The sequence below is a fragment of the Olivibacter sp. CPCC 100613 genome (genome assembly GCF_036959255.1).
Taxonomy (GTDB): Bacteria; Bacteroidota; Bacteroidia; order Sphingobacteriales; family Sphingobacteriaceae; genus Olivibacter.
This window is the reverse complement of record NZ_JAWMTI010000002.1, coordinates 922,745-1,038,087: the sequence shown is the minus strand read 5'-3', so window position 1 is coordinate 1,038,087 and position 115,343 is coordinate 922,745. Positions and strand designations below refer to the sequence as shown.

The window sequence follows — 115,343 nt, the reverse complement described above, 5'->3', positions numbered from 1 at the left end:
ACATATATTTTACGTATAAAATTTCACATAATCAAGGCATGTTTTGTAAGTGTTTGTATTGTAAGGAAATAATTTTTATATTTGCTGCGCTTTTTTGCATAACCAACACAGAAAGGTAAAGAATGATAAAAAAACACCTATGTACAAGCTTGGTGGTTTTACTGATTTTAGTTCTTTCAAAAATGTTTATTTACAGCCGGCCTGTAGTGAAACATCGAACTAATAAGACCATCCCGGTAAGTACAAAAAGTGAGTCAAACAGTAAGAAGTCTTTATTTGCGAGTTTAAATTTCGCAGATGAATATCTTCCGGTGGAGGATAAGAATGTTGAACAAAAGATCAAACGGTCGTTAAAAGCGCATTCTTTCCAACGGCTTAAGACTCATAAACTTCACAGAAATGCGAAAGCATGGTTTCCTAAGATCGAGCCCATTCTTCGCGCCTATGGAATTCCCGAAGATTTCAAGTATTTGCCATTAGTTGAAAGTGGATTGATCGAAGGTACCTCCCATAGAGGGGCTGCTGGTTTATGGCAATTTATGCCTGCAACAGCACGTGCTTTTGGGTTGAAAGTTAGTCCATCTTCGGATGAGCGCACTGACGTTGAAAAATCTACGGTTGCCGCCTGCAAATATTTGAAAGTCTTATACAAGGACTTCGGCAATTGGACATTGGTAGCCGCAGCTTATAATGTTGGTGGGGGAAGCCTGAGAAAGACTATTCGTCGCCAAAATCAGGAAGATTATTATAAACTAAAGCTGAATAAAGAGACGGCGAATTATGTTTATAAATTAATCTCCACAAAAGAGGTTATCGAGAATCCAACTAGCTATGGGTACGATGGTACCAGTGGCCCCAACTCAAAACTTGCATTTGATGCCAGCAGCGAAAGTCAGGGACATCCTGATCAGCTGTAGATTGTTATTTACACTGATTTAGCTTCTTAAAGTCACAGCTTGAGCTGTGACTTTTTTTGTTAATTTTTTTAGCAAAAACCAATAGTATTGACGTTGTTTTGATGGTATATCGAAGTAAATTGTCTAAGTTTGTATTGTACTTTGACTGTCTCGGAACGATTGAAATACCAAGATAAAGGCATCAGATGATTGGGCCCTTGACAGATTCGCATTTTATATCCTTTTTTATACATGAGTAATCGGAATACACCTGATTTAGGAGAGCAAAGTGAACTGGAAGTTTTTGGCGCACGCGTTCACAATTTAAAGAATATAGACGTTGTGATACCACGAAATGAGTTGGTGGTAATAACAGGTTTAAGTGGGAGTGGTAAATCATCGCTCGCATTTGATACGATTTATGCGGAAGGACAACGGCGTTATATGGAGACATTCAGCGCTTACAGCAGGCAATTTATGGGAGGAATGGAGCGACCTGATGTGGATAAAATAGCCGGACTTAGTCCTGTTATTGCTATCGAACAGAAAACGACCAGTAAAAATCCGCGATCAACGGTGGGGACGATCACCGAAATATATGATTTTATGCGGCTACTGTATGCGCGTATTGGAGAGGCATATTCCTACGTTACCGGGCGCAAAATGGAACGGATGTCTGAAGATCAGATTGTTTCACGGATATTAACGCAATTTGATGGACAAGCAGTGAATATTTTGGCCCCTTTAGTGAAAGGACGAAAAGGGCATTATCGGGAACTGTTTGAACAGATTCGGAAGCAAGGGTTTGTGAAAGTGCGGGTTGATGGGGAAATGATGGATTTGGTACCTAAGATGCAAGTGGATCGATATAAAATTCATGATATTGAAATGGTTATCGATCGTTTAGTGCTCAGTGAAAAAGAAAAAAAGCGCCTTCAGTCGTCCATTCAACAGGCTATGAAAGCTGCCAAAGGAATCATTAAACTCAGTGACCAGGCTAATAATGAATATTTCTTTAGCCGGTATTTAATGGATCCTGAAAGTGGTATTTCTTATGACGAGCCGCAACCTAATACATTCTCTTTTAATTCACCTTATGGTGCTTGCGATCAATGTGATGGGCTTGGCTATGTCTTTGAAATTGACAAAAATTCCGTTATACCTGACCCTAAATTGAGTATCCTTAAAGGAGGGATAGCACCTTTGGGAGAATATAAGGATAACTGGACCTTCCAACAATTAAAGGCAGTCGCTAAAAAGTACGAATTTTCGCTCTCAGAACCTTTAGATAAGTTCACGGAGGCACAGTTGGACATATTATTAAATGGTTCACCTGACTTGATTACGGTTCCCGTTACTTATAATAAATGGAACGTAAAAGAGTACAAAATAACTTTTGATGGTATATTCAAGCTATTAGAAGAGCAATCTGAGCGAAAAACGGAAGACATTGAGTTATTCAGGGTGATGAAGAAATGTCCGGCTTGCAATGGAGCACGATTAAAAAAAGAATCGCTTCACTTTAAACTGGCTGAGAAAAATATATTTGAACTGGCAAGCATGGACGTGGTTTCGCTTACCTCTTGGTTTTCTTCGTTGAAAGAAAAGCTTAATGAACGTCAGATTACAATCGCCGAGGAGATTTTGAAAGAGATTATTAATCGCTTAAATTTCTTGTTGAATGTAGGTTTGGGCTATCTCACTTTAGATCGTACGGCAAAAACTCTATCAGGTGGAGAGGCACAGCGGATACGTCTGGCAACTCAAATAGGATCCCAGTTAGTTAATGTATTATATATTTTAGATGAACCAAGCATTGGTCTGCATCAACGAGATAATGCACGACTTATTAATGCATTGAAGGATTTACGTGATATCGGTAATTCTGTACTCGTGGTTGAGCACGATAAGGATATGATATTAGAGGCTGATTATGTGATCGATATGGGGCCAGCGGCTGGACTGAATGGTGGAGCTGTCGTTGCACAAGGGAAACCAACTCAAATTAAACAAGCGAATACGTTAACTGCAGCTTACTTGAACGGTACTAAGGAGATTCATGTGCCTAAAAACAGAAGGACTGGTAATGGTTTTCACTTACTTTTAAAAGGAGCTACAGGGAACAATTTAAAGAATGTTTCGGTGGATTTTCCTTTGGGAACATTGATTGCAGTAACCGGCGTGTCAGGAAGTGGTAAATCAACATTGATAACGGAGACGCTGTATCCAATTCTTAACCATCACTTTTTTCGAGCTAAAAAGATTCCAATGCCTTATACTACGATAGAAGGTTTGGAGCATATTGATAAGGTAATTGAAATAGATCAGACACCAATTGGTCGAACGCCACGTTCGAATCCATCAACTTATACAGGCGTGTTTTCAGATATTCGCAGTTTGTTTGTTCAACTTCCTGAAGCAAAAATTCGTGGGTATAAACCGGGTAGATTCTCGTTTAATGTGAAAGGGGGACGCTGTGAAGTTTGCCAAGGTGCGGGGATGAAGGTGATTGAAATGAATTTCTTACCGGACGTTCAAGTACCTTGCGAAGGATGTAATGGAAAACGCTACAATAGGGAAACGTTGGAAGTCAGGTACAAAGGGAAATCAATCAGTGACGTGTTGGATATGAGCATTGACGAAGCGGTGCCGTTTTTTGAATCGATTCCTGCGATTCATCGAAAAATCAAAACATTGCAGGATGTTGGCCTAGGATACCTTACTTTAGGACAATCTTCCGTAACTTTATCTGGAGGTGAGGCGCAGCGCGTAAAATTAGCGACCGAATTGTCAAAAAAGGACACCGGAAATACGTTTTATATTTTAGATGAGCCAACCACGGGTTTGCACTTTGAAGATGTCAATGTTCTACTGGGGGTTTTAAATAGACTTGTCGATAGAGGTAATACGGTTTTAGTGATAGAACACAATTTAGATGTCATTAAGGTATCCGACTGGATTATAGATTTGGGTCCGGAAGGAGGAACAGGTGGAGGAAAGATTCTTTTTAATGGAATACCTGAAGAGATGATAAAGAATAAAAAGAGTGAAACAGCCCGTTTCTTGAAAGCAGAACTGGAAAGCTTTCAGGAGAGTGCTGTTAAGTAATTTGATAGCGCATGATAGTTTTAGATAAGCTTGGAATAGCAGACAAAATTAAGGCAGAGCTGGAAACAGTTTTTGATCCGGAGATTCCCGTTAATATATGTGAATTAGGTCTTGTGTACGAAATTATTACCAAGGAGGATGGAACGGTTAAAATCATTATGACACTAACCGCGCCGGCCTGTCCCGTAGCGGGTGAACTATTAGACGAAGTACAAAGAAAAGTGGCACAAGTAGCAGGTGTAAAGAATGCGCTTGTTGAGCTTACTTTTGAGCCAAAATGGGATAAAAGCATGATGAGCGAAGAGGCTCGCTTGGAATTAGGGTTTATGTAAAGTTTTTTTATGCTATCGCATCAGGAAACAATTATTCGTCTTGTGCTTGCTGCTGTATTTGGTGCCGCTGTTGGTTTAGAGCGTGAACGTAAAAATTGGACTGCCGGTATGCGGACGCATATGATGGTTTGTCTCGGTGCTTCCTTGATGATGATGGTTTCGTCCTTTGGATTTTCAGATATTCTTAAAACCGGACATGTGACTTTAGACCCCTCTCGTATTGCTGCACAGGTGGTGAGTGGTATTGGGTTTTTGGGTGCAGGCACGATCATGTTTCTCAGACAAGGTATTGTGAAGGGCCTTACGACTGCCTCGGGCCTATGGACTGTTGCAGGAATTGGTCTGGCATGTGGCGGTGGAATGTATTTTGCCGCACTAATTGCTACGATCTTTGCACTTATTATCTTATGGATGTTGCAACCTCTTGAAAAGAGGTTTGTACAACGCTATACGCAACGCGTTTTACGTTTAACACTCACTGATGAAGTCAATCCAATGCAATTAATTAGTGAATGGTTTGATGCTGATCGGATCAAGTTAGCTAATATGTTTTTTGATAAGACCAATAAGGAGATTACCATTGAAATAGAGTTTCAAGGAAATGAGAATAACGAGATTTTAACGGCGATACAAAAAATTCAGCACCATAGCGCTATTAAGGAAATTGTTTGGAGGAAATAAACTATCTATTATTTATCCACTGGTACGTTTTCGGTACTTTTAGCCTCTAAAGCCTCTAATGTTTTCGTTGGTTGTTTATCCTTTGCATACAACCCCCCGCCAAATATACCGTGCCAAATATTCCTGGATTCTTTTGTTAAAATAGGAGCCACAATAGCCAGAATTAGTACATATACAACAACAAAAGATTGAATGATCGGATTAAGTCCACCGGCTTTTCCTATGTTCGCCATAATGATAGAAAATTCGCCTCTAGCTGACAAAGTGAAGCCGATGTCAAAAGAAGTTTTCTTTTTCAGACCTGCAAAACGGGAGGCAAAATAGCCAGAAGCGAGGTTCCCGAAAATAGTCACAATTGCGGCAATTGCTCCCCACATAACGGCGCCACCTAAGGAGAAGGGATCAATAGATAAACCAAAGCTAAAGAAAAACATCGCTCCAAAGTAATCTTTGTAAGGTAAAACACTTTGCTCAATCCGTTTTATATATTGGGAATCTGCTAAAACTAGCCCTGCCATTAAGGCCCCGATAGCTTCAGCTACATGAATTGTTTCCGAAAAACCAGCTACTAAAAATAGCAGTGCGAAAATGATCAATATAAACAGCTCACCCGATTTAATATTTAATACTTTATCAATATAGGGTATCAATTTCCTTCCAAGGATCAAAAAAAGTAGAATGAAAGCCAATGCCAATAGTGAAGTGCTCGCAACAGTCCAGAAAGAGCCCCCGCCGGTAAGTACCAAACCGGATAAGAAGGAGATATGCATGGCGATGAATAAATCATCAAACATGATCATTCCCATGATAACTTCTGTTTCCGGATTCGCTGTTCGTTTCAGATCAGTCAATACCTTTGCAACAATTGCGGTGGATGAACTGGTCATGATACCACATAGGATCATCATTTCAGCAAAAGGCAAATTCATCATCCACCCAACCAGTAAACCAGCAACAAAATTTAAAAACACGTAGATAGACCCACCAGATACGATTGCTTTCCCTGATTTTATAAGTCGACCGACTGAAAACTCAAGCCCTAAATAGAAAAGTAAAAATAAAACGCCTAATCTGCCCATAAAATCGATAAATGGCTTACTTTCCGTAAATTGTAAATCTATCAGACCGATCGTTGGTGCATGTTCTCCTAAAGCCATACCGATCAAAATAAAAAAGGGTATAACTGAAAAACGTAATTTATTGGCTAACAGGCCTACTAGGGCAACGAGTCCGACGGCTATTCCAATTTCTAAGATCAGGGTTTCTGTATGCATACTGTCACATGGGTTTCCTATAAGGTTTAGCTATACAACTTGATAGCTTTTTAATAATTCTTTTAATGTTTTTATATTGCTCCGCTTTCCTGCAACAACTAAGGTGGTACCAGGGGTTATTAAATAATCGGGGCCTGGATTTATGATGCTATCCTCGTTTTTGATTGCTGCAATAATAGAAGCACCCGTTTTTTGCCTCACCCCCAATTGTCCGATAGTTTGCTGGTTGATGACCGCCTTTTCTTCGATTTTGTACCATTCAATTACAAGATCGTTCACTGCCAATTCCATCGTCTCAAGCGCTTTGGGTTTATATGACAAACCGCCAATAATACCCGCGACTTGACGAGATTCTTCGTCACTCAGCGTCATTACACATTTAGATTCATTTTCTTCTTCATCTAAACGATACAATTCACGATTACCATCATCGTGGATAACCACTACCATATTATCACCGGCTCCGGTTTCAATTTGGTATTTCTTACCTATACCAGGTAAGTCACTTTCCCTAACTATAGACATTTTGATCCTTAATTTAATTAACAATTATATAGGCCGCGCATATCGCCGGGCCCGTGCTATCTATTTGGTGGAAATTTAATTGTTAGTAATCGACTATCGAATACTCTACAAACAAATTTCAAAGATACTAAAAATATCTCAGGTTGGCGACTCGCTGCTTAAGTATACTTGAATCGAGTGCTAAGTTTTCTTCTAGATTGACGGTTTGTGGCAATTTACGAAATCTATTGATATGCTGTTTTTTTTGGTTAACTTTCGCTATGCAGAATTTATTGACCGCCGCTCAAATTCGAGAAGTAGATGCTTATACGATCGCAAACGAACCAATTTCGTCGATTGATTTAATGGAAAGAGCAGCAAATGCTTTCGTGAATAAATTCGTTCACTTATATGCAGACTTAATGCCGGTATTAGTTTGTTGTGGTACCGGTAATAATGGTGGCGACGGTTTAGCCATTGCCCGTTTACTTTTTGAAAGAGGTTATACGCACATTAACGTGTGGATTGTTAGGTACAATGATAAAAAGACAGATGATTTTGAGAAGAACTATCAACGTTTATTAAATTATCCTATTCAAATTCAAGAGCTATACCCTACAGATCCGATACCCACAATAAACGCAGGCATTGTTGTCGATGCACTCCTTGGTTCCGGACTTAATAAGCCTCTAGTTCATCCTTGGCGTTTTCTTGTGAAGCAGATTAATAAAGAAGCAAAAATGGTGGTTTCTGTGGATATCCCAACAGGAATGCCCTCGGAGGGTAATATGACAGATTTCGAAGAGATTGTTGTCGCGAATGATGTGATTACCTTTCAATTACCAAAACTGAGTTTTTTATTTCCCGAGAGCAGAAAGTTTTTGAAAAGGTTCCATGTGGTTGACATAGGTTTGCAGCAAAATTTCATCGCTTCCTTGGAGGCGGACTTCTGTTCGGTTACAGATGCAGATATCTATGCACGATTAAAGTTACGTGAGGCTTTTAGCCATAAAGGTACCTATGGGCATGCGTGCATTTTGGCGGGTAATGAGAATACAATGGGAGCAGCACTGCTGTGCGCTGAATCCTGTTTATATACCGGTGCAGGGTTAACTACAGTTTGTATACCGGGAAGTGGATTGAGCGCACTTAATGCACGTTTACCGGAAGTAATGGCATTAAATCGTTCGAAAATAGCTGAATTGACGACCGGGAAGTATGATGCATTGGCAATAGGGCCCGGTTTGGGAACAGAAGAAGAAATGAAGGGGGCTTTAGGTGAATTACTAACGGATGATCTTCCTCCTTTAGTGTTGGATGCAGATGCACTGAACATGTTAGCCGAAAATAAAAGTTTGTTAAAGCTGCTAAAAGAAGGAACTATTCTTACGCCACATATGAAAGAATTTGATCGTCTCTTTGGACAAAGCGATCAATGGTGGGATCGTGTTATGAAAGCAAAGGAGGAGGCATTAAAGAGGAAATTGATCATCATCCTCAAAAATCGTTATACTTTTATCGCATTACCTGATGGGAAGATATGGATTAATTTTACCGGGAATCCCGCTATGGCTAGTGGGGGCATGGGAGATGTGCTGACCGGCGTACTGGTTGCTTTGCTAGCACAGGGCTACAAAGCGGCAGAGGCCGCGATGCTTGGAGTTTTCATGCATGGAAAAGCAGGTGATTTGTTAGCGGAGGAAGGAATGGGAGTGATACCCGCAACTTGCCTGATAAAAAAAATCCCCAATGTTATTGGAGATTTTTCATCAATATCGTAATATATTTTATCACTTACTGCATATCAAACAGGTGCTTTTCTGCATGATAAGAAGAACGTACTAGAGGACCGCTCTCGACGTATTTAAATCCCATTTTTAAGCCAATCTCTTGATAACGGTTAAATTGTTCCGGTGTAATCCATTCAACCACCGGATGATGGGCTTTCGTAGGTTGTAAATACTGTCCTAATGTAAGAATATGTACACCGGCATCATATAGATCTTGCATCGCTTCGATTACATCGGCTTCGGTTTCTCCAAAACCAAGCATTATACCTGATTTTGTGCGTAAACCTGCAGCAGATATTCTTTTCAAACAGGCTAAGCTTCTGTCGTATTTAGCTTGTATACGCACTTCCTTAGTGAGACGTCGAACTGTTTCCAAATTGTGCGAAACCACTTCGGGACGCACAGCCAATACGCGATCTAAATTTTCCCAAATTCCTTTGAAGTCCGGAATGAGCGTTTCAAGCGTAGTTCCTGGGCTTTCTCGTCGAATGGCATTTACAGTTTCGGCCCAAATAATTGAACCACCATCTTTCAGGTCATCCCTATCCACAGAGGTAATTACGCAATGTTTTACTTGCATAAGTTTAACCGAGGTAGCTACACGCATAGGCTCATCTAATTCAACCGCTTTTGGCCTACCAGTCGCTACTGCGCAAAATGAACAGGACCGCGTACAGATATTGCCTAAAATCATAAAAGTTGCTGTACCTGCCCCCCAACATTCGCCCATATTGGGGCAATTACCGCTTTCGCAAATCGTATGGAGTTTATGTTCGTCTACTAAACCTCTTACATGTTTGTATTCTTTACCTACGGGAAGTTTAACACGTAGCCAATCTGGCTTGCGTTGCAATTGATTGGCAGGAATAACGGGTAGTTCAATCATAACACAAAAGTAGTTAATAATTTTTTAATTTAGTGGCGTATTTGTGTTGACTTGGATAGTTGGGTACTCAAATAATGGCTTATTACATTCTAATTATATTTTACAATGGCTACAGTTGAAACGACCTATTTAGGCGATTTACGAACCGAAGCGACGCATGTGCAATCTCAATCGCTATTAATAACCGACGCACCTGTCGATAATCAGGGTAAAGGGGAGGCTTTTTCGCCAACCGACTTATTGGCTGCCTCATTAACGAGTTGCATGTTAACGATTATGGGAATTGTTGCAAGAGCCCACGAAATCAAACTTGGAGAAGTACAAGCGTCTACTACGAAGATAATGCAGGCAAATCCACGAAAAATTGCTGAGATACAAGTTGTATTGAATTTTCCCGAGGGGATAAACTATTCAGATCATGAGCAACGCATTTTGCAAAGGGCTGCGGAAACTTGTCCCGTTTATTTAAGTTTACATCCTGACATTAAGAAAAGCCTGACGTTTAACTGGCCATCTTAACCACAACCCTGGCCACTTCTATTTCGCTATGGGACTCGTTGTATAGGCAATGATCGCCTTTCACTAACAATACTTGAGGAGACTCATGTCTTACATTCCACTTAGCTGCGATTTGATTAGATATATCACGATATTTAATCAAATCGACTAAGTATACGGGTATTTCTTCCGGTATAAGGGACGATTCGAATTCAAACGTTCTTTTTGCCATCCCACTTACCGGACAACGTGTACTATGTTTAAAAATAATAGCATACGAATTTGAGTCGGCTATCGCTTCAAGCACGTCTGGTGAGTTCAGTTCAATCCATTTCATATGTGTCGTACTAGGGTTTTGTAAGTTTGTCAGATTCAACATTGATAAGGGCTGATACAATAGGGAATTTCATGAAAAAACCATTTTTTGTATCGATGAAAGCCGTAGCGAGAACGAGTCCGCCTCCTACATCTTTGAAATTGGATGCGAGGAAATTGTATTTGATATGGCCTTCCTGATCAAGGGCCTGCCATTGAAAGATCTGACCTGTATTGGTATCGATGTATACTTTTGATCGAAATTGTACGCTATCTGTGGGCAATTGCTGTATTTCAATTACATTATATCGAGTGCTTCCAATTAATTCGGTCTCTTTTACGGTGAGCAGCGAAGGATCTGTGAGATTCTTTGGCGGAAATAACCAAAAGGTCTCTGTATTAAAGGCGCTGATGACGGGGAAAATAATATGAGCAGCGGAATCATTATTATTTATAATTTTATTATCCACAAAGGCCTTGCCTTTATTATTCTCTGCATTGAATAACACGACAACTTTTTGCGCCCGCTCATTGGTTCCTTCAAAACGGCAGTTTCCTGTATTTCGATCCCATATATAAGCGTGTTCCCGGGACAATGTTTCATTGAGATTGGCATGACAGCTGAACATAAAATAACGGGCTTCATTCCAACCCTGTTTACCACCAAGACCTTGCCATATTAGATCAACAATTTGATCCTTAGTCTGAGAAAAAGCTTGTTTTTCGGTAAAAGAAAGTAAAAAAAGTATCAAAAAAAAAGCACGTTTAATCTTTAAAGTACGCATTTTCTCGTTTTTTGTAATTTACATGCTAAATTCTCGTGTTCGTTTCATACAAACATTACCGAACCTTCTTATAAAAATCGGTATGTTATTCGTGAACAAGTTATGTGTTGAATTGTTTCAAGTGAAGGTACTTAAGATGATGATGATGATCACTGCTTACCTTAACCTTTTTGTTTTAGGATAAGAATTGTAAGCGGGACATGTTTTACGAGCGCAGCCTTGGAATAAAAATAAACCGATAGCCAGCAGAATGATATAAATTAATGAATTTTTCATGGTCCATTTATTATATAAAGCAAGTAAACATACCCTAAATATGGGTAATTAGCAAATATTTTATAGCTAAGCGCTTATAGATTTGCTCAAATTCGCCATTTGAATAGCGGTTACTGCTGCTTCTTCGCCTTTGTTACCATGTTTACCTCCTGCACGTTCCAATGCCTGCGCTAATGTATTGGTTGTGAGCACACCGAAAATTACGGGTTTATTATATTTTAAGGATACGTTTGTAACACCGTTTGCTACCGCCTCGCATATAAAAGTGAAATGCGGCGTATCGCCCTGTATGACACAACCAAGGCATATTACAGCATCTATTTGCTTCTTCCGCAGGATAATATCAGCACCGGCACTCAGTTCGTAACTTCCCGGTACTTGTAAGACGTGAATTTTATCTTCAAGGGCACCCTGTTTAAGAAGTCGGTTATACGCGCCTTCCAATAAAGGAGAGGTTACTTGTGCATTCCATTGTGCAACAACAATAGCAATTTCCAAATTGGCTGCGGAACCCACTTCAAGATGGGAAAAATCAGATAAATTTTTTAAGTTTGTTGCCATTTGAACATCTTATAAAATTGCGCTCGGTTAGTGAGCCTCACAGCGAGCAATATAGCCATCGATAATGGAAGCTTCGTAACTTTGCGGATAGTCTTTTTTGATTTTTTGATAATTTTCTAACGCAGACTTATAATCATTCTGTGCTTCGTATACTAATCCCAGTTTTTTTAGAAACAAGGGCGCTGTAAAGGAATTGTCACTTTTGCTTGCCGCTTTCTTATACTGATCCGCCGCTTTTTTATAATCTTTTAACTCTGTGTAAGCATCACCCAATAAACCGGTTACTAGCGGGTCTAAAACGGGGCTTCCGGTATCCGAATATTTGGACAAGGCGTTAGCGGCCTCTTGATATTTGCCCTGACGTAAATACAGACCACCTAAATAAGCATTTGCTACGTTTGCCGATTTTGTGTTTGAATATTCCTCTGCAATTTCTTTGAAGCCGGGGTAAGAGCCGTCTCCATCAATAGCTCTGTTTTGTAAGGAGTCTATCATCGCATATTCTTCAGCTTTAAACATCTCATTCGTGGCTCTCTCTGCTCTTGGGGCTAGATAGAAACGTTGATAACCGATATAAAGCAAAATCAAAACAACAATGCCTATAGCAATAAATGCTAGACTTTTCTGATTGTCGCGGATAAAACTTCCTGTTCCGCTATTTTTTGTATTATTAACGCTCACGTTATTTTTTGGTTAATTTGAGTTCAGTTTTTTAAGATTGCAAAAATACATTTTTAAACCTTAGATACAAGAACCAAGTATAAAAGATTTTTAGAGAAGATCGTAAGGTATGAAGTGAGAGGTTGTAAGTTGTAAGATATAAGGTTGTGAGGTATAAGGGAAGTAGCAATCAGTAACGAGGTCCTTATACCATTCAGCTTATTTGCGTCTTGCGGCTTATTTATCTATGTTTGTACCTATGTGGGTTAAAGAATTAACAGTCATCAATTTTAAAAATTATGAAGAAGCTTCGTTAACATTTGCTCCGGGCGTGAATGCTTTTACAGGAGATAATGGTGCCGGGAAAACAAATATTTTGGATGCATTGCATTATCTTTCGCTATGCAAAAGTTACTTCAACCCAATTGACTCGCAACAAATCAAACAACAAGCTGATTTCTTTATGGTGCAAGGGGTGTTTGAAAGGGAAAATCAAGAGGATGTTTTGGCATGCAGCTTAAAGCGAAACCAAAAGAAACAATTTAAGAAGAACAAAAAAGATTATCAGCGGCTAGCTGATCACATAGGTGCTTATCCTTTAGTGATGATTTCCCCTAACGATTCGTTTATCATTTCGGAGGGAAGTGAGGAGCGGCGTAAATTTATCGATAATGTGATTTCACAAACAGATAATCGGTACTTGGACAATTTAATCTTATACAATAAATATCTTCAGAGTAGAAATAGTTTATTGAAGCAGCAGGCCCAGAGCAAGAACTATGACGACGATTTACTAGCCATATATAATGAACAACTAGCGCAGGTAGGTGAACAGATTTTTGAAAAACGTAAGCTTTTTATCAATCCATTTATAGAAATCTTTAACAAACACTATCGACACTTAAGTAATGAAATGGAAACGGTTGAATTGATTTATGAATCGCAGTTGTTTGGAAATAGTTTTGCCGATTTACTGAATAGCTCTTTGTCAAAGGACCGTATCTTGGAGCGAACAACGGTAGGAGTCCATAAAGATGATCTGCAATTCACCATTCAGGGTATGCCCTTGAAAAAATTCGGGTCACAGGGGCAGCAAAAATCGTTTTTAATCGCACTAAAATTAGCGCAATATAGCTTTTTGTGTAAAGAGAAGGGGTTTAAACCCTTGCTGTTATTGGATGATATTTTTGATAAATTGGACGACAAGCGTACCAGAAAGCTGATGGAAATGGTTTCCCATGACGATTTTGGACAGATTTTTATCACAGATACAAGTATAGAACGTGTTCAAAATACCTTTCGGGGTATCGATGTCGATGTACGAGTCTTCGAAGTTGACAAAGGGAAGATACGCTAACTATAGTGGAATAATGACGGACTGGCGGGGCAAACAGTCGATATCATACTTTCTGATTAATGTTGAAAACTTTTACGCTAAATCATCAGTCTATTCGTAACTTTGGATGTCAACAATAAAGATCAACTTCTTTTTGTTCTCCAATTATGGAAGCAGCCGAGAAAGAGGCCCTTCGCAATTTTCTTGTCATATAGCTTCAGATTATTTTAATGTCGATCGTATTTATTCAAATTAAGAATGGGCCGTACAAATGATAAAACACTAAAAGAAGCCATCAGTCAATACCTAGATGCATTGAAATTGCGACGGAAATTTGATGAGACTTCTATATTGGCTGCCTGGCCGGAATTAATGGGCACGGCAATAGCCAATCGTACAAAGCAGCTATTTATACGGGATAAGAAGTTGTTTGTAAGAGTGGAATCGGCTGTTATAAAGAATGAACTGCTCCTTATGCGTTCTCAGATCATTGGTAAATTAAATGAATATGTTGGGAGGGTGGTGATCGAAGATGTTGTTATTTTATAGATCCAGATTTTTTATGAGTGCATCAATATCGAGATCGATAACATTAATGTGATGATGCGCTTTTGCATAAAAAGGATGCCGAACGCGCATTCGTTCGTTAATGAATTCGAAAATTTCTTCTTCGCTTAGATCCTGAATTAAGGGTCGTTTATGCCTTTTGCTCGCGGCCAATCGTTTTGCCAAGGCAGCTGTCGGAATTTGTAGGTAGAGCGTAATACCGTTTTTATTCATCCACTCCATATTATCAAAGAAGCAAGGCGCCCCGCCTCCTGTTGCTATTATTGCTGCTTCCGGAATGGAAAGATTTTGTAGGATATCCCTTTCTTTGATTCGAAAAGCCTCTTCTCCATACTGCTTAAAATAGTCGGTAATTGACATCCCTGCCTGTTCCACAAAGGTTTCATCTAAATCGATGAATTTTCTGTTTAAAGCTTGGGCTAATTTTTTACCATTTGTGGTTTTTCCAACGCCCATAAAGCCTATTAGGAAAACATGCTTCTTTAACATGAAATATTATTGCTTAATCTAAGTGTTCAAAATAACGTTTGGCTAGGGTTTCAAAAGACGGGAGCGTGCGGTAATGCCACTTCTTGACAACTATTCCGTTTTTTAACAACATAATGCCTGGGTTAGCCCGTACCATGCTTTTCAATGGAATTGCATCCGCAAAAAAAGTTTCCGCATAAAGCTTTGTTTGACTGTCGAGTTCGCTTACCTGTTGAGCGGTACTTGCGGTAAGTAACACCGTCCGTATGTTATATTCTTCTGAGGCTCGTTTAGCAAGTTCATTCACTTTATTCAAGGCTTTTAGATTGGCCTTATCGAGATTATAGGAAACAAATAGCAGGTTATAATAAGGATTCTCGATGATTTCCTTGGTGTAATCGACACCTTGCGCATCCGTTATGCTTAAATCTTTAATGGGAGCCTGGTAACCTTCTTTTACTAAACGACTTGTGGGATCTCCTATAACCTCCCAGTTTTCATCTTTCCAAAGCTCTTGTTGGAGATAGACCTTATCGGTCACTGATTTAGTTTCCTTGGTTGTTTTATTTTGAAGTGTATATGTGATTTCATATTCATCCAAGGGCGCTCCTTTGGGAACGTGCATTAAGGCAGGTAGATTGTTTCCCGCCTTGTAGGGCAGAAAATCAATAAAGGGTAAGAAATTATACGTGTAGATACCGATGCCTATACTGATAACTATTGCNTTTGGGAACGTGCATTAAGGCAGGTAGATTGTTTCCCGCCTTGTAGGGCAGAAAATCAATAAAGGGTAAGAAATTATACGTGTAGATACCGATGCCTATACTGATAACTATTGCGGCCGAGAGGGTGAGTACCTGACTGATTTCATTAGAAAACAGCGGTTTTATATTTTTTCTGTTAAAAAAAATGATGAGAATAAAAAGCAGTAAGATTAAATCTTTAGTAAACGATTGCCAGGGTGTTAATTTTATCGCATCACCGAAACAGCCGCAGGAAGTTACTACGTTAAAAAATGCCGAATAAAAAGTAAGGAATGTGAAAAATATAATCAACAACAATAAACCGAGCGAAACTTTTCTACTATACAGACCGAAAAGCAACAGAGCACCGAGAACCATTTCCAGGCTACATAAAACGATGGCAATAGCGACTGCATAATCATTTAAAAATGCTATATGAAAAACTTCGAAATACTCTTGCAGTTTATAGGCAAATCCAATGGGATCATTTGCTTTGATTAACCCCGAGAAAATAAATAAAAAGCCAACAAACAAACGGGAAAAGGCCAGTAGAAAGGAACTTTTATTTCGCTTTGCGGTCGTGAGGGTCATAACATCTTATGCGTTTTGAATTTGTTCTTCCGTAGGATTTGTTAATTTAATGAGCGCGAAAACGGCGTAGTTGAGCATATCCTGATAATTAGCTTTTACTCCCTCCGAAGCGATGGTTAGTCCGCTGTTGTCTTCAATTTGTTTTACTCTGAAAATTTTCATCAGAATCAGATCCGTGAGCGAGCCCATCCGGAGATCTCTCCAAGCTTCACCATAATCATGATTTTTTGAAAGCATGAGCTCTTTCGTTTCGTTGATATACTGTTCATACAATTCTTTAACTTTTGCAATTGGCAGATTCTCTTCAGCGTTAGTCGGTAACTCCAGTTGAATCATGGCAATTATACAATAATTGATGATACCTATATATTCAGAGGGAATATCATCGGGGATTTTAGCAAACTTATTTTCTTCAATGGTTCGAATGCGTTGGGCTTTGATGAAGATCTGATCGGTAACGGAAGGCAATCGCATAATTCGCCATGCTGTTCCATAATCGGCCGCTTTTTTTACGAACAGGTCTCTACATTTGGTAATTATTGTATCGTATTCCGCTGAAGTATTCATTTGGTTTTAGTTCAGTATATTTATTGTTCTCGCAAGTTCTTGTGCAAACCTAACACAAAAAAAAATCTATTTCGAATATATCGAATTGAAATTTAAAAAAACATCGGAAATGTAAAAACCTGATGCATTAATGAAAACTTTGTACTTTTGCTAGCTTAATAGTATCAAGCTCTTTTCAAGAATATATCACTTTATGGCAAAATCAAAAAAAAATAACGAACAGCATCCTAACGCAATTGTAAATGAAAAAGCCTTGAGTTTTTTCGAAAAATATATCAATAATCCTTCACCTACGGGCTATGAATGGGAGGGCCAACGCATTTGGTTAAATTACATTAAACCTTATGTAGATGAAACGTTCACAGATAGTTATGGTACAGCAGTAGCGGTCATTAACCCGAAGGCCGATTACAAAGTGGTTATTGAAGCTCACTCAGATGAAATTTCGTGGTTTGTTAATTACATTACAAACGAAGGGCTTATTTACGTTATCAGAAATGGAGGCTCTGACCATCAGATTGCACCTTCCAAACGTGTACATATACATGGTGATAAAGGTATTGTTAAAGCCGTATTCGGATGGCCTGCTATCCACACAAGGGGAGGAGAAAAAGAGGAGGCGCCCTCATTAAAAAATATTTTTCTCGACTGCGGTTGCACAAGCAAGGAAGAAGTTGAAGCACTCGGTGTTCATGTGGGATCCGTTATCACTTATGAAGACGAATTTATGATATTGAATGACCGTTATTATGTAGGACGCGCACTCGATAATCGAGCAGGAGGCCTTATGATTGCAGAGGTAGCTCGGTTATTAAAAGAAAACAAGAAAAAGCTACCTTTTGGTTTATATATTGTAAATGCTGTGCAAGAAGAAGTAGGTTTACGTGGTGCAGAAATGATAACTCAGACCATCAAACCCAATGTGGCCATTATAACGGACGTAACACATGATACACAGACACCGATGATCAATAAAATTACGCAAGGCGATTTAGCTTGTGGAAAAGGTCCCGTTATATCATATGCACCATCTATTCAAATTAACCTAAACAAGCTTTTAATTGATACAGCCATTGAAAAGAAAATCCCTTTTCAACGCCAAGCCTCTTCTCGCGTCACGGGTACCGACACAGATGCTTTTGCCTATTCTAATGGAGGTGTTCCTTCGGCACTGATATCGCTTCCGCTCCGGTATATGCATACGACGGTCGAAATGATCCATAAAGAAGATGTAGATAATGTTATTCGATTGATCTACGAAGTGCTTTTAAGTATCCAAGCGGATCAAGACTTTAGAACGTTTGCTAAATAATTAAACTTACGCTCGTATGCTCATTAGGCTGGGCGTACGAGTTAGCTACTTCTCGATGAAATACCTTACATTATTTATGGCCATTTGCTGCGGTTTGGTCGTTGCCAACCTGTATTACTGCCAACCTTTGCTTCCGCTGATTGCGCATGACTTTGGTATACAGGAAGCTGAAGCCGGAAGTATTACCTATATTACACAATTAGGTTATGCGGCCGGTCTATTGCTCTTCGTTCCGCTTGGCGATCTATTGGAAAAGAAGCAGCAGATTATCGTCACAACAACTTTTTCCGTCATTGTTCTCCTTGGAGCAGCCTTCACTAAGTCGTTTTTTATACTGCAAGTATTGTGTTTTTTAATTGGACTTTTTTCTATTGTACCACAGTTGATTATTCCCCTTGCGGCCAGTCTTGCTTCTGATGAAAAACGAGGCAGTGTGATTGGCTTGGTAATGGGGGGATTATTGATAGGTATCGTTTCCTCCAGATCATTAAGTGGTTATATAGGTCATGCTTTCGGTTGGCGGCAAATGTACTATACAGCTGCAACAATTTGCTTTCTCTTAGTGTTGATCATGCAACGTGTATTCATTGAAAGTAAACCTACTTATCATGGTACTTATCGATCCCTCATGTTATCAATCGTCCACTACGTAAAAACTTTTCCGCAATTACGGGCAGCCTCGCTCAGTAATGCCTTATCATTTGCTAGTATGAGTGCTTTCTGGGTTACCATGGTATTATTTTTGTCAGCTAAACCTTTTGAATATAATACCGTTCAGATTGGCCTGTTTGGTGTTATCGGTGCTTCAGGAGCACTAGCCGCGCCCTTAGTTGGAAAAAAAAGCAGCGGAAGCACCGCTGTTGTGAAAAAGATATCTTTATTGGGCTTATTGGCGCAATTACTGGGCTATGTCGCTTTTTATTTTACCGGTAATGCGCTCATATTGCTTGTTATTGGTATTGTCTTAATAGATATAGGCCATCAAGCTTTGCAGATTAGCAATCAAACGCTTATTTATTCATTGAAACCAGCAGCTAGAAACCGCTTCAACACTGTCTTCATGACCTCGACTTTTATTGGCGGAGCGATCGGTTCGGCCATTGGGATTTTTTTGTTTCATATAGGAGGTTGGGATGTATTTTGCTTAGGCATCAGCGTCTTAATCTTATGCAATGCGTTTATTACCATGAAGCGGCGATAGATGTTTCGTTCCTCGCTTAAAAACTATTCATTAGCTGTTCTCGCCAGTTGATAAATACGACCCTTATCCCCGGCGAGCAATACAAATTTACCGCTCTCAGAAGCCCGAACTACATTGTAGCTTTTTTCATCCAGCACCTTCCATGACTGTCCACTATCTATCGAGAAGTCGGTACCTGAGGTACCCGTTGCAATCACCAAGTCGTCATCAATAAATTCAACGCAAGACTTAAAGCCAGATAATCTTGTTTTAGGTGCATTCCAGGTTGTACCATTTCCTGACAATTGGATAACATTATTGTTGTTTTTGAAATTTTTGTAGTCACCGCCGATAGCGATCAGTTGCTTTTGTCCATTAATGGCCAATGAAAAGATACCTTGTGAAGCCTCGCCTTGCTCAATAGGTACTTTATAGCTCGTCCAAGACTGTCCATAGTTATAAGAAAACAGCAAACGTGCTTGTGTCCCGCCAGTTCCGATCCACACTAAACCATCCCCCGTTGTTCGAATACTGGTACCGCTTGCTGCGAAGCCAGCTTCGCCGATTTTCATTTGCATATTTGCTTCGTCACTGATATTCAGCCACGTTCGTCCACCATCTTCGGTTGCTATAAGCTGAAGCTTACCCTCAATCGGATCTCCAAATACAATACCTCTTTTCTCGTCCCAAAACCCCATACCATCGTAGAAGATTTCTTTGATATCGTAGCTATGCACTTTCTCCCAAGATTCTCCACCGTTTTCCGTTAATAAAATTACTGCAGGACTACCTGCATTCACCATCAGTGCCTTTTTATCGGAAAAGGCAACCACCGATCGGAAATCGAAATCTTCATAACCCTTGGCAACTATCCACGTCCAATTTTTACCTCCATCGGTTGTTTTTGCGACCGTTCCTTTTGTTCCTGAAATCCAAGCCACCGAATCATTAGGAATAGACATTCCTCTAAAGCTGACTTCATTTCCTTCTTGCAATTTCTCGAGTTTATATGGCTGGCTTTTTGCTGTGCCAATAGCGATAAGGAAGACAAAAGAGAGTATAATTTTATGCATAGTATGAATTCCTTTCAACATCGTTGATTTTGGTTTGCATGACGAGCTTTCTTACTTCAACAGCCTCTTTAACATCGTGTACTCGGATTATTTCAACTCCGTTGATCAGTAAGATTGTGTTTAATACAGTTGTTCCATTTAACGCCTCTTGAGGCCCTCCATCCAATAATTTATAAATCATTGACTTCCGCGACAGGGCCCCTAATATAGGTAGACCTAAAACTTTCAATTCACTGATTCTACTCAATAACAGGTAGTTCTGCTCTAATGTTTTGGCGAAACCAAAGCCAGGGTCAACAATAATATCTTTTACACCGGCCAAACGCAGTGCTTTAATTTTTTTTGTAAGGTCGAGGATAATATCGTTTATCAGATTTTGATAACCGGTATTGTTTTGCATAGTTTCCGGTGTCCCTCTGCTATGCATAAGCACATAGGGAACACCTAATTTAGCGACTGTGGTGAACATCCTGTCATCTAAATTTCCACCGCCGATATCATTAACCATGTGAGCGCCGGACTTTATTGCTTCGGTCGCCACATCTGCACGAAAGGTATCAATAGATAAAATAGCTCCGGGGTAAGTTTTTCGAAGGCCTTCAACGATAGGAATTAAACGGTCTAACTCTTCTTGAAGACTGACCTCACGTGCACCTGGCCGTGAAGAGTAAGCGCCAATATCGATGATATCCGCTCCTTCTTCCAACATCTTCCCCCCATGCTCCAAAGCGCTATTTAGGTTACTGTGCTTCCCACCATCAAAAAATGAATCGGGCGTTATATTAAGTATCCCCATAATCTTAGGGGTGTGGAGATCCAATAATTTACCACCCACATTGCAAAATTTCATATGTCGATATTTAACGGAGGGGTTCGCCCTGTTCGCCTCAAAAATGACTTTTATTTTTTGCAAACTTATAGAAAAACCGTTTATCATACAATAAAATTGATTTTCGCTCGGACCGTCATCGCTAAAACATAGGTAAAAGAAACCTTTCTTATACTATGTTAAAAAAAGCAAACTTTCTTGGATGGTTGGGTTTACAAACATTTTGGCTATTATCTACGTTATAGGAAAGAAGCTCACCTTCAAAGGAAAAAATATGAATTTCATAGAAAAATTTGATCAGGGAAGCCAAGATCGCGTTATTTTATGTTACGAAGACATCGGAGAAGGACCACCGCTCATCCTCATTCACGGGTGGCCCTCCAATCATTTAATGTGGGAACCTCAGGTAGATTTTTTTGTTCAACAAGGATTTAGATGTATCACCTATGATAGAAGGGGCTTTGGCATGTCTTCCCACCCCTTACACGGATACGACTACGATACCTTAGCCGATGATTTAAATGAAATAGTGATACAACTTGACTTACATCAAGTGATTTTAGTGGGATTTTCAATGGGAGGGGGAGAAGTTGCTCGATACTTCACTCGTTATGGGGATAGCCGCGTACCTAAAGCGGTTTTGCTTAGCTCGGTTACACCTTACATGCTTAAAACGTCGGATAATCCCGACGGCTTGGAAATTAAAGTGTTTAGCGCAATGATAGATGGACTCACAAGTGATAGACCAGCTTTTTTGGAAGGATTCTTTCATGATTTTTTTGGTGTTAATCTGGTTAACAAACCGATCAGTAAAGCAATGTTGGAATATCAAATTTCAATTGCACTCACGGCATCTCCTTTAGCCACCAAGCAATGTGTCAAAACCTTTTCGGAAACTGATTTCAGAGAAGACTTAGCAAATATTTCGGTTCCTACGTTGATTGTTCACGGCGACGCAGATAAAATTGTTCCAGAAGATATAAGCGCCAACATTACCAGTACTTTGATAACTAACTGTCAATTTATTCTATATCCTGGTGCTCCGCATGGGTTGTTTCTGACGCATAGAGAAAAACTGAACAATGATCTGTTACTGTTTTTTCGTGATTCATTGCAGTAATATACAGGCGCTTGGTGTATCTCAATTAGGGACTAAAAAATTAACCTACTGATTGTAAAATGGATAGTCGCAATGTGTTGTTCATAATTCACATTTATGAAAAAGCTTCGTACCTTTAATTGATTAAGATTCATAAATATGTCTGATACTACGATTAACATTCCGCGCCTCGACTTATTAAAGTTTACGGAAGGGACGGCTGAACAACGGAAGCAGTTTTCTAACGATATTGGAAAGGCTTTTACAGATACAGGATTTGTGACTATTGCCAATCATGGAATGAATAAAGAACTCATTGATGGATTGTACGAAGTAGTTAAACAGTTTTTTGATTTGCCGGAAGCGGCAAAACGAACCTATGAAATACCTGGTTTAGCAGGACAGCGTGGTTATACGTCAAAAGGAAAAGAAAAGGCAAAGGACGCGAAAACCCCCGATTTGAAGGAGTTTTGGCAGCGTGGCCAGACGATCATTGATGATGAAGCGTTGCGAGCATCCTATCCCGAAAATATTGAAGTACAGGAGCTTCCGCGCTTTAATGCTCTAACTGAAGAGGTTTACCGTCGTTTAGAAACAGCGGGTCGTGCTTTATTGAGAGCCATTGCTAACTTCTTAGAATTAGAGGAAAACTATTTTGAAGACAAGGTGATTAACGGTAATTCGATCCTCCGGGCAATACATTATTTTCCGATTGAAAATCCAGATGAAATTGCGCCTGATGCAGTTAGGGCAGGAGCACATGAAGATATCAATTTAATCACCTTATTAATTGGGGCGAGTGCTGACGGATTGGAAGTGTTGACAAGAAATGGCACCTGGTACCCGGTAAAGGCTTTTGGAGAAGATATTGTAGTCAACGTTGGTGATATGTTGCAAAGGCTGACTAATAATAAACTGAAGTCCACCACACACCGCGTGATAAACCCACCGAAAGAATTGATGAGAACTTCCCGTTATTCGGTGCCCTTCTTTTTACATCCTAAAGCCGAAATGAATTTAGCAGCTTTGGAAAATTGCGTTGATGCTACCAATCCCAAGATTTATCAGGATTGTACAGCAGGCGAGTACTTGGAAGAGCGTTTGCGGGAAATTGGACTGAAAATGTAGTTTGAGTGAGCCGAAAACCCTATCCTTCCCCGACACCAAAACACAAATATTTTATTTCCATATATTCCTCGAGTCCGTATTTAGAACCTTCTCTTCCAAGTCCGGACTCCTTTATACCACCGAATGGCGCAACTGCTGTCGAAATAGCCCCTTCATTTATACCCACCATGCCAGCCTCTAATGCTTCCGCAACACGCCAACAGCGTTTTACATTTTCACTGTAAAAATAAGCGGCCAGCCCGAATTCAGTTTGATTTGCTAATCGTATGGCTTCTTCCTCCGTTTTAAATCGGAAGAGGGAAACAACTGGACCAAACGTTTCTTCGTGAGCAATTTTCGCGTTTAAGGGAACTTCGCTCAATACTGTCGGTTCAAAAAATAGATTAGCGATTGCTTTACCGCCTGTAAGTATGATTGCCCCCTTCTGTACGGCATCTTTTACATGATCTTCCACCTTTTTAAGTCCATTTTCATTAATTAATGGTCCAACTTCTACGCCTTTATCTAAACCATTGCCGACTTTTAGATCAGCGACAGCTTTTGTTATTTGCGTTGCAAATGTTTCGTAAACGGCATCCTGCACTAGAAATCGATTAACGGCAACGCACGTTTGACCTGAGTTTCTAAACTTTGAAGCAATAGCACCCTTTACGGCCGATTTTATATTGGCGTCATCAAATACAATAAAGGGTGCGTTGCCCCCAAGTTCTAATGAGACCTTTTTGATAGTTGATGCCGCTTGTTGCATCAGTGTTTTGCCAACCGCCGTTGAACCGGTAAATGAGATTTTTCTTATTGTCGGACTTGTACATAATAGCTTGCCAATACGAGCCGAGTCTTTTCCAGTTACAACATTAAGCACACCCTTTGGCAGGCCGGCGATTGTTGCAAGATGAGCAATCGCAATAGCAGTCAATGGCGTTTGAGAAGCAGGTTTTAATATCACGGTGCAACCGGCTGCTAGCGCAGGAGCCACTTTTCGTGTTACCATGGCTAAAGGGAAGTTCCATGGGGTTATAGCGGCACTTACCCCTATTGACTGTCTTAACGTAATAAGCTGTTTACCGTTTGTAGGAGACGGAATCTGATCACCGTATGCACGCGATGTTTCTTCTGCAAACCAATTAACGAACGAGGCACCATAATTTACTTCAATTCGACTTTCTTCTAATGGCTTGCCCGACTCGACCGTTATAATTTCCGCAATTTCTTCTGCATGTTTAATAAGCAAATCATACCATTTTTTTAAAATCGTACTACGTTCTGCAACCGGGGTCGTTTTCCAGGGTATCCAGGCCACTTCCGCAGCATCAATAGCTTGTTCAATATCTTTGGCCGCTAGATCAGTTACCGAAATGACCGCTTCACCTGTTGCTGGATTAACAACATCGAATGTCTTTTTGCCGAGCACCTGTTCCCCATTTATAAACGCGGCACCATTTATCAATTTATTTCTTGTTTTCATCTGTTAACGTTAACGCTTTTGACCCAATCAAAATAATTCATCGCTTTCAATAAAAAATGTTATAAACTTAACACCGATTTCGCTTCTTGGTTTTTGTCTATACCACCAAATTTAAGAAATCGAAAGGACTGAAGTAAAAGGAGGAGATGATGCGATCGGCGAACCTCATGAAAGTGTTCTTTTGACCTATTTCGCTTGACTTATCCCGGTAGGTCTGCATAAAGGCACCTTATCTAGGATGGCTATTGAATTTCTGGGCACATAAAGAGTAACCGATTTCAGGTTTTTACCTAGAAACAACTAACTTTGCACCTTAAATCCGATTCTAAATAAATGGTAAAAATTCGGCTTGTTTTTCTGTTACTCCTAGGTTTTATTTCTTTCACTTCGCACGCTGTTCAGGACACGACTGTCCGTAAACCGGTGCCCCTTTCTTTGAAGTACCTGGTGCGGGATTCTGCTCGTTTTGCGCGTGCCATTGAAAAGCAACGAATTAAAGATTCATTGGCTAGGATAGCGGATTCGCTAGCGACGGTGCGGGATTCTATGCGAATGTACTATCTAAAACCACTCGCAGTGGGAAGTAAAAATCAATTTTTAGATAGTTTAAGGAAGCTCTATATTATTACGAATGGGAATACCCTCACTTGGGGGAAAAACATCCATTATAGCGGAAGCAAACAATTGGGCGTGCGGAAAATATACCGTCCAAGGTGGGTCTTATATGCTGTTTTTTCTTTGTTTCTGTTTTTTGCACTCATTAGGATGTTTTTTATGAAGGATTTGGAGGCGATAGCTACTTCTTTTTATAGTAACCGGGTTCTTTTACAAGTAAGCAAAGAAGATAATTTAATCACTTCCTGGCCTTTTGTTTTCTTGTATCTATTGTTTGGATTTACTATCGGTCTTTTCCTGTATTTGTTTGTTTCGTATAGTCAAATTCAACCGGGATATTCAGAAATCGGTTTATTTTTTACGATCACAGCCTTAGTGCTGGTACTTTTTGTTGTTAAGATTTTAATAACACGAACGATTGGTTTTGTATTTGGCATTCAAAAGCTCGTTAGGGACTATATCTCAATATTATATTTAAGTTATTTTAATGCAGCTATAATTTTTCTTCCCTTACTTTTGGTGTTGAGTTTGGCGCCTACAGCATATGTAAAAGTTTGGGTTCTAGTCTCTTGTGCTGTAGGTCTTTTTGTCTTTGCGATGCAATTTATACGTGCCTCAAATACTGTATTAAAAAGCTATCAGTTTTCAAAGTTTTATTTATTTATTTATCTTTGCACCCTCGAAGTTGGTCCAATACTTATTTTGATCAAGTTATTAGGCATTTAACCGAACAAAAATAAACACACGTGGCAGCAGAAGATAGAGAAAAAAAAGTAAAAAGCATCTTAGTAACCTTACCGAGACCTGAGAATGATAAATCGCCTTATTTTGCGTTGGCTAGCAAATATAATTTGAAACTGGATTTCAGAGCGTTTATTCATGTTGAAGGTGTTCCTGCTAGAGAATTTAGGAAAGAGCGAATTAACCTAGCCGATTTTACCGGGGTAATCTTCACCAGTAGAAATGCAGCGGATCATTTTTTCCGAATTTGTGAAGAGATGCGCTATGAGGTCCCCGCCGATCTAAAGTACTTTTGTTTGTCGGAAACAATAGCACTTTATTTACAGAAGTACATTCAATACAGGAAACGCAAAATTTTCTTCGGTAAGCAAACTGCCCAGGATTTGGAAGAAGTACTCAAGAAGCATGCGAAGGAGAAGTTTCTCTATCCTTGCTCGGATGTCGCCAATGAGGAAACTCAAAATTGGCTGCAAGAAAATGGTTATGACTTTACGCCTGCCGTCTTGTTCAGGACCGTTGTAAGCGATTTGTCCGACCTCGCTAATGTGTTTTATGATGTTATTGTGTTTTTTAGCCCGTCGAGCATCCAGTCGCTTTTTGAAAATTTTCCGGAATTTAAGCAAAACGATACCCGCATTGCCGCTTTTGGACCTAGCACACACCAGGCCATAGCAGATAGAAACCTGATATTGGATATTGCCGCACCGACACCTGAATCTCCAAGTATGACAATGGCTGTAGAACAATATATAAAAAAAGTGAATAAGTAATTAGATTTTAGAACTTATAAAAAAAGAGCAGAGCCTATTAGGCTCTGCTCTTTTTTTATTGACGCCGCGTAATTACGCGGCTGTTGCTTTAAAGGTTTTATAAATAATGAACAAAGTGAACAAAGCTTAGCCTGTTAAGTCAAATTATATTTGTTACAAGGCTATTATACCTGCTGACGGCTATTTTATTTTAGCCGCGTGAGTGATTATGAGGTCGTTAGAATGATCAATATGAGGAAATTTTACTACTGTTGTTTTGCGTTGTTATGTTTATTTGTTGGTGCGTGTGGTAATCGTAAAGCAGGCGGTGAACTGACAGGTGTTAGATTGAAAGGACTGAAGTCGAGTAAGGCCCCGAAAGGAATGGTTTTTATTCCGGCAGGAAGTTTTATAGCGGGTCAGTCTGATGAAGATATTACAAGTGCGCAGATTGCACAAAATAGACAATTTACCCAATCGGCTTTTTTTATGGACGAGACGGAGATCTCCAATAGCCAATATCGGCAGTTCGTCAATTGGGTAAGGGATTCCATCGCCATTACGCAATACTTAAACGATCCATCATATTTTATTCAAGGAAAAGAAGGTGATAATGCGGGACAGCGCTTTATTGATTGGCAAAAGATTGGAGACGGTAATGGTATCTGGGGTAAAAAAAATGATAATAAAGATGCCTTAAACCAGATGTACTATCAAGGGGATGACCGAATTTTCGGTCGTGATGAGTTGGATGTACGTTTGCTTAAGTATCATTATGAAATTTATAACCACCGCATGGCTGCCGCTAATAAAAACAACAAAAATATGCGGCGTTCCGATTTTATTATACGCGACACGATCGGAATTTATCCAGATACATTGGTTTGGTTGGCAGATTTTTCATATGCACAAAATGAACCCATGGTAGAGGGTTATTTTTCACATCCCGCATTTCAAGATTATCCGGTGGTAGGTGTTAATTGGCGTCAAGCACGCGCATTCGCTGTATGGCGGACTCGTTTATATGAAAACTATGCACAACGAGTTGGTTTATCTCGATTAGCACGTTTGTCTTACGAGTTGCCTTCAGAACATCAATGGGAATACGCGGCCAGAGGAGGCCTTAATGGGGCACCTTACCCTTGGGGAGGGCCTACTATTCGGAATGCAAAAGGTTGCTTAATGGCAAACTTTAAACCTGGAAGAGGGAATTATGCGGATGACGGAGGCGCTTATACCGTTCCTGTTCATTCTTATTTCCCGAATGATTATGGCCTTTATAATATGGCTGGAAATGTTGCAGAATGGACCGCTTCTTCATTTGAAGAGTCCTCCTCCTCTTTTATTCATGATATGAACCCAACCTATTCATACGAAGCGAAAGGTAATGATCCTGAAATATTAAAGCGAAAAGTAGTGCGGGGAGGATCTTGGAAAGATATTGGTTATTTCTTGCAAAATTCTACACGGACGTATGAATACCAGGATACAGCTAAATCGTATATTGGATTTAGATGTGTAACTTCTTATGCGGGGCGTGATTTATAGAAAGATAGATGGTTATGAAAAGAATTTTTTTTACGTGCATTGGTTTGCTGGTCCTTTCTCAGGTATATGGACAGCAAGAGAATCTATCGAATAGTGTTACTCCGATACAGGATGGCCCGCCTGTAGATGGTTATTATGCCAAATCTGATATTGAGAATCGAAAAGTGATTCCTTATTCGCACATAAGAAGCGTTGATGTGATGTATAGTAAACGGGTTTGGCGTGAAATTGATCTAAGGGATCGATTAAATGCCAGTTTTGCTTCTCCAAAATCGCGACTGATGGATATATTATTAAATGCGATTAAAGCAGGTGAGTTGACAGCCTATGATCCTACGCCAACTAAAGATGATCCAAACGGTGATAGTTTTAAAACCCCATTAGACCCATCAAAGCTCATGAGCAATTTGGCCGATAGTGTTTTTGTGCCTGAATTCGATGCAGAGGGGAACCAAATAGGTGGCAGTTTTCAATCCGGTGAATTTAATGCCGACAGTGTGGTAAAATTTCGAATTAAAGAGGATTGGATATTTGATAAACAGCGCTCCGTTTTTGAACCCCGCATCATTGGTATAGCTCCGTTGATTGCCATAAAGGCTGCCGATGTCTATTTAGATCCCCAGCCCGCCTTCTGGGTATACTTTCCGGAGGCTCGGCATATCCTGGTAAACAAAGAGGTGGTAAATAGAAATAATGATGCTACAGGTTTAAGTTATGATGATGTATTTATCAAGCGGATATTTGCGAGCTATGTTGTTAAACAGTCGAATCCCGAGGATTTACGTATTAAAGATTATCGCGAGGGGATCGATAAACTTTACGAGTCGGAACGTATTAAACGAACCTTGATGGATTATGAACATGACTTATGGAGCTATTAATTCAAGTGAAAGAACGGCTTTCAAAAATTTAGACACTAAAGTATGCTAATATGGCGTCTGCTTGTTTTGTATTAACCACTTCCATAAGCTGCTCTTTGGATGCTTCCTTGATCTTTTTTACAGATTTAAAGTTTACTAACAACTTCTCTGCACTTGTTCTGCCAATACCGGGAATTTGCTCTAATTCCGTTTGGAAAGTTTTCCTGCTTCGCTGATTTCGATGGAACGTGATGCCGAATCGGTGGGCTTCATCACGCAGGTGTTGAATGATTTTTAAAGTCTCCGATCTTTTATCGAGGTATAGCGGATACTGATCACCTGGATAATAAAGTTCTTCTAGGCGTTTAGCGATACCGATAACGGTTACTTTTGACTCAATTTCAAGCTTTTTAAGACTTTTAAGGGCAGCCGACAATTGCCCTTTTCCGCCGTCAATGATAATGAGTTGCGGTAATGGACTGCCTTCATCTAACATACGTTTATATCGACGGAACACCGCTTCTTCCATTGTCGCAAAGTCGTTGGGTCCTTCAACGGTTTTAACATTAAAGTGTCGGTAATCCTTTTTGGAGGGTTTGGCATCTTTAAATACAACAATAGCTGAGACGGGGTACTTTCCTTGAAAGTTCGAATTATCAAAACATTCAATATGTTTGGGCAATACATTGAGTCGTAAATCGGCTTTCATCTTCGTAAGAAGTCGTTCTGTTTTGAGCTCCGGGTTTAACTTTTCATATTGGTCTAAGCGCTCACGCTTAAAGAAGCTTACATTTTTATAGGAAAGATCCAGCAGTTTTTTTTTGTCGCCCAATTGTGGAACGGTCTGTTTGAAATTAGGACTTTCAACGTCAAGCATAAAAGGAACGATAATTTCCTTGGATGAGCTATTGAATCGTGTACGAAGCTCTTGAACAGCCAAGCTTAGCAATTCCCGGTCGCTCTCATCGAGCCTTTTTTTCAATTCCAATGTCTGCGTTTGTATGACCGTTCCGTTCATCACTTTTAAGAAATTAACAAAGGCATAACCTTCTTCAGAAGCAATATTGAATACATCAACGTCACTTATGGTGTTGCTTACGATCGTCGATTTACTTTGATAATTACTAAGCAACTCTAACTTTTGCTTTAAAATATGTGCTAGCTCAAACTGGAGATTATTGGTGGCTTGTTCTAAATTAGCCTTTAATTGTTTGAATACAACACCTGTTTTCCCATTGAGGATATCTTTAATACTTTCGATATGCTGATTATATTCTTCCTCCGCTTGGTAGGCCTCACAAGGGCCTTTACAATTACCGATCTGGTACTCCAGACAAACCCTGAATTTTCTCTGTTCGATGTTGCTGGCGGTCAAGGGTAAATTACAGGTACGTAGTGGAAAAATCTCTTTGATTACGCCCAGAATTGCGTGCATCATCCCGACCGATGCATAAGGGCCAAAGTATTTTGATCCATCTTTGATGATTTTACGTGTCCAGAAAATGCGTGGAAAACGTTCGTTTTTGATAACGATCCATGGATAGGTTTTATCATCCTTTAATAGAACATTATATCGTGGTTGATGTTTTTTAATCAGGCTATTTTCCAATAACCACGCGTCAATCTCCGTATCAACGATGGTAAACGTGATTTTATTGATTTTTCTAACGAGAACACGTGTTTTAGCATTATGCTGGTACTCATCTTTTAGGAAGTAGGAGCTTACTCTATTCTTCAGATCCTTTGCTTTACCAATATAGATGAGCGTACCCTGTTTATCATAATATTGATAAACACCGGGCCGATGAGGTATTTTTTTTAGTTCCTCTCTGTAATCGAATGCAGCCATAACTAAAAATCCAACCGATCATCAATCTTACCCTCGTCTTCGGCAGGATAATCGTATTGATATTTGCCGCAATCCAGTTCTCTTTGTAGGCCTCCGGGAGGTAATTCAAAATCACTTTGGATATATTTTAATTGCTTGTCGGCATACACCTTTTGCATAAAGATGGCAAACATCGGTAGCGCAGCGTTAGCTCCTTGGCCAAGTCTAGTACTACTGAAATGTATACTGCGTTCATCCGCTCCTGTCCACACCCCACTTACCAGTTGCGGGGTAACACCGATAAACCACGCGTCAGAATTGGCTTGCGAAGTTCCGGTTTTTCCACCAATTGGGTTGAGTAGCTTGTATTTCCATCGGATCCTGCCTCCTGATCCACTTTGCACCACGCCCTTCAACATATCGACCATAACATAAGCTGATTGATCATTCATGACCACTTTCACCTTTTTTGTGTGTTCGTAAATCAGTGCTCCATTTTTATCTTCGATACGTAAAAGATAGATAGGTTCTGTCCAAACACCATGATTCACAAAGGTAGAATAAGCGCCCACCATATCATAAACGGAAGCATCAAAGGTTCCCAATGCGATAGAAGGATAGGCAGGCACTTCCGACGTAATACCCATATTTTTGATCAGGTTGGCTACATTTTGCGCGCCAACACGTTGGATCACATCAGCCGTTGCCCAGTTTTGAGAATGTGCCAAAGCCGTTTTGAGTGTTATAGGTCCAGCGATTGTTCCTTCACTTTTCGGTGCCCAACCATCGACATTGATGGGGGTATTAGGCACTTTAAAGCAAGGGGAATAACCATTGTCGATAGCAACTGCATAAGTAAAAGGTTTTGCTGTAGATCCTACTTGACGTGTTCCCATTTTTACTTGGTCATACTTGTAATGAGCGAAATTGATACCGCCTACCCAAGCCTTTACATGGCCTGTTTGTGGTTCCATCGACATCATGGCATTCCGCAAGATCAATTTATTATATCGAATCGAATCAAGTGGAGTCATGGTGGTATCTAAGTCTCCCTTCCAGCTAAAGACAGTCATTTTAACAGGCGTACTAAAATTTTTCTTGATTTCATCGTCCGAAAAATCACCCTGTTTTAACCACCTATAGCGATCTGATTGTTTGATCGCCCTATCGATCAGCGTTTCCAAACCTTTAAATGGATCACGACCTTTATATTGATTATTAAAAGTTACTTGAAGTTCGCGCATCATCTCCTTCTGCGCCTCTTCCGCATACACCTGCATTCTGGAATCAATGGTGGTGTAAATTCTTAATCCATCGCGGTCCAGATCATAAGGCGTTCCGTCTGCTTTGGTAATCGAAAGCTTATTGAAGATGTTTTTGATATCACTTTTTAAAACAGCTCTTAAATAAGGGGCAACGCCATCACCATAAACATTCGGACGGAAAGCTAATCCCAACGGTTGTTCTCGATAATTAGCAGCCTGTTCGGAAGTAATAAAACCCGCTTTTCGCATATTTTCTAAAACAGTATTCCGTCTATTCAACGAGTTCTTTGGATAGCGAATGGGGGAGTAAATACCAGGCCCCTTCAGCATCCCAACCAATACAGCTGCTTGTGGGGCGGTCAATTGTGAAGGCGTGGTATTGAAGTAGGTACGGGCTGCGGATTTAATGCCATAGGTATTATACGCACCGAAGTCGACGGTATTCAAATACATGGTTAATATTTCTTCCTTGGTATAGTTACGTTCTAGTCGTACCGCTATAATCCATTCTTGAAGCTTTTGAATAAATCGTTTTGAAAAAGAACGCGCCCGGCCTTCTTCCTGAAAAAGATTTAAAGCCAGTTGTTGTGTAATGGTACTGGCTCCTTGCTTTTTACCGACGAGATTATAAAAGAGAATCGTGAAGGTACGTTTGAAGTCGATGCCGGAGTGGGTATTAAAGCGAATGTCTTCCGTAGCGATCAATGCTTGTATAAGGGAAGGCGATAATTCTTTATAAGTAACATTTGATCTATTTTGCACATAGTAAGTACCGAGCACGACGCCATCAGCGGATATGATTTCAGAAGATAGATTGCTTTTAGGATTTTCGAGATCCCTAAAAGAAGGCAATTCACCAAATAAGCCTAGACCAACACTTGTTAGAAACAAGAAAGCTAAAATAATAAGGCCTACCACTAATTTCCAAAAGGAAAAAGTATAACGTCTAGTGTCTTCGTTTGTTAGTTTGTTGTTTTTATTTTTTGTATTTTTTTGCATTTGCTTATATGCCTTTAGCGTTGTTCCTGATATTTGATAAAATAATCGTTCACTTTATCGAAATCATGGAGCCCTTGTAGAAATTCTTCTGTAATAATGAACGTATTATAACGCTCTGATGGTATTTTCATTATATTTTTTAGTTGCATTCCTATTTTTTCAGCATAAGCACTTGCCTCGTCATATGTGAAAAACTGACCGATATACAACAATTGTAATTCATCGTCGACTTTCTTAACCTGGTGAACCAGGTTTTTGGAAGGATATTGCCCTCGGTTAAACTGACCAATTCCATATCGGGAAGGACTTAAATTTACATTCGGGTGCTGCACGTTGACAACAAAATAGTATACTGCCGAGTCCGGTAACAGGGCCAGGTCCCGGTAACTATTCACGTGTTCACCTGGTGTATATTCTGCCAACTGGACGCTCCCTTGCATATTTACTTTTGTATTGAAAGGAGTTACCTGAATGCCCGGTTGGTTTTTAGACAAATTTCCTGCCAGATTTCGACGAGGACTAGGGGCAGGAACATTTATCGCTCGATTAAAGGCCAATTCCGGCCATTTCGTAAGAATAGGTTCATCTACAAATTGCTCTCTGCCTGTTTCAATATCCATTATTGCGATTTTCCTCTCCTGCAAAGATAACCTATTCGAATCAATATAGCTTAAATGTTGTTCTATCAGCGGTGTAATCAATTCATTGTTAGGGTAATCGGATTTAATTTTTTTAAGCTCCTGCTCAAAAATATCGAGTGGGTTCGTTCTGCCAACGGCTAAAACTTTTAGATAAGCCAATTGTGCGGCAATGGCGGGCTGGTCATTTCGATCGATGATTGTGCCAATACTATCGGTTAATGTAATTACTTTCCCAAACTGTTTTTCACCGTAAAGTATATATACCTCATTGTATAGATTATTCAATATTTGTGATTCCTCATTCAATTTGTTAAGATAGTTTGGATCTTGGATAACCTTTGCATAAATCGATTGTGGAGAAGAAGAGAGCAATTGATTTTTATAGTGTGCACTTTGCGCTTGGTCATTCAATTGGCTGTACAGACGGTAAAGATTGTAACGAATGAGATCCTGCTCCGCTAATTGTGGAAAGCGCGTCAGCAAAGTGGAATAAACATTGGCTGCGGCTACTTTATCTTGTAAATCGTCACGGTAAATCTCACCGAGTTTAAGATAAGCAGAAATTATTTTCTGATTGGATTCTTTCAAAGATTCTTCGGTCAAAGGAATTGCCTGAATGAAATTCTCCTTTTCTTCTAAAGAGGCTAATTCATTCGACATAGAATCTTCCTTCAACGCTAATAATTGCGTTTTATTAGCATTCGCTGCATCTGCACCTTTGTTTTTGATGCGCCAATTATCTTCTAACGAACGATTGCCCCAACGTCTTTTAAAGGCGCTTAGCCCACTGCTAACGGCAGTTGGATTGTCAAAGTAGAAGCTCACCGAGGCCGCTCCTTTGTTCGAGGTATAAAGAGGTTCGGGATCGTTGAAATTTAAGTTTTGTGTTCGATTTGCAGCATCGCCGGTCTCTGCAACTAATTTTTCCTGAAGCCTCCTCTTCTGATCAAAGATACTGTCTATTTTTTTTGTTCTTGTTTCTTCAGGGAGTTTTGCCAGCATTTGAAGCGTATCTTGTGTAGAAATGGTGTTCAAATGGAGCACCAGTTCATCTAAGTGGCTGACTTTTGATCGAATCAATTCATAGTTAGGAAAGCTCGTGTCTATTAAAGTAGATGTACTATCATAGTAAAGTTTGGATTTTTCATAAGCACCTTGTTCAAAATAAAGATCGGCCATTTTTAAATAGGTGAGCGCACGTTGAAAATTATTGGTGCTAGGCTCTTTTAGCGACGAATTAAAACTTTTTATGGCTTCTTCTTTCTTTTCCACCTGCAAATAAGTCTCGCCGATAATATAGTGGATTTGATCCGTAAATCCTCTGTTCTTATCGTCTTTGAGCATTCTCTTAAGTTTGGAGACGGTATTGATATATGAAGAGTCTCCGTCGCTTTTTTGCATAAAAACTTCATTAAGCTGGGCGTTAAAAGCCATTTCAAAAGAAGCGTTGCTTTTAATAACCTGCCTAAAATGGGCGGAGGCCCCACTATAATCTTCCTGTTTTTGTAATAGTTGACCTAGTAGATAGTGCCAGCGTAATTTCTCTTTCCCGTCTTTACTTTCATTGATGGCTAGATTAAGTGATTGTATGGCGTGACCGATATCGTTGGTTTCAATATCATATTTAGCGCGCGTTGCATAAGCTAGCGCTGATGTGTGCTTGTTCGCGGCGGCTATGCTAAAGGTAGAGTCCAATACCTTTGCAGCTTGCTTTACGTAACCAATCTGAAGAAGGGCTCGGCATTTCCACGCCAAGGAGGCCTCCAATAGTTCGGTTTTATTGGGATTGATGGTATTGATTACGTAAGAAAGAAATTCAGCCGCATTGTAGTAATTACCCTTTTCATAATTGGCTCTTGCCATTATAAAATAGGCATCGTCAATATATTTGCTTTCACTTTTATCATTGATGATAGTGACCGCCTTCTGTATAACGGAGTCCATCAATTTAGCATTTGAAGAAATACTCGCTTCATTTGGCTCGATGAAAACAGGCAACAGATGTTGATAGTTGGACTTTACCAGGTTGATCCGATTTTGCTCCGCTTCATACAATATCTTTTTCGAATTATATAAAATATTGAACTTGGTGGTGATGTTCTGCATCAAGTCTGTTTTCTCTGCCTTTTCTTTTTTGTTAAGGAAGCAGCCTGACAAAGTTAGTAAGCTGATAAAGAGGAAATGAAGTATGGTCTTAGGTCTTTTCAATGGATAACTGATGAATAAAAAGGTTTCTGTAAAGATAGAATAAGCTTGTATGCTTCTACGTCGATGAGTCATCAATTTAAAAATATATACAAAGTTAAATCTCTTTTGCTAATCTAAAAATCTTATTATAACTCCCGTTGATTCGCTTTTCAACATGAATCATAAAGATACTGTTTTTTGTTATTGCTAACAAAGGATTCTTTGATGCAAGGATGCATATTGGCAGCTCCGTTTGCATTGAAAGAGATATACTTCATTGATACCGATGGGTATCAGCATAAAGGATATAGCTAATTTTGGATCCGATCCATTGAATGATATGCATTTTCGCTAAGTTTGCATAATGGAACCTAAAAAAGATCAATCAGATTTTCGAAAGGAAGGAAAAGCTTATGTCTATTATACTGGATTAGGCTTTCAAATGATCGCAACGATCGGGGTGTTTGCCTTTATCGGTTATAAGATTGACATTGCAAAAACGGGAGAGGTTGGCATTTATACCGGTTTACTTTCACTTTTGGGTGTCTGTATCAGTTTATATTACACGATTCGATCGGTTTTGAGTAAAAAACAGTAGCTACTATCCGGTTACATGACATTGTTAAGATTTACTTTTTTTTACGGGATTTTTGGGGGAATACTCGCCTTGTTCTCTTATTTGTTGGTGATACTTTTTCCGCAGCAATCCCTATTGGTTTCCAATTATTGGCTCGTTTTTAGTTTTCTTTTTTTTCTGACTTACATTGCTTATTTGGTTTCTTATTTTGGAATAAAAAAAACACCTCAAACCGGGGTTTTGGCCATCATGGGAGGCATAATTTTGAAACTCCTCTTCGCTTTGTCCTTCGCTTTGGTGATCTTGATGAAAACAGCTGAAAACCAGCTGGTTTTTGCCTTGAACTATTTTTCTTTATATTTATTATTTACACTCTTTGAAGTTATGTGTTTGTTGTGTAACTTGCGCCACCAAAATAATAAGTAAAAATCACGGAATAAATGAAATTTAGCCACTTTTTGACTTCAAAAAAATCAGGAATACTTGCGTTTTTTGCCGTTTTCTTCGCTTTTTTGAATGCCAATGCCCAAAATCATGATCATGGTCAACATGCGGACTCTACCGTAGTAGAACAGATGGAAGCAGGCCATCATGAAGGTCATGAAGAAAAAGAGTTTGACATCACCAGTTTTATCTTTCATCATATTGGTGATTCGCACGAATTTCACTTTTGGGGCCACGGCGAAAGTTGGACCGGTTTGTACCTTCCCATTATCCTTTATACACACAATGGTTTAGTTACTTTCAGTGCAAAGGAATTTCATCTGAACAATGACGGAAGTGTGGTGGTGGAGAAGGCCGGTATGCGTTTTGCCAGATCGCATGGAAAAATTTATTATGCGGAAGAAGAAGCTGAACACGGTAGCTATGTGCGTCATGAGCAAGTTGAAGGACAAGAAGTAGTAACCAGCACCCGTCCGATTGATTTTTCGATTACGAAGAACGTATTTACCATTTTTCTTTCTGTTGCTATTTTGCTCTTTTTATTCCTTAGTGTTGCAAAAGGTTACAAAAAGCGGGAAGGTAAAGCTCCAAAAGGTTTACAATCCGTATTAGAACCGATTATTATTTTCGTTAGAGATGATATTGCAAAACCTAATTTAGGGCATAAGTACGAAAAATATATGCCGTACCTTTTAACGGTTTTCTTTTTTATTTGGTTGAATAATATGTTAGGACTTGTGCCTTTCTTCCCTGGTGGTGCCAATGTTACCGGTAACATAGCGATTACCATGATATTGGCATTGTTTACGTTGATTATCATCTTGTTTAGTGGTAACAAGTATTATTGGGGGCATATTTTTAACCCACCCGTACCTTGGTGGTTAAAACCGCTAATGATTCCAGTTGAGATCTTCGGGATTTTTACCAAACCATTTGCGTTGATGATCCGTTTATTTGCGAATATCACCGCGGGGCATATCCTTGTTTTGTCTTTACTCTGCCTGGTATTTATTTTTAAATCATTAGCTGTGGCACCGGTATCGGTATTCTTTGTTGTGTTTATCGGCGCAATTGAGTTATTGGTTGCTTTTATTCAAGCCTTTATTTTTACAATTTTATCTGCTCTCTTTATTGGAATGGCAATAGAGGAGCATGACCATTAGAAAATCATTAAACATTATTGTTAAACTAAATATATAAATTAAATTAAAATGACTGGAACATTAGCTGCAATTGGAGCAGGTCTAGCTGCAATAGGTGCTGGATTAGGTATTGGTAAAATCGGTGGTTCTGCAATGGAAAGCATCGCTCGCCAACCTGAAGCTGCTTCGAAAATTCAAACTGCGATGTTAATCGCTGCTGCCTTTATCGAGGCTGTTGCATTATTCGCTGTGGTTGTTTCTTTAATTGCAAAATAAGGAACGCCGAATGAAAAAAGGGGCCTATGCTCGGGATTGCCGTTTATAGGCTCTTTTCACAGACATTAGAACACTATTTATATATAAAAGCACTTAATTAATACACAGTATGGATTTACTCATTCCTGAGATTGGCTTGATTTTTTGGCATACCATTTCGTTTTTGCTATTGCTGTTTTTGCTGGCGAAGTTTGCATGGAAGCCTGTTATGAAAGCAATTGGAGAACGTGAACGTTCGATCGAAAATGCCTTAGATGCCGCAGAAAAAGCAAAGCAGGAAATGGCTCGTTTAACAAACGAAAATGAGCAATTGTTAAAGGAGGCCAGGGCTGAACGCGATCTTATTTTAAAAGAGGCTCGTGAAATAAAGGAGCAATTGTTAAAAGATGCTAAGGAGCAGGCGCAATTGGAAGGGAATAGAATGATCGAAAAAGCGCGTATCGAAATTAACAATCAGAAGGCAATTGCAATGGCCGATGTTAAAAATCAGGTTTCGAAGCTTTCTTTAGAAATTGCCCGCAAAGTTTTACAGCAAGAGTTAGCGGATAAAAATAAACAAGAAGCTTTAGTTGGCGAATTGTTGAAAGAAGTGAAATTGAACTAGTCCGCTAATTCCTATTAAAGATATGTCAGAATTTAAGGTTTCATCAAGATATGCTAAAGCGCTACTGGATCTATCGATTGAGCAAGGAGTGCTTGATCGGGTACGAGCAGAAATAGAGCAATTGATTACCGTCGTGAAGGATCATCAAGAATTGCAGGCGGTATTGAAGAATCCGATTATAAAAGGCGATAAGAAAATCAATATACTCACCGCACTCTTTGGAACGAAATTTAGTCCGGTTTTGATTGGATTTTTTAAAATTATGATCAATAAGGGGCGTGGCGAGATTTTATATGCCACGGCACGGGAATTCGTTCGCGAGTACAACGAATATAAGGGCATTGTAACTGCTAAAGTTAGCTCAGCTGCTCCATTATCGGCCGATAATGCTGCTCAATTGAAGCAGCTCATTGCTTCTTCAACGGGCAAGGAAGTAATTCTTGAAAGTTCGGTTGATACCGATTTGATAGGAGGCTTTGTCGTAACAATAGGTGATAAGCAAGTTGATGCTAGTTTGGCTGGTCGCTTAAATAAATTAGATAGGGCTTTTCACGCCTAGTAGTTTTCCGAAAGTTTAAAAGAAAAATATAAAATAAAGATAAAATGGTAGAGGTAAGACCAGATGAAGTATCGGCAATCCTAAGAGAACAGTTGTCGAACTTTAAATCAGAAGCCGAACTAGAAGAAGTTGGTACTGTACTCCAGGTTGGAGATGGTATTGCTCGGGTTTACGGCCTAACCAAAGTCCAATCAGGCGAATTGGTAGAATTTGAAAATGGATTACAGGGTATCGTACTGAATCTTGAAGAAGATAATGTTGGGGTGGTGTTGTTAGGCCCTTCGGATGAAATTAAAGAAGGTGATACCATTAAACGGACAAATAAAATTGCCTCCATCAACGTTGGTGAAGGTTTACTTGGACGGGTTGTAAATACCTTGGGTCAGCCAATCGATGGAAAGGGTCCGATTACAGGTAAAACCTATGAAATGCCAATTGAACGGAAGGCACCTGGTGTTATCTTTCGTCAGCCGGTAAACGAGCCGCTTCAAACCGGAATTAAAGCTATAGACGCCATGATTCCGATTGGTCGCGGACAACGCGAGCTGGTGATCGGTGATCGTCAGGTAGGTAAAACCGCTGTTTGTATTGATACGATTCTTAATCAAAAAGAGTTTTTTGATGCCGGAGAACCAGTATATTGTATTTATGTAGCTGTTGGGCAGAAGAACTCTACGGTTGCGAATATTGTTCGTACATTAGAGGAAAAAGGCGCTTTAGCTTATACCATCGTTGTATCGGCTTCCGCATCTGAACCTGCACCGATGCAATTCTATGCTCCTATGGCAGGTGCTGCAATTGGCGAGTTTTTCCGTGATACAGGTCGTCCGGCTCTTATTGTGTACGATGACTTGTCAAAACAAGCGGTTGCTTACCGTGAAGTATCCTTGTTGCTTCGTCGTCCTCCGGGCCGTGAGGCTTATCCGGGAGATGTGTTTTATCTTCACAGTCGTTTGTTAGAGCGTGCTGCAAAGATCAATGCATCTGACGAGATCGCGCGGAACATGAACGATCTTCCTGAATCATTGAAAGGTATTGTTAAAGGAGGTGGATCGTTGACCGCCTTACCTATCATAGAAACACAGGCCGGTGATGTGTCTGCCTATATACCAACCAATGTAATTTCGATTACAGACGGTCAGATATTTTTGGAATCTAACTTATTCAATGCAGGGGTAAGGCCCGCTATTAATGTGGGAATTTCAGTATCTCGAGTAGGCGGTAGCGCGCAAATTAAGTCGATGAAAAAAGTTGCCGGTACCCTTAAGTTGGATCAGGCGCAATATCGCGAATTGGAAGCTTTTGCCAAGTTTGGTTCAGATTTGGATGCGGCTACAAAAGGTGTACTTGATAAAGGCGTACGAAATGTAGAGATTTTGAAACAAGGGCAGTTTGCGCCAGTTCCTGTAGAGAAGCAAGTTGCAATTATCTACGCGGGTGTAAAGGGCTTATTCCGTAACGTTCCCGTAAATAAGGTGAAAGAGTTTGAAGCGAACTATTTGCAGCAGTTGGAATTACGTCATCCTGAAGTTCTTAAAGACTTAAAAGCCGGTAAGTTCACGGATGATATTACGGCCGTTTTAGATAAAGTAGCTAAGGAGATAGCTGCGAGTTATTAGAATGGTTGTGAGTTGCCAATTGCGGGTTGCCGGTTTTTTTAAAATATGCAACTTATATGCAAACCATAACTCACAACGCACAACTTTTATAAATATATGGCTAATTTAAAAGAAGTTAGAAACCGAATTGCATCTGTAAGTTCTACACAACAGATTACGAGAGCGATGAAGATGGTTTCTGCTGCGAAGTTGAAGCGTGCTACCAATGCAATTGTACAGTTGCGGCCCTATGCTGAAAAGTTAAAAGACATTTTGGCTAATCTATCAGCCTCGGTTGAAGGTACATCATCTCCGTTTATGACGGTTCGGAAACCAAAAAAGATTCTATTGGTTGTTGTAACTTCTAATCGTGGTTTGGCAGGAGCCTTTAATGCAAATGTGATTAAAGCAACTAATCTATTAATTGCCGGAAAATATCAGGAGCAGCACCGTAAAGGAAATGTGAAGATCATTGCTATCGGGAAAAAAGGGCAGGATTATTACCGGAAGAATAGATACGAAGTGTTGGGTGATCATACGGAATTGTTTTCGAAGTTGAATTTTGAGAATACGTCAAAAATCACCGAGACAATTATGAAAGGATTTACAGAGGGGGAGTTTGATCGTGTAGAGCTTATCTATAACCAGTTTAAGAATGCTGCTGTTCAAATTTTGATGAGCGAGCAACTTTTGCCTTTGCTCCCGACTGAAAAGGAAGACGCTGCCATTTCTCAAAATACAGTTGATTACATTTTGGAACCATCGAAAGAAGAAATTATCCAAGAGCTGATTCCGAAATCCATTAAGATACAACTTTACAAAGCAGTTTTGGATTCTCATGCATCTGAGCATGGCGCTCGTATGACTGCCATGGATAAAGCGACCGATAACGCCGGAGAATTGCTTAAATCGCTTAAGCTTTCCTATAATCAAGCACGTCAAGCGGCCATTACCACTGAACTTACTGAAATTGTAAGTGGTGCGGCGGCACTGTCAAACGGTTAAGTAGCGTTATAATGATTTGTTAAAAGCCTCCGCAATATGTTGTGGAGGCTTTTTAATGATATTTAGAATATCTTTATTTCGTGAAAGGGAGAAAATCAAACCTCTTCTACTCAGCGACTATTTGGTCGCTCTATTACTCGACGATTTAACTACGCAACAAACCATTAAATATTTTTATTCCATTAAAAAAAGTTTATTTTTGCATACAAAGAAATCATTATGGCAAATTCAGCAGAGCAGAGACCTCACGTCAGCACCGATAATAATGCAAATCAGACTCATTATTATGTAACCTTAGTTGTCGCTATAGCTTTTGGCTTAGCCGGTACCTTTTTCCGTTTTATACAGGATTCTTTTTTGTTTACTTCCATTTCTAATATCCTATTGATTATCGGTAGCGTTATAGCCTTGCGTACCGTTTTTAGAATCATGAAATAGAGCAATCAATTTTAAGATATGAGAAGGCGTGAACATTTTTCGCGCCTTTTTTATTGCTGAAATTTTCACATCAATCGAATGTAGCATGCTTCACAAATTTACACTGACAATAGTTGTTCTTTTCGCTATGGGAAGCGCTTATGGACAGGAATATCATCGCGATTATACGAATGCAGTTTTATGGCAGCAACAGTCTGGCGAATATCGGGCCTTATGCTTCCAAGCCTTTAATTATGCACAACTCAGTTTGGATAAGGCTTTGAAAAAACGCGCAAAGAAACCTCGGTGTATTATTGTAGATATTGATGAAACGTTATTAGATAATTCACCGCAAAGCGGTCAGACTTTGCGATCAAAGAAGGGCTTTGATTTGGCTGAATGGAAACGTTGGACAGGAATGGCTATAGCGGATACAGTTCCTGGGGCATGTTCATTTTTGAAATACGCAGCTTCGAAAAAGGTGGCAATTTTTTATATCAGTAACCGCGATCAGAGTGAAATACCCGCTACTATGCAAAATCTGAAGCGTTATGGATTTCCCTATGTCGACAATGATCATTTATTGTTTAGGGATAGCACATCTAATAAACAGTCGAGAAGAAATCAAGTTGCGATGACCCACCAGATTGTTATGTTAGCAGGTGATAATTTAAGCGACTTTTCTACCGTTTTTTATCAGGAGGAGAAGAATACGAAGGAAGAGGTGGATCTGCTTGCCAAAAAATTCGGAACATCTTTCATTATTCTTCCCAATCCGATGTATGGCGACTGGGAGCAGTCTTTGTACCCAAAAGGAAATTTAACCGAAGCCGAAAAGGCTGATATCCGGTTGCAAAAGATAAAAACCTATTAAAAGCTATTTTTGATTTAAACTTAGGGTCGGATTTTGTGTCTAATTAGTGCTTAGATGAATTAGCCTGTCTATAAAAGAACAGATGGTGATTGTCAGAACAATTGACAACAACAAAGGTTATCATCTATACCAATAATTAGAGATGGTTATGAAAAATAACATGATTTTTGTGCTCCTATTGTTTTTGCTGAGTAGTACAGGAGGATTTGCCCATCCTCAGGATTCGGTACAACATATTGAGAAGTTGGAGATCGGACAAAAGAAGAAGAAAAGTTTCACGACAAAGCGCCAGGATTCAACGCTGGTATTGACAATCGATACCTTGATTATGAAAGATAAAGCTTCCCTGGAATTTTTTGGGAAGAAAAAAGTTCGCCTCAAGGTCAATTATGCTGAAATTCCGAAGCAAGCTTATATTATAGGAACGGATAGTAAAAATAATGGATCGGATATGGATATCCAAATCCACTTTGAAGAACTCGGAGCTCTTTATGTATTAGTAGGAGGGCGCGATGCGAACAATGGCACGCGTACCTATCCCAACGGAAATGGAGGAAATGTTACTTTTCGCTATGACAAGCGGGGCATTCGACCACAGCAAGCGGATAAAGAACAGGAAGCTTATTTGCGAATCGATACGCGTGCCGGGGGTTATCGCGTAAATCCGCAGTCCGATCTGTATAATATTTACACGCAAATCGGTATGGGAATCCGATCTGGAGGAGGGCGTTTGGGAGGTGTCCCCCAAGGACAAATTTATTCAGGTTCCCCGGGTAAAGATGGTAAAGTTACCATGGAGGAATTCTAGTTGAACTGCTTATCCGCTTAGTTTAAGCCTTTGTAATGGGCATCTTTCAATAATTGTTGAGCATCTTCGATTTGGAGTAAATCGATCAGGGAAGTACGGGGATGCTCATTCATATATTTTTTTACTATTTGCCATCCTAAATAAACACCTAACTTTGGTGCAGATTCGTTATGACTGCCAAGTTCGGGTGTAAAAGGAGCTTCACCAAAATGCTTCTGTATTTTATAATAATCAGTTTCGTACAATAAGTCTTCCGCTAAGAACCAGGCCCAGACATCTTTTTCGTAATCTTTTGCCCAATTCATTTGGGCCGTCGTATAACCGATTTTTAAACTGTCCGCTAACAGAGGCATTGATCGATCCAGGAGATACATAATTTTTCCATTGTATAACATAAGGTCAAGCATGCTTGGATTCCCTTGCTTGGATTCCGGAAAAAGTTCCTGCCGCAGATAGGTTTCAACTGTACGTGGCGTGATGTTTTCAGGCGTAAATCTACGCGATATATAGAGCGGGATACTTTTTACCAATGCGGGGTAAAATGAAGAGTTAGCCCCTAAAAACATATCCAGTCCAATACCAATATAATTTTCATTAATAGGTGATTGCACGGTAAAACCCGAAAAGAAAGAGATAAATCTTGGAATCTGTATGTCGGGGAAGTAGAATTTCAAATGTTTAAAAGCATCCGTCAACTGCTTTTCTTGTACGTTTAGGTTCGGATATACTTGCGAAACGTTTTTTTTTAGCGCCGCAAAATCACGATTCTGTAATATTTTTCTGTAATTGTTGAAAAGCTCCATCGTGTCTTGTAGATTTCCCACTTGTAGTATATGCATTATAAAGTCACCATAAAATTGGTTGTATTTTTTTTGCCACAACGCATGCTTTTCGGTTAGATTATGGATTGTTAGGCTATCGATAGATTGATCAAAGCGTTCGATCTTAATTTCAAGTTGAATTTTGCTTAAGTCGGGTTCATGGCTAGGGTTGCAAGCGGCCAGAGTAATAGTCAAAAAAAAGAGGTAGATTTGTGCGCCTTTCATTGGGGTTCTGTCATGTTTGTAATGATAGGACGCTAAATTAACAATATCGGCATGAAAGCAAAAAGCTTATTTAAAAACAAGTTAAACTGCTCGCTTAGAAAAAGAATGAAAAGATAACAAAGGATGCGTTCAACCTAAGTCCAATAAAGGAATAAATAAAGAATAATAGGAAATAGATGAAGTCAAATATATCGTTTAAGAAAGTGGCCTCCATGGTGGCAATGAGTTTACTTTTTTTGTTAAAGGCCAATGGACAAGATTATTACGATTCAAAATATGATAACAAACGAATTAGCTTAGGTATTACTTTATCGCCTAATATGAATTGGTTACGATATGGTGACTTCGATGTAAAGTCGAATACGGCCAAAATCGGGTATAACTATGGCTTGGTTGCTGATTTTGCCTTTTCTGAGAATTATTATTTTTCCAGCGGTTTACTGATCGAGAACTTACGCGCCCAATCGGAAACTTATCAGAATGGGAACGACTTCGTTATTAATAACTACAAACTCCAATATGCCCAAATTCCGTTAGGTGTGAAACTAAAGAGTACGCAACGATATTATAGAAGTTATTATGGTCAATTTGGTTTTACCTTGGGGGTTAAGCTGAGCGCGAAACAGGAAATACTAAATAGCAATCGAGTCGTTGTACAAGAATCAGATAATATGAAGGGGGGCGCGGATATCTTTAGATTAGGACTTCAAATAGGCGGCGGAGTAGAATGGTTGCTGGACCACAACCTTCGGTTCATGACGGGCTTGAGTTTTAATAACGGGTTTACACGTGTTGTTAAACACGGTGGAGCTAATAATTCTTATTTTGCTCTTAATCTTGGTATACTTTTTTAATAAACAGACACGTCAGTAGCATATGATTATAGCGATTGCGCAAATCAATTACCACATCGGTAATTTTGAAGAAAATACGGAAAAGATTATAGCAACCATAATAAAGGCTAAATGTGAGGGGGCTGATTTGATCGTGTTCCCGGAAATTACAGTTGGCGGTTACTTAGCGAAGGACTTGTTCCGTTATAATTCGTTTTTAGAGGCCTGTGAGATAAGTGTGGGACAGATAGCAGCTTCCTGCGATGGGATTGCTTGTATTATCGGAGCCCCTGTACGACGTAAACTAAATAAGGGGAAACAATTATATAATGCTGCTCTTTTCATAGCTGACCGAGAAGTAAAAGAGGTGATTCATAAAACACTTCTACCGGATTACGATGTATTTGATGAGTATCGGTATTTTGAACCAAATGATACGTTCAAGTGTGTCAATTATAAAGGGAACCGTATTGCGCTCACCATATGCGAAGATTTATGGAATGAGCATTCTCCCTCGCTTTACCGACTGGATCCCATGGTTGAATTGGCCAAGGAACAGCCTGACATTATGATCAACATCGCTGCCTCTCCATTCGCTGAAAATCATTTTGAATCACGTTGTGCGGTCGTAAGAGCTCATATTAAGCAACATGAATTACCTGCGCTGTACGTTAACACAATAGGGGCACATGCTGATATTATTTTTGATGGACGTTCGCTGGTGTTTGACAAGGAGGCTAAACTAATCGATGTATTGAATCCTTTTATTGAGGATTTGCGTTACTATCAATTAACCGATAAAAAGATCGTTGCCAGGGAGCCAGGCAAGGTCTATGACGAACCGGAGCCCATTGCTAATATCCATCAGGCTTTGATTCTTGGAATCAAAGATTTCTTTGCCAAGTCCGGATTCAAAAAAGCTGTATTGGGCCTGTCGGGAGGGATTGATTCTGCGGTTGTTGCGGCTTTGGCCTGTGAAGCGCTTGGGCCGAAGAACGTCATGGGAGTGCTCATGCCATCCATTTATTCAAGTGATCATTCTGTGCAAGATGCAATGGATTTGGTGGAGAACCTGGGCTGTTTACATGAGATCATTCCCATCAAAGAGGCTACCAATGCTTTCGATAAGATGATGGAGAAGGCTTTCAATGGGAAAGAAAGTGATATTACCGAAGAGAATATACAGGCTCGCGTACGTGCGATCGTTTTGATGGCTATGTCCAACAAGCATGGCTATATTCTATTAAACACCTCGAATAAAAGTGAAGCTGCCGTTGGATATGGAACCCTTTATGGCGACATGGCCGGTTCCTTGGGGGTTATTGGTGACGTGTTCAAAACGAAAGTCTATCAGCTTGCACATTATATTAACCGCAAGGCAGCTATCATTCCGGAAAATACCATTACGAAAGCTCCATCCGCGGAATTGCGGCCAGACCAGAAAGACTCAGATTCATTACCCGAATATGATGTATTGGATGCTATACTGTACCGTTATATCGAACTTGAATGGAGCAGTAAAGAAATTATAGCAGATGGTTTCGACGAAGCGTTGGTACGCCGGGTAATCAGGCTGATCGTCGGTGCTGAATTCAAGCGTTTTCAATCACCTCCCATATTACGGGTCACAAGAAAAGCTTTCGGAGTAGGCCGAGCCATGCCATTAGTCGCTAAACATCCCTTTTAATGTAAAATTTTGTTACAAGGGATTAAATTTTTCTAATCTGTAGCAACTTGGCATTAAATTCGTTATTTTTATAACACAATTGGGAGGTAAGTAAAATGAAAACAAAATGGTTCCTTTTGGCTATGGCAGTCATGATGTTAGCTGCCTGCTCGCCCTATAAATACTATACAACGCAGAGCAAAAACGGAGCTTTTTCTCAGTATAAAACCTATGCTTGGTTACCGGGATTAGATTCGCTTTCTAAGTCGTATTATAATAATTCGATCGCGCAGGAGAATATATACGAAGCCGCTGATGCGGCACTGAAGGCAAAAGGCTTAACATATAGTGAAAATAACCCGGACCTGCTCTTTCGGTACAAAGCAATCGTAAATAATACCAGTAGAACCGTCTATGCACCAATGTATGGTGGATGGGGTTGGGGCTGGGGATGGGGGCCTTATTGGGGCTGGGGCATGGGAGGTGCTGTCGGTCGGGAGCGTTATCGTGCGGGCCATATCATCATTGAGGCGGTTGACGCTAAAACAAAAAAGATTGTATGGCAGGGAAGAGGTTCGGGAGAAGTTAGTAACCCTGAAAAAGCCGTGAATGATTTACCTGTTGTTGTACAAAATATTATGAAGCAATATCCGGTAATGGCGCAGAACTAAGAAATTTTTAAGTGATAATGTGAAAAGGGGCTCTTCCGTATGGTTGGGCCCCTTTTTTAATGTTTTTCATTGTATCCGCCTGTTTACAATTATTCAACGATTAGACCATTTGAAAAAGGTGCCTAGAAGCAAAATTAAGTAAAAGGCAGAACCAAAGCAGGCGATATAGGCAATATAGTCACCAGTTGCGGTATAGAACGTTATTTCTTCGTTTAAATTGATATCAGCGTTAAGGGCTGTTGGTACCCACCATTTGCTTTGAGCAACGATATCTCCCCGTTGATTAATGAAGGCCGAAATACCGGTATTAGCTGATCTTGCCACCCATCTGCGGTTTTCTATTGCTCTCAATTTGGCATAATCTAAATGTTGATTTTTACCCGAAGTGTTTCCCCACCAGCCATCATTGGTAATAACGGCTATAAACTGTGCCCCCTGTTTCACATATTCTGCTACATAATCGCCCCATATGGATTCATAGCAAATGACAGGAGCCGCTCCAATACCACTTTGCGAGTAAAAGACGGAAGGCTTTTCTTGTGAACCATAACTCCCTGTACTTCCACCAAAGGCAGCAAATAAAGGTTTTAAAAAAGATAAGTATGAAAAAGGCGTTTGTTCCACACCGGGTACTAGTTTCGATTTATGATAGAACTGTACTTTTGAAGAATTGTCGATCAGTACGGCAGCATTAAAAGCATCATAATATTTGGATACGTTGCTGAATTGACGGGCTGAGGGCGTTTGTAACGAATCATATAGTTGCATTGACTCAATACCTGACAACACATTCCCGTTCCTATAATTATATAAGAAATCTCTTACACGAAGATAACTGTCGTTTTTTCTTATTTCTTCCTCGTTCACTCCCGGCGGTCTTTCCGGTATTGCTGATTCCGGCCAAATAAAAAACTCCGTATTGGTTTGCGCTTTGTCAGTTGATAATCGGATGAGGTTATCTACTTGGGTGGCAACAGTTATATTGCCAAATTTGCCATAAGGATCTATGTTCGGTTGTACCACCACTATATTAGAGGGGTTTTCGTGCTCTTCGTAGGAGAAATATTGTATAAAGGAAATAATGGATGGAATAAGAACTACCAAGGCAAAACTAATAAAACGTTTGAAGTTTAGCGAATAGGCTTTATCATAAATTCGTCTGCGCAAAACGAGAAACAAGGCGATATTACAGAGCCAGATCCATGCTGTTCCTCCATAAACACCCGTGTAGGCATACCACTGAATTAATGGATGCGCATTGGCAAAACCATTCCCTAAGGTCATCCAAGGAAATGCAAGATCCCAGCTTTGATGCAAATATTCATAGCCAATCCATAAACATACGAGTCCAACCAAACTACCTATCAGGCTATATCGTTTTCTAAGTTGATAATAGAGCCTGAATACGATTGCAATCAAGAAGGCGGCTAAGCCAAAAGGAATTAAACTAATAAAGACAGCAACATAAGCCGGCATCACGGCACTGATTGCATTATATACCCAATAGATGGAGGCTGTATTCCATATGAATGCCGTAAGGCCCGCCATAAGAAACACCTTTTTACCTTTATTTTTCGAATTGTCTAGAATCGTACGCTCGGTAGCAATTAATAGCGGTACGAAAGCCATTAGGAGGAGTGGGGCTGTGTAGGGGACAGGCGGCCAACCCAACCATAATAAAAAAGCGCTTAATAAAGCCAGGGAATAGTTATTCTTCACGTTAGAATTGAGATAGAATTTCGTTCTTTTTGTTTTCGTACTCTGCTTGAGTGATCAGTTGTTTTTCAAATAGTACTTTTAACTTTTTCAACTTAATTGTCACCTCATCTTCTGGTTCTGTTATCGTTTTTGTTGCTTTAAGGATGGGTTCTTGTTCGGGCTTGAGTGCTGGCTCAATAGGCGTTTCTTCCTGCAGTGGTTTCAGCATAACAGGCGGTGTAGTTGCCTTTTTCAATTCAATTTCTCGTAGTCGTTGCTCCTCTTTTTTCCGTTCGAGTGATTCATTGGCCAATTGATAAAGTTTTCTCGCCTGTACTTTGGGAATATATTCTACCGTTAAATTCTCCCCGTTCTGTGGAATCACGGTGAATTTGGCGCCAAAAAATTCCTCTTTAAAGGCAACATCTTTTACATCTTGCCAGGTCAATATCTCAAAATTAGTCGTTAAGCCTAATTTTGCAGACTCGCACAGCATGATTCGCTTACTGGTCAGTACAACGCAATCGGGTAATAGGGTTACAGCGGGTTTTTTCTGTACCGCAACATAGGTGACTACTTCACCTGAGGTAAGCATATCTTTTAACTTACTTAAAAGTTTCTCAACTACTTTAGGGTCTTGTTCCTCGTTTAAATATTGTTCTATGTACATTTTCGAGTAAAATTCAAAATTAAAAATAAATCATATAGCGGCTATGTCAAGTCGTTAAATTGTCGAGTAGTTAAGTCATATATACAACCATTCCCTAATCAGTTCACTCACAAACTTAAGCTATGCTAATTTACGATTTTCCAGCTATACAAATTACAAACTCTCCTTTTATAGGATTGTTTTGAAAATGTGTTAATACTGTTTCAATAGTACCTCGGATATTTTCTTCGTATATTTTACTGATCTCTCGCGATACGGAAACGAATCGATCGCCTCCAAAGAAATTACCAAATTCCTCCAAGCTTTTTAGCAGCCGATGGGGAGATTCATAAAATACCATCGTTCTCTCCTCGTTGACCAGCGACTTCAGTTTTGTTTGCCGCCCTTTTTTTACCGGTAAAAAACCTTCAAACACGAAACTATCTGTCGGCAATCCTGAATTTACCAGCGCTGGGACAAAAGCAGTTGCGCCGGGGAGGCAGCAAACCGCTAATCCATTTTTTATAGTCTCTCGAACCAGTAAGAAGCCCGGGTCTGATATGGCCGGTGTTCCGGCATCTGATATGAGCGCGACCGTTTTACCATCTTTTAAAAAACGGATCACTTCGTTCAACGCTTTATGTTCATTATGTTGATGATGAGCGTAGGCCTTTTTATCAATTCCGAAATGCTTGAGCAGGGGGGCACTTGTGCGTGTATCTTCCGCCAGAATAATATCAGCTTCTTTCAGAATACGGATAGCGCGGAAGGTCATGTCTTCTAAATTACCGATGGGTGTTGGAACGATGTAAAGCATTTTTTTTATATTATAAGCACCACATGGCAAGTTTTTAGCTGAAAACAGACAACGCAGGCCTTTTACTTTTGAATTTTTACCATCCCTATAAGAGGCGGTTTTTTTACTTTTGAATTTTTACTTTTTACTTTTTAGTTTTAATATCTTTGTCTGCAAAAATAAGAATATATGTTGCAAATTAGCTATATCCGTGAGAACAGAAACGATGTGATTAAACGCTTGCAAGTGCGTAATTTCGGTCAATTGGAATTGGTAGACGAAGTTATTCTTTTAGATGAAGACATCCGCTCTACTAAAATTCGATCAGAATCCATCGCTGCGGAAGGGAATGCGGCAGCCAAACAAATTGGAGAGCTGATGCGTCAAGGGAAGCGAGAAGAAGCGGATGCAATAAAAGCTAAATCAGGGGAATATAAAGAGCAATTAAAGGTATTAAATGAACAATTAGGCCTTTTGGAAGAACAATTTTTTCAAAAAATTGTCCAATTGCCTAATCTTCCATATAAAGATGTAGCGGAAGGAAAGACAGCGGAAGACAATGAAATAATCTTGGAGCAAGGTGAGAAGCCTGTTTTACCTGAAAATGCCTTAGCTCATTGGGAACTGGCTGCTAAATATGATATTATTGACTTTGAATTGGGGGTTAAAGTAAGTGGAGCAGGCTTTCCTGTTTACAAAGGAAAAGGTGCCAAGCTTCAACGGGCCTTGATTAATTTCTTTTTAGATCAAGCTACTGAAAATGGCTACCGGGAGGTACAGGTGCCTATTTTAATCAATGGTGATTCAGGTTTCGGAACCGGGCAATTGCCGGATAAAGAAGGGCAAATGTATTATGTTACCGCTGATGATCTCTATCTTATTCCGACTGCGGAGGTACCTGTTACAAATATGTATCGGGGTGAAATTCTAAAGGAAGAGGATTTTCCTATAAAAAATACGGCCTACACTCCCTGTTTTAGGCGTGAGGCCGGGTCTTATGGATCTCACGTTCGCGGCTTGAACCGGTTGCATCAGTTCGATAAAGTTGAATTGGTTCAGCTTGTTCATCCTGAGAAATCGTATGAGGTATTGGAAGAGATGAGTTCTTATGTACAATCATTACTGCAAAAGCTCCAATTGCCCTATCGTGTGTTGCGTCTATGTGGCGGAGATATGGGCTTTGCCTCTGCGATGACTTATGACATGGAGGTATGGAGTGGTGCACAGCAACGATGGTTGGAAGTATCTTCTGTTTCGAATTTCGAGACTTTTCAAAGTAACCGTTTAAAAGCGAGATTTAAAGGACAGGATGGGAAGATGCATTTAGTCCATACCCTGAATGGAAGTGCGTTGGCTCTTCCACGTATTGTTGCCTGTATTTTGGAAGAGAACCAGACTGATCGTGGCATAAAGATACCGAACATATTGGTGCCTTATACCGGTTTCGAATGGATTGATTAAGTAATTGATCTAATAACCAACAAGTTAAGAAATCTGCTTCATCAGCGACCGCTTTGCTAGCGGTAACAGGGTTTGGTTAAGTGGAAAAGTAATGTCACTTTCCACATGATAAACGGCCGGGTTCGGTAATTTTTTTCGTTGGTGTATAAGGTCTTTACGGATCAACTCCGGTGTTCCATAAAGTAAGTGCCTGTCATATTTAGTAAGGTAATCCATGTGCACGCCTCTGTATTGCTCATCTTTTCCTTCGAACAATGTCACTTGGTATTCATACACCAAAATACCCTTCTCCGTACCGTTTTTCAATAACATATATCCATTGTACGGATATAAGGGCATCACACCGATTGCTTCTATCGTCAGACGGCTTTCTACAAAATCATAAATCTCTTTCCCTTCCTTCAACACTTCATCAAGTTTAACAATTGCATAACTAATGATCCGTTCAATCTCTAGCATTAAATCATCATCGTTCACCAGCTTTTCATAAGTCAGCTTTACGGCTTCTGTATCAGCATGCGTTAAGCGTACCGGAAAAGAATCTTGCAGTGTGGTTTTGTCTTTTTTAAACTTATGCAAGTTATTGTAATGAAAAACCAGGTCATTTAGATTGGGATACAGTTGATTCCTGTGGAAATGATGGTTGATTTCTTTAAGATAGGCTAAGAGTTGATACTTCTTATACTCAAAATCCAATGGGATTTCGATAAACCAATCGGTATTCAATTTAGACATATGACCTCCGACTTATGGACTTAAGTTACGAATAAAGTTTCATACTGGCAAATCATTTTTATCCCCGTAGTTAAAACAATCTCCCATTAAGAGTCGTTTAGAGTTCATTCAATGTAACACTAATACAATCAAATGAATCTACATTCAGGCTCACCCTTTTGGCGTGTTAAAAATTCACTATTTGAACATACAGATCAGTTGGAGAAAGATCTTATCACCGAAGTTTTGATTATAGGTTCAGGAATTACAGGCGCTTTAGTCGCTCACGAACTCTGTAACGCAGGAATCGAATGCGTTGTTGCCGATAAACGTGCTATTTCAGGCGGAAGTACAGTTGCAAGTACAGCCCAGTTACAATATGAAATTGACGTTCCTTTGTACAAGTTAGCCAAAAAGATTGGAGAAAAAAAAGCAACTTCGGCTTACGAGGCTAGTTTACAGTCGATTGCAGATATTAAGGTACTCGTTGACGACACAGGTATTAAGGCTGACTTTGAATATATTCCTACCTTGTTGTTGGCAAGTAACCGGATAGGCTTACGCAGGCTAAAAACTGAATTCGAAATACGTAAGAAGCACAATTTACCCATTTCCTTTTTCACATCTGAAAAATTAAAACAAGATTATCATATTGACGGTCATGGCGCACTTTGGAACAATACGTCTGCGCAGATCGACTGCTATAAAACTTCTACCAACCTGTTAGCATACCATCGCAAAAGGCATCATTTAAAACTGTATGCCTATACAGAGATCATTAGCTATGAAAAGTTGGAAGATGGATTCATTGCAAAAACGCAGAAAGGATTGACAATTCGCTGTAAGTATTTAGTGATTGCCACCGGTTTCGAGGCTTCCCGATTTCTACCAAAGAAAATAATGAAACTAATTTCTACCTATGCCCTCGTATCACAACCACTGTCCCCTGATCAGCTCTGGACTGACCGTTGCTTAATATGGGAAACCAGACAGCCTTATTTATATCTACGCACAACCTCCGATAATCGAATTATGATGGGCGGAGAAGATATTCCCTTCAAAAACGATCGATTAAGAGATGCTCAAATGGAGCGAAAAACAAAGATATTGGAAAGGAAATTTCACAGACTTTTTAAAGACATCCCCATGGTAACTGATTTTACCTGGTGCGGAACCTTCAGTTCTACAGACGACGGATTGCCCTATATTGGTGAGTTTAATGAAAAAAACAGGTTCTTCGCGCTAGGGTATGGGGGCAATGGAATCACCTTTAGTATGATTGCAGCTCAACTTATAAAGAACAAAATCCTTGGAAAAAAGGACAACAGGGAGACGCTCTTTGGTTTTGACAGAACTAAGGGTTCTTAGTTATTCGTTACTAGCTGTTGGTTATGGGCGCGAGCGTAATTCATGATCACATTGGCTAACCGAGCGTAGCGACGAGCTCATGAATACCTTCAGAGTGAACATGAATGAATAATTAACTTTATCTATTTCCCTTCTAAACTAGTACCTTTACGAGCTAAATTAGAACCACAATATGATAAGGAAAAAAAATCGAAACACCTGGCTCTACGGGACACTTGTAGTTACTCTTTTATCAGCTTGTAATACGGCTGACAAACAAACTTCGGATAACTCGGATAAGAAGGAAGCGTTTAAAGTTTCCGTTGATTCTTTTGCAGATCTCGAAATTTTACGCTATCAAGTGCCTGGTTGGGAGCAGCTGACCTTAGAACAAAAGACGTTTGCTTATTACCTTTATGAAGCAGCGCTTTCTGGACGGGATATCATCTATGATCAGCGAGGAAAATATAATCTAACCATCAGGAAAACGCTGGAAGCTATTTGGAACAATCCTAAAATAAAGCAATCAGGTGATGAATGGGAGAAATTCAAGGTTTATTCGGGACAATTTTGGTTCAGTAACGGGAATCATCATCATTATTCAAATGATAAGTTTGTGCCAACTTGTTCTTTTGATTACTTCGCCACGTTGGTAAAGAGCTGCGATGTAAATTTGCTGCCGTTACATGAAGGAGAAAGTTTGGAAACTTTCTTAGCAAAAATGAAACAGGTGATCTTCGATCCAACGTTTGAACCAAAAATGGTGAATTTAACAGCGGGTATTGATCATGTTGCTCAATCGTCCAACAATTTTTATGAAGGGGTTACACAGCAGGAAGTTGAGACTTTTTATAATTCATTTCCGCACACGGGACAGGATCCTGAGTGGGGTTTAAACAGTAAAGTAACCAAGGTGTCGGGTAAATTGATTGAACATGCTTGGAAAGTAGGTGGGATGTATGGTGCTGCCATCGAAAAAATGGTACAGTGGATTGAAAAGGCGATTCCATTGGCGGAGAATGATCAGCAGAAAAAAGCGTTATCCTTACTGGTAGCGTATTATAAAACCGGCGATTTAAAGAAGTGGGATGAATATAACATTGCCTGGGTGCAGGATACCGCCGCTACGATTGATTTTGCTAATGGTTTTATCGAAGTTTATAATGATGCGATCGGTATTAAAGGTAGTTATGAAGCGGTTCTTTCCCTAAAAGATCTTGAAAGCACCAAGCGTATAAAAGCCATAGCAGATCAAGCACAGTGGTTTGAGGATAACTCGCCTTTAGTTGCGGAACATAAAAAGAAAAAAGTGAAAGGGATAAGTGCTAAAGCGATCACGGCCATTGTAGAGGCGGGTGATGCGGCCCCTAGTACACCAATAGGAATTAATTTGCCTAATTCCGACTGGCTGCGCAAAGAGTATGGATCGAAATCGGTGTCTTTGAGTAACATTATACATGCTTATAATGAAAGCAGTGCTAGCAGTGGATTTTTAGACGAATTTGTTCATGACGCTAAAAAATTGGAACGTATGAAACAATTCGGAAATTTAGGGAGCGATTTACATACCGATATGCACGAATGTATCGGTCATGCTTCAGGGCAAATAAACCCGGGGGTAGGAACTCCTGACAAAACCTTGAAAAGCTACGCGTCTTGTTTAGAGGAGGCCCGTGCCGACCTTGTTGCCCTCTATTATATCATGGATCCAAAGCTAGTCGAAATAGGCGTTATGCCTTCGCTTGAAGTTGGCAAAGCTGAATACGACAACTATATGATGAATGGTTTAATGACACAACTTACGAGGCTGAAATTAGGTGACGATATAGAGGAGGCACATATGCGTAATCGCGCTTTGAATGCCTATTGGGTATACGAGAAGGGCAAAAAGGATAAGGTGGTGGAGTTTGTCAAAGAAAATGACAAAACCTATGTACAAATCAATGATTACAAAAAGCTGCGTGGCTTATTTGGTGAACTATTGAGGGAGATCCAGCGACTTAAATCGGAAGGTGATTATGAAGCTGGTAAAAATTTGGTTGAAAATTACGGTGTAAAAGTTGATCAACCCTTACATAAAGAGGTCCTGGATCGATATGCGAAGCTCAACCTGAAACCTTATAAAGGCTTCATCCAACCAAAACTGGTTGCAGTGGAAGAAAATGGGAAAATAACAGATGTAAAAATTGAATATCCCACTTCATTTTATGAGCAAATGCTCGGTTATGGGAAAGAATATGGGTTTTTACCTTAGACCTTTATCACTATCTTTGCCGGCATGAATCATCGAGCTGTAATTTTCGATATGGATGGTGTGATTTGCCATACCAATCCATATCATGCAGAAGCCTTTAGACAATTTTTTGATAAACGATCAATCCCTTATACCGAACAGGAATTCGTAGATCATATGTACGGTAAGCATAATAGCTATATTATGAAATATTTTCTGAAGAGGGAGCTTAGTGATGAAGAGGTGAGCGTATTAGAGGATGAGAAGGAGTTGTTGTTCAGAATGATCTACGCCGATCATATTGATCCAATACCGGGATTCCTTGCTTTTCTGTCGAATTTAAAAAGCACCGGATACAAAACAGGAGTGGCAACTTCTGCACCGTATTTAAACCTCGAACTCATCCTGAATAAATTGGCATTTGCACCGCAAATGGAATCGATACTCAGTAGCGAGGATGTAAAGCTGCATAAACCTAATCCGGAAGTTTATTTAAAATCCGCGGAAAATTTACAGGTACCGCCTGCGCACTGTCTTGTTTTCGAAGATTCATTTTCGGGTGTGACAGCAGCGATCAATGCGGGAATGAAGGTGGTTGGTGTGCTTTCCTCCCATAGCAAAGAGGAATTACCGCCTTGTGATCATTATATCAGAGATTATTACGATATTGACGTTGATACGGTCGATAGGCTACTCGCATAATGCAATAATAGAATTCTCAGGCATGACCACCATCATTACACCTTTTCTTCGCTGCTGATCCACTTGCCAACTGTGGGGGCTTCGTATGCATGCATTTGTTCGATCAACCCATTTATATCCTGATCAACTAATAACATATCACGGTTGATTTGTTTCAGGAGACCGTTGTCAACCATTTGCGCTAACAATAAGACGAGGTGGTTATAAAAACCGTCGATATTTAATAGTCCGATTGGTTTCTTATGCAAGCCGAGCTGAGCCCAGGTAATAATTTCAAATAATTCTTCAAGGGTTCCAAATCCTCCGGGTAAGGCAATAAAACCGTCGGATAAATCGTGCATCTTGGTCTTACGTTGATGCATTGTTTCAACAATATGTAGTTCTGTGATCCCCTTGTGGGCCAGCTCCTTCTTTTGCAGGAACTCGGGGAGGATACCAACAACGCGGCCCTTTCTACTGAGTGCACCGTCTGCAACTGCGCCCATTAAGCCGACATTGGCCCCGCCATATACAAGTTGAATTCCTTTTTGGGCTAACGCTTCTCCAAGCAGAAATGCTTGGTGTCTATAATTATTTTTCAATCCGTTACTGGATCCGCAAAAAACAGTAATACTCTTCATATTATTCTTTATCTAATTTTTCCAATTCCGCTTTTACAAATTGTACCAGCTCTTTTACGTAGGCCTGACTGAAATCGAAAGCAATACCCGCTGTTTGGTAGATTTCAGGAATTGTTTTCGTATAGCCCAGTTTTAGTGCTTCTATGTACTGCTTTAAGCCTAGCGCGCGATTTTCTTTATAATGTTTCCATACAGCAATTGCACCCAATTGGGCCATCCCGTACTCTATATAATAAAAAGGCACCTCATATATATGTAGTTGTTTTTGCCAAAGAAATGATTTTGCCTCTTCTAGGTCTTCCCAGTTGGCAAAATTATGACCAAAGCGATCAAAAATCTCATTCCATGCTGCTTCTCGTTGTGTCTCCGTATGGTCAGGGTTGGTATAAAGCCAATGTTGAAATTGATCAACGGTAGCGACCCAAGGTAACGTTTTTAACACATCCTCCAGCTGTTCCCTTTTCGCGCGTATTAAGTCTTCCTTCTTATCGAAAAATGTATCCCAGTAATCCATTGAAATGAGTTCCATGCTCATGGATGCCAATTCTGCAATCTCACTGGTCAGGTGTTTGAAATCATTCAAGGCCAAATCTGCCGTTAAAAAGGTATGTAAAGCGTGACCTCCTTCGTGTACCATGGTGGTCAGGTCTCTAAATGTATTGGCTGAATTCATAAAAATGAATGGGGCACCACTTTCTGCCAAGGGGTAATTATAGCCACCTGGAGCTTTTCCTTTTCTGCTTTCCACATCAAAAAGGTTGTTTGCCTGCATGATCTCGATGTATTTACCAATCGACGGATCCAATCGATTAAAACAGATCGCTGTTTTTTCAATGAGCTCTTGCCCATTATCAAATGGTTTAAGTGCTGGTTTTCCTGTGATATCTACTTCCAGGTCCCACGGCTTAAGCTCATTGAGTTGTAGCGCGTTTCTTCGTATTTCTGCTTTTTCTCGTAAAAGTGGCACAAGCTCTTTTTCGATGGCCGCATGGAAGGAATAACAATCTTGCGGTGTATAATCAAAGCGACCTAAAGATTGAAACATATAATCACGGTAATTCTCGAAACCCGCATTCAGCGCCACCTGGTGCCTAAGTTTTAGTAAACGATTAAATAGCGCGTTCAGTTGTTCTTTGTCTTGTAGGCGTCTATTGTTTATACTTCGCCAAACAATCGCTCTTTTGCTTCGATCAGTATCTTTTAAAAAGGTCGCCGCTTGCGGAAGCGTATAGGTTTTGCCATCAACCTCAACTTCCATATTACCGGTAATGGATTGATACTTTTGCTGTTCTACTTGGAGTTCGGTGAGCAACGGAATACTTTCATCCCTAAATATTTCAAGCGCTTTTCTAACACTCCGTAAGTAAATAAAATACTTTTCTTGATCCAAGTCATTTACGAAATCAGATTCAATGAGTTTCTTGTTCAATGTGTTGGCAATGGGCGCAATTTTCGGTTCTATCTCGGTAGCGAAATACTGAAAGTCTTGCAATAATTTTTCGTCCGTTGTATCGCAAGTCATGCGGATATAACGCCAAGCGAAGTCTTCTTCCAAAACCGCTTCTAATTCACTGCGATCAAGCATCCATTGTTCCAAAGCTTCCTTGGATTCGATCGGTCGGTTTTGCAGTTCCTGAAATAGAGGATTCAAGTTTTCCCAAAGTATAACAAGGTTTTGCGGTACAAAATGGCGAACGATTTTATTGAGCGTATGCATAAATTCTTTTTAGTATAATTTAATTAACGTATTAAAATAAAAAATATTAAATTCCATTGTCAACTTATTCCCAATTTATGGGAGTCGTATCAACAGAGGGTTCCTTTTCCGGGATCGATCGTTTGACCGGTTCTTTACTTCGTGAAGGATAGGAGACAACGATATTATCTTTTATATAATCAATAGCGGAAATCGTTGCAGATACCAATTTTTTGTTATTAGAATAAGCAAGATGATCCGCGCTGCCATAATATCTGATCTGCGTGCAGCAGATTAACAATTTGTTGGCTAAAGACCCAAGTTGCACTGTTCCTTGTTTTTTTATAAAGAGTGATTCATCCAATGGAATGATAATGTCTTGCGTATGATGATAGCTAAAGGAAGGACGATCTAAATCGACCGTCGAAAAAAGAAACCGGATCGAAATGGCATGCATTTTTAAGTAATTGGAAAAGGACTCCATGGGATTATGTTCATTTATCACGATGCCTACTTTTCCCGAAGGATCAAAAGTGAGTTCTATCGGATTATGGCGAATAAGTGAATCGATAGGAGCATACTTGTTAAAATTGAAATCAAGTAGCATTTTGATATTATAATCCTGAAACCTGTTGCTTTCGGATTGAACTACAGGGCCATTTCTGAATATCTGTTTACAGGCTTCCGCTAGCCTGTTGTGTATACCCTCGTATTTATATTCTTTTAAAATGGGTTGAAAAGCTGTTTTTAAATGCTTTCCTGTAGTACTGCCTAAAGCAAAAGCTTGTTGAGCAGCAATGCTTCCTTGCGAAAAATTGTGAGGCTCCTTTGATGCCCGCTTGGTGAAATGTTTACCACCTCGACGATAGTGAACATGTTCGCCTAATTTTCCGCTGAATGTAATAATGCTTGTTTGTTTTGCCATAGCGTTTAGCGATAAAACGGCATTTTACAATAAATTTTGTAAATTTGCAAGGGTATTCTTTTCCACATACCGAAACAATCCGAACCTCAATAATCTATTGGATTTAGATGCTAAGAATCGACGTGAAGTCCACGTCAAGTCCACCTTTAATCCACGTTAGGTCCACCTTCTATTCTATACTCATTTGTTCTCCATTCGTCTTTCCTTGCCTTTCTATAGTACGGCTACCTAACGGATCACAAAGGGATGGAAAGGGAATAGGCCATGAGGGAGCTATGTACTGCCATAGTGTAGACCACAGGATCTAATTGCTTTGAATAGCTAGCTGACCTGAAAAGAATAGAACCGATCTAATAGGTCTTATATAGGCCTTAGCTTAGAAAGTAAATATCCAGTAGGAAAAAAAAGGCAAAAATAACGGAAGCAATACCGTTGGTGGTCATAAACGCTCTGTTGACTCTTCGTAAATCGGTTGGGCTTACGATGCGATGCTGATAGAACAATAAAGAACAATAGAAGACGACACCCGTCATATAAAACCAACTTAAATGCATGTAAAATACTGGAATTATGATACAGCAAGCGGATAATATGTGCAGAATTTCGGATATACGCAGCGCACCCTTTTTTCCAAAATATGCCGGAATGGAGTTCAAATGATGGCGCTTGTCGAACTCTTCGTCTTGCAGCGCATAGATAATGTCAAATCCGCTCACCCAAAAGAGGACAGAAAATGCGTAGAGCACCGGAACAATATTGAAACTTCCAGTTACGACCAGATAGGCTCCAAGTGGAGCTAATCCTAAACCAAGGCCCAATACCAGGTGACATAAAGGTGTTATTCGCTTGGTGTAACTATAGAATAGTACGACAAATAGCGCAACAGGCGAAAGATAAAAGCAAATGGGGTTAATAAAATAGGTGGCCGCGATAAAAATAACACAGTTGATAATTGTAAAAGTTAGCGCACTTTTTGCGCTTATACGGCCTGCGGGGATGTCGCGCATGGCGGTACGGGGATTAAGTGCGTCAATATCTCTATCTAAATAACGGTTAAAGGCCATGGCGGCGTTGCGTGCTGAAACCATGCAGATAAGCATGAGCAAGAGAAGTAGCCAATTGAATGTATGATTGGTGGTGTGAACAGCTAGAAAGAACCCGATAAAAGCAAAGGGCATTGCAAAAATGCTATGTGCAAAAAGGACAAGCGACAGGTATTTTTTCATTGAATTTAATCATTAATCATCTAGTAAGCATGAATGCATGCGGGTTTCATTTTAGTTAATGACGTGTTAAAGGGTAAATCTTTGGTTAACGTCATTAATCAAGTGAAGGATCTCATCACATCCTGCCCTTGTTTCGGACGAAGTAAGAATATGAGGGGGAACTTCTTCAAACCAAGTTAAAAGGGCCTTGCGAAATAATTCTATATTATTTTCTGATTTCATTTTCGACTGCTTATCGGCTTTTGTGAAAATGAGAACAAAAGGTACGCCTTTTTCCCCTAGTAAACAGCAAAAATCCAGATCGTTTTTTTGTGGGGTTAACCTGCTGTCTACTAATACAAAAACACATTGTAGGTTTTCGCGGTTAAATATATATTTTTTTATAAATTTTCCCCACTCACTGCGATTTGTTCTGGAGGTCTTGGCATAACCGTATCCGGGAAGATCGACCAAAAACCACTCTTTATTAATTAAAAAATGATTTATCAACTGTGTTTTTCCGGGAGTCTGCGAAGTTTTTGCTAAACCTTTATGCTGTGTTAGCGCATTAATTAATGAAGACTTTCCCACATTTGAGCGGCCTATAAAGGCATATTCAGGCAGCGTCGGAGCAGGAAGCTTGTCTATTCTTGTATTACTGCAGACAAATTCGGCACTTTTTATCACCATAATGAGCAAAGATAACATTTTAGTTATACGTTTTAAGATAAAGAACAACCAACAACGAATATTACATGAAGACTCTTGGCGAAGAGGTCAATTTTACATAAGTTTGCGTACGCATGGATTCAAATACAATTACTCCGTATAAGGACGACAAGGTAGGCAAGAAACAGCAGGTTGCTACCATGTTCAATAATATATCAAAGACCTATGATTTTCTGAATCACTTTTTGTCTTTCGGCATTGATATCGTATGGCGGAAAAAGGCAATCAAATCACTTCGATCATTACAACCTAAAAAAATGTTAGATGTGGCAACAGGAACGGGAGATTTTGCATTTGAAGCAATTAATACGCTGAAGCCGGATAAGGTAATTGGGGTTGACATTTCCGAAGGTATGCTGAAGGTAGCTAAGGAGAAGATTGCCAAAAGAGGTGTGGGGGATAAATTTGAAGTTGTGTTAGGAGATTCGGAAGGTTTACCATTCGACAATGCATCTTTTGATGCTGTCACCGTTGCTTTTGGGGTTCGGAATTTTGAAAATCTAGAAAAGGGGCTTGCAGATATTTGTCGGGTATTAAAGCCGGGAGGACAGGCTGTTATATTGGAGTTTTCCAACCCGAAATCTTTTCCGATGAAACAACTTTATGGCGTTTATTCCAGCACCCTTATGCCCTTCTTTGGAAGATTGTTTTCCAAGGACCGAGAAGCTTATAGCTATTTGCCCGAGTCTGTTGTGCAATTTCCGGATGGCGAAAGGTTCACTTCAATCCTTACTCGTGTAGGTTTCTCGAAAACGGTGTGTAGGCCGCAAACTTTCGGTATTTGCACCATTTATATTGGTACGAAATGATGAAAAAAAAAGGTATTGCATTGAGTCTGATGCTTGTCTTTTGTTTAATTGCAAGCGCACAGAAACGAATGACTTTACCTTTTAGTGGCGAATATGATGAAGATCAAATACTTCATCTAGGTTTTTTCTTTACGTACCAGACCTCTTATTACAAAGCTACTAAAAATGCCAATTGGCAATCGGCTAATGGCGGAGTTGCCGGACGGCGACTTGTAGGATTAAAAACACCGGCAGGTATGGGGGGAATGGGTTTCGGTATTCCGATCGATGTGCGGCTGGGAGGGAATGCCAATTTCATTGTCAGGCCAACATATCTGATTTTCGCTGATCAATCACTTGATTACGTCTTTTTAGAAGAAGCAACGGGGGAACGGATTACCGTCACTAAATATCATAAGGAAGAACCTCGCTCAAATGTGAGCAGTAATAGCTTAGACAAAAACTTTTTTGCATTTGAAATGCCCATTTTAGTAAAGTTTAAGTCGGATATGAAAAAAATCTATGGTGAAGATAAGTACCGCGGTTATATTGTAGGAGGGGCCAAGTTCACTAGAAACATCGGGCGGAATAAATACTATAATGAACTTACCGAAAATCTTCCTGAATTTATGCCGATCATTGTAAAACCTTATTACTTTTCATATGAAGCTGGCGTAGGTGTTGATTTGTTTTTTGAATATTTCAAAATGTCTGCGGAACTGAAATGGTCACAAACCATGAACAGTATTCTCGATAAAAAATGGAAGAATTTACCGAATCCCTTTATGGACCCACTCGATAAATTACTGCTAAGAAGTATTCAATTCAGTTTGATCTTCGAGTAGCTGCATAAAGAATGATGTCAATGCCCTGCCTAATTTGGCAGTGATAGAATGCTAAAATTAAATATTTGCGAATGAAGACGGTCTTTATAACAGGTGCAAGCTCGGGTATAGGTTTTGCTTGCGCGGAAGTATTTGCACGAGAAAAATATAATCTTTTATTGGCTTCCCGTCGAGTCGATCGGTTGCATGTAATGGCTACCGACCTTCAGAATAAATATGGTGTTCAAATTCATGCGATCGGTTTGGATGTAAGGGACAAGAGTTTAGTAAAAAAAGTATGGGATGAGCTACCGGAGGATTGGAAGAATATCGATGTTTTAATCAATAATGCAGGTTTGAGCCAAGGATTGGAACCGATACAGGATGGAAATACGGACGATTGGGACCGCATGATTGACACGAACGTGAAGGGATTGCTTTATGTAACGCGAGTAGTGGTGCCACTTATGCAAGCGAAAAAAAGTGGACATATCATTAATATCGGTTCCATTGCGGGCAAGGAAGTTTATCCGAATGGAAATGTGTATTGCTCAACGAAACATGCGGTAGATGCCTTAACGAAGGCAATGCGTATCGATTTATTACCTTATAATATAAAAGTTACAAGTGTTGATCCCGGAGCTGTTGAAACCGAGTTTTCAGTTGTTCGATTTAAAGGAGATCAGGAGCGTGCTAAAAAGGTATATGCAGGTTTTACGCCGTTGTCCGCTGAGGATGTAGCGGAGGCTATCTGGTTCGCGGCTTCCAGGCCACCTCATGTAAATGTAAATGACTTATTGTTGATGCCCACGGCACAGGCATCGGGTACACTCTTTCATAAAGAATAATAAATTTTTTTATCGAAACTTGGATTGTACGCTATTTTATGGTTATTTTGAGCGTAATCGATTAGTAGGAAAGGTAAATCTTTAGTAAATACTTGTTCCTATTTACCTATTTTATGTGCAAAATAATTAGTTTTGCCCAAAAAGAAGTGCCACGGTGTTTTATTGTATAAAGGACAATCGCAACCGTAGATAACACGCATCATAAAAAGATGCATAATTTAAAATGAATATGGCTCTTGAAAATACAATAAATCAGGATATCAAAGCAGCTATGCTGGCCAAAAATGAGGCTCGGCTCCGAGGATTAAGGGCAATTAAATCGGCTCTTTTACTGGCAAAAACAGAAAAGGGGGCGAGTGAAACGTTAACGGAGGAGACGGAAGTGAAAGTCTTACAGAAACTCGTTAAACAGCGCAAAGAATCAGCTGAAATTTATTTACAACAGAATAGACAGGACCTTTATCAAATAGAGAAAGAAGAACAGGATGTTATCGAAGAGTATCTGCCCAAACAGCTGAGTAAGGAAGAAATTATTGTAGAGGTACAGCACGTTGTACAAGAGGTTGGAGCCACCAGCATTAAAGATATGGGTAAAGTAATAGGACAGGTTAACCAACGTTTGGCTGGAAAGGCTGACGGAAAGACAATAGCGGAAGTAGTTAAGGAACAGTTAAGCGCCTTATAAGCGCTTAAAATTATTGCGTTCATATCAAGATTATATAGATACTAGGAATTATTATATGGAGTTGACCATTAAGGAAGATAAAGGTTTTAAATATATAGATGAAGGTACAGGAGAGGTGGTGCTTATGCTCCATGGTTTAATGGGTGCCTTGAGTAATTGGGAAGATACGGTTAGTGAGTTGAAGGAGAACTATCGAGTTGTCATCCCGATGCTGCCGATATACGATATGCCGATCATTTCAACGGGTGTTAAGAGTTTAACGAAATGGTTTGAAAAATTTGTTAAACACCTTAAGTTGGACAATTTTGTACTGATCGGTAATTCTTTGGGTGGGCATGTGGCGCTCATGTATGTTGCAGAACACCAAAACAAAGTGAAAGCTTTGGTGTTAACAGGAAGCTCCGGATTATATGAAAATTCATTTGGTGGCTCTTTTCCAAGAAGAGAGAGCTATGACTACATAAAGGAAAAGGTCGAGTTTACGTTTTATGATCCAAAGACTGCTACGAAGGAGTTGGTTGATGAGGTATTCGAAACTGTGAATAATAAAGAGCGTGTCATTAAAACGATCGCTATGGCAAAGTCGGCCATTAGACATAATATGGCCAAAGAATTGCCAAATATGAAAATTCGAGTGGGCCTAATTTGGGGAAAGAACGATAAAATTACCCCACCTGAAGTAGCAGAAGAGTTTTTGGAATTATTGCCAAATGCCGAATTGACTTGGATCGATCAGTGTGGACATGCTCCAATGATGGAACAGCCTTTGCAGTTTAATCAACACCTGAAAGCCTTTCTGAATAAACTGGATGCATAAGTTTGTTCAAAAAGATATGTTTACTTTACATTGATTAAACCAAACGTTGTTTTTATCGTATATATTAGAAATAGTTATTGATGAGTTGGGAGGAAAAAACATAATACACATTTCTCGACTGGCGAAATAAAATAAAAGCGACGATGACTACAGGTGAAATTATAAAAAATGACATATTTCCGGTTCGCCCGGAAGATACCTTGCAGTTTCTCTTGGATAGAATGGCAGAGTATAAAGTGTCACAACTTCCTGTAGTGCAACATAGTGCTTATCTTGGTTTGGTTATTGAAGACGATCTCTTAGAGCATATGGGAGAAATGCGTTTGGAAGCCGTTGCGTCTAAACATGCATTGAAATTGATCTTTGCCTTCGAAAACCAACATGTTTATGATGCACTTCGTCTTTTTCATGCCCACGGGTTAGATATACTGCCGATTGTGGACGAACAACAACAGTACAAAGGAGTGATTACTTTGAAAAATCTAACGGATTTCCTTGCAGAAAACATGGCCTCCGAGGAAGAAGGTGGGATCATCGTATTAGAAATAGGAAATCGGGATAATTCCTTATCACATATAGCGCAAATTGTTGAATCAGATAATACGCAAATTCTTAGTTCAAGTGTCCGAAGTTTTCCTGATTCAACGCGTTTGGAAATCACATTGAAATTGAACAGAACGGATATATCTTCCATCGTAGCTTCGTTTTTGAGACATGATTATATCGTAAAGGGAATTTATAACGATAAGAGAGGTTATGATTCCACCAGGGATCGGTACGATCAATTAATGAAATACCTGGATTTATGATTTTTATAAACGAAATCGACGGAAGTTGCGACTCAAAAAGGATATAAATCAACGTCTGCCTGCTCGTAGTAGGTAGAACAAGTATTATTGCCAAAAAAGCAAAATTAGATAATGAAAATAGCTATCTACGGGAGAGAATTTCAAGATGCTGTTATACAATATGTACAAGCTTTATTCGATCTTTTAGCGAAAGAGAATGTTGAAATATGGGTTTATCAACCCTTTAACGAATTTTTAGCAGATAAAATCGTTTGGAAAAAGGAAACCCACTCCTTCCATTCTTATAAAGAGTTACCTGATGATATTCGTTTTATGTTAAGTCTTGGTGGTGACGGGACCATGCTGGCCGCGGTTTCCATTATCGGTGAAAGTGGCATTCCCGTAACGGGTATTAATTTCGGGCGACTTGGTTTTCTGGCAAGTATCAATAAAGACAAAATCGAAAACGCCCTTGCAGCCTTGCTTTCGGGGCATTATGATATTGAAAAAAGAGTGTTGCTGGCTACCTATAAAAACGAAGGAAAAAGCGTGAATAGTCAGCAATTAGCATTTGCTTTGAACGATATTACCATCATAAAAAAAGATAGCTCTGCTATGATTACCGTTCATGCATATGTGAATGATGAACTATTAAATGCCTATTGGGCAGATGGACTCATTGTCGCAACACCTACAGGCTCTACTGCTTACTCATTAAGTTGCGGTGGACCAATTGTTATGCCCGGTTCGGGAAATTTTATCATTACCCCCATTTCCCCCCATAATCTAAATGTTAGACCTATTGTCGTATCGGATAGTAGTGTAATCCGGATTGAAGTGGAGAGCAGGAGTGATTCTTTTCTTTTTTCTTATGACTCAACAACCGAAACAGTTGACACAGGGACGGCTATATACATTCAAAAAGCAAACTTCGCTATTAACCTGATTCGACTCAAAGAAGAGAGTTTTTTTAGCACAATACGACATAAATTACTGTGGGGACTGGATACCAGAAACTATTAGTTAATAAGCAAATGGGATCTAATTTATTCATATGCGTTCGTAGGCGTAAACATGATTTTCCAGGAAGCGGACAACGGATAACTAAAAGCTAAAACCTAACGGCTTATATAAAATTTCTCTTATCTTTACCACCTTTATTGGAAATGCATGCGCATGATGCTTAAAAATACATCGCTATTGATTGCGATTATGCTTCTTGTGACAAAGATAGGAAGATCCCAGGATTGGGAATTAGGGCTTAGTGGCGGTACGTCGGGTTACATGGGGGAGTTGAATCCCGCGAATCCATTAAAATTAAATGATTGGACACTTGGTTTACTTGTACGAAAGAACCTAAGTAGAAATTGGGCAGTTCGGTTTAATTTTCTTCGTGCTAATACACGGGGGGATGGAGCTTCGAGTTCAAATGAATGGGTAATGCAGCAACAACTGTATTTTAAATCACCCATATATGAGGCATCGCTGGTAGGTGAGTTTAATTTTTTTAAATTTGAACCGTCGTATGGTCGGGTTTCTTATACACCCTACCTATTTGCAGGTATTGGAGGTTTTCATTTTCAACCAAAGAACTATAATTTTGACGGAAAGTTGGTTAATCTACACGATTATCAAACGGAAGGTGTTGATTACAATCGATATAGTTTTAGCATCCCTTTTGGTGTGGGATTTCGCTACAACTTGCGTGGACCATGGACCGTTGGTATTGAATTGGGCTATCGTATAGCATTTACAGATTATTTGGATGATATTAGTGGAGATTATATAAATGGATATGACTGGGTGCCTGATAGAAACAGGTTGGGCGAAGAATCACTGAACCAGCGTCTGCATTTTATTGACCCATCCTATCAGATGTTAATTGGAACACAACGAGGTGATGGCAGAAAAAGAGATGCTTATATGTTGGCAACTTTTACTGTAACGTATGCAATATTTAGGGCAGGGTGTCCCGTTTACATAAAGAAGAACTAACTTTAAAATGACTAATGTTGAACTTATAGACCGTAATAAGTTGCCACGACACATAGCTATCATTATGGATGGAAATGGACGTTGGGCGAAGGAGCGCGGTAAATTAAGAGTTTTTGGCCATAAACGTGGTGTTGATTCCGTGCGAGATGTTTTAGAAGGTGCAGTAGATGTGGGCGTACCTTATTTAACGCTATATACTTTCTCGGCAGAGAATTGGAATCGACCAAAATTAGAAGTTGCGGCACTGATGGAACTGCTCGTTTCTTCCATTGGCAAGGAAACTAAACGATTAATGACAAATGGGGTGAGGTTAAATGCAATTGGCAATCTTGAACAATTACCTCCTCGGGCATTAACCTATCTCAGAAACTGCATAGAGGAAACAGCTTCTAATACCAAATGTACACTGACTTTGGCTTTAAGCTACAGCTCTCGTTGGGAAATTGCGGACGCGGCGAAAAAAATAGCGCAATCGGTTCAGCAAGGTTTATTAAAGCCTGAGGATATTGATGAGCACTTATTTGCGCAACACCTTAATTCCTATCCTCTACCTGACCCTGAATTGATGATTCGTACAAGTGGAGAACAACGTGTTAGTAATTATTTGCTTTGGCAGTTAGCCTATGCAGAATTGTATTTCACGAATAAGCTATGGCCCGATTTTAGGCGTGATGATCTGTACGCTGCTATCGTTGAATTTCAAAATAGAGAACGGAGATTCGGGTTAACCAGTGAACAATTAAAATAGTATTTTAATTTATATATATAAATAGTAGATGCCGGCATTGCAAAATGGTTGAAAAAAAATAGTTTAACAAAAATTAACAACTGTTTATTTTACTTTAGCGGCGATAAATAAATTCGATGAAGCGACTTTTTCTTTTAATAGGTTTTTGTTTGATAGGAGCGCAAATTGCTTCGGCACAACTTCGTATGGGTAATTCGGCTAAACAAACCGGCGGTTCAAGTTATTTGAACCCAAAAGATTACATTATAGGAGGGGTAACGATAAGTGGTACCAAATTTTTAGATAACGATGTGTTGTTGACGATTTCTAAATTGGCTGTTGGTGACCGTATTGAAGTACCGGGAGAAGCCACTTCTAATGCAATAAAAAATCTATGGTCGCAAGGGCTTTTTGATAATATTGAGCTGACCATAGACCAGGTTCGGGGAGATACCATATTTTTTAATATTGATGTTGTGGAGCGACCGCGTCTAACACGTATTGATCTTAACGGCTTAAGCAAAAGTCAAACCGAGGAAGTAAGAAAACGCCTAAACGAAAATACAGGGAAAATCATCAACGAAAACCTACTTAATACCACACAGAATACGATTAAACGTTATCTTAGGGAAAAAGGTTATTTGTATCCTGATATCAACATTTCACAAGTAAAGGATACGACGGAAGCAAATAATCAAATCCTAAAAGTAGCAGTCAAAAAAAATAAGAAGGTAAAAGCCAAAAAGATAAATTTCACAGGTAATAAGGAGTTTTCCAATGCAAAAATGCATAAATACCTGAAAAAAGTTAAGCAGAAGAGATGGTGGCGTTTCTGGGGGCCGGGTAAGTTTAACTACGAAAAATACGGTGAAGGTAAAGAGTCCCTTATCTCTAAAATGCGTAGCAAAGGATACCGGGACGCAACGATTATCCGTGATTCTGTTACACAACTGGATCGGAAGAACGTGCGCGTTGATATCGATGTTTATGAAGGTCCAAAATATTATTTTGGTAACATATCCTGGTCAGGTAACGCAAAATATACGGACGAAACGCTCAGTAAAATTCTGGGTATAGAAAAAGGTGAAGTGTTCAGTGAAGAAAAATTGAATACTAAATTATTGGGGCCTTCCAAAACCGGAGCAGATGTATCCGCTTATTATATGGATGATGGATATTTAACCTTTCAGGTAGATCCTGTACAGACTAAAATTTATGCCGATACCATTGATTTGGAAATGCGCATGTATGAAGGGCCTCAATATGATGTTAATCGAATTTTGCTAAAAGGAAACGACGTTACAAACGATAAGGTGGTTCGACGTCAATTGCAAACGAAGCCGGGACAAAAATTCTCCAAGACGAATATCATGCGTGATATTCGTGAAATTGCGACGTTAGGAAATTTTGATGAATCAAAAACATCGCCGGTACCCAAGCCTAATCCTGCCGATGGAACGGTAGATATTGAGTATACCGTGGCAGAGAAACCCTCTGATCAGGTGGAATTGTCAGGTGGTTTCGGAGCTGGACGTATTATCGGTACGCTAGGATTAACATTCAATAATTTTTCTACGAAGAATTTATTCAATAAAAAAGCCTGGAAACCACTTCCTCGTGGGGATGGGCAAAAGCTAAGTTTGAGGGGCCAAACGAGCGGTAAATCGTATCAATCTTATAGTTTCTCCTTCTCTGAGCCTTGGCTAGGCGGTAAAAAACCTATTTACTTTGGGGTGAGTGCCTTTACATCGATGTCTGCATATGGTGGTTACGATTACTATACGGGTCGTGAAAATGTGACGGAAAGCACTCCTAAAATCCGGATGAACGGTATAACCCTTAGTTTGGGTAAGCGTTTAAAATGGCCTGACTATTATTTTCAGGTGAATTACTCGTTGAACTTGCAACAATACAAGTTGCGTAATTACGATGCCTACTTCTTGTTTAGAAACGGTACATCTTATAACATAAACTTAACACAAGAGATCAGCCGGAACTCGCTGAGCGATCCAATTTTCCCGACCTCGGGATCCAATTTGCGCTTCACGATTCAGGCAACACCTCCTTATTCGTTGTTTAATAATATCAATTACCCTACCGCACCCGATCATATCCGTTATCGGTGGGTGGAATATCACAAGTGGAAATTTGATTCGCAATGGTTTCAAACAGTTGTTGGAAAGCTCGTATTTAAAGCACAGGCTCAATTCGGATTTATTGGATCTTATAGCAAAGTCACCGGTACATCTGCTTTCGAACGTTTTAAATTAGGGGGAGATGGTATGATGGGCTTCGATTTCTTGCAAGGTTCGGAAGTGGTAGCGATGCGTGGTTATGCGAATGGTTATGTAATACCGGAAACAAAAACAAATAGTCAAGATATTCAGATTGCACGGAATTCGGGTAGTCCAATTTATACGCGTTATCAAATGGAATTGCGTTATCCGGTGATGATGAACGAACAGGCTAAGGTATTTCTATTAGGTTTTGCAGATGCCGGTAATACGTGGGATGCCTTCAAAGATTTTAACCCATTTAAGGTGCGCCGTTCGGTAGGTATTGGTGCACGTATCTTCCTGCCGATTTTCGGTCTGTTAGGAATCGATTACGGCCATGCCTTCGATCCGATCCCGGGTGTTGATAGAAGCCAATGGCGTCAACCATTCACTTTCAGTATAATGCAACAAATGGGTGGATTTAATTAACGGTGTAAAAACGATGAAGTGCTAAAAAATGTTAAATTTTCTGTTTAAAGTATAGGAATGGTATTATATTTGGCATTCAAAACGAAAAAGAGATTCGTTTACTTATCTGTGGGATATTAAACCTTCAAAAGAAAGCGATGTCTTAAAAGGCATAAAGAATTGACAATATGAACACTAAAAAAATATTCTTAACGTTAGCTTTTATATTCATTGCCGGAGCTTCTGCGTTCGCACAGCGCTTTGCTTATGTAGACAGCGAATATATACTGAAACACATACCTGAATATGTTTCTGCACAGAAACAGTTAGAGGATATGTCCGAAAAATGGCAAAAAGAAGTAGACGCCAGATATAGCGGCATAGAAAGGATGTACAAGGCCTATCAACAGGACCAGGTAATGCTCAGTGATGAGATGCGGAAGAAAAGGGAAGATGAAATTGTTCAAAAGGAACGAGAAACCAAAGAGTTTCAAAAGAAAATTTTCGGTTTTGAAGGGGACCTTTATAAGGAACGTTTAAAATTAATCAAACCCATCCAAGAGCGTGTTTCCAAGGCGATACAAGCAATTGCTGAAAGTCAAAATCTGGATGTGGTGCTTGATAAGGGAAGTGAAGTAACCTTTCTCTACTCGAACCCAAGATTGGATAAGAGTAATGATGTAATCACGCGCTTAGGTTATAAACCGGAAGCACTTGCAAAATAGGGAATACTTGCTTAAAATTGCATCGATTTTCAAGTCCGTGGTCAAGCGTCTTGCCGGCTACGGATTGTGGCGTGTAAAATGTAATTAACTTAAACAAAAATTATAGACGGCTCCCCGGAGTCAACAAATTAAAATTGCGAATGAAACATTTATTTAAGTCGGTTTTAGTAGCTGCAGGATTATTTTTAACAGTTGGTGCTGTGCGTGCACAACAAAAGATTGGGCATGTGAATTCACAGGAAATTTTGCTTCTAATGCCGGAGTACAAAACTGCAAATCAAGCGTTGGAGACTTTTGTAGGTACCAAACGTACAGAGATTCAACAAATGGATGCTGAGCGTCAGAAAAAGATCACCACATTCATGGATAAGCAAAAAACCAGAAGTGAAGCGAATAAGGAAGCAGTAGATAAAGAGTTGCAAACGTTGAGTACAGAAATCCAACAAATGGAAGGACGCATGGGAGAAGTGCAACAAAAGGCTGAACAAGAAGTAGGTGCAAAAAGAGAAGAAGTCTTCCAACCTGTTTTTGAAAAAGCGGAGAAAGCAATCCAAGCGGTAGCAAAAGAGAAGGGCTATGCGTATATTCTTGATATTGCTCAACAATCAGTTTTATACTTCGAAGGCGGAGATGATATCAGCGCTGCAGTAAAAACAAAATTAGGAATCGATCCGAACGCGAAACCGGTAGCTCCGGCAGCTAATACACCTGCTGCTACAACGCCAGCACCGGTGACAAAATAATTTATTAAAAAACAAGAGAAGCCGTTTCTACTAAGCAGAAGCGGCTTTTTTTTGCCTTTTGAATGGAACCTCAGTTGATTCTATTTGGCTATGCTGTTAATTGTATGCTTAACTACCTCATAATTAACGTATATAAATCGTTATCTATTTTTATTTAAAAACGTTCTAAATAGCTGTGTTTGACAAAGTTTTGACACTGTAACAAGCGTATAGCTGTACTTTTGTCGACAGTATAATATAGAGAGGGTAAAGAGACCTTGGAGCATCTTAAAGTAATAGCATTTACACACAAACATGTTGACCTAAAAGATTTAGGTAATTTGGTTATTTGTAATGAGGAGCTTGAAAGCCGACTGATCAATGTCAAGAATAATTTTGATATCGAAGAGATTTTTTACGTAGGAACATGTAACCGAGTGGAGTTTGTCTTTCACGGAAAGCATATGTTAACCGGCGATTTTGTGAAGAACTTTTTGCGGGGTTTAAACTTTTGTGTACCTGATGAACAATTTGACCAATTTCTTAACCAGGTAACTACCTATGATGGCTTAGAGGCTTTGCACCATTTATTTCGGATGTCTTGTTCTTTGGAGAGCCTGGTAGTTGGAGAGAAAGAGATATTGGCGCAGGTTCGTCGAGCTTATGAAAGATGTCGAAAAAGCGGTTTAACAGGTGATTTTATGCGTTTAATGATGAATAGCCTGGTAAAAACGGCCAAAGAGGTTTATACGCATACGATGATCTCCCGCAATCCAGTGTCTGTTGTCTCATTGGCTTATCGTAAATTAAGAGACCTTCAGTTTACGGATAATCCCCGAATTTTATTAGTAGGAGCAGGAGAAACCAACCAAAATATTTCTAAATACCTTCAAAAGCATAAATTTTCAAATTTCGTTGTGTTCAATCGGACGATGGATAAAGCGACACGTTTAGCAAAAGAACTAAATGGCAGAGCGTTTCCATTAAGGGAATTAAGGAATTATAAAGAAGGTTTCGATATACTGATTACCTGTACAGGCGCTACAGAGCCCGTAATAACGCCTACGATTTATACGAACTTGTTAAATGGAGAGGCTACTAAGAAAATTGTGGTTGATTTAGCTATTCCGAATGACGTTTCAGAAGAGGTGATTGCTGAGAATGCTATACATTATATAGAAGTTAGTGGGTTGCAGGCAATTGCTAACAAGAATCTCCAAGAGCGCTATAATGAACTTATCCATGCTGAACGAATTATTGAAAGCAATGTGGCTGAGTTTTTGCCAATTTTAAAACAACGGAAGGTTGAGATCGCTATGCGGCAAGTTCCTGAAAAAGTAAAGGAAATCAAATCTTTTGCATTGAATACCGTTTTCGCAAATGAACTTAATTCTTTAGATGCCAGCTCCAGAGAGGTTTTGGAGAAAGTGATTAATTACATGGAGAAAAAGTATATCAGTGGTCCAATGGTCCTTGCCAAGGAAATATTAATGGCAAAGAGTAAAGAGACGGCAGAAAATTAGCATGCTGACACTTTCTATATATTGCTTTTAGCTTATCACATTATTTTTCTATTTTTATAGCAATTAGGATGGTTATCTAACAATACACCATCTTTTTTAGTATTTAGGAAGGTGGGCGTGCATATCGGTTCTAGATCAACTGCCGGCATAGGTCTGCTTAAGAGAGATTATTTACAAATGCAATATAAAATATAACGGTGGATAGAAAGCTTATTATTGGAACAAGAGGTAGCGATTTGGCTTTGTGGCAAGCTAACCATGTAAAAGATCGTTTGGCTGTAATTGGTATACAAGCGGAGCTTAAAGTGATCAAAACACAGGGGGACAATATACAGCACCTTCGTTTAGATAAATTGGAAGGCAAGGGTTTTTTTACGAAGGAGCTGGAAGAAGAATTACTTGCTGAAAGAATCGATATAGCGGTGCATTCACACAAAGATCTTCCGACTACAAATCCACCTGGATTAAAAATTGCAGCAGTCTCCGAACGAGAAGATCCTTCCGAGTTATTGATTATTTTGAAGGATTGTGTCGATCTTAAAAAAAGATTGTCCGTTAAACACAACGCCATTGTTGGCACTTCATCCAACCGACGGAAAGCACAATTGCTGGCTTTTAGACCTGATTTGGAAATTGAGGATCTACGAGGCAATGTAAATACCCGTTTACAGAAATTGCGCGATGAAAAATATGACGCGATTATGCTGGCGAAGGCTGGTGTTGAACGTTTGAAGTTAGATCTCAGTGAATTTCATGTAGAAGTTATACCTCCAACGGAAATTATTCCAGCACCAGCACAAGGTGTTTTGGCGATTCAAATTCGTGCGTCTGATCAGGCGGTAAATGAGATCTTGCAAAAAATACACCAACCTGATGTTGCGGAGGCTATTGGTGTAGAACGTAAAGTGCTTAATCTTTTCGAGGGCGGTTGTCATATGCCGTTGGGTTGTTATTGCCGGCAAACGACTACAGGCTATGAGGTTTGGACCGCGAAAGCGAAAGATGGAGAGAGCTTTCCTACGCGTTTATATCTTAAGGCAGGAAGTGTCGATGGTTTGGCAGAAACGATTCTGGAAAAATTTGGCTCGGACAGAAAGCTACCGGGATCAGTTTTCATCACGCGCGAATTGACTGAAACTTCTTTTCTGAAGCGATCTTTGGAACAACATCATATAAAAGTTGAAGGACGTTCGCTTATCAAAATTTTTTCCATTATCAATACCTTGGACCCTTACATATTAAAATATGTTCGGTGGGTGTTTTTCAGCAGTAAGAACGGAATCGAAAATTTCTTCAAGTTAAACCCAAGACTGAGTAAGCACGTTCAATACGCTGTAGTGGGTAGAGGTTCTGAAGAAGCTTTAAGAAGCCATGGAATCATACCGGCATTCACGGGGGAAGCTGAAGGGATAGAAATGGAAAAGGTAGGGGATGCCTTTGCTGAGGTGGCGGCAGGTTCTACCGTACTTTTCCCTCGAGCTAAAGGCTCGTTACAGACTATACAAAGTCGGCTAACGGCTGATACGAAGGTTATTGATTTACCCGTTTACGAAACACGTATTGATGAACATGTTGAAGGTTCGGGAGCAGATGTCCTGATTTTTACAAGTCCGACCAATGTAGAAGCCTACTTTAAGGATAATTTAGTTGAACCGGGACAGAAGGTGATCAGCATCGGTAACTCGACAGGAAAAAAACTGGAAGAGATGGGGGTACAATATACGCTACCTTTTTCACCCGATGAGCTGGGTTTGGCAGAGGCAGTTTTTGCGCTTGACTACAGCGTCGGGAAACCGGCAAAAAATGACTCGGCAGGAACTGTCACCCCATTGCTATAATATGTTTTGCTTGTTCAATCGCACATTTTCATGCTTATCTTTGTAACAAGATAAATTCTCAAAGGCTTAGTATACGAGCACCTCCCTTTTCTTTCGAAAGTATTTGGTGTTTAGCTTCATCAGGCTATAAGATTTGTCTTGAGAGATTAGATTAATAAAAGAAAATGATTTATCGACAACGTAGATTACGTAAAAATCCAATTGTTAGGGAAATGGTGGCAGAAACTCATCTGTCTAAAGATATGTTTATATATCCTTATTTTATAGTTCCCGGAAATCAAGTGAAACATGCCTTACCCTCCTTGCCGGGAATATACCACTTCTCTATTGATAAACTGATCGAAGATGTAGCAATCGGATTAAAATTAGGGGTTAATAAAATTATGCTTTTTGGTGTCGGAGAAGAAAAAAGCTCAGATGCACATACCGCATACGATAACCATGGATTAGTCCCTAAAGCGATCAGAGCGCTTCGGGAAGCTTTTGGCAATGACTTATATATCGTTACTGACGTATGTGTATGCTCGTATACAACGCATGGGCATTGCGGAATTTTAACAGACGATTATGTTCAGAATGATGAGACAATAGCTGTTTTGACAAAAATGTCATTGGCTCATGCAGAAGCAGGAGCCGATATGTTAGCACCCTCGGATATGATGGATGGAAGAATTGGAGCTATCAGAAAGGCTTTGGATGAGCATAATCACGTGAATGTTGCGATCATGTCGCATGCCACAAAATTTGCCTCATCTTATTATGGCCCATTTAGGGAAGCGGCGGACTGCGCTCCTAGTAAAGGGGACAGAAAAGCGTATCAGATGGATTTTAGAAATCCGAATGAAGCTTTAAGGGAAGCTTTTTTAGATGAGGAGGAAGGTGCTGATGTGTTAATGATTAAACCGGCTTTGGCTTATTTGGATGTTATTAGCCGAATCAAGCAGGAAACCAATTTACCTTTAGCATGTTATAATGTTTCAGGTGAATTTGCGATGGTCAAAGCTGCGGCGCAAAATGGTTGGATAGATGAACAAAAGATTGTTATGGAAACGATGTATGCTTTTGTCCGCGCAGGTGCCCGCATTATCACGACCTATCATATTAGGGATATGGTAGAGCAGAAATGGATTTAATTTCGAAAATAGTTAGGTAGTTAAGTAGGGGAGTAGTTAGGTGGTTATGGATGATGAATATCCTACTTGACGTTTTAACGACTCTACTACTTAACGTTTCAACAAATAATAAACATGTTAGATTCCATAAAAAAGATGTTTTCTGGAAATGAAGAGGAGCTTCGTATAGCAGGATCCAAGGTAGATATATCACGTGAAAAATCAACGGTTTTGTTTGAAAAAGCAAAGAAATATTTTCCGGGAGGGGTGAATTCCCCGGTGCGTGCTTTTAAGTCGGTATATGGTACGCCGCTGTTTATCGAGAAGGGGGATGGATGTTTTTTGTGGGATGCTGATGGGAATCAGTTTATAGATTTCTGTTGTTCTTGGGGCCCATTAATCCTTGGACATAACCATCCGAAGATACGCGAGGCTGTTATTTCTACACTTCAACATGGTTTGAGTTTTGGTGCGCCAACTGCACTGGAGAATGAGTTGGCGGAGTTAATACTAAAAAACAATAGGTATATTCAAAAGTTACGATTCGTTAGCTCCGGAACGGAAGCTGTTATGTCTGCTATTCGTCTCGCTCGGGGCTATACCAAACGAGATAAGATCATTAAGTTTGATGGTTGTTATCACGGGCATTCTGATTCGTTGCTGGTGAAGGCAGGTTCAGGACTGGTAACCTTTGGTGAAACCTCTTCTTTAGGAGTCCCTAAATCATTTGCTGATGAAACGATTGTGATCGGATTAAATGATAAGGAGGCTTTGGAACGCGCTTTTGCTGAATTCAGTGGGGAAATTGCTGCAGTAATAATTGAAGGAATCCCGGCCAACAACGGTTTGTTAATGCAGAATAAAGAGTACATTGAATTTCTGCGCAAGATAACAAGTGACCATGGAAGTTTGCTTATCTTCGATGAGGTGATTACCGGTTTTAGATTAGGATTTGAAGGTGCAGCTGCTTATTATGATGTGCAACCCGACATTATAACCTATGGTAAGATCATTGGGGGTGGAATGCCAGTGGGAGCTTATGGAGCTTCTGAAGAGATTATGCATTATATCTCGCCGGATGGTGGTGTTTACCAAGCAGGGACTTTATCAGGTAATCCGGTGGCTATGGCAGCGGGAATTGCACAGTTGAGTGAATTAAATAAACCTGGATTTTATAAGGAACTGAACAAAAAAGGAGCAGAATTTTCTGCATCTATCCAACGTTATGCAAGTGCAAAGAATTATAAGGTGCGTGTATTTAACATAGGATCTATATTTTGGATTGCTTTTACGGATAAAGAGCATGTGTATGCTGCTACTGACATTGAAGCAGAAAGTATGGAAAAGTATAAGGTAATGCATCGAGAATTGTTAAATAGAGGTGTTTATTTAGGACCTTCAGGTTACGAGGTTGGTTTTATTTCGGCAGCCCACTCCAAAATAGAACTAGAGAAAGCGAAAAGAGCTATATTTGAAAGTCTGGACGTAGTGTTTAAATAGATGTTAGGATTAAGAAGTTAGCTTTTAGGTTCTATAAGTTTAATTAGCTAACGACTAACGACTAACAAACTAACAACTAATTAGGTATGCGAAAACCATTGTTTTTATTTTATTTCCTCGTTTTCTATGCCGTAGCGCAAATCGTATGGTGGGGAATGCTTCTAATGGAATTGGAACCATTAAGAAAAGGCATGGTTATTGGCGAGGGATTTATCTTTATGACCATTTTTTTGGTTGGTGCGATTAAACTGAAAAGGGCTTTCGTGCATGAACATAAAACACATAAACAACAACATAATTTCCTTCTCTCGGTTACTCATGAGCTGAAATCACCTTTAGCATCCATTAAGTTATATATACAAACGATCTTAAAACGTGATCTCAACAAAGAACAACGTGATCAGTTTTTATCGAATTCCTTAAAAGATATTGAGCGTTTAGACGATTTGGTAGAAAATGTACTGTTGGCAACTAAATTGGAAAGTGTCGGAAAAAGCATTCCAAAGGAAGAATTCGACTTCTCTGAACTGACGGGGCGGATAACGGATCGTTTACAAGTACATTCTTGCACATCTCAAATCATTAAAGCCGATATTCAATCTAACATTTTCTATGTGGGAGATAAATTGGCGATAACTTCCGTTATTACCAACCTAATTGAGAATGCCATCAAGTATTCTCCCCCTTGTGCTCATGTTAATGTGAAACTGTACAAACAGGAAGGACAGATACGATTTTCTGTAGCGGATTTAGGAATAGGCATAAATGATGAGGAAAAAAAACGTATTTTTAATAAATTTTATCGTGTTGGGAGTGAAGATACCCGTAAAACTAAGGGAACGGGTTTAGGATTATATATTGTAAAATCAGTATTAGATAAACATAACGCCCAAATCAAAGTATTAAATAACGCTCCTACAGGGAGTATTTTTGATGTAACATTTAATTGATATGCAAGCAAAACAACGCATACTTCTCGTAGAAGATGAAGAGCACTTGCTCGAAGCCATCAAGTTGAATCTTGAATTGGAAGGGTATAAAGTAACTACAGCTACGGACGGTAAAAAAGCGCTTAAAAAGTTTAAAGAAGAGCGTTTTAATTTGATCATCTTAGATGTTATGATTCCTGAAATTGATGGGTTTCAGGTAGCGGAGACCATTCGTTTGGAAAATACAGAGGTCCCGATTATGTTCCTTACGGCTAAGAATACCAGTGAAGATCGCATTACGGGTTTAAAGAAAGGTGCTGACGATTATTTAGTTAAACCCTTTAATCTGGAAGAGCTTATTTTACGCGTAGGTAATTTGGTAAGAAGAGGAATGAAAGGTGATGACTTGAAAGAGCTTAATTCGTATCAAATCGGCGACAAAGCTATTTACTTTAACTCATTTGAGTTACACCATGCTGACGGTACGATTACTGCTTTAACCAAGAAGGAAACGATGCTGTTAAAATTATTGATAGAACGGCGAAACGAGGCGGTTTCGCGCGAACAGATTTTAGAGACGGTGTGGAATTATGACGTGTACCCCTCTACCCGGACAATTGATAATTTCATTTTAACCTTCCGGAAGTACTTTGAACCCGATCAAAAAAATCCAATATATTTCCATTCCATTAGAGGTGTTGGTTATAAATTTACCGATAGCAAGACGCATTAGCCTATGATGACTTCAAAGGCTAGACTGGGTGTTGTTGTACTTGCCGTGTTGTTACTAGCTTATACCGTTTACGCCGAGACATATCAACTAACGGCATTAATGGCTTGTTTGATCGGCTATACGATATGGAGTTACTATAGAGACGGTACAGTACTGTTAGCGTCTGAAGCTTTTAAGAAGAAACAATATGATTTGGCTCGTAGCCTTTTAGCAGATATCAAAAACCCTGATCATCTGAGAAAGAAACGGCGAAATTATTATGAGTTCATTAGCGGTAGTCTAGACTTACAGTTATTAGACTACGAAGGTGCAGAAAGACATTTTCAAATTGCCAGTAGATTGCCTTTTCGTCGTAAAAATGATAAGGCACTTATCTTTGTGAACTTGGCGAATATTAATTTAATGAAGAAAGATTACGATCGCGTGAAGGCCTATTTGGAAAAAGTAAAGGAATTGGAGGTAAGTAGTCGCATTGCGCAGATTGTAAATAGAATCGAAAACGAAATACCCAAATAAAGTGACCACAGCTATAAAAGATAGTTTATTTATTCGCGCTGCTTTTTCGCAGCCAACGGAACGTCCCCCGGTATGGATGATGCGACAGGCGGGCAGATTTATGAAAGAATACTGGGATATAAAGAATAAATATTCTTTCTTGGAAATGTGCAAAACACCTGAAATAGCCGCTGATGTAACTATGTTACCGGTTGATTTGCTGGGAATAGATGCGGCTATTCTGTTCTCTGACATCTTGGTGACGGCTGAAGCGATGGGGGGGGAGTTAAGTTTTACACAAGGCATTGGACCCAAATTTGCTAATCCGGTGCGTAACGAAAAGGATATTGATGCATTGGAAACCGATGTTGCGGATAGATTACAATATGTGGCGGATGCTATTCGGGTCATTCAGCAGCGACTGAATGGAACGATTCCATTAATAGGTTTTGCAGGAGCTCCTTTTACGGTTTTAAGTTATTTGATCGAGGGAGGATCTTCAAAAGATTTTAAACTCACGAAGCTTTTTCTCAATAACCATCCCGAACTCGCCCATAAGCTGCTAAAGAAAATTGCGGATGTTACCGCTACCTATTTGAATATGCAAATTGCGGCAGGCGTGAACGCGTTGCAGTTATTTGACAGCTGGGCACTTGCATTATCATGGGATGATTATCGCGAATTTTCTCACCAATATAATGCGGGAATTATTGCGCAACTTGATCGAAAAGATATACCGGTTATTTCTTTCTGTAAAGGAAGTTCGGTGTTTGCACCACTTATGGCCGAGGCGAAACCGGATGTGATCTCGGTCGACTGGAACGCAGACCTGAAACAGATAAAAAACAATTTGCCGAAAGGAATAGCCGTACAGGGTAACTTAGACCCCTTTATCTTATATGCTGACAAAGCGGTAATAAAGAAAAAAATTTTACATCTCTTCGAACGTATGCGTAGTGAAGAAGGCTTTATCTTCAATTTAGGACATGGCATCATGCCGGATATTCCTTTTGATAACGTAAAGTATGCAATTGATGTAGTAAAGGAGTTTAGCTATTGAGTTTTTGCTGCCGGTTGTTGGTTATTTGTTCTTCGTCATGAATAAGACGTATATTTCAAATAACTAACAACTAACAACTAGTAATGGGAAAATGTATTTATACGCAAAAGCCATACATATTATCTTTGTTGTTTGCTGGATGGCCGGTCTTTTCTATATGGTTAGGTTGTTTATCTACCATACGGAGGCGAAGCAACGCCCTGAAAATGAATACCTCATTTTACACAAGCAGTTTGTTTTCATGGAGCGCAAGTTGTGGTGGATCATTGCAACACCTTCGATGTACTTAACGATTGCTGCCGCTGCAGTGATGATGCATCTAAATCCAGCCTGGTGGTCTCAACCTTGGATGCATGTTAAGCTGACTTTTGTTTTGGGACTGATTGTTTACCATTTTATTTGCCAACGGATTATGTTTCGGTTGGAGAAAGACACAAATCAATGGACTTCCACTAAACTAAGGTTATGGAACGAACTGGCTACCGTGCTATTGTTTGCCATTGTGTTTACTGTAGTGCTGAAAAGTGCACTTAATTGGGTTTATGGTGTAATAGGACTGATTTTGTTTTCGATTATGCTTATGATGGCCGTGAAGCTATATAAAAAAATACGAGAGAAAAGCAACTAGCCTATTGGCTAATTGCGGTTATTTTCCTTTCCAATATAGCATACTGATTATCCAAATATTTTTCCATGTCATGTTGTTTATATTTTCTGGAATTATCCATCATGGCATTTAAGAGCCCCATTCCTAAGCGGATATTACGTTCGTCAACCGCATTGGGCTTATCTTTCGCGATAGCCAAATTATAATTGAGCTGTTCTGTAATATAATCCCCGTTTCTTTTTATCAATTCATTTGCTTTGGTTTTTTCATCAACTTCATAAAGTGTGTCTGATAGGAAATAGTAATCAACTGCCTGGTTCATGCTTAGAATTTGTTTAGGCATAACTTCTAAACATTTATCAATTACTTTTTTTGCTTCCGCTTTTTGATTAGCTGCTACGAGTTCCTTCGATAAAATATTGAAATTGTTCGTGTATTGAGGGATTACATTTCGGGTAAGCGGATCTAGGTAATTTAATTTATTCACATGTGCCCACGTATATTGATGCATCAAGTTATTATATAAGCCCCACCTATTTGTGTATTGTGTATTAGGGGCCGTTTCGTTTGATACGGTAGCGCTTGCTTTTGACAGATCAACCGGCATTAATTTGTTCAAAAGTCCTTCGTTTACTAAATATTTGCTTAAGCCCAAGGTTTCGCTGGGCGGGATGCTAACAAAATAAATGGGACGTTTCCATGCATTGTTTTTTAGAATATCCAAAATCGCTAAATCGCCGCGTGTAATGTAATCTCGATTGAAATCCCATTCCATACTATCCGTAATAAAATCTTCCCAGCCTTTGGGTACGACTTTATGTGCGATCACTTCGCTTTTGTTGATGCTAAGTTTCATTTTTTTCGTCGGTAAAAAATTTTCTCCCGAACGATCCGATTTGTCGTCCGGATGATCAGACAGCATAATACTTAGCAGATCGTTGATCTCCACCGCTTTATCAATATGATAGTCTTCATATACAAGATAGTCGCGTACGCCCTTATCAACCTTAGAAGGTTCAATTGTAATTGGCAAGGCTGCGGACTGATTGATTTTTTTGCGCATTTGTTTCAGGTACCAATCTGAATTAAGGTAACCAATATTAACAATCCTAACGTCCGGACGAATTCCCTCTACTTCCTGTGCATACCAAATAGGGAACGTGTCGTTGTCACCATAGGTAAATAGGATGGCATTTGGTTCGCAAGAAGCAAGGTAATTACGAGCGTATAGATCCCTCGTGGTATATTTTTCAGAGCGATCGTGATCATCCCATCCTTTGTAAAGTAACAGAAAAGGAACTGAAAATAGGCAGACCAAAACAGTCGGTATAATATGGGTGTTTTTTTTGACGAAATTAGTCAGCGCAATTACACCTAAGCCGATCCAGATCGAGAACGTATAGAAAGATCCAACATAGGCGTAATCACGTTCCCGTGGTTGAATTGGGGTATCATTTAAGTAAAGAACAATCGCCAGTCCCGTAAAAAAGAACAATAGTAATAAAATACTCGTATCCTTTTTATTATGCCGATAATGCCAAAACAAACCAATGAGACCTAAAATGAAAGGTAAAAAGTAAAAGTGATTGCTGGATGGATCTTTTTTTGCAGATGAGGGTAAATCGTATTGACCGCCCAAACGCATATTATCGATTACTTTAATGCCACTGGCCCAATTTCCGTCGGTCAGATTACCAAGTTGCCCCGACTCGTCATTTTGTCTGCCTACAAAATTCCACATAAAATAGCGCCAGAACATTATACCTGCTTGATAGGTGGAAAAAAAATGTAAGTTACTTAAAAAATTTGGATGCTCATTTTCGGCCAAATGAAGCCAATGTTTATAGAATTCGCTGTCCTTTTCACTATAAACACGCGGAAATAGCGTCGTGCGGTCATATTTATAAATAGATTTATGGCCGACAACGGTGTATTTATTCGCATCTTTGCGATAAATAGGAGCGCCATTTTCCACAGCAATCGGATTGGAGTCAAAATATTTCCCTGTAATAAGCGGATTAGATACATATTGATCACGCGTTACATACTCTAAAAAAGAAAAAATATTGTCGGGTTGATTATTGTTAAGGGAAGGGTTGGCGTCTCCTCTAATAAATACCATAACAAAAGAGCTGTAACCGAATAATATAAAGCAAAAACAAAGTAATACTAAATTTAGTTGAACTTTATTTCGTTTAATAGAATAGCGAATGCCGAGGACAGTGGCTGTGACTAGCAATGAAATAAACACAGAAATACCAGTTCCAAAGGAAAGTCCTAATGTGTTTACGAAAAAGAAATCGAACTGAGCGGCGGCTTTAATTATGTATTGGATTACACCCCATAAGATGGCGGCTAATAGCAGAAAGCTCAGGCTAAGATACTTGATAACACCCCTCATGGTCACCTGTTTTGTTCTCTTAAAAAAGATAACGAAAGCAAGAACCGGAATAGTGAGCAGGTTAAGCAAATGGACGCCGATCGAGAGTCCCATAATGTAAGCAATTAAGACAAGCCATTTGGCTGATCTTGGTTCATGTTCATGTGCCTCCCATTTCAAAGCAAGCCAAAATATAATTGAGGTGCATAGGGCCGACATGGCGTATACTTCACTCTCTACAGCAGAAAACCAAAAACTATCAGAAAAGGCAAAGGTCAAAGCACCTACGGTGCCGGCACTTAAGAGCTTGATTAGGGTGGTTTGACTTAGAACAGCACTTTCAATGGAGAAGATTTTTCTTGCAAGTGCCGTAATTGTCCAAAATAGAAAGAGCACCGTAAGACCACTGCAGATGGCGGAGCCTGTATTCATCCAATAAGCCAACGCCGTTTTGTCCCCTAATGCCAGGTTGGAGAAAATATTTTGTAACATTAAAAATAGCGGGGCACCTGGTTGGTGAACAATCTGTAGTTTATAAGAGGCCGCAATAAACTCTCCGCAGTCCCAAAAACTTACCGTTGGTTCTTTCGTGAAAAAGTAGACGATGGTTGCCACGAGTGCACAGGACCAACCGATAAGATTGTTGAGCTTCTTGTATGTCTTCTCCATAATAAGGTTGTTTTGTTACCTTAAAAATAAAGGGAGAAAATGTTAAAATCGGGGAATGAAATGTTAAAAGTAGTAATGTATGTGTTTTTGTTACACGAGCGTTTCTTTAATACGCGATGGAAGGCTATTATAAACTAATTCATAACTATGATCAATGAGTTCTTTTAATTGCTTGAGCGAAAGCTCGCCATTTGCCTTTACAGTATTCCAATGTTTCTTATTCATATGATAACCCGGGAGCACGCTCGACGGAAATTGCTCTCGCAATTCGATCGCTCGTTCAGGATCGCATTTTACATTAAACGATAAAGGTTGTGCGTCAAGGCCCGTTAAGAGAAAGACTTTGTCAGCAACTTTAAAGACTAACGTATCAGGGCCAAATGGAAACCCTTCATTTACACCTTTTTTACTTAGACAATAGGTTCTTAATTCTTCGATGTTCATTTTTAAAGTAAAAATTCAAAAGTAAAAATTCAAAAATTAAACAACACTAGTAACCAACAACCAACACTTAATCACTAACACCTAATAGCTAACAACCAATAACCAACAACCAATAACTAATATAATATCGTAAACTTCATATCCAGGGGGTTAAAGAATTTAAGTAAATCCTTTATAAGTTCATCACCATATTTGACATACAAAAGCCCAAAGTTCTCTACCCGTTCTTGGAGCTCTCCATTAGGAAAAAATTTCTCTTTTATTTTATCGATCTGTGATACAGCATCGTCAAAATTTAGTTTATCTGCTTTAACAAATTTCTTCTCCAGGTTGTTGACGGCTTTACACAATCTAGTTTTTATCGCTTCCGCACTGGGGCGTAAGGTCGGATCAATTTTGGTTGCTCTTTCTTTAATACGTTCAAATATAGCTTCCATCTCAAGCCACTCGTCATTTAAATTGAGGCGGTGTTTGGAATGAATACGCACATATTCCCTTTTTAGCTCGTCCGCTTTACGGAAGAGACTTTTAAAGGTTAAATTAAGTCTAAAAATTTTGTAATCTAGATGCTCATTGGAAACAATGGCCGAGTTGCGGGGTAGCAAAATAGGAAAATCTACTTTGTAATAGTCAAAATTACTTTTTAATTGCAACCAGTACACGATTTCTGCTCCTCCACCAATATAACAGAGATTTGGTAAGACCACTTCTTGGTAGAGTGGTCGCATGACTACGTTAGGACTAAAGCGTTCGGGATGATGTTCTATTTCATTTATCAGTTCATCTTTGGAGAAAGATTTATTGTGATGTAAGATCTCAAAATCTCCCTTTGGTGTTTGGACGATTCGTTCTCTATATTCTTCTGTCAAGTAAAAGAAATTAATTTCCCGAGCGTGTACCTGTGCTTCGAATCCCGCGTTTTCTAGGGCCTCCGTTGTTTGTATGATGTTTCGATAGCTATGTTGTTCTAAAATATCTTCCTTGATATATGGGACAAACAGCGCTTTTAAATCGGGATGATCTGCATCCAGCACAACCAATCCATAGGCTCCAAATAGACCATTTACCAGATAACGTGTAGCGTCAGCCAAATTTGTGTGCTGTAGATAGGCTTCTTCAACCAGCTTCGCTAACTTATCTGAATTATGACTTAAGCCAAGCAGTTTTTGATATTTCTTGACCGTACGGGCCATCGATAAGGTTTCCATCCGGCCAGTACCGGCCTGAGCAGGAACATCCCATTTAATTATTTCTCCCTGCAATTGCGTATGATTGATTTCTGCAAAATCATGGTCTTCTGTAGCCATCCAATAAACAGGGACAAAATTATAATCCGGAAATTTTTCCTTCAGTTGTTTGCATAATTTGATGGTGCTGACAATTTTGAAGATAAAGTACAAAGGTCCTGTGAAGATATTTAACTGATGTCCGGTTGTAACGGTAAATGTATTTTCTTCCCCTAATAAGCGAATGTTGTTTTTTACATCCGAAGGAAGGTTGACAAAAGAATTGTATTGACTGCTTAAGGTATTTACCAGTACCTTTCGGTTGATTTTAGTTGCTTTCTGACTGATTTGCTTTTCAAAGCCGGCCATCGTTGGATCATTGCCCAAGAAAGGAGCCAGCTTTTTATCCTTTGCTATATAAGCTAATAAGGTTTCCGAAAAACTATTGGTATCGCTGTAATTAATATAACTTGCTTTCATTTGTAAATAATCTTTATCAGTCATCTATTGAAACGGTGCCCAGATAGCTAACTCGATAATTATTTATTGTTTACAATAATAGTTTTTAAAACCGATTGCTTACGTCGTTTTATCGTCAATTTAATAATTCCTTATTGAATGGATCCATAAAGATCAAAGTCCTCTGCTCGATCAATCCGCACCTGAGCGAATCTTCCAATAGTGGCATAATTTTTATCACTGGCAATGAGCACTTCGTTGTCCACTTCAGGTGAATCAAATTCCGTACGACCGATAAAGTAGCCCTCTTCTATTCTGTCAATTAATACCTTGTAAGTGTTTCCGACCTTCTTTTGGTTAACTTCATAAGAAATGCGCTGTTGTGCTTCCATAATTTGCTCTACTCTCGATTCTTTTTCCTCCTGTGGTACATCATCTTCCAAAGAATGAGCATGCGTTTTCTCCTCATGGGAATAGGTAAAGCATCCAAGACGATCAAACCGGGTTTGTTCCACCCATTCCATCATCTCAGAAAAATCTGCTTTTGTTTCGCCCGGATAACCACAAATTAAGGTAGTCCGCAGTGCAATGTCCGGTACTTTATCTCGGATTGCATTGACCAAATCGATCGTTTTTTGTTTTGTGATTCCGCGACGCATGGATTTGAGCATGTTGTCAGCGATGTGTTGAAGTGGCATATCAAGGTATTTGCAGATATTTTCCCTTTCATTCATCACATCCAATACATCCATAGGAAAACCGGACGGATATGCGTATTGTAGGCGTATCCATTCAATACCATCAACATCTGATAAATTTCTTAATAAATCGGCCAGGTTTCTTTTTCCATAAATATCCAAGCCGTAATAGGTCAAATCCTGTGCGATTAATATGAGTTCTTTTGTGCCGTTTTTTGCCAAATGCTTCGCCTCCTTCACTAAGTCGTCAATAGATTTTGAAACGTGTTTTCCCCGCATTAGTGGAATAGCACAAAATGAACAAGGACGATTACATCCCTCCGCAATTTTGAAATAGGCATAATGAGAAGGTGTTGTTAACATGCGCTCACCCAGTAGCTCGTGTTTATAATCTGCACCTACGCTTGCTAATAGTTGCTGTAAATCATTGGTTCCAAAATATGCATCAACATGCGGAATCTCCGTTTCCAGTTCCGGTTTGTATCGTTCCGACAGACAGCCGGTAACAATGACCTTCTCCAGTTTACCTTCTTCCTTCAATGCACTATACTGTAGAATGGTATCGATTGATTCTTGTTTCGCATTATCGATAAATCCGCAGGTGTTGATGACGACAATGTCATTTTTGTTAATATTATTTGCCTCATGCACAACCTCCATGTGATTGCCACGAAGTTGTCCCATAAGTATTTCACTATCATGAATATTTTTGGAACATCCCAGCGTAATGACGTTGACACGTGGTTTTGATGGTAGGTTATTTGTCTTTTTTGTTCTCATTCTTATACGAGCCCTATTTAAAAAGGGAGTCTACAAATTCTTTTTTGTTAAACAGCTGTAAATCATTTATCCCTTCACCAACACCAATATATTTTACTGGTATTTTAAATTGATCAGAGATTCCAATGACAACACCTCCTTTGGCCGTTCCATCGAGTTTCGTCAATGCTAAGGCATTAACGTCAGTCGCCTGTGTGAATTGTTTACATTGTTCTATCGCATTTTGTCCGGTAGAGGCGTCGAGGACAAGAAGTATTTCGTGCGGAGCACCAGGTACTACCTTTTTCATAACATTTTTAATTTTTGTCAGCTCATTCATTAAAGCCAACTTGTTATGTAAACGACCAGCAGTATCAATAATGGCAACATCTTCTTGATTGGCTACAGCTGATTGGATGGTATCAAAGGCTACCGATGCAGGGTCAGAACCCATTGCCTGTGAGACAACACGAACGCCGACCCTTTCTCCCCAAAGTTTTATTTGATCAACAGCGGCAGCCCTAAAAGTGTCAGCTGCTCCTAAAACCACCTGATTTCCGGCTTGTTTTAATTTGTGAGCCAATTTTCCAATGGTGGTTGTTTTACCGACGCCATTCACACCAACAACCATAATAACATAGGGTTTATGGTTGCCATATTCAAAATTATCAAAATCATCGCTGTTGTTTTCGGCTAGCAGCTCTTGGATCTCCCCTCGGAGAATTCCGTTTAACTCAGAAGTATTAATATACTTATCACGGGCCACTCGATCTTCAATACGCTCGATTATTTTTAACGTGGTGGTAACACCTACGTCTGAAGTCACCAATACTTCTTCCAGATCGTCTAATACCTCCTCGTCAACAGTTGATTTTCCTACAACGGCTTTTGTTATTTTCGTAAAGAAACCCTCTTTGGTTTTTTCCAAACCTTTATCCAGCGCTTCCTGCGCTTCGGGGGTCTGCTCTTTCTTTTTGAAAAAATCGAATAATCCCATAATATTAAGATACCAGAATCTGCTTTTTTGTGGTAAAGTTACTAAATTGACCGTAATTTATTGTTTGCTTAGTATCAAGATGTCAGCTTTTCACTAGGTGCGTTTGGGGATGAAAGCGTATCATTGAGATGAATTGCCAATAATCGATATTAATAAAAAAAAGCCCTTCCAATAGATTATCGGAACGGCTTTCTTATTCTTCAACTTGTAAATTAAGCGTTGCTATCAGCAACAATTTCTTTTGCAGCTTCAACTGCATCTTTGATATGGTCGTTATGAGCGATTAGTTCTTTGAAAGTATAAGCACCAGTTTTCGGTGATCTAACCGCGGTAATTACTTTCGTGTAATCTTTACCTTTACCGGTTTTAAGGGTTGCAACGGTTTTCTTAGCCATTTTCTTTTATATTTTGCGCTCTTGCAAGCTTGTTATCAAAAGACTTATTTAATCTCTTTATGAACGGTCACTTTTTTAAGTACAGGGTTGTATTTCTTCAACTCCAAGCGTTCAGTAGTGTTTTTCTTATTTTTTGTGGAAATATAACGAGACATCCCCGGTAAACCACTTTCTTTATGTTCAGTGCACTCTAAGATTACTTGAACTCTATTACCTTTTTTAGCCATTGTTATTTGTCTTAATGCCGCAATTCTGCGGGATATTTTTTAAATAGGATCAATAGATTTTTACAACGCTTCAACACGTTGAGGCTATACGTATCCTTTTTTTATAAACTTATTAATAACTGCAGTGATACCATTTTTGTTAATGGTTTTAATTGCAGAAGTTGAAACTTTTAATGTAATCCAACGGTTTTCTTCCGGGATAAAGAACCTTTTAGTTTGAAGGTTTGGGTAAAATTTACGTTTGGTCTTAACGTTTGAGTTAGAAACGTTATATCCATTCATTGCTGCTTTACCGGTTAAATCACAAATTCTTGACATGACTATATGATGTTCGTTCTATTATAAAATAACAATTTCTCAAAGAGTTTGCAAATATCTGAAAATGTTTTTGCTTATGCAAGTGTTTTTTAAAGGATTATAAAATCTATCTTCTTTACTTTCTCCATGAAAGAAAGAAGCAAAACCCGCTCTTTCAAAAATTTACTGAAGCGATAACACATCCTATGGCATTATGCATCCCCGAAGAGATTTCGGGAGGCGGTGGCATTTTCGAAAGCCAAAGTTAGTGATTTTAAGCGTATGTTTTATTTCTCGGAAAAAATTGAATAAGAAAAGCCATCGTTTAATGCGGTTATTTCTTCATAAACAATCGGCACGAAGTTTTAATGGTCGAACAACGGGATCAAGCGTTATGTGCATAAGGCTTAAGACAAAAAACGCGTACAGGATTAATTATTTACAATATTATTATTATTTTGCGAAGGGCTTGCCCTGCATATAACCTTATTTTAAACCCTTATAGAATTATGAATACACCGTTACGGGTAAAACCGACTACCACAAAAGGCCTATGGAAAGTTATCGGGGCCTCCTCTCTAGGGACACTTATAGAATGGTACGATTTTTACATATTTGGCAGTTTGGCGGTTATTATATCAACGAAATTTTTTCCTGCAGATAATCCAACTGCCGCTTTTTTATCAACATTGGCAACATTTGCTGCCGGATTTGTTGTTAGGCCATTCGGTGCGCTGTTTTTCGGTCGGTTAGGGGATATGATTGGCAGAAAATATACATTTATGGTAACATTGTTGGTGATGGGATTATCGACTGTAGCGATTGGATTGATTCCGGAATATAAAACTATTGGATTTTTTGCGCCCGTGTTGATTTTATTACTGAGACTTCTGCAAGGGCTGGCATTGGGAGGAGAGTATGGTGGAGCCGCGACATATGTAGCAGAGCACGCTGAGCCACACAGAAGAGGGGAACGAACGTCTTGGATACAAACAACGGCTTCTTTTGGTCTTTTTATTTCATTGGCTGTCATTTTACTAACACGTAAGTGCATGTCCAATGAAGCATTCATGGCCTGGGGTTGGCGGGTACCATTTTTAATATCTATATTAATGGTAATTGTTAGTTATTTCATTCGGAGAAATATGGATGAATCTCCTTTATTCAAACAGGTAAAGGCGGAAGGTAAGGTATCTCAAAACCCACTTAAAGAGTCGTTCGGCCATCGTTACAATTTTAAATTTGTGCTTTTAGCTTTATTCGGAGCAGCTATGGGACAAGGAGTTGTGTTCTATACCGGGCAATTTTATACGCTTTCTTTTTTGCAAAGGGTCTGTCAGGTAGATTTTGATCAAACAAACTATATCTTAGGAATCGCTATATTTTTAGGTACAGGCCTGTTCATTTTTTTTGGTTGGTTATCCGATAAAATTGGTCGGAAGATTGTGATGATGGTCGGGATGCTACTCGCTGTTATTACGTATCGACCTATCTTTGACAAATTGTATCAATTAGCTGACGTCACCGAAAAGAAAGAACAAGTTGGTGCTTTAAAAAACACCATAAAGAAGGAGTCTGTACCGGATGGCGATTTTGGTGCCGAGGAGATGTTAGTGACCACCGTGCACAGGCTGTACGAAGATGGTACACAAAAGGATGAGATTACCAGACAGTACCTGCATCCAAAAGATAAGCATATCGTTCACCGAGAAGATATTGTTTCTATTAAATTGGCAAGGCACGATATGTGGATAGCCGTTGGGTTGATATTCTTGCAGGTGCTCTATGTCACGATGGTATATGGTCCTATTGCAGCTTTTTTGGTGGAAATGTTCCCGGTAAAAATCCGTTATACCTCCATGTCCTTACCGTATCATATCGGAAATGGTGTTTTTGGCGGACTAATGCCTACGGTTGCGACCTATTTGGTTTCAAAGGCTCAATCTGCTAATGAAGCCGCACAAGCAGCTGGAAGAGCGCAACCATTCGACAAACCTTACTTAGAAGGACTTTGGTATCCCATCATCATCATCGGGGTGAGTTTTCTGATTGGGATGGTTTATTTATCGAATAAAAGAACAGAACAATAAATGTTAATTTAATGAGTTTATGCGTTATCTAAAAAAATACCTAGGCATTTTATGGATCATACTTGCCTTCGTTTCGGGTTACTATTTAATAGTTAGTCAGGCTATTCCTCAATTTCATAGCGAAAAACCAGAGGACTTGGTACCTGCGATCGTCTACACTTTTGTTTTAATGCCAATCATTAGCGGTGGATTATTTGTATTTGGATGGTATGCTTTACTAGGTGAATATGACGATTAATCGGAAGATTGTTTTTTCTTTTGTTTCCTTTAAAAACTCATTTGGCCGAATATAAAAAGTAATTGGCTTAAATGGATAAGTGGTTGATTAATTTATATATAGTCGCTTGGAAAGCGTAGTAAAGATTGTTAACTTGGGTGCGAAAAATCAAATATGTTGCAAAAAAGCTAACCGTTTAGAAAGCAAAAGATAACTTCCTTAGCCTTTCTAGTCATGCACGAAAAGAATAAACAATAAACTAAACTAAATTGATAACCAATGAATTTAAAAGTTAGGTCATTTGAAGATTACAAGGAGACATACAAAAAGAGCGTCGAACGACCGGAAGAATTTTGGGCGGGCATAGCAGAAGAGTTTAAATGGCGTAAAAAGTGGAATAAAGTATTGAGCTGGGACTTCAAAGGTCCGGACGTGAAATGGTTCGAAGGAGGAAAATTGAATATCACGGAAAACTGTCTAGATCGTCATATTCAAGAATTAGGGGATAAACCGGCTATTATTTGGGAACCTAACGACCCGAATGAAAACTATCGTATATTAAGTTATAAACAGTTGCTTTTCAATGTTGAGCAAGTTGCCAATGTGCTGAAAAATAACGGCATTGTTAAGGGAGATAGGGTATGTATCTACCTCCCTATGGTGCCTGAACTTGCCATTGCGGTATTGGCATGCGCCCGTATCGGAGCCATTCATTCCGTTGTATTTGGTGGTTTTTCTGCGCAATCGATAGCCGATCGAATCAATGATGCACAGTGCAAATTAGTGATTACGGCAGATGGCAGTTTTAGAGGAACGAAGGTGATTGAATTAAAGGATATTGTTGACGATGCTTTAGGGCAATGTAAATCGGTAGAACGGGTGATTGTGCTAACACGAACCCGGACACCCGTTTCGATGATCAAAGGACGTGATGTATGGTGGGAGGATGAGATAAAAAAAGTAGAAACACAAGGAAATCCGCATTTCCCAGCAGAGGAGATGGATGCGGAAGATATGTTATTTATATTATATACATCGGGTTCAACGGGAAGTCCTAAAGGAGTCGTACACACCTGTGGCGGTTACATGGTTTATACCGGATACACATTTGCGAATACCTTTCAGTACGAAACCGGTGATGTTTATTTTTGTACGGCCGATATTGGTTGGATAACGGGGCACTCTTATATCGTGTACGGACCTTTATCGCAGGGTGCGACTTCGTTAATGTTTGAGGGAATCCCAACCTATCCGGATGCCGGACGCCTTTGGGACATCGTTGACAAACACAAAGTTAATATCGTATATACGGCACCAACGGCCATTCGTTCTTTGATGGGATTTGGTGATGAATATGTTGCAGATAAAGACCTCCGTACCATTAAAACGTTAGGATCCGTTGGCGAACCGATTAACGAGGAAGCCTGGAAATGGTTTGATGAAAAAATTGGACAACATAAGGCACCAATAGTTGATACTTACTGGCAAACGGAGACGGGAGGCTTTATCATTAGTCCGATCGCCGGAATTACACCGACAATACCAAGTTATGCCATGTTTCCGCAGCCGGGAATACAATTGGCTTTAATGGACGAAAATGGAAAAGAGATTGAAGGAAATGATGTGAGCGGTAATTTATGTGTGAAGTTCCCTTGGCCCGGTATGCTGCGAACAACCTATGGTGACCATGAGCGATGTAGAAAAACTTATTTTGCTACCTATGAGAATATGTATTTTACAGGTGATGGTTGTTTGCGGGATAAGGATGGGTATTACCGTATCACCGGTCGTGTAGATGATGTGCTTAATGTTTCTGGGCATCGTATAGGAACAGCAGAGGTAGAAGATGCTATTAATCGGCATAGTGATGTAGTGGAATCCGCTGTGGTAGGGTATCCACATGCTATTAAAGGACAGGGAATATATGCCTTTGTTGTGGCAGGCGATCATTTAAAAGATGCGGATCTGATGCGGGGAGATATTAATAAAACTGTTGCACGTATAATTGGTGCCATTGCTAAACCCGAAAAAATTCAGTTTGTAAGTGGCTTACCTAAAACAAGGTCTGGAAAGATCATGCGGCGTATACTTCGTAAAATTGCCGAAGGTGACACTTCCAATCTTGGTGATACCACCACCCTGTTGGACCCGGAAGTAGTGGAGGAGATAAAAAAAGGTGCAGAAGCTTTGCGCGGGTAAAAGGGGCCTGCTAAAACAATTCGCTTACCTGCTTGTTAACTAGAAAAGAATAAAATTATTTACTTATTTAAAAACTGGTCGAAATGAGCAATTTAAAATTAAAGGGAATTTGGAATGAAGTGAAAGGTAAGGCAAAACAGGCTTATGCCGATTTAACCGATGATGATTTATTGTATGAAGAGGGGAAGGAAGATGAGTTAATAGGACGTTTGCAGAAGAAAACAGGAAAGACAAGAGATCAGGTGGTGGATTGGTTGAATAACCTATAGTCTTACATTGATAAATTAGTAGAAAGGACGGCATTTGTGTCGTCCTTTTTTTTGTTTCTATATGGTTGGTTCAGTATTCGTTGGTAAATTAATAGTTCTTATATTTTAACATCTTACCGATGTTAAGGGTTAAATTCGGGAATCGACCAGCTTGGTTATATTTATAAACCAAGGTTTAGTATCTTCGTAGCATGACAAAGCAAAAGCCATCGATATTGGTCGTAAATGATGACGGAATTACGGCACCTGGTATAAAAGTATTAATGGAGGAAATGCAAAACTTGGGAAAGGTGACCGTTGTTGCGCCCGAGAGCCCGCAATCTGGCATGGGACATGCGATAACCATAGGAAAACCACTTCGAGTCGACCCAGTAAGCATTTATCCGAATGTAGAGATGTATCGATGTTCAGGAACCCCCGTTGATTGTGTGAAGTTGGCCGTGAATAAGATTTTCAAAGGGCGTAAACCTGATCTTTGTGTCTCGGGCATTAACCATGGTTTAAATAATTCCATTAATGTGCTCTATAGCGGGACGATGTCAGCTGCGGTTGAAGGTGCTATAGAAGCGATACCTTCTGTTGGTTTTTCGTACGACGACCATAATTTAGATGCTGATTTTGAGAACTGTAGGCCATTCGTACGGGAAATTGCTAGTCAGGTTTTAAAAAATGGACTCCAACCGGGAACTTTATTAAATGTAAACTTTCCTCCAGGTGTGATAAAAGGCATTAAGATCTGCCGTCAGGCTGACGCGAAATGGGCGGAAGAATTTGAAGAGCGCATTGATCCTTATCAACGACCCTATTATTGGCTTACCGGTAAATTTGTCTTGAATGATAGGGGGGAAGACACAGATGTGTGGGCCTTGAATCATAATTTTGCCTCTTTAGTACCGGTTCAATTCGATATGACAGCTCATCACGCCATACCGCAATTGAATTCCTGGGCTTTTGATGTGTAACGAATAAACATGTTAAAGAAAAATAATCTACTACTTGGCATTTTATTGGGGGCTATGACACCGATAATTGCTTTTTTACTTGATGAGTATACGCCATTGGGAGCTCGGTTTGCTGATAAGCCGCTAACATTATATGCCATAGGAGGAGCGGTGAACTTGCTTATGGTGAGGTATTATTATAAACAGCAGGCTTCGAAAACCGGTGGAGGTATTATGGGGATCACCTTTATTGGTTTACTATTGATTTTATATTTCAAAGGTGGCATAAGGGTTTAAATTGGATACACGATTGATATGAAATATTATATTATCGCCGGGGAGACCTCCGGTGATTTACATGGTGCTAATCTGATCCGCGAGTTAATTAAGCAGCAAGGTCCAAATGCGCAGTTTCGTATTGTGGGAGGAGATCGTATGGAGCAAGCGAGTGCGCAAAAAGCCGTTTTGCACGTACGCGACATGTCCTTTATGGGCTTTGTTGAAGTACTGATGAATATAAGAAGTATTGCGAAAAATTTGCGGATCGTTAAAGAAGATATTTTGGCATATCAGCCTGATGCATTAATTTTGATCGACTTCCCTGGATTCAATTTGAAAATTGCATCTTTTGCAAAGCGAAATAATATAAGAGTTTTCTATTATATCTCGCCAAAAGTTTGGGCTTGGAATACCGGTCGAGTAAAAAAAATAAAACGCATTGTTGACCATATGTTTTGTATCCTTCCCTTTGAGGTCGATTTTTACAATCAGTGGGGTATGAAAGTCGACTATGTTGGAAACCCTTTATTGGATGCCGTCGCTTCTCATCATGCAGATACGACTTTCGGTAGCGTCAATGGCTTAGAAGATCGAAAACTGATAGCCTTGTTACCAGGAAGTAGAAAAATGGAAATAAGCAAGTTACTTCCCGAAATGGTAAAACTTGTTCCTCTTTTTCCCGGACATCAGTTTGTAATTGCCGGGGCTCCCAACTTCGACGCGGATTATTATAGCGACTATATGGCGGGACATAGGCTGCCTATTGTTTTTAACCAAACATATGATTTATTACAGCACGCTGAAGCTGCGATCGTAGCCAGCGGAACGGCAACATTGGAAACAGCGTTGTTAAATGTGCCACAAGTAGTTGTTTACAAAGCCAATGCCATATCAATTGCAATAGGAAGAAAACTTATAAAGGTTGATCACATCTCCTTGGTCAACTTGATTATGCACCGGGAGGTCGTCAAAGAGCTTATTCAAGACGATGCCAATTATAAGCATATTGCAAACGAACTTAATCTTTTGTTGAATGATGCTTCGTATCGTCAGAAAATGTTAAGCGACTACCAAAAGCTACGGGAGATAATGGGCGAACCGGGAGCTTCCGGAAAAGTAGCAAAACATATATTAGACTATCTTCGGGCACGTAATACATAATATAACCAATGGTTGAATTTTCGTTTTCTATATAATAGTTGAAATTATTTAAAACAGCCGAAAAATATCTAAACAAATGGCTATCAAGTTACTCGTAGCATTTGGGGTGTTATAACCTATTTTTTCAACCATTCACTAAATGCTATTTTTTGGAAAACCATATCGGCTTGGCTGCTTTCATATAGAATACCAATATGTTGTTCATCTACAGCGCTAATACACGAATATCCTCTGCTTTTCCCTTCATCTAAAAGTAACCAGTCTTTTTGGGGCCATGTCTGGCCATCGTTAGTACTTACTTTGAGCGTTAAGTGATCTCTGGCGGTTGTTGAATTAGGATTAGAAAACAATAAAAGATGCTGCCTATTTCCAGCGTCTATTAATGGATATTTATACAAGCTTGCCATACAAACCGGCTCGGGCAAAGCATGAAAAGCACTCGTGTGTTGCGTCCATGTCTTACCCATATCGCGTGTGATGCAGACTGCCCTGCCGTTTTCGGAGCCTCTCTTGCCTTTATTTTTATTGGCTCGCATATTGAGCATCAGCGACTGGTCTGAAAGTTGTACAACAGCACATTCTGTCGTCTCTACATTATTCAAGGCCCTTTCAGCGGTCTTCCATGTTTTTCCGCTATCTTGACTATAGGTTATGGTCGAAAAGGGTTTACCCATAGCGTCTCGACCTTGAGTGGGAAAAACCAATGTACCATTGTCCAACATAATGCCATTACCAGGTGCCGGTGCAAAAAGCCACCAATCTTTCTTTTTACACATTTTTGTGATGTTGAGCGGTTTACTCCAAGTTTTGCCATCGTCTACGCTTTTGACCAGCATAAATTGTGATGTTTGTTTCAATCCAAAACCCGGTTGCGACCCCTTATTTTTCCATTGATGGTTCCAATCGTTGCTGTTTTCATTTAAGTCTTCCAGCCAATGCCCATCTTTGTTGATAACACCGTGCATCCATAATGCAGCAATGTAAATCGTATTCGAATTTTTATCAACAAGTATACACGCATCTGAGACACCATTGAACTTCTCTGGCAGGCCTCCCCATTTGCCCATATCCATCGCGATTTCTAAAGGGTGCCAAGTTTGCCCTCCGTCGGTACTGCGGCGGAGGCCGATATCAATATCCCCCTGTAAGTCACGGGCACTTTCTCTGCGCACATCAAAAATGGCAAGCAAGGTTCCTTTGGAAGTAACTGCCAGACCGGGAATGCGTGCAGTATGTATGCCATTTTCCATAGGCTGGTGTAGAGCGCGACCAATGCGTTGCTCGATTCTACGGCTATCGTTTACAACCACGTTTATCGATTCGCTAAAATGTACATCTGCCAATTGAAAAGCTATTTTGTGCAATAGGTCGGCTTGATCAGCAAGATGGCAGGTAACCCAAAAATAATGTACTCCCGGCTGTAGCTCCCTATTACCATCAATGGTTGTATTGGAGGATCGAGGCTTCGCTGTTTTACCGAAGAGTTTCGACGATTTATTTAACAGGGTGTCTTTACCTGTATAGTATACTTCCATGGCCTTTAAATCTTGCATGGTTGTTGTGCCTTCTGTTTGCAAGAGGAAAGCCTTAAGTTCATGATTTTTAGTGTCATTAACGGTAATTTTAATTCGAAGTACTGGATTGATAGATTTTCCTATTAAAACAGGAACTTGAAATTGTGCCTGCTCAATTTGGATAACCGGCTTGGCTTGGGCCGTATGTGGATACAAAAAGGTGCCGAAATGACTTGTAAATGCATAAAGTATTAATAGTACTTTGTAACTGCTCATCGTCTTTAATCTGTTGTTTTTTGAACCGGGAGCGCTTTCCGCCATCCCGCATCTAACAATTGTTTCAGCTTTAATTTTACGTTATCGTATTGCTTTAGTGCTGTTAGATTTCTTTCTTCTAAACGGTTGTTTGCTTGATAATAATAAAGTTCTGTGGATTCGATCGTACCATCGTTAAAATTACGCCACTCCGTATAACGAAAATCTTTTGTTCGTATCGAATAGCCCATCACATTGGGTTTATCTTTATATATCCACGGACGAGGAAATTGACTGAATGCGGCTTTTTTCCAGGGCCTTTCGGGGGCTTTCATCAATGGCACCATACTCAGTCCATCTAATTCCTTAGGAATGGACAAACCGGCAAGCTGAGCCAAGGTGGGATAAAGATCGACCGACTCCACAATGCCATCGGTATGTACATCTTTATTTTTAATACTTGGTGCGGAAATGATCAGCGGTATACGGGTATCCGACTCAAAATTAGTGCTTTTACACCAAAGATCGAGCTCACCCAAGTGGTAACCATGGTCGCTCCAAAGTACAATGATGGTGTTATCCGTTAAACCTTGTTTATCCAACTCATCAATTAGCCTGCCTATTTGTGTATCGGTATAAGTAACACTGGCATAATAACCATGGCGCAATTCGCGAATCTTTTCGGGTGGAATTGGCCCCTCGTCCGGAACATCGGTATAACCTCTTAACTCGGTGGAGTTATGTAAGGCGATTTCAGGAACATTTTGAGGAGATATAGCGGGTAGTGGCATAGGAATTTCATTTCGATCATAATAGTCCCAATATTTTTTTGGGGCAGTGAAGGGTAGGTGAGGCCTACGAAATCCTACCGCTAAGAAAAATGGTTTATCTTTAATTTCTTGGAGTACTTTTATAGCAGCATTACATACCATACCATCCACATATGCACTATCAGGTGCGTCTATACATTCAACAGCCGCTGCCTTGCCTTTGATTTTTCTATTTTCCTCCAGGACATATTTGTGGCCAACAGCGCCGGTTACTGCCATAATCTCAGGAGCTGACCATGAAATAGGATCTTGCAAGTCTGCGGGATCATGATAAATTTTACCAACACATCGTGCGTGATAACCATTTTCTTTAAAATATTGTGGTAGTGTAACGACATTTGGAAGTGCCTTGCGGAAGTGGGTCTTTAAATCCCACACCTGCGTTACGTCGGGTCGTCGTCCTGTTAACAAGGACGCGCGTGAAGGCCCACAAACAGCTTGTTGGCAATAGGCATTATTAAAGACTACGCCATTTTTCGCTAAACGGTCGATATTAGGTGTTATGACAACCGAATCGCCATAACATCCCAACTGATTTCTTAAATCGTCGACTGCTATAAATAACACATTGGTCTTTTTAGCAGTTATAAGCTGCGGTAATGTTTGTGCGTAGAGATTCTGGGCCATCATCAATACCAGCATACATATGCCATGTTCTATTCTTTTCTTAATTCCGGGCTTCATATCATCTAATTTAGATTATGAACTTAAAAGTAGATTATTATACTTGTATTAATAGCCAGGTGTTTGGATAATATTGGGATTCGTATTAATCGAGTTATTATGGATTGGCCAAAGCAGAATATTCTGTTCATTTTCACGACCGATCAAAGAGGGGACATCGTCGAATACCACACCGAATCGAATCAAGTCCCACCAGATTTTACCTTCAGCTACGAATTCTTTCTTCCGTTCGTTCAGAATGGCCCGATCTATTTGCTGTGACGATAAACCGTTGGAATAAAAGTTAGCGATACCATAAGCCCTTTGGGCAACTGCATTAAGTCGTTCAATTGCCAAGGGCGAATTGCCTAGCGCGTTTTCAATTTCAGCACTCATTAATAAGGCATCTGCGTATCGGTAAACGATAATGTCTGAATCAAAAACGCGTGTTTGATTCTGCCAGCTACCTGCATACTTATTGATCCATTGAAAAGTCGCGTCCTTCGGCTCATCAAAAAATGTTTCAAAACTTACATTTGTCCGTTGATCATCAGCATTTTCTGACAGGAAGTTCTTATATTCATCCGTCAAGAAAATCCATTGCTGATGACTGCCGACCTTAATCGGGTTTTCTATGTATTGCGCCGATATATATTGCAAAGGTACAAGGTGATCTGCTGGATAACCACCTGTATATTCATCCATTACGAAACTCCATGCGAATACGATCTCCTGGTTAAGCTTGTTATTGAACACACTTGAAAAATCATTCATTAGGGTGTAATTAGCATTATTCACTACCGCATCAACGGCTTGTTTTGCTAAATTTAAAACGGCTTCACCCCCGTTCCTCACTTTAGCCATCCACAAATAATAATCGGCTTGCAATAAATTAATTGCCCCTTTTGATGCCAAATTGCGGTCGGTGGAATGAGCCGGTATGAGTGAATTGGCAGCTTCCAAGTCGATAGCCACTTGTTCAAATACGCGTTCGGCAGGTTCTCGAGAAGGGTAGAGATCCTCTTGTTCACCGGATTCAAATCCGTTGACTAATACAGGAGCGTCGCCCCAAATGCGGCCAATCCAGTAGTAGCAAAATGCGCGAACAAATAGCGCATTGGCTAAGACTTTGTTCTTGTTTGCTTCATCAGCAAAGGAAATGTTAGGTGTATATTTCAGGATAAGATTACAATCATTAATCGTCGTATACAGATTTTGCCAGTTCGCGTGGGTATGCGAGGCGTTTAGCTGGTTGGTAAACGGATCACTATAAGTTGCATTAGTAGCCAAACCTCGACCCCACAGGCCAGAGCGGTATTCTCCCCAGAAAATATAGGCATCCGCAAATGACGAACGCATTTTATTGTATACGCCATACATTGCTGCCATAGCGTCCCCTTCATCCGCCCACATAGCAGTCGCCGTAATAGCACTTTTTTGATTGACGTCCAATTTGTCATGGCATGCCTGCATACCGAGCAAAGCGGCCATTATATAGATAAGATAATATTGTTTGATCTTCATGACGCTTTCATTTATAAGGTTATTTTAGCTCCAATTGAAAACCTTCTGATCGGAGGATAATTATAATACTCATTTCCGTTGGCATTGCTATAAGTGGTAGACGCCCCCACTTCGGGCGAGATGCCGGTACCTCGCAGGGCAGAGAAATAATGTAGATTGTTACCGGAAAGGGTCAGCACCAGGCTTTTCACGCCTAGTTTGCTGAATATGTTTTCGGGAAGACGGTACTGCAAGGTTACTTCTCGAATACACAGGTAGTCTCCTTTATAATTGAAGACATTAGATGTTCTCGAAAAGTTTGAGTTACCCGCATCGGGGTCATTTGCCGTAAATCGGGCATATTTTGTATCATCTCCTTCTTGCTTCCATGTCTCGTTCACGCGGTCCACAAGGGTATAATTGTTGGCAAACGTATTCATAAAATAGCGCATATACGCATTGTGGTTAATGGAATGTCCTAAAGCCCAATCTACAAAGACATTGAGGCTAAAGTTTTTGTAAGAAAAAGAGTTGTTTAATCCACCGGTAGTATGTGGTACGGTTACGCCGAGCTCAAATTGGTCCATGTTGTTAATCCTTCCATCGCCGTTACGATCCACCCATTCATAGTCGCCCGGTAATTTGCGTCCCCGGATGTTTTGCCCATCTGCGGGATCCCAACCTCGAGCACTCTCATCGTAACGCGCATTTGCCGCTTGTTCTGCGTTCTGAAGGATATGGTCTACCATATAACCATAATACCGGTATAGCGGTTCTCCTTCTGCTGTACCGCCATAAGCAGTTCCATCCGATAAAGTGATTCCACCAATACGGTTTCGATCACGTCCGTTGTCGGGCAATTCAAGCACTTTGTTCTTGACAAAACTCCAGGTCAATTTGGAATCCCAGGAAAAGGCATCCGTCTGTATGTTTCTTGATGATAATTCCAGGTCATAACCATAAAATCGAACCTTGCCGACATTGGTTTGCACATTATTGAATCCCGAAGTATTTGGCAGTTCCATGCTGAACAGTAAGTCTTCCGTGATTTTGTTAAAATAATCAGCACTAAAGGAAATTCGGTTGTTGACCATATTTAGATCAAAACCTGCATCGAGTTGCGTTGAAGTTTCCCAAGTCAGGTTTCTATTCTGCATGATATTTGGTAGTATACCTGCATTTCCATTATATCGGGCATCTGTGGCAAACCGACCCAAAGCGTCGTATAATCCGATGGAATTATTACCCGTTTGCCCGTAACTCATCCGTAACTTCAAGTAGTTGATCAACCTATTATCGCGCAGAAAATTTTCGTCCGACATAATCCAACCACCGGATATACCCGGAAAAAAGCCCCAACGATTTTCTTTTGCAAACAAGGACGATCCATCCATTCGGAAAGTAGCCATTAACAAGTATTTTTGTTTAAAATTGTATGATAAGCGACCGAAATAACCGATAAGCACTTGCTTATCAAAGTTACTGTCCGCACCGGTTTTGTTCGGTCCAGCTGTGAGTGTGGGTACTTTATCCGAACTTGCGCCCGTAGCGCTAGCCGAGAAGCCTTTGTTGTCAGTAACCTGATAAGAGTAACCCGCCATCCCAGATACGGTATGTTTGCCGTCAAAAGTCTCATCATAAGAAAGATAGGCGTCAAGTTTTGTTCTTTCCAATTCTCCAAACTCCGCCTTGGTTGTCCGCAGGCCACTAAATTCATGGGCCTTCTCAAAATAATCGTATTGTGTCACGTGGCTATAATTCGAAACTTGAACGTTGGCTTTTAACTGGTCCAGAATCCGATAATTTAAACCGCCAATTAGCGAAAGACGTCTATCCTTATTTGCTATATCACGTGTATAATCCCACCATACGGGGTTTGGAGAGCTCGCATTGTAACCAGGTGTTGGCCGTCCATCGGCATAGTATACTTTTTGAGTAGGGGGGGTAGCGAGCCCTCTGGCGATTACATTCATCTGGTTCTCGAACTCGCTCGAACGTGTTGACGAAAAATCAAAAACGGTATTCAAGGTGAGCCGTTCGGAGATCTTTACATCTGTTTTTGCACGGGCGCTATAGCGGGCATAACCAGTGCCTAAAGCTACACCGGCATCGTTTGTATAACCACCACTCGCGGCATAACGAAGAAATTCGTTACCGCCGTCTACACCGAGGTAATAATTTTGCCAAAGTACTTCGCGGAACATCAGCGATTGGTAGTCGTTATCTTGATAGATCAAGGTTTTACTTGGATCCAGTGGATCAGGCATCGAATAATACCCCGCGGGTACGGCTTCACCTTCGCCCAGGTATCGGGTAGAATAAAGCGAATTTTCATCATTGCCGGAACTGGCCGAATATCCCGACGCGTTGTTGTACTCTGGAGTGGGGCTCAAAGCCACGGCCGGTCTTACGGTATTGATATAATCACGTGCATTCATGAAGTCAATCAATGTTTCTGGTTCTTGATGGGCAAGGCTTACATCAAAAGTGATCAGTGGTGCCTGTGAGGCTGCACCTTGCTTGGTGGTAATCAGTACCACCCCATTAGAAGCACGCGATCCATAAATAGCAGTAGAAGCAGCATCTTTCAGTACTTCAATCGATTCCACGTCATTTGGATTGATACCCGAAAATGCTCGTTCCACCCCATCCACCAGTACCAAGGGATCGTTCGATTTATTAATGGATGAACCTCCGCGGATCCGAAAAACGGCATCTGCCCCTGGGCTGTTGTTGGATTGATATACCCGCGCACCGGCAACTTTTCCTCTCAAACCTTCTCCTACGGTACTGATGGGAATATCCCGCAAAACCTTACCCTCAATTTTCGTAATTGCTGAAGTAATCGTCCGACGGGATTGTGTACCGTAACCTACCACTACCACTTCATCTAAATTCTCATGTGTTTCAACGAGTGTAATAACCACTTTATTTGAAGCGGGTACCGGAATTTCTTTTGTTTCAAAACCAACAATGGAGAAAACAAGTGTTCCTCCCGAAGAAGGAGCGTCGATACGAAATGCACCAACTTCATTCGTCGTAGCTTTTACAGTAGAGCCTTTGAGTGAAACCGTTACCCCTTCTAGCGGTTTCCCGTCAGCACTATTGACTGTGCCGACAATCCCTCTGTTCTGCGCAACAGTGTGTTGTGTTGAAAAAGCAGCACAACACAGGAAAATAATAAATAACAAACGAACATTCATAACATACTGTTAAGGTTAATAATTGGAAATTGGTTATTATGTAGAACATATGAACAAATATAACAGACTTGATATCATATTTCAAAACTTTTAGTTAAAAAATGGAAAACAGGTCGGGTGTAAGAAATTCTTTTCGTTAACGTTTAGTTGCAATAGCTTTTCTTTCCTTATAATATGAGTGATTTCGCTTTGCTAGCTTGTGCAGTACTCGATGTAACGGTTAATAGCTATAATTGGTTTTTAGTTCTTATGTAGAACATATTTCAAATATACAATATATTCAATCAAAAGCAAAAAATGCTTGGCAAAAAAATAGACAAACGAGCTTGTTTTGCCAAGCAGTAAAAAGCTTATATTATTTTATTTATACGGATGGCCTGCTTACGAAAGCTTGAAACGATTATAATTGTACGCTCAGGCCAGTATAATAATTACGGGGAAAGGCTGCGTTGTAATAGCGTCCACCGAAAGCATTAATATCATTTCCCAGGCTATAGGCTTCATTCAGCAAATTATCAATTCCACCAAATAATTGGAGTGTAGCTTTTCCAAAAACTCTTTTTTCCCAGCTAAGTTTGCTCTGTATTAAGTGGTATCTTTTTGCATAGGCGGTATTACCGTCATTTAATGGAATAGAGGAAGTGTAATTATGTTGGAGATAAAAGCTAATCTTTTCTGGAAAAAGCACATGTATTCCAGTTACAACAACTTCTCCGGGCACACCTGTTAATTTATTTCCGGTGTAATTATTTCCATTATCCTGATAGTCATCAAATCGAAAGTGGCTCCATGTAATATTACTCGAGAGACGCAAGCCATTCACAAAGCGATGTGCATTGGGTTGTAGGATCCATGCACTTACAGCTGCTTCCAATCCACGTTGTTTAACACCTCCAGCATTGGTGAAAAATTCTTCTCCGTTCTCATTGCTTAATCTGACAATAGCATCCTGCATTCGATAACTAAAAGCCGAAATATCTAGCTGAAATCTATTGCTGCCGCTTTGCCATCGAATACCGGTTTCTTTGTTCCAGCCTGTCTCCGGTTGCAATGCTGTATTAATAATTTTATCGGAAGATCGTACCTCTGCGGCGGTAGGCGGAGAAAAACCCCGTCCAACGGAGGCTCTCCAACTGACAGTTGGTGTTACCAAATAAGATGCGGCCACTCTGGGCATCCATGTTGGCTCAAAATCCACCCTTTGAAATTGATTTGTGGCTTCCGGGAAAAGGCCTTTATAAGCATACTTATAATAATTTAGACTTAATGCTGCTTCAACATTAAGTCGTTTCGCTAAATCACCCGAAAAGCGAATAAAATAAAAGTGCTGATCATTTTTAAGGGCATCTCCTGCTTGTTCTTGTCCTTGTACCCCCCCGTTATTATCAAAATTAAGAATATCGGCTTTGCCTTGTTGCCATTCCACACCGGCGTCTGCTTGCCAAGCAAAATCCGGATAAAATTGACCAGTATAAGAGAAATAAGAGCGTATACCGTAATTATGCTCGTATCTTTTTTCAAAGTTTGTTATAAAGGGGTTTCTAAAATCAGTATAAGAACCAAAGATCGAGAAAACATGCTTCAGATGCGGTGTTAAGGAAGCATCATGAACAAGCCCGCCTAGGAGGGTATTATTGTAAATTGCGGCTTGTTGTTCCACTGCTCCGGGATTGGGGCCGGCAGAAGGTCTTGCCTGCTTGGGGTTTTCTGCGTATTGCGCTTCGGTAAGCCCTCCAGGGGTTTCGTAGGCCATGCTGGAGTATAGACCTATAAAGCGCAATTCATTTTTGGCGTTATATTTAAAGCGTTGTGCCGTTTGTATAAAATGTCGATGACTGGCAGTATTGTCTCGATAGCCATCCGATCGCTGATAAGCATAATCCAAGCCTACATTATATTTTTCATTGATGACATAATTGCCGCTGAGTTGATGGTGAAATAGTCCATACGAGCCTGCACTTTCTTTTATGTTCCATGTAGTAGTGGGTGCACCTTGCAACCCATTTGGGGTCATCAGAATCACTCCCCCCGAGTTAGCGCCAAATAAACTTCCGTCGGGGCCTTTTAAAACAGTTATATGATGAAGCGTTGATGGATCGATGGAGTTTAAATAGGTATTGCCGCTTGCATCGGTTAATGGGATTTCATCTAAGTATATTTTTACATTTCTTACGCCGAACGGAGAGCGCAATAGACTTCCCCGGATCGAAAGTCGGTAGCTACCGGGCGAGCGTTCCTCCATACGTACACCTGGAATGGTGTTGAGTGCTGGGAGTAAAGTGTTTCCCTGTTGTAAATTCAGTAGTTCTTTGTCAATGAGCCCAACTGAACTAGTGAGTTGAAGATAAGGTTGCGTTCTAAGATAAGCTCGTACCGAGGCAGTAGGTAATTGGAATAAAGTGTCCGGTGTTTTTTCTTGTGCGTGGCTCTCTTTAATAGGTGATGTGCAAAGGCTTATAAGAAGTAATGCGAAAAAACTAAATTTCATTTTTTTGTCTCAAGATATTAAACTAAAATAGTAAAAGCTCGTCAAATAAGCAATCGTGGACTTGTTATTAAATCTGATCCTTATGAATAGACTATTTTATCTTTTCGGTCTGACACTATTATTTTCCTCTTGTTCAACCTACTATATCAGCAAATTAAATAGCCCTGATTTGAATAAAAATGAAGAAACAGGTGTATTTGTCTTTGAAAATGACTCAATGCGAGTTGCCTATAATTTTTTTGGCGAGAATGCTCCTGTAACCATCGACGTATATAACAAATTGGATGAACCCCTTTATATCGACTGGCAGCGATCTGCTTTAATTGTTGATGATCAGGCAACCAGCTATATGGGAGATAATTTCGTTATTAACGGACATAGTTCATCTTTTGGCTCAAGTTATCGTTCCTTGGATGACTGGCGTACCTCGCTAAGTGAAGGCACTTTTAACGGTACGGCAACTATTCCAAGAGGGTTGACCTTTGTACCGCCTAAGTCTAAAATAACGCAAACAAAATTGAAATTAGCAAATTTGTTCTATGAGGATATTGCTGATTCGAGTTACAGAAGCGTCGATCTCGCGACAAATGATGGGGCCATGCGAAAAATCAAAGTTAGGAATTATACCAAAGAAAACACGCCCCTTACGCTGAGAAGCTACTTGACGATGTACGTGCTTGACGACCTTACTAATAAGACAAAAAGCATGGTTTTCGAGCAACATTTTTATGTGAATCAGGTTTCAAAACTCGGGGTGAGCCCTGCTAATTTGTTGAGTTATAAAAACAAACGAGGAGATACTTTCTTCAACAAGAAAACGCGCGGCAGAGGTGCCTTAATAACTGCGGCAGTGGCAATTAGCGCCTTAGGATATGCAGTAGAAGAGAGCCGGCAAACTCCTCGTTCTAGTGATTAAGCAGGGATTCATTTTTCACTAATAGGATTTCCTCTTGTTTTATGAATAGATAACCAAATTCATAACAGAAGAAATATTTGCTACCTCTTGATGTATCGAGGATGTGCGTATAATGTTTAAAATCAAAACCCAAGTTTAAAAGGTCCTCTTTGAGGACCTTCTTCTTTCCGTTGGGATTGAGGTTCATGATAATACCTCTATTCTTTTTGAGTATAGCATTGACGCGACGAATATGGTTCTGATCGTGTATTTTCAATCTATTATTGAAGTTACTCCGACACGCGTCATTGCAGAACTTTTTATCCGAGCGACCGATTAAAGGTTCATGACAATCTAAACAAAAGCGATCCATAACTAAACGCGTAATCTTCGTGTTGTTAATAGGTTTATGTCGCAAGTATACAAAAATAAACCAATAATGCCGGAGCTTGAAACGGAATGAATAAACTGAACAATTAAGCCTTTCGGCTTAAGTCTAAGCTATTAAGATTTACTCTACTTTTAATATGACATATCGTTTCATGCCTACAGGCATTTTCCACGCTACCTGATCACCTTCCTTAAATCCGATAAGGGCAGAGCCCATCGGGGTAAGTACAGATATTTTTTGTTGCTTGACGTCTGCTAATTCCGGCGCGACTATATGGAAGGCGCTTGTAATTTGACTATCGAGGTCTTTTACCTCGACCCGTGAATTGAGTTTTACGCGCTCCTTTTCAAGGGCGTCTTTTGTCAGAACCTTCGCTCGTCCCAGCTCGTAAGCAAGAGACATCGCTTGATCTGGATCATTGGAGGGGCTTACATGTTTGATGAGTACATTGTAGTCTTCTTCAGATAATACGACTTGATTTTTTAGATTATTCATGTTTTTTATTTTTTTAGATAGTAAATGAATTGAATGCTTCATATCAAGCTCACCAATAAAGGTAGCCTATAAGACATTGAATGATAAGTGATTTTCCCCCGAGACTAAGTGGATTTCCTGAAGTGTGAAGTCCGGGGTTTATATATTGAATTCCTTGAGGTTGGAAAAAAGATATAAGCTCGCCGTACAATGATGAATTGCATCGAAGTAAGCTTTCATTATGCGATATTGCAAGGTCTTTCCCACGTAGGCAAAGCTATGTAAAATTCACATGAAAGACAATAGCTTCTCATTGCGATTAACAAAAGAATTGCTGTAGCTATACATTTATGTGGAACAGGTTGGGTGGTGGAATACCTTGAAATTAACAGAATTAGCGATAAAACAAAGTGCGTTTGCTTTTTGGTGAAGTGCAATCGCTTTTTCTAGCTTACCTTCTTCGGCAATAACAACAGTAGGATGAAGGTGGGCTTCGTTGAAGGCTCCCCCGCCGGTAACTGTTTCAATCATGGTTGCGGTTGCTGTATCGGTGTACGCTAATACGGTAATTTTAGCTTCTGCACATAAGTGTAAATACCATAGCATATGGCAACTCGACAAGGACGCGAGCAAAAGCTCTTCTGGATTATGTTTAGTACGATCTCCCCGAAAAGCAGGATCAGAAGAACCTTCGATAGTGATTTTCTGGTTGATCGTTATTTTATAACTCCTGTCATATGCATGATAATTGGCGGTACCTTTACCTAAGTTACCCGTCCATTCCGTATGAAGTTGGTATTGATGTGTTTTAGGCATTGTGCGCAACTGTAACTTGAAATATCAGCTCCTTGACGGGCTGACGGATCTTTAAAACAAAAGATGGCTAGTCCCCAATAATAGCTTTAAGATTGGCAGGGGAGTAATTAACAGATTTTAAGGTTTTACGGTCTTCAGTTCTATATACCAAAAATAGATCTCCTTGCCGCTCATAGAAGCAATCCACGCCTTTATTTTTATAGTGGTGTATCGTCGCTTCGGCCTCTTCTATATTTTTACAGGCCTTGCTCATGTTAGACCGTTGCACCTCGTCAAAAAGTGTTTTGAATTTTTCTGCTAACCCAAATTCCAAAATGGCTCCCGATAGCACATATTGGATATCGCAGAGCGCATCCGCTACTTCCACAAGGTCGTTATTTTGAATAGCCTCTTCTAATTCTTTTAATTCTTCAGCAATAAGTGAAACACGTAGTTTGCAGCGTTGTTCGCTGGGAATCGTGGGATTTTCAAGAATAGGGTGTTTAAACGTTTTGTGAAATTCTGCAACCGAGGTAAGCGTAATAGGATCCTGCATGATAGTCGTGATTTTTTTTCAAACATAAAAAAAATGGAGGAAATCCGCGCAATCAATATGTTATTACTGACGGTATATTTTTTAATTGATTATAAATAAGTCCGTACCAGCAGGCTGTTAGCCGAGTATAAACGGATGTAAACGTTTATATCCGTTTATTATACGAATAGATTCCAATAGCTTCCGGAGATTTGTCGGGTGATTAATGGAAAGCACGGCGCTATTTGCCGTTTTAATCGATACATTAACTTAATTTAAAATTATGAGTACATTAAAAAACAGTGTGAGACTAACCGGGTTTTTAGGAACCAAACCTGTGATGAAAAAATTTGGTGATAATAAATACTTGGCGCGCGTGTCACTTGCCACCAATGAGCGATATAAAAATCAAGAGGGCGAATGGTTGACTGATACCCAATGGCATCAATTAGTTTTCTGGGGAAAGCAAGCAGTTTTCGTAGAAAAAAGTTTAGATAAAGGAAGTGAAATATCCATAGAAGGCAGGCTGATTAATCGAAGTTATACAGACAAAGCGGGGGAAGTCAGGTATGCTGTTGAAATCGTTGTCAATGAGGTACAAGCAGCTCAAAAAGTAGTTGCAGTTTCTGAATAATCGGGCAATGAGTCGCCTCCCTGTCGCGATGCCGGGGGGCGACTATTATGCTTGCTAAATATTTTTGGTGTTGAAGCTCTTTCGTGTATAGAAACCTGGTACTGCGTGATCCCCCTCTTTAAATACAAAATTCACAACGTGAATATTTGTTCGATCAGTAAAGGCATAGGTAGCTTCTGCTAAATACGTGAGGGCGCCGGTGGTTCCCATTTGCTGCGTTAGAAAAGTGGCGTTTGGAATTTTAACAGATAAAGTGTCGTGATTAACTGCACCGAGTTCTATCTTGACTTCGGGATACTTAATATTTAAGGCTTCAGCGAGTTCTTCCTTGTTTAAAGGAATTTGACTTTTTTCGGGATTTTCCTGCAATGCGATACGAGTCGTGTTCGAATCAACAACGGCTA

108 protein-coding genes (1 of these 108 cut by a window edge) are annotated in these 115,343 nt (G+C 39.8%); 63 read left to right on the top strand and 45 right to left on the bottom strand.

What is annotated here, in order from left to right:
- Positions 1-122: 122 nt before the first annotated feature.
- The 4 genes from RYH73_RS10895 (at position 123) to RYH73_RS10880 (ending at position 5,017) form a co-directional block, all read left to right on the top strand.
- Complete coding sequence (locus RYH73_RS10895; protein WP_335313452.1) at positions 123-917, top strand: lytic transglycosylase domain-containing protein; 795 nt, start codon at positions 123-125, stop codon at positions 915-917.
- A 231-nt stretch (positions 918-1,148) separates the two neighbouring features.
- On the top strand, positions 1,149-4,004 hold the full coding sequence (uvrA, locus tag RYH73_RS10890) for an excinuclease ABC subunit UvrA (RefSeq protein ID WP_335313451.1): 2,856 nt from the start codon (positions 1,149-1,151) through the stop codon (positions 4,002-4,004).
- Positions 4,005-4,015: 11 nt separating this feature from the next.
- Positions 4,016-4,336 (top strand): iron-sulfur cluster assembly protein, encoded by a 321-nt coding sequence (locus RYH73_RS10885; RefSeq protein ID WP_335313450.1) that lies wholly within the window; start codon positions 4,016-4,018, stop codon positions 4,334-4,336.
- Between the two features lie 9 nt (positions 4,337-4,345).
- The gene (locus tag RYH73_RS10880; protein WP_335313449.1) at positions 4,346-5,017 is read left to right on the top strand and encodes an MgtC/SapB family protein; all 672 of its coding nucleotides are present in this window, start codon (positions 4,346-4,348) and stop codon (positions 5,015-5,017) included.
- An 8-nt stretch (positions 5,018-5,025) separates the two neighbouring features.
- On the opposite strand, the gene RYH73_RS10875 is transcribed toward RYH73_RS10880, so the two are convergent.
- Both RYH73_RS10875 and RYH73_RS10870 read right to left on the bottom strand, forming a co-directional pair.
- On the bottom strand, positions 5,026-6,291 hold the full coding sequence (locus tag RYH73_RS10875; protein ID WP_335313448.1) for a cation:proton antiporter: 1,266 nt from the start codon (positions 6,289-6,291) through the stop codon (positions 5,026-5,028).
- A gap of 30 nt (positions 6,292-6,321) precedes the next feature.
- Positions 6,322-6,816, bottom strand: coding sequence for a cation:proton antiporter regulatory subunit (locus tag RYH73_RS10870; RefSeq protein ID WP_335313447.1), 495 nt, complete (start codon positions 6,814-6,816; stop codon positions 6,322-6,324).
- Between the two features lie 260 nt (positions 6,817-7,076).
- On the opposite strand from RYH73_RS10870, the gene RYH73_RS10865 reads away from it, so the two are divergent.
- Positions 7,077-8,576: an NAD(P)H-hydrate dehydratase gene (locus RYH73_RS10865; protein ID WP_335313446.1), complete on the top strand. Its 1,500-nt coding sequence runs from the start codon at positions 7,077-7,079 to the stop codon at positions 8,574-8,576.
- Between the two features lie 13 nt (positions 8,577-8,589).
- Here RYH73_RS10865 and lipA read toward each other — a convergent pair whose 3' ends face one another.
- Positions 8,590-9,471 (bottom strand): lipoyl synthase, encoded by an 882-nt coding sequence (lipA, locus tag RYH73_RS10860; protein ID WP_335313445.1) that lies wholly within the window; start codon positions 9,469-9,471, stop codon positions 8,590-8,592.
- Positions 9,472-9,576: 105 nt separating this feature from the next.
- On the opposite strand from lipA, the gene RYH73_RS10855 reads away from it, so the two are divergent.
- Positions 9,577-9,990 (top strand): OsmC family protein, encoded by a 414-nt coding sequence (locus RYH73_RS10855; protein WP_335313444.1) that lies wholly within the window; start codon positions 9,577-9,579, stop codon positions 9,988-9,990.
- Here RYH73_RS10855 and ytxJ read toward each other — a convergent pair.
- From ytxJ to RYH73_RS10835, 4 genes are all read right to left on the bottom strand, one after another.
- Entirely contained in the window at positions 9,974-10,306 is a 333-nt protein-coding gene (ytxJ, locus tag RYH73_RS10850) for a bacillithiol system redox-active protein YtxJ (RefSeq protein WP_335313443.1), read from the bottom strand. The two genes, RYH73_RS10855 and ytxJ, sit on opposite strands and share 17 nt — an antisense overlap.
- Before the next feature lie 10 nt (positions 10,307-10,316).
- Complete coding sequence (locus RYH73_RS10845) at positions 10,317-11,069, bottom strand: hypothetical protein (RefSeq protein ID WP_335313442.1); 753 nt, start codon at positions 11,067-11,069, stop codon at positions 10,317-10,319.
- A gap of 342 nt (positions 11,070-11,411) precedes the next feature.
- A complete protein-coding gene (gene ribH / locus RYH73_RS10840) occupies positions 11,412-11,906 on the bottom strand; it encodes a 6,7-dimethyl-8-ribityllumazine synthase (protein WP_335313441.1) in 495 nt (164 codons plus the stop codon).
- Positions 11,907-11,933: 27 nt separating this feature from the next.
- Complete coding sequence (locus tag RYH73_RS10835; protein WP_335313440.1) at positions 11,934-12,587, bottom strand: tetratricopeptide repeat protein; 654 nt, start codon at positions 12,585-12,587, stop codon at positions 11,934-11,936.
- A gap of 238 nt (positions 12,588-12,825) precedes the next feature.
- Between RYH73_RS10835 and recF the strand changes: the two genes are divergently transcribed.
- Complete coding sequence (gene recF / locus RYH73_RS10830; RefSeq protein ID WP_335313439.1) at positions 12,826-13,923, top strand: DNA replication/repair protein RecF; 1,098 nt, start codon at positions 12,826-12,828, stop codon at positions 13,921-13,923.
- Positions 13,924-14,160: 237 nt separating this feature from the next.
- The gene (locus RYH73_RS10825) at positions 14,161-14,451 is read left to right on the top strand and encodes a DUF721 domain-containing protein (RefSeq protein WP_335313438.1); all 291 of its coding nucleotides are present in this window, start codon (positions 14,161-14,163) and stop codon (positions 14,449-14,451) included.
- Here the strand turns inward: RYH73_RS10825 and RYH73_RS10820 are convergent.
- From RYH73_RS10820 to RYH73_RS10805, 4 genes are all read right to left on the bottom strand, one after another.
- Positions 14,446-14,958, bottom strand: a complete 513-nt coding sequence (locus tag RYH73_RS10820; RefSeq protein ID WP_335313437.1) for a shikimate kinase — start codon at positions 14,956-14,958, stop codon at positions 14,446-14,448. The genes RYH73_RS10825 and RYH73_RS10820 overlap by 6 nt on opposite strands.
- A 13-nt stretch (positions 14,959-14,971) precedes the next feature.
- Positions 14,972-15,562, bottom strand: coding sequence for a hypothetical protein (locus RYH73_RS10815; RefSeq protein WP_335313436.1), 591 nt, complete (start codon positions 15,560-15,562; stop codon positions 14,972-14,974).
- 58 nt (positions 15,563-15,620) lie between these two features.
- A complete protein-coding gene (locus RYH73_RS10810) occupies positions 15,621-16,271 on the bottom strand; it encodes a BT_3928 family protein (RefSeq protein ID WP_335313435.1) in 651 nt (216 codons plus the stop codon).
- A 6-nt stretch (positions 16,272-16,277) separates the two neighbouring features.
- Positions 16,278-16,838, bottom strand: a complete 561-nt coding sequence (locus tag RYH73_RS10805) for a DUF1599 domain-containing protein (protein ID WP_335313434.1) — start codon at positions 16,836-16,838, stop codon at positions 16,278-16,280.
- Positions 16,839-17,031: 193 nt separating this feature from the next.
- Between RYH73_RS10805 and RYH73_RS10800 the strand changes: the two genes are divergently transcribed.
- Both RYH73_RS10800 and RYH73_RS10795 read left to right on the top strand, forming a co-directional pair.
- Entirely contained in the window at positions 17,032-18,150 is a 1,119-nt protein-coding gene (locus RYH73_RS10800) for a M42 family metallopeptidase (RefSeq protein ID WP_335313433.1), read from the top strand.
- A 55-nt stretch (positions 18,151-18,205) separates the two neighbouring features.
- Positions 18,206-19,351, top strand: a complete 1,146-nt coding sequence (locus RYH73_RS10795) for an MFS transporter (protein ID WP_335313432.1) — start codon at positions 18,206-18,208, stop codon at positions 19,349-19,351.
- A 23-nt stretch (positions 19,352-19,374) separates the two neighbouring features.
- Here RYH73_RS10795 and RYH73_RS10790 read toward each other — a convergent pair whose 3' ends face one another.
- Complete coding sequence (locus RYH73_RS10790) at positions 19,375-20,403, bottom strand: WD40/YVTN/BNR-like repeat-containing protein (RefSeq protein ID WP_335313431.1); 1,029 nt, start codon at positions 20,401-20,403, stop codon at positions 19,375-19,377.
- Positions 20,396-21,253, bottom strand: coding sequence for a dihydropteroate synthase (gene folP / locus RYH73_RS10785; protein WP_335313430.1), 858 nt, complete (start codon positions 21,251-21,253; stop codon positions 20,396-20,398). The genes RYH73_RS10790 and folP overlap by 8 nt, the downstream gene beginning before the upstream one ends.
- A 253-nt stretch (positions 21,254-21,506) precedes the next feature.
- On the opposite strand from folP, the gene RYH73_RS10780 reads away from it, so the two are divergent.
- Both RYH73_RS10780 and RYH73_RS10775 read left to right on the top strand, forming a co-directional pair.
- Positions 21,507-22,352, top strand: a complete 846-nt coding sequence (locus tag RYH73_RS10780) for an alpha/beta fold hydrolase (RefSeq protein ID WP_335313429.1) — start codon at positions 21,507-21,509, stop codon at positions 22,350-22,352.
- A gap of 138 nt (positions 22,353-22,490) precedes the next feature.
- Positions 22,491-23,459, top strand: coding sequence for an isopenicillin N synthase family dioxygenase (locus RYH73_RS10775; RefSeq protein ID WP_335313428.1), 969 nt, complete (start codon positions 22,491-22,493; stop codon positions 23,457-23,459).
- Positions 23,460-23,478: 19 nt separating this feature from the next.
- Here RYH73_RS10775 and RYH73_RS10770 read toward each other — a convergent pair whose 3' ends face one another.
- On the bottom strand, positions 23,479-24,924 hold the full coding sequence (locus RYH73_RS10770; RefSeq protein ID WP_335313427.1) for an NAD-dependent succinate-semialdehyde dehydrogenase: 1,446 nt from the start codon (positions 24,922-24,924) through the stop codon (positions 23,479-23,481).
- A 333-nt stretch (positions 24,925-25,257) separates the two neighbouring features.
- Here RYH73_RS10770 and RYH73_RS10765 point away from each other — a divergent pair, with 333 nt between their 5' ends.
- From RYH73_RS10765 to porN, 4 genes are all read left to right on the top strand, one after another.
- Positions 25,258-26,265 carry a DUF4271 domain-containing protein gene (locus tag RYH73_RS10765; protein ID WP_335313426.1) on the top strand — a complete coding sequence of 336 codons (1,008 nt, stop codon included), beginning with the start codon at positions 25,258-25,260 and terminating at the stop codon, positions 26,263-26,265.
- Between the two features lie 20 nt (positions 26,266-26,285).
- Complete coding sequence (locus RYH73_RS10760; RefSeq protein ID WP_335313425.1) at positions 26,286-27,050, top strand: uroporphyrinogen-III synthase; 765 nt, start codon at positions 26,286-26,288, stop codon at positions 27,048-27,050.
- A 231-nt stretch (positions 27,051-27,281) separates the two neighbouring features.
- Positions 27,282-28,577, top strand: a complete 1,296-nt coding sequence (gene porK, locus RYH73_RS10755; protein ID WP_335313424.1) for a type IX secretion system lipoprotein PorK/GldK — start codon at positions 27,282-27,284, stop codon at positions 28,575-28,577.
- 14 nt (positions 28,578-28,591) lie between these two features.
- On the top strand, positions 28,592-29,458 hold the full coding sequence (porN, locus tag RYH73_RS10750; RefSeq protein ID WP_335313423.1) for a type IX secretion system ring protein PorN/GldN: 867 nt from the start codon (positions 28,592-28,594) through the stop codon (positions 29,456-29,458).
- Between the two features lie 28 nt (positions 29,459-29,486).
- Here porN and uvrC read toward each other — a convergent pair whose 3' ends face one another.
- Genes uvrC through porW form a run of 3 tightly spaced genes read right to left on the bottom strand, consistent with a single transcriptional unit; the run spans position 29,487 to position 36,450 of the window.
- A complete protein-coding gene (gene uvrC / locus RYH73_RS10745; protein WP_335313422.1) occupies positions 29,487-31,286 on the bottom strand; it encodes an excinuclease ABC subunit UvrC in 1,800 nt (599 codons plus the stop codon).
- Positions 31,287-31,288: 2 nt separating this feature from the next.
- On the bottom strand, positions 31,289-33,529 hold the full coding sequence (locus RYH73_RS10740) for a penicillin-binding protein 1A (RefSeq protein WP_335313421.1): 2,241 nt from the start codon (positions 33,527-33,529) through the stop codon (positions 31,289-31,291).
- Between the two features lie 14 nt (positions 33,530-33,543).
- Complete coding sequence (gene porW, locus RYH73_RS10735) at positions 33,544-36,450, bottom strand: type IX secretion system periplasmic lipoprotein PorW/SprE (RefSeq protein ID WP_335313420.1); 2,907 nt, start codon at positions 36,448-36,450, stop codon at positions 33,544-33,546.
- A 271-nt stretch (positions 36,451-36,721) separates the two neighbouring features.
- Here porW and RYH73_RS10730 point away from each other — a divergent pair, with 271 nt between their 5' ends.
- From RYH73_RS10730 to RYH73_RS10685, 10 genes are all read left to right on the top strand, one after another.
- The gene (locus tag RYH73_RS10730) at positions 36,722-36,955 is read left to right on the top strand and encodes an AtpZ/AtpI family protein (RefSeq protein ID WP_335313419.1); all 234 of its coding nucleotides are present in this window, start codon (positions 36,722-36,724) and stop codon (positions 36,953-36,955) included.
- Positions 36,956-37,374: 419 nt separating this feature from the next.
- Entirely contained in the window at positions 37,375-38,541 is a 1,167-nt protein-coding gene (atpB, locus tag RYH73_RS10725) for a F0F1 ATP synthase subunit A (RefSeq protein WP_335313418.1), read from the top strand.
- A 48-nt stretch (positions 38,542-38,589) separates the two neighbouring features.
- Positions 38,590-38,796 carry an ATP synthase F0 subunit C gene (atpE, locus tag RYH73_RS10720; RefSeq protein WP_010601523.1) on the top strand — a complete coding sequence of 69 codons (207 nt, stop codon included), beginning with the start codon at positions 38,590-38,592 and terminating at the stop codon, positions 38,794-38,796.
- Between the two features lie 109 nt (positions 38,797-38,905).
- Positions 38,906-39,400, top strand: coding sequence for a F0F1 ATP synthase subunit B (locus tag RYH73_RS10715; protein WP_335313417.1), 495 nt, complete (start codon positions 38,906-38,908; stop codon positions 39,398-39,400).
- Between the two features lie 22 nt (positions 39,401-39,422).
- Entirely contained in the window at positions 39,423-39,959 is a 537-nt protein-coding gene (gene atpH, locus RYH73_RS10710; protein WP_335313416.1) for an ATP synthase F1 subunit delta, read from the top strand.
- 44 nt (positions 39,960-40,003) lie between these two features.
- Positions 40,004-41,578 (top strand): F0F1 ATP synthase subunit alpha, encoded by a 1,575-nt coding sequence (gene atpA / locus RYH73_RS10705; protein ID WP_335313415.1) that lies wholly within the window; start codon positions 40,004-40,006, stop codon positions 41,576-41,578.
- 96 nt (positions 41,579-41,674) lie between these two features.
- Positions 41,675-42,562, top strand: coding sequence for an ATP synthase F1 subunit gamma (gene atpG, locus RYH73_RS10700; protein ID WP_335313414.1), 888 nt, complete (start codon positions 41,675-41,677; stop codon positions 42,560-42,562).
- Between the two features lie 219 nt (positions 42,563-42,781).
- Entirely contained in the window at positions 42,782-43,000 is a 219-nt protein-coding gene (locus tag RYH73_RS10695; protein WP_335313413.1) for a hypothetical protein, read from the top strand.
- Positions 43,001-43,085: 85 nt separating this feature from the next.
- Complete coding sequence (locus tag RYH73_RS10690) at positions 43,086-43,853, top strand: 5'-nucleotidase, lipoprotein e(P4) family (protein ID WP_335313412.1); 768 nt, start codon at positions 43,086-43,088, stop codon at positions 43,851-43,853.
- A gap of 148 nt (positions 43,854-44,001) precedes the next feature.
- Positions 44,002-44,661 carry a hypothetical protein gene (locus RYH73_RS10685; RefSeq protein WP_335313411.1) on the top strand — a complete coding sequence of 220 codons (660 nt, stop codon included), beginning with the start codon at positions 44,002-44,004 and terminating at the stop codon, positions 44,659-44,661.
- A 17-nt stretch (positions 44,662-44,678) separates the two neighbouring features.
- Here the strand turns inward: RYH73_RS10685 and gldB are convergent, their stop codons facing one another.
- On the bottom strand, positions 44,679-45,707 hold the full coding sequence (gene gldB, locus RYH73_RS10680) for a gliding motility lipoprotein GldB (RefSeq protein ID WP_335313410.1): 1,029 nt from the start codon (positions 45,705-45,707) through the stop codon (positions 44,679-44,681).
- Positions 45,708-45,883: 176 nt separating this feature from the next.
- Here gldB and RYH73_RS10675 point away from each other — a divergent pair, with 176 nt between their 5' ends.
- From RYH73_RS10675 to RYH73_RS10665, 3 genes are all read left to right on the top strand, one after another.
- Positions 45,884-46,561, top strand: a complete 678-nt coding sequence (locus RYH73_RS10675) for a porin family protein (protein WP_335313409.1) — start codon at positions 45,884-45,886, stop codon at positions 46,559-46,561.
- Between the two features lie 22 nt (positions 46,562-46,583).
- A complete protein-coding gene (locus tag RYH73_RS10670) occupies positions 46,584-48,227 on the top strand; it encodes an NAD+ synthase (RefSeq protein WP_335313408.1) in 1,644 nt (547 codons plus the stop codon).
- Between the two features lie 95 nt (positions 48,228-48,322).
- A complete protein-coding gene (locus RYH73_RS10665) occupies positions 48,323-48,877 on the top strand; it encodes a DUF4136 domain-containing protein (protein WP_335313407.1) in 555 nt (184 codons plus the stop codon).
- A gap of 93 nt (positions 48,878-48,970) precedes the next feature.
- Here RYH73_RS10665 and lnt read toward each other — a convergent pair whose 3' ends face one another.
- The 3 genes from lnt to rsmI all read right to left on the bottom strand — a co-directional run bounded on the left by lnt (position 48,971) and on the right by rsmI (position 52,041).
- Positions 48,971-50,596 carry an apolipoprotein N-acyltransferase gene (lnt, locus tag RYH73_RS10660; protein ID WP_335313406.1) on the bottom strand — a complete coding sequence of 542 codons (1,626 nt, stop codon included), beginning with the start codon at positions 50,594-50,596 and terminating at the stop codon, positions 48,971-48,973.
- A gap of 1 nt (position 50,597) precedes the next feature.
- Positions 50,598-51,245, bottom strand: a complete 648-nt coding sequence (locus RYH73_RS10655) for a PH domain-containing protein (protein WP_335313405.1) — start codon at positions 51,243-51,245, stop codon at positions 50,598-50,600.
- 130 nt (positions 51,246-51,375) lie between these two features.
- Positions 51,376-52,041 carry a 16S rRNA (cytidine(1402)-2'-O)-methyltransferase gene (gene rsmI / locus RYH73_RS10650; RefSeq protein ID WP_335313404.1) on the bottom strand — a complete coding sequence of 222 codons (666 nt, stop codon included), beginning with the start codon at positions 52,039-52,041 and terminating at the stop codon, positions 51,376-51,378.
- 168 nt (positions 52,042-52,209) lie between these two features.
- Between rsmI and serS the strand changes: the two genes are divergently transcribed.
- Complete coding sequence (serS, locus tag RYH73_RS10645) at positions 52,210-53,481, top strand: serine--tRNA ligase (RefSeq protein WP_335313403.1); 1,272 nt, start codon at positions 52,210-52,212, stop codon at positions 53,479-53,481.
- A 24-nt stretch (positions 53,482-53,505) separates the two neighbouring features.
- Here the strand turns inward: serS and RYH73_RS10640 are convergent, their stop codons facing one another.
- Positions 53,506-54,216 (bottom strand): hypothetical protein, encoded by a 711-nt coding sequence (locus RYH73_RS10640; RefSeq protein ID WP_335313402.1) that lies wholly within the window; start codon positions 54,214-54,216, stop codon positions 53,506-53,508.
- A 132-nt stretch (positions 54,217-54,348) separates the two neighbouring features.
- On the opposite strand from RYH73_RS10640, the gene RYH73_RS10635 reads away from it, so the two are divergent.
- From RYH73_RS10635 to RYH73_RS10625, 3 genes are all read left to right on the top strand, one after another.
- Positions 54,349-55,563, top strand: coding sequence for an NAD(P)/FAD-dependent oxidoreductase (locus tag RYH73_RS10635; RefSeq protein WP_335313401.1), 1,215 nt, complete (start codon positions 54,349-54,351; stop codon positions 55,561-55,563).
- 172 nt (positions 55,564-55,735) lie between these two features.
- Positions 55,736-57,796 carry a dipeptidyl-peptidase 3 family protein gene (locus RYH73_RS10630; RefSeq protein ID WP_335313400.1) on the top strand — a complete coding sequence of 687 codons (2,061 nt, stop codon included), beginning with the start codon at positions 55,736-55,738 and terminating at the stop codon, positions 57,794-57,796.
- 24 nt (positions 57,797-57,820) lie between these two features.
- Positions 57,821-58,477: an HAD family hydrolase gene (locus tag RYH73_RS10625; RefSeq protein ID WP_335313399.1), complete on the top strand. Its 657-nt coding sequence runs from the start codon at positions 57,821-57,823 to the stop codon at positions 58,475-58,477.
- 35 nt (positions 58,478-58,512) lie between these two features.
- Here RYH73_RS10625 and RYH73_RS10620 read toward each other — a convergent pair whose 3' ends face one another.
- The 5 genes from RYH73_RS10620 to yihA form a co-directional block, all read right to left on the bottom strand.
- Entirely contained in the window at positions 58,513-59,097 is a 585-nt protein-coding gene (locus tag RYH73_RS10620) for a TIGR00730 family Rossman fold protein (protein WP_335313398.1), read from the bottom strand.
- A 1-nt stretch (position 59,098) separates the two neighbouring features.
- Positions 59,099-60,814 carry a M3 family oligoendopeptidase gene (locus RYH73_RS10615; protein WP_335313397.1) on the bottom strand — a complete coding sequence of 572 codons (1,716 nt, stop codon included), beginning with the start codon at positions 60,812-60,814 and terminating at the stop codon, positions 59,099-59,101.
- Between the two features lie 64 nt (positions 60,815-60,878).
- Positions 60,879-61,718, bottom strand: a complete 840-nt coding sequence (locus RYH73_RS10610; protein WP_335313396.1) for a hypothetical protein — start codon at positions 61,716-61,718, stop codon at positions 60,879-60,881.
- A 371-nt stretch (positions 61,719-62,089) separates the two neighbouring features.
- Positions 62,090-62,944 (bottom strand): UbiA-like polyprenyltransferase, encoded by an 855-nt coding sequence (locus tag RYH73_RS10605; RefSeq protein ID WP_335313395.1) that lies wholly within the window; start codon positions 62,942-62,944, stop codon positions 62,090-62,092.
- A gap of 66 nt (positions 62,945-63,010) precedes the next feature.
- On the bottom strand, positions 63,011-63,613 hold the full coding sequence (gene yihA, locus RYH73_RS10600; RefSeq protein WP_335313460.1) for a ribosome biogenesis GTP-binding protein YihA/YsxC: 603 nt from the start codon (positions 63,611-63,613) through the stop codon (positions 63,011-63,013).
- 113 nt (positions 63,614-63,726) lie between these two features.
- Between yihA and ubiE the strand changes: the two genes are divergently transcribed.
- The 21 genes from ubiE to RYH73_RS10495 all read left to right on the top strand — a co-directional run bounded on the left by ubiE (position 63,727) and on the right by RYH73_RS10495 (position 85,073).
- Complete coding sequence (gene ubiE / locus RYH73_RS10595) at positions 63,727-64,461, top strand: bifunctional demethylmenaquinone methyltransferase/2-methoxy-6-polyprenyl-1,4-benzoquinol methylase UbiE (RefSeq protein ID WP_335313394.1); 735 nt, start codon at positions 63,727-63,729, stop codon at positions 64,459-64,461.
- Entirely contained in the window at positions 64,458-65,285 is an 828-nt protein-coding gene (locus RYH73_RS10590) for a hypothetical protein (RefSeq protein WP_335313393.1), read from the top strand. Before ubiE ends, RYH73_RS10590 begins: the two co-directional genes overlap by 4 nt.
- A gap of 71 nt (positions 65,286-65,356) precedes the next feature.
- Positions 65,357-66,112, top strand: a complete 756-nt coding sequence (locus RYH73_RS10585) for an SDR family oxidoreductase (protein ID WP_335313392.1) — start codon at positions 65,357-65,359, stop codon at positions 66,110-66,112.
- Positions 66,113-66,341: 229 nt separating this feature from the next.
- Entirely contained in the window at positions 66,342-66,797 is a 456-nt protein-coding gene (locus RYH73_RS10580; RefSeq protein ID WP_335313391.1) for a GatB/YqeY domain-containing protein, read from the top strand.
- 55 nt (positions 66,798-66,852) lie between these two features.
- Positions 66,853-67,614, top strand: coding sequence for an alpha/beta fold hydrolase (locus RYH73_RS10575; protein WP_335313390.1), 762 nt, complete (start codon positions 66,853-66,855; stop codon positions 67,612-67,614).
- Positions 67,615-67,757: 143 nt separating this feature from the next.
- A complete protein-coding gene (locus RYH73_RS10570) occupies positions 67,758-68,423 on the top strand; it encodes a CBS domain-containing protein (protein ID WP_335313389.1) in 666 nt (221 codons plus the stop codon).
- 111 nt (positions 68,424-68,534) lie between these two features.
- The gene (locus tag RYH73_RS10565) at positions 68,535-69,425 is read left to right on the top strand and encodes an NAD kinase (RefSeq protein ID WP_335313388.1); all 891 of its coding nucleotides are present in this window, start codon (positions 68,535-68,537) and stop codon (positions 69,423-69,425) included.
- A 153-nt stretch (positions 69,426-69,578) separates the two neighbouring features.
- A complete protein-coding gene (porG, locus tag RYH73_RS10560; RefSeq protein ID WP_335313387.1) occupies positions 69,579-70,397 on the top strand; it encodes a type IX secretion system protein PorG in 819 nt (272 codons plus the stop codon).
- Positions 70,398-70,404: 7 nt separating this feature from the next.
- Positions 70,405-71,145, top strand: coding sequence for an isoprenyl transferase (locus tag RYH73_RS10555; RefSeq protein WP_335313386.1), 741 nt, complete (start codon positions 70,405-70,407; stop codon positions 71,143-71,145).
- A 116-nt stretch (positions 71,146-71,261) separates the two neighbouring features.
- Positions 71,262-73,829, top strand: a complete 2,568-nt coding sequence (bamA, locus tag RYH73_RS10550; protein ID WP_335313385.1) for an outer membrane protein assembly factor BamA — start codon at positions 71,262-71,264, stop codon at positions 73,827-73,829.
- 167 nt (positions 73,830-73,996) lie between these two features.
- A complete protein-coding gene (locus RYH73_RS10545; RefSeq protein WP_335313384.1) occupies positions 73,997-74,533 on the top strand; it encodes an OmpH family outer membrane protein in 537 nt (178 codons plus the stop codon).
- Between the two features lie 140 nt (positions 74,534-74,673).
- On the top strand, positions 74,674-75,276 hold the full coding sequence (locus tag RYH73_RS10540) for an OmpH family outer membrane protein (RefSeq protein ID WP_335313383.1): 603 nt from the start codon (positions 74,674-74,676) through the stop codon (positions 75,274-75,276).
- A gap of 257 nt (positions 75,277-75,533) precedes the next feature.
- Positions 75,534-76,778: a glutamyl-tRNA reductase gene (hemA, locus tag RYH73_RS10535; protein WP_335313382.1), complete on the top strand. Its 1,245-nt coding sequence runs from the start codon at positions 75,534-75,536 to the stop codon at positions 76,776-76,778.
- Positions 76,779-76,975: 197 nt separating this feature from the next.
- Positions 76,976-78,616: a hydroxymethylbilane synthase gene (gene hemC / locus RYH73_RS10530; RefSeq protein WP_335313381.1), complete on the top strand. Its 1,641-nt coding sequence runs from the start codon at positions 76,976-76,978 to the stop codon at positions 78,614-78,616.
- 164 nt (positions 78,617-78,780) lie between these two features.
- Positions 78,781-79,749, top strand: coding sequence for a porphobilinogen synthase (gene hemB, locus RYH73_RS10525; protein WP_335313380.1), 969 nt, complete (start codon positions 78,781-78,783; stop codon positions 79,747-79,749).
- A 114-nt stretch (positions 79,750-79,863) separates the two neighbouring features.
- Positions 79,864-81,228, top strand: coding sequence for a glutamate-1-semialdehyde 2,1-aminomutase (gene hemL / locus RYH73_RS10520; protein ID WP_442946069.1), 1,365 nt, complete (start codon positions 79,864-79,866; stop codon positions 81,226-81,228).
- Between the two features lie 86 nt (positions 81,229-81,314).
- Positions 81,315-82,178, top strand: a complete 864-nt coding sequence (locus RYH73_RS10515) for a sensor histidine kinase (protein WP_335313378.1) — start codon at positions 81,315-81,317, stop codon at positions 82,176-82,178.
- Between the two features lies 1 nt (position 82,179).
- A complete protein-coding gene (locus RYH73_RS10510; protein WP_335313377.1) occupies positions 82,180-82,890 on the top strand; it encodes a response regulator transcription factor in 711 nt (236 codons plus the stop codon).
- Between the two features lie 3 nt (positions 82,891-82,893).
- Positions 82,894-83,406 carry a tetratricopeptide repeat protein gene (locus tag RYH73_RS10505; protein WP_335313376.1) on the top strand — a complete coding sequence of 171 codons (513 nt, stop codon included), beginning with the start codon at positions 82,894-82,896 and terminating at the stop codon, positions 83,404-83,406.
- Positions 83,407-83,419: 13 nt separating this feature from the next.
- Positions 83,420-84,445, top strand: a complete 1,026-nt coding sequence (gene hemE / locus RYH73_RS10500; RefSeq protein WP_442946074.1) for a uroporphyrinogen decarboxylase — start codon at positions 83,420-83,422, stop codon at positions 84,443-84,445.
- Positions 84,446-84,536: 91 nt separating this feature from the next.
- Positions 84,537-85,073: a CopD family protein gene (locus tag RYH73_RS10495; RefSeq protein ID WP_335313374.1), complete on the top strand. Its 537-nt coding sequence runs from the start codon at positions 84,537-84,539 to the stop codon at positions 85,071-85,073.
- A 1-nt stretch (position 85,074) separates the two neighbouring features.
- Here the strand turns inward: RYH73_RS10495 and RYH73_RS10490 are convergent, their stop codons facing one another.
- The 8 genes from RYH73_RS10490 to rpmB all read right to left on the bottom strand — a co-directional run bounded on the left by RYH73_RS10490 (position 85,075) and on the right by rpmB (position 93,624).
- On the bottom strand, positions 85,075-88,101 hold the full coding sequence (locus RYH73_RS10490; RefSeq protein WP_335313373.1) for a glycosyltransferase family 117 protein: 3,027 nt from the start codon (positions 88,099-88,101) through the stop codon (positions 85,075-85,077).
- A 90-nt stretch (positions 88,102-88,191) separates the two neighbouring features.
- Positions 88,192-88,545 (bottom strand): MmcQ/YjbR family DNA-binding protein, encoded by a 354-nt coding sequence (locus tag RYH73_RS10485; protein ID WP_335313372.1) that lies wholly within the window; start codon positions 88,543-88,545, stop codon positions 88,192-88,194.
- Positions 88,546-88,661: 116 nt separating this feature from the next.
- Positions 88,662-90,251, bottom strand: a complete 1,590-nt coding sequence (gene bshC, locus RYH73_RS10480) for a bacillithiol biosynthesis cysteine-adding enzyme BshC (protein ID WP_335313371.1) — start codon at positions 90,249-90,251, stop codon at positions 88,662-88,664.
- A 131-nt stretch (positions 90,252-90,382) separates the two neighbouring features.
- Positions 90,383-91,708, bottom strand: a complete 1,326-nt coding sequence (gene rimO, locus RYH73_RS10475; protein WP_335313370.1) for a 30S ribosomal protein S12 methylthiotransferase RimO — start codon at positions 91,706-91,708, stop codon at positions 90,383-90,385.
- A 13-nt stretch (positions 91,709-91,721) separates the two neighbouring features.
- On the bottom strand, positions 91,722-92,684 hold the full coding sequence (gene ftsY, locus RYH73_RS10470) for a signal recognition particle-docking protein FtsY (protein ID WP_335313369.1): 963 nt from the start codon (positions 92,682-92,684) through the stop codon (positions 91,722-91,724).
- A 212-nt stretch (positions 92,685-92,896) separates the two neighbouring features.
- Positions 92,897-93,079 (bottom strand): DUF4295 domain-containing protein, encoded by a 183-nt coding sequence (locus RYH73_RS10465; RefSeq protein WP_335313368.1) that lies wholly within the window; start codon positions 93,077-93,079, stop codon positions 92,897-92,899.
- A 44-nt stretch (positions 93,080-93,123) separates the two neighbouring features.
- On the bottom strand, positions 93,124-93,306 hold the full coding sequence (rpmG, locus tag RYH73_RS10460) for a 50S ribosomal protein L33 (RefSeq protein ID WP_013668369.1): 183 nt from the start codon (positions 93,304-93,306) through the stop codon (positions 93,124-93,126).
- Between the two features lie 84 nt (positions 93,307-93,390).
- A complete protein-coding gene (gene rpmB, locus RYH73_RS10455; RefSeq protein ID WP_013668368.1) occupies positions 93,391-93,624 on the bottom strand; it encodes a 50S ribosomal protein L28 in 234 nt (77 codons plus the stop codon).
- A gap of 488 nt (positions 93,625-94,112) precedes the next feature.
- Between rpmB and RYH73_RS10450 the strand changes: the two genes are divergently transcribed.
- The 7 genes from RYH73_RS10450 (at position 94,113) to lpxB (ending at position 100,759) form a co-directional block, all read left to right on the top strand.
- A complete protein-coding gene (locus RYH73_RS10450) occupies positions 94,113-95,693 on the top strand; it encodes an MFS transporter (RefSeq protein ID WP_335313367.1) in 1,581 nt (526 codons plus the stop codon).
- 19 nt (positions 95,694-95,712) lie between these two features.
- On the top strand, positions 95,713-95,931 hold the full coding sequence (locus tag RYH73_RS10445) for a DUF6814 family protein (RefSeq protein ID WP_335313366.1): 219 nt from the start codon (positions 95,713-95,715) through the stop codon (positions 95,929-95,931).
- Between the two features lie 258 nt (positions 95,932-96,189).
- Positions 96,190-98,109, top strand: coding sequence for an acetate--CoA ligase (gene acs / locus RYH73_RS10440; RefSeq protein WP_335313365.1), 1,920 nt, complete (start codon positions 96,190-96,192; stop codon positions 98,107-98,109).
- A gap of 83 nt (positions 98,110-98,192) precedes the next feature.
- Positions 98,193-98,378, top strand: coding sequence for a CsbD family protein (locus RYH73_RS10435; protein WP_335313364.1), 186 nt, complete (start codon positions 98,193-98,195; stop codon positions 98,376-98,378).
- Positions 98,379-98,569: 191 nt separating this feature from the next.
- Complete coding sequence (surE, locus tag RYH73_RS10430; protein WP_335313363.1) at positions 98,570-99,340, top strand: 5'/3'-nucleotidase SurE; 771 nt, start codon at positions 98,570-98,572, stop codon at positions 99,338-99,340.
- A 9-nt stretch (positions 99,341-99,349) separates the two neighbouring features.
- On the top strand, positions 99,350-99,616 hold the full coding sequence (locus tag RYH73_RS10425; protein ID WP_335313362.1) for a hypothetical protein: 267 nt from the start codon (positions 99,350-99,352) through the stop codon (positions 99,614-99,616).
- A gap of 18 nt (positions 99,617-99,634) precedes the next feature.
- On the top strand, positions 99,635-100,759 hold the full coding sequence (gene lpxB, locus RYH73_RS10420; protein ID WP_335313361.1) for a lipid-A-disaccharide synthase: 1,125 nt from the start codon (positions 99,635-99,637) through the stop codon (positions 100,757-100,759).
- Between the two features lie 116 nt (positions 100,760-100,875).
- Here the strand turns inward: lpxB and RYH73_RS10415 are convergent, their stop codons facing one another.
- The 5 genes from RYH73_RS10415 to RYH73_RS10395 all read right to left on the bottom strand — a co-directional run bounded on the left by RYH73_RS10415 (position 100,876) and on the right by RYH73_RS10395 (position 111,215).
- Positions 100,876-102,549, bottom strand: a complete 1,674-nt coding sequence (locus tag RYH73_RS10415) for a sialidase family protein (RefSeq protein WP_335313360.1) — start codon at positions 102,547-102,549, stop codon at positions 100,876-100,878.
- A gap of 5 nt (positions 102,550-102,554) precedes the next feature.
- Positions 102,555-104,042 carry a sulfatase gene (locus RYH73_RS10410; RefSeq protein WP_335313359.1) on the bottom strand — a complete coding sequence of 496 codons (1,488 nt, stop codon included), beginning with the start codon at positions 104,040-104,042 and terminating at the stop codon, positions 102,555-102,557.
- Positions 104,043-104,090: 48 nt separating this feature from the next.
- Positions 104,091-105,545 (bottom strand): RagB/SusD family nutrient uptake outer membrane protein, encoded by a 1,455-nt coding sequence (locus tag RYH73_RS10405; RefSeq protein ID WP_335313358.1) that lies wholly within the window; start codon positions 105,543-105,545, stop codon positions 104,091-104,093.
- 11 nt (positions 105,546-105,556) lie between these two features.
- Positions 105,557-108,727 carry a SusC/RagA family TonB-linked outer membrane protein gene (locus RYH73_RS10400; RefSeq protein ID WP_335313357.1) on the bottom strand — a complete coding sequence of 1,057 codons (3,171 nt, stop codon included), beginning with the start codon at positions 108,725-108,727 and terminating at the stop codon, positions 105,557-105,559.
- A gap of 400 nt (positions 108,728-109,127) precedes the next feature.
- Positions 109,128-111,215: a TonB-dependent receptor gene (locus RYH73_RS10395; RefSeq protein ID WP_335313356.1), complete on the bottom strand. Its 2,088-nt coding sequence runs from the start codon at positions 111,213-111,215 to the stop codon at positions 109,128-109,130.
- Between the two features lie 82 nt (positions 111,216-111,297).
- Here RYH73_RS10395 and RYH73_RS10390 point away from each other — a divergent pair, with 82 nt between their 5' ends.
- Positions 111,298-112,131, top strand: coding sequence for a hypothetical protein (locus RYH73_RS10390; protein ID WP_335313355.1), 834 nt, complete (start codon positions 111,298-111,300; stop codon positions 112,129-112,131).
- Here RYH73_RS10390 and RYH73_RS10385 read toward each other — a convergent pair.
- The 4 genes from RYH73_RS10385 to RYH73_RS10370 all read right to left on the bottom strand — a co-directional run bounded on the left by RYH73_RS10385 (position 112,121) and on the right by RYH73_RS10370 (position 114,326).
- A complete protein-coding gene (locus tag RYH73_RS10385) occupies positions 112,121-112,483 on the bottom strand; it encodes a hypothetical protein (protein WP_335313354.1) in 363 nt (120 codons plus the stop codon). The genes RYH73_RS10390 and RYH73_RS10385 overlap by 11 nt on opposite strands.
- A gap of 138 nt (positions 112,484-112,621) precedes the next feature.
- Positions 112,622-112,996 (bottom strand): GreA/GreB family elongation factor, encoded by a 375-nt coding sequence (locus RYH73_RS10380; RefSeq protein WP_335313353.1) that lies wholly within the window; start codon positions 112,994-112,996, stop codon positions 112,622-112,624.
- Positions 112,997-113,323: 327 nt separating this feature from the next.
- The gene (locus tag RYH73_RS10375; RefSeq protein ID WP_335313352.1) at positions 113,324-113,791 is read right to left on the bottom strand and encodes an OsmC family protein; all 468 of its coding nucleotides are present in this window, start codon (positions 113,789-113,791) and stop codon (positions 113,324-113,326) included.
- Between the two features lie 67 nt (positions 113,792-113,858).
- On the bottom strand, positions 113,859-114,326 hold the full coding sequence (locus RYH73_RS10370) for a nucleoside triphosphate pyrophosphohydrolase family protein (RefSeq protein WP_335313351.1): 468 nt from the start codon (positions 114,324-114,326) through the stop codon (positions 113,859-113,861).
- A 262-nt stretch (positions 114,327-114,588) separates the two neighbouring features.
- Here RYH73_RS10370 and RYH73_RS10365 point away from each other — a divergent pair, with 262 nt between their 5' ends.
- Complete coding sequence (locus tag RYH73_RS10365) at positions 114,589-114,939, top strand: single-stranded DNA-binding protein (RefSeq protein WP_335313350.1); 351 nt, start codon at positions 114,589-114,591, stop codon at positions 114,937-114,939.
- A gap of 54 nt (positions 114,940-114,993) precedes the next feature.
- Here RYH73_RS10365 and RYH73_RS10360 read toward each other — a convergent pair whose 3' ends face one another.
- Positions 114,994-115,343: the 3' portion of a hypothetical protein gene (locus RYH73_RS10360; RefSeq protein WP_335313349.1), read on the bottom strand. It continues 160 nt past the right edge of the window; only the last 350 of its 510 coding nucleotides appear in the window; its start codon lies beyond the right edge, outside the window — the gene reads right to left on this strand; it ends in the stop codon at positions 114,994-114,996.

Coding starts and splice junctions, on each gene's coding strand:
- RYH73_RS10895 (WP_335313452.1), top strand. CDS start 123: ATGATAAAAAAACACCTATGTACAAGCTTGGTGGTTTTACTGATTTTA.
- uvrA (WP_335313451.1), top strand. CDS start 1,149: ATGAGTAATCGGAATACACCTGATTTAGGAGAGCAAAGTGAACTGGAA.
- RYH73_RS10885 (WP_335313450.1), top strand. CDS start 4,016: ATGATAGTTTTAGATAAGCTTGGAATAGCAGACAAAATTAAGGCAGAG.
- RYH73_RS10880 (WP_335313449.1), top strand. CDS start 4,346: ATGCTATCGCATCAGGAAACAATTATTCGTCTTGTGCTTGCTGCTGTA.
- RYH73_RS10875 (WP_335313448.1), bottom strand. CDS start 6,291: ATGCATACAGAAACCCTGATCTTAGAAATTGGAATAGCCGTCGGACTC.
- RYH73_RS10870 (WP_335313447.1), bottom strand. CDS start 6,816: ATGTCTATAGTTAGGGAAAGTGACTTACCTGGTATAGGTAAGAAATAC.
- RYH73_RS10865 (WP_335313446.1), top strand. CDS start 7,077: ATGCAGAATTTATTGACCGCCGCTCAAATTCGAGAAGTAGATGCTTAT.
- lipA (WP_335313445.1), bottom strand. CDS start 9,471: ATGATTGAACTACCCGTTATTCCTGCCAATCAATTGCAACGCAAGCCA.
- RYH73_RS10855 (WP_335313444.1), top strand. CDS start 9,577: ATGGCTACAGTTGAAACGACCTATTTAGGCGATTTACGAACCGAAGCG.
- ytxJ (WP_335313443.1), bottom strand. CDS start 10,306: ATGAAATGGATTGAACTGAACTCACCAGACGTGCTTGAAGCGATAGCC.
- RYH73_RS10845 (WP_335313442.1), bottom strand. CDS start 11,069: ATGCGTACTTTAAAGATTAAACGTGCTTTTTTTTTGATACTTTTTTTA.
- ribH (WP_335313441.1), bottom strand. CDS start 11,906: ATGGCAACAAACTTAAAAAATTTATCTGATTTTTCCCATCTTGAAGTG.
- recF (WP_335313439.1), top strand. CDS start 12,826: ATGTGGGTTAAAGAATTAACAGTCATCAATTTTAAAAATTATGAAGAA.
- RYH73_RS10825 (WP_335313438.1), top strand. CDS start 14,161: ATGGGCCGTACAAATGATAAAACACTAAAAGAAGCCATCAGTCAATAC.
- RYH73_RS10820 (WP_335313437.1), bottom strand. CDS start 14,958: ATGTTAAAGAAGCATGTTTTCCTAATAGGCTTTATGGGCGTTGGAAAA.
- RYH73_RS10815 (WP_335313436.1), bottom strand. CDS start 15,562: ATGCACGTTCCCAAAGGAGCGCCCTTGGATGAATATGAAATCACATAT.
- RYH73_RS10805 (WP_335313434.1), bottom strand. CDS start 16,838: ATGAATACTTCAGCGGAATACGATACAATAATTACCAAATGTAGAGAC.
- RYH73_RS10800 (WP_335313433.1), top strand. CDS start 17,032: ATGGCAAAATCAAAAAAAAATAACGAACAGCATCCTAACGCAATTGTA.
- RYH73_RS10795 (WP_335313432.1), top strand. CDS start 18,206: ATGAAATACCTTACATTATTTATGGCCATTTGCTGCGGTTTGGTCGTT.
- RYH73_RS10790 (WP_335313431.1), bottom strand. CDS start 20,403: ATGCATAAAATTATACTCTCTTTTGTCTTCCTTATCGCTATTGGCACA.
- folP (WP_335313430.1), bottom strand. CDS start 21,253: ATGAAATTTTGCAATGTGGGTGGTAAATTATTGGATCTCCACACCCCT.
- RYH73_RS10780 (WP_335313429.1), top strand. CDS start 21,507: ATGAATTTCATAGAAAAATTTGATCAGGGAAGCCAAGATCGCGTTATT.
- RYH73_RS10775 (WP_335313428.1), top strand. CDS start 22,491: ATGTCTGATACTACGATTAACATTCCGCGCCTCGACTTATTAAAGTTT.
- RYH73_RS10770 (WP_335313427.1), bottom strand. CDS start 24,924: ATGAAAACAAGAAATAAATTGATAAATGGTGCCGCGTTTATAAATGGG.
- RYH73_RS10765 (WP_335313426.1), top strand. CDS start 25,258: ATGGTAAAAATTCGGCTTGTTTTTCTGTTACTCCTAGGTTTTATTTCT.
- porK (WP_335313424.1), top strand. CDS start 27,282: ATGAGGAAATTTTACTACTGTTGTTTTGCGTTGTTATGTTTATTTGTT.
- porN (WP_335313423.1), top strand. CDS start 28,592: ATGAAAAGAATTTTTTTTACGTGCATTGGTTTGCTGGTCCTTTCTCAG.
- uvrC (WP_335313422.1), bottom strand. CDS start 31,286: ATGGCTGCATTCGATTACAGAGAGGAACTAAAAAAAATACCTCATCGG.
- RYH73_RS10740 (WP_335313421.1), bottom strand. CDS start 33,529: ATGCAAAAAAATACAAAAAATAAAAACAACAAACTAACAAACGAAGAC.
- porW (WP_335313420.1), bottom strand. CDS start 36,450: ATGACTCATCGACGTAGAAGCATACAAGCTTATTCTATCTTTACAGAA.
- RYH73_RS10730 (WP_335313419.1), top strand. CDS start 36,722: ATGGAACCTAAAAAAGATCAATCAGATTTTCGAAAGGAAGGAAAAGCT.
- atpB (WP_335313418.1), top strand. CDS start 37,375: ATGAAATTTAGCCACTTTTTGACTTCAAAAAAATCAGGAATACTTGCG.
- atpE (WP_010601523.1), top strand. CDS start 38,590: ATGACTGGAACATTAGCTGCAATTGGAGCAGGTCTAGCTGCAATAGGT.
- RYH73_RS10715 (WP_335313417.1), top strand. CDS start 38,906: ATGGATTTACTCATTCCTGAGATTGGCTTGATTTTTTGGCATACCATT.
- atpH (WP_335313416.1), top strand. CDS start 39,423: ATGTCAGAATTTAAGGTTTCATCAAGATATGCTAAAGCGCTACTGGAT.
- atpA (WP_335313415.1), top strand. CDS start 40,004: ATGGTAGAGGTAAGACCAGATGAAGTATCGGCAATCCTAAGAGAACAG.
- atpG (WP_335313414.1), top strand. CDS start 41,675: ATGGCTAATTTAAAAGAAGTTAGAAACCGAATTGCATCTGTAAGTTCT.
- RYH73_RS10695 (WP_335313413.1), top strand. CDS start 42,782: ATGGCAAATTCAGCAGAGCAGAGACCTCACGTCAGCACCGATAATAAT.
- RYH73_RS10690 (WP_335313412.1), top strand. CDS start 43,086: ATGCTTCACAAATTTACACTGACAATAGTTGTTCTTTTCGCTATGGGA.
- RYH73_RS10685 (WP_335313411.1), top strand. CDS start 44,002: ATGAAAAATAACATGATTTTTGTGCTCCTATTGTTTTTGCTGAGTAGT.
- gldB (WP_335313410.1), bottom strand. CDS start 45,707: ATGAAAGGCGCACAAATCTACCTCTTTTTTTTGACTATTACTCTGGCC.
- RYH73_RS10675 (WP_335313409.1), top strand. CDS start 45,884: ATGAAGTCAAATATATCGTTTAAGAAAGTGGCCTCCATGGTGGCAATG.
- RYH73_RS10670 (WP_335313408.1), top strand. CDS start 46,584: ATGATTATAGCGATTGCGCAAATCAATTACCACATCGGTAATTTTGAA.
- RYH73_RS10665 (WP_335313407.1), top strand. CDS start 48,323: ATGAAAACAAAATGGTTCCTTTTGGCTATGGCAGTCATGATGTTAGCT.
- RYH73_RS10655 (WP_335313405.1), bottom strand. CDS start 51,245: ATGTACATAGAACAATATTTAAACGAGGAACAAGACCCTAAAGTAGTT.
- rsmI (WP_335313404.1), bottom strand. CDS start 52,041: ATGCTTTACATCGTTCCAACACCCATCGGTAATTTAGAAGACATGACC.
- serS (WP_335313403.1), top strand. CDS start 52,210: ATGTTGCAAATTAGCTATATCCGTGAGAACAGAAACGATGTGATTAAA.
- RYH73_RS10640 (WP_335313402.1), bottom strand. CDS start 54,216: ATGTCTAAATTGAATACCGATTGGTTTATCGAAATCCCATTGGATTTT.
- RYH73_RS10635 (WP_335313401.1), top strand. CDS start 54,349: ATGAATCTACATTCAGGCTCACCCTTTTGGCGTGTTAAAAATTCACTA.
- RYH73_RS10630 (WP_335313400.1), top strand. CDS start 55,736: ATGATAAGGAAAAAAAATCGAAACACCTGGCTCTACGGGACACTTGTA.
- RYH73_RS10625 (WP_335313399.1), top strand. CDS start 57,821: ATGAATCATCGAGCTGTAATTTTCGATATGGATGGTGTGATTTGCCAT.
- RYH73_RS10620 (WP_335313398.1), bottom strand. CDS start 59,097: ATGAAGAGTATTACTGTTTTTTGCGGATCCAGTAACGGATTGAAAAAT.
- RYH73_RS10615 (WP_335313397.1), bottom strand. CDS start 60,814: ATGCATACGCTCAATAAAATCGTTCGCCATTTTGTACCGCAAAACCTT.
- RYH73_RS10610 (WP_335313396.1), bottom strand. CDS start 61,718: ATGGCAAAACAAACAAGCATTATTACATTCAGCGGAAAATTAGGCGAA.
- RYH73_RS10605 (WP_335313395.1), bottom strand. CDS start 62,944: ATGAAAAAATACCTGTCGCTTGTCCTTTTTGCACATAGCATTTTTGCA.
- yihA (WP_335313460.1), bottom strand. CDS start 63,613: ATGGTGATAAAAAGTGCCGAATTTGTCTGCAGTAATACAAGAATAGAC.
- ubiE (WP_335313394.1), top strand. CDS start 63,727: ATGGATTCAAATACAATTACTCCGTATAAGGACGACAAGGTAGGCAAG.
- RYH73_RS10590 (WP_335313393.1), top strand. CDS start 64,458: ATGATGAAAAAAAAAGGTATTGCATTGAGTCTGATGCTTGTCTTTTGT.
- RYH73_RS10585 (WP_335313392.1), top strand. CDS start 65,357: ATGAAGACGGTCTTTATAACAGGTGCAAGCTCGGGTATAGGTTTTGCT.
- RYH73_RS10580 (WP_335313391.1), top strand. CDS start 66,342: ATGGCTCTTGAAAATACAATAAATCAGGATATCAAAGCAGCTATGCTG.
- RYH73_RS10575 (WP_335313390.1), top strand. CDS start 66,853: ATGGAGTTGACCATTAAGGAAGATAAAGGTTTTAAATATATAGATGAA.
- RYH73_RS10570 (WP_335313389.1), top strand. CDS start 67,758: ATGACTACAGGTGAAATTATAAAAAATGACATATTTCCGGTTCGCCCG.
- RYH73_RS10565 (WP_335313388.1), top strand. CDS start 68,535: ATGAAAATAGCTATCTACGGGAGAGAATTTCAAGATGCTGTTATACAA.
- porG (WP_335313387.1), top strand. CDS start 69,579: ATGATGCTTAAAAATACATCGCTATTGATTGCGATTATGCTTCTTGTG.
- RYH73_RS10555 (WP_335313386.1), top strand. CDS start 70,405: ATGACTAATGTTGAACTTATAGACCGTAATAAGTTGCCACGACACATA.
- bamA (WP_335313385.1), top strand. CDS start 71,262: ATGAAGCGACTTTTTCTTTTAATAGGTTTTTGTTTGATAGGAGCGCAA.
- RYH73_RS10545 (WP_335313384.1), top strand. CDS start 73,997: ATGAACACTAAAAAAATATTCTTAACGTTAGCTTTTATATTCATTGCC.
- RYH73_RS10540 (WP_335313383.1), top strand. CDS start 74,674: ATGAAACATTTATTTAAGTCGGTTTTAGTAGCTGCAGGATTATTTTTA.
- hemB (WP_335313380.1), top strand. CDS start 78,781: ATGATTTATCGACAACGTAGATTACGTAAAAATCCAATTGTTAGGGAA.
- hemL (WP_442946069.1), top strand. CDS start 79,864: ATGTTAGATTCCATAAAAAAGATGTTTTCTGGAAATGAAGAGGAGCTT.
- RYH73_RS10515 (WP_335313378.1), top strand. CDS start 81,315: ATGCGAAAACCATTGTTTTTATTTTATTTCCTCGTTTTCTATGCCGTA.
- RYH73_RS10510 (WP_335313377.1), top strand. CDS start 82,180: ATGCAAGCAAAACAACGCATACTTCTCGTAGAAGATGAAGAGCACTTG.
- RYH73_RS10505 (WP_335313376.1), top strand. CDS start 82,894: ATGATGACTTCAAAGGCTAGACTGGGTGTTGTTGTACTTGCCGTGTTG.
- RYH73_RS10495 (WP_335313374.1), top strand. CDS start 84,537: ATGTATTTATACGCAAAAGCCATACATATTATCTTTGTTGTTTGCTGG.
- RYH73_RS10490 (WP_335313373.1), bottom strand. CDS start 88,101: ATGGAGAAGACATACAAGAAGCTCAACAATCTTATCGGTTGGTCCTGT.
- RYH73_RS10485 (WP_335313372.1), bottom strand. CDS start 88,545: ATGAACATCGAAGAATTAAGAACCTATTGTCTAAGTAAAAAAGGTGTA.
- bshC (WP_335313371.1), bottom strand. CDS start 90,251: ATGAAAGCAAGTTATATTAATTACAGCGATACCAATAGTTTTTCGGAA.
- rimO (WP_335313370.1), bottom strand. CDS start 91,708: ATGAGAACAAAAAAGACAAATAACCTACCATCAAAACCACGTGTCAAC.
- ftsY (WP_335313369.1), bottom strand. CDS start 92,684: ATGGGATTATTCGATTTTTTCAAAAAGAAAGAGCAGACCCCCGAAGCG.
- RYH73_RS10465 (WP_335313368.1), bottom strand. CDS start 93,079: ATGGCTAAGAAAACCGTTGCAACCCTTAAAACCGGTAAAGGTAAAGAT.
- rpmG (WP_013668369.1), bottom strand. CDS start 93,306: ATGGCTAAAAAAGGTAATAGAGTTCAAGTAATCTTAGAGTGCACTGAA.
- rpmB (WP_013668368.1), bottom strand. CDS start 93,624: ATGTCAAGAATTTGTGATTTAACCGGTAAAGCAGCAATGAATGGATAT.
- RYH73_RS10450 (WP_335313367.1), top strand. CDS start 94,113: ATGAATACACCGTTACGGGTAAAACCGACTACCACAAAAGGCCTATGG.
- RYH73_RS10445 (WP_335313366.1), top strand. CDS start 95,713: ATGCGTTATCTAAAAAAATACCTAGGCATTTTATGGATCATACTTGCC.
- acs (WP_335313365.1), top strand. CDS start 96,190: ATGAATTTAAAAGTTAGGTCATTTGAAGATTACAAGGAGACATACAAA.
- RYH73_RS10435 (WP_335313364.1), top strand. CDS start 98,193: ATGAGCAATTTAAAATTAAAGGGAATTTGGAATGAAGTGAAAGGTAAG.
- surE (WP_335313363.1), top strand. CDS start 98,570: ATGACAAAGCAAAAGCCATCGATATTGGTCGTAAATGATGACGGAATT.
- RYH73_RS10425 (WP_335313362.1), top strand. CDS start 99,350: ATGTTAAAGAAAAATAATCTACTACTTGGCATTTTATTGGGGGCTATG.
- lpxB (WP_335313361.1), top strand. CDS start 99,635: ATGAAATATTATATTATCGCCGGGGAGACCTCCGGTGATTTACATGGT.
- RYH73_RS10415 (WP_335313360.1), bottom strand. CDS start 102,549: ATGAGCAGTTACAAAGTACTATTAATACTTTATGCATTTACAAGTCAT.
- RYH73_RS10410 (WP_335313359.1), bottom strand. CDS start 104,042: ATGAAGCCCGGAATTAAGAAAAGAATAGAACATGGCATATGTATGCTG.
- RYH73_RS10405 (WP_335313358.1), bottom strand. CDS start 105,545: ATGAAGATCAAACAATATTATCTTATCTATATAATGGCCGCTTTGCTC.
- RYH73_RS10400 (WP_335313357.1), bottom strand. CDS start 108,727: ATGAATGTTCGTTTGTTATTTATTATTTTCCTGTGTTGTGCTGCTTTT.
- RYH73_RS10395 (WP_335313356.1), bottom strand. CDS start 111,215: ATGAAATTTAGTTTTTTCGCATTACTTCTTATAAGCCTTTGCACATCA.
- RYH73_RS10390 (WP_335313355.1), top strand. CDS start 111,298: ATGAATAGACTATTTTATCTTTTCGGTCTGACACTATTATTTTCCTCT.
- RYH73_RS10385 (WP_335313354.1), bottom strand. CDS start 112,483: ATGGATCGCTTTTGTTTAGATTGTCATGAACCTTTAATCGGTCGCTCG.
- RYH73_RS10380 (WP_335313353.1), bottom strand. CDS start 112,996: ATGAATAATCTAAAAAATCAAGTCGTATTATCTGAAGAAGACTACAAT.
- RYH73_RS10375 (WP_335313352.1), bottom strand. CDS start 113,791: ATGCCTAAAACACATCAATACCAACTTCATACGGAATGGACGGGTAAC.
- RYH73_RS10370 (WP_335313351.1), bottom strand. CDS start 114,326: ATGCAGGATCCTATTACGCTTACCTCGGTTGCAGAATTTCACAAAACG.
- RYH73_RS10365 (WP_335313350.1), top strand. CDS start 114,589: ATGAGTACATTAAAAAACAGTGTGAGACTAACCGGGTTTTTAGGAACC.